The sequence below is a fragment of the Kribbella sp. NPDC050241 genome (assembly GCF_044459685.1).
Taxonomy (GTDB): Bacteria; Actinomycetota; Actinomycetes; order Propionibacteriales; family Kribbellaceae; genus Kribbella.
In genome coordinates this window covers 516,187-628,217 of sequence record NZ_JBITJE010000001.1, presented here as the reverse complement: position 1 = coordinate 628,217, position 112,031 = coordinate 516,187, and the positions used below count along the sequence as shown (strand labels likewise).

The window sequence follows — 112,031 nt, the reverse complement described above, 5'->3', positions numbered from 1 at the left end:
CCGCTGCTGGATGGCGGGGTGCGATCCGGCGGCGACGAGGTCGGCAACCGAAGCACGGGGATCGCCGCCGGTCACCAGGGTTTCACCGACGAGGACGACATCGGCCCCGGCGCGCGCGAACTCGATTACATCATGCGGACCACGAACCCCGGACTCCGCCACCCGGACCAGGTTGGCCGGGATGGTCGGCGCGACCCGGGCGAAGGTGTCCCGGTCGACCTCGAGGGTCTTCAGGTTCCGGTTGTTCACGCCGATCAGCTGGGCGCCGGCGCCCACCGCACGCCGGGTCTCCTCCTCGTCGTGCACCTCGACCAGCGGGCACAACCCGATCGAGTGCGCGCGCTCGATCAGCGAGACCAGCGCCTCCTGCTCCAGCGCCGCGACGATCAGCAGCACCATGTCGGCACCGGCCGCGCGGGCCTCCCAGAGCTGGTACGACGAGATCACGAAGTCCTTGCGCAGTACCGGTACGTCGACCCGGCCGCGGACCGCCCGCAGGTCGTCCAGGCTGCCGTTGAACCGGCGCTTCTCGGTCAGCACCGAGATCGCCGCGGCGCCACCGCCCTCGTACTCCCCGGCCAGCGCGGCCGGGTCGCTGATCTCGGCCAGCTCGCCCCGGGACGGGCTGGACCGCTTCACCTCCGCGATGATCGCGATCCCGTCGCCGCGGAACACCGGCATCGGGTCCTTGGCGTCGGGCTTGCGCTGCGCCTCCAGTTTGAGATCGTCCAGGCTGACCCGCGCCTGGCGCTCCGCGAGGTCTTCCCGAACCCCCACGAGAATGTCGTCAAGCACAGTCGTCATCGGTCAACTCCTCAGTGGTGGCCGTCTGCCGGGACACCGAAGCCCAGCAGTTGCATCACCTTGCCGGTCAGCGCGCCGAGTACGGCGATCGCGACCGAGATCCAGAACAGCAGCCAGTTCGGGCCGAGCACCATTGCGATGGCCCCTAGCGTGAACGCGACCAGCACGATGACCACGGCGGTCCAGGCCGCCGGGCTGTTGCCGTGCAGGTCGTGAGCCTCCTCGCTCACCCGCGTCACCGCTTGATCGGCTGTCGTATTGTCCATGGTTGGCGCCACTCCTCGTCGTCGTCCCGTCCTATTGTGGCGGTAGCCCGCCGAGCTCAGAGAGTCGGGTCCTCTCCCGCGTCGATCGCCTTCCACTGATCGGCGGGTGTGGCGGCCGGATCACGCTCGTAGCGAGCGGTCGCGCGCCGCCAGCGATGCGCTGTCAGCAAGGCGATCAGGCCCGCCGCGACCAGTGCCACCCCGCCGGCCAGGGCGAACCACGGGGCCGGACCTCCGGTCACGGAGACGTGGTCGGTGAGCGCCTGGCTCAGCTCTGGGCGGATCCTGCCCAGCTCGTCCGAGCCCGGTCGCACCTGCAGCGCGACACCGATGGCGCCCACACCCATCAGCAGCACCAGAGCGCTCAGCACGCGCCGGAGCGCCGTACCGGCGAGTTTGGTGACGACAACGGCGACGAGCGACGCCAGCGCGAGCGTCACCGGCGCCTTGGTGACGGTGTAACCGTTGAAATCCACGACCGGCCGCCCGCTGCCCGGATCGGCCGAGGACCAGGTCAGGTACGCCGACAGCCCGAGCAGGACGAGCCCGACCAGAGCCAGCAGGTCAACCAGTCGCTGCGGCTTCATCACACATCACTGAACGTTCCCGCGACGGCGATGGCGTTCAGCACCGCGGCCGCCTTCGTCCGGCACTCCGCGTCCTCGGCCGCCGGGTCGGAGTCGGCGACGATGCCCGCACCCGCCTGCACGTACGCCGTCGTACCGCGCAGGACCGCGGTCCGGATCGCGATCGCGGTGTCCGCGTCGCCGGCGAAGTCCAGGTAGCCGACCACGCCGCCGTACACGCCACGCCGGGTCACCTCGAGCTTGTCGATGATCTCCATCGCCCGCGGCTTCGGTGCCCCGGACAACGTTCCGGCCGGGAACGCGGCAGTGAGCGCGTCGAACGCGGTCCGCCCGGCGGCCAGCTGACCGGTGACCGTCGACTCCAGGTGCATCACGTGGCTGTAGCGGCGGACGTCCATGAAGTCGACCACCTCGACCGTGCCCGGTGCGCACACCTTGCCGACGTCGTTGCGGCCGAGGTCGACCAGCATCAGGTGCTCGGCGCGCTCCTTGGCGTCGGCGCGCAGCTCCTCCTCCAGCGCGTGGTCCTCCTCCGGGGTGGCACCGCGGCGGCGGGTGCCGGCGATCGGGTGCAGGATCACCTTGTTCTCGGTGACCTTCACCAGCGCTTCCGGGCTCGAGCCGACGATGTCGAAGCCGTCCAGGCGGACCAGGTACATGTACGGGCTCGGGTTCGACCGGCGCAGCACCCGGTAGACGTCCAGCGCGGACGCGGTGTTCTGCAGCTCGAATCTCTGGGACACAACGATCTGAAACGCCTCGCCGGCCCGGATCTCCTCCTTGGCGTGCTCCACCGCCTCCCGGTACTCGGCGCTGGACCGCTGCCGGTACGGATCCGGCTGCGCGCCGCGGTCCGCGCGAACGACGTACGACGGCGTCGGCTGAGCCAGGTCGGCCTCCATCGCGTCGAGGCGGCGGACCGCGTCCGCGTACGCCTCGTCGACCCGCTCGTCGGAGTCGTCCCAGTTGACCGCGTTCGCGATCAGCCAGATCTCGCCGGTCTCGTGGTCGAGAGCGGCCAGGTCGGTGGCGAACAGGAAGGTCAGCTCGGGCAGGCCGAGGTCGTCGGTCGTTGTGTCCGGCAACCGCTCCAGCCGGCGGACGGCGTCGTACCCGAGGAAGCCGACCATGCCACCGGTCAGCGGAGGCAGGTCGGGCAGGCGGGGCGTGTGCAGGATCTCCAGCGTCTCGCGCAGCGCCTGCAACGGGTCGCCGGTCTCCGGCAGGCCGACCGGCGGGTTGCCGGTCCAGACGGCCTGGCCGTCGCGCTCGGTCAGGGTCGCGGCGGAGCGGACGCCGATGAACGAGTAGCGGGACCAGACCCCGCCGTTCTCGGCGGACTCGAGCAGGAACGTGCCCGTGCGCTCGGCCGCGAGCTTGCCGTAGACACCGATCGGCGTCTCCGCGTCCGCCAGCAGCCGGCGCGTCACCGGGATGACACGGCGGTCCTTGGCGTACTCCCGGAAGGTCTCGAGGCTGGGGCTGTTCACGGCTTCCTTCGCGATCGTGGTCTCGGTGACGCTCTGGTTCACGGCTTGACCTCGATCTCGCCGTGCTCGAAGCAACTGCGGGTCCCGGTGTGGCAGGCCGGGCCCTCCTGGTCGACCAGCACCAGCAGGGTGTCGGCGTCGCAGTCGACGAGGATCTGCTTGACGTGCTGACGATGGCCGCTGGTCTCGCCCTTGACCCAGTACTCCTGCCGGCTGCGGGACCAGAACGTGCTCCGTCCGGTCTCCGCGGTACGGCGTACCGCCTCGGCGTTCATCCAGCCCACCATCAGGACCTCGCGCGTGTCGTATTGCTGCACCACTGCCGGGATCAGCCCGGCCGCGTCGAAGGTCAGCTCGTCGATGCTCACCCACCCATTGTCGCCGATGCACGGCCGCCGCCTGACCGCGGGCAGAATCTGTCAGGATGGCGAGATGACATCGAGTGAGGCGAGGGTTCGGGACGTCCTGACGGCGCAGCCGGTGATCGACGGGCACAACGACCTGCCGATCGCGTTCTACGAGTTGTGCGACTACGACCTGGACGCACACGACCTGAGTGGTTCGGTGCCGCAGCTCCACACCGACCTGCCGCGGCTGCGAGAGGGACAGGTCGGCGCGCAGTTCTGGTCGCTGTGGGTCCCGCAGGACGAGCACTCGGTCCGGCGGACGTTCGAGCAGCTCGACTTCGTGCTCCGGCTGGTGGAGCGGTTCCCCGACGCGCTGCAGCTGGCATCGACCGCCGCCGACGTCGAAGCGGCGATCAAGGCCGGCCGGGTCGCCTCACTGATGGGGATGGAGGGCGGCCACTCGATCGGCGAGTCCCTCGGCGTACTGCGGGTGATGCGGGAGCTCGGCGTCCGGTACATGACGCTGACCCACAACAACAACGTGTCCTGGGCCGACTCCGCGACCGACGAGCCCGTGCTCGGCGGACTGAACGACTTCGGCGAGGAGGTCGTCCGGGAGATGAACCGGATCGGCATGCTGGTCGACCTGTCGCATGTCTCCCCCGACACCATGCGGCACGCGCTGCGGGTGACCAGCGCGCCGGTGATCTTCAGCCACTCGTCGTCCCGGGCGGTCTGCGACGTACCGCGGAACGCACCGGACGACGTACTGGAGACACTCGCCCGCAACGACGGCGTGTGCATGGTCACCTTCGTCCCGTACTTCGTCTCCCAGGCGTACGTCGACTGGGTCGCGGGAGCGCGCGAAGCGGCGGAGAAGCAGGGCCTGGACCCGAACGAACCCGAGACCCGCAAGCGCCTGGCCGAGATCTACGGCAAGCCCAAGCCGCTCGCCACTCTGGCCGATGTGGTCGAGCACGTCGAGCACGTCCGCGAGGTGGCCGGAGTCGACCACATCGGCGTCGGTGGCGACTACGACGGGTGCCCGGAGTTCCCGGTCGAGCTCCCGGACGTGTCGTCGTACCCGGCCCTGTTCGGCGCCCTGGCCGACCGCGGCTGGAGCGACGACGAACTGGCAAAGCTTGCCGGGGGCAACATCCTCCGCGTACTCCGGGCCGCCGACGACGTGGCCGCCTAGTCGTTGCGGCGGCTAGTCGTTGCGGTACGCCTAGTCGTTGTGGCCACCTAGTCGTTGCGGTACAGGTCGCGCTTGTCCGGCAACTGCTCGAAGCCGGCCGCCTTGTAGGTGGCGACGGCTCCGACGTTGAAGCCAGGCGTGCACACGATCGCGCTGGACGAGCCCAGGTCCTGCAGGGCTCGCGCCGCCGCGACCGTGATGGCCTGGCCGTAGCCGCGGCCGCGATGCAGCCGGTGCACCCCCATCGGCTCGAGCAGCCCCGGCCTGCCCTCCCCGGCCGACCACACGGTGACGGCCGCCACGGACTCACCGATCTCGTTGCGCCCCACCAGGCATCGCGCGTCGGCGTACGGTACGCCGTCGGCCATCGCGTGCCAGCGCGCGTCGGTGAACGTGGAGCCGTCGAACGACGCCCGCTGCACGGCAGTTCGCTCGTGCGCCTCCTCGGCCCCGATCACGTCGACGCGGAGGCCTGGATCCGGCACCGGCTCGCTCAGGTCGCGACGCAACGGCACCCACGGGTCGTCCGTCATCCACCCGTCCTTGAACAGTAGGTCCTGGACGAGCGAGCCCATCGGGGCCTCGACGTACACCTTGCCCTCGATCAGGACACCGCGCTCCGGCGCGGAGACGTCCTCGGCCAACTGCTGTGCGAGCTCCTCGTCATGCTGCAGATCCGGCGCGATCGCCAGGCGGATCAGCTCCGGCTCGTCGAGCATCCCGGCCGCGACAACCTCGCCGTCACGGCTCCACGTCCTGGTGGCAGCGGCCGTCCGCTCCGCCCCGAACCGCCAGAACCACCCGAGATCACCCGGATGCAACTGGATCGGAGCCCCATCGTCCTGCCACCCGCGCAGCGCCCGCACAACGTCACCCAGCTCATCAACCGCCGGCATCCCCAACACAATCGCCATACCCGCATCACACACCACGCCCCCGACAGTCCGCACCCTGGTTTCCCCGCCGCGCCCACCAAACCCACTTTGAGCACCCACCAACCACTATCGGCACCGAATTCCGGCTACCCCGCGCACAAAGTGGGTGGTTGTCCACAGACGAGCGAGAGGTCGGGTGCACACGGAGGTACGGCGAGGGCAGGCTGGGTCGGGTGGAACGACTCGGGGACGGGGTGCGTGAGCGACTGCTGGCGACTCGGCTGACGGCTCGGCGCCGATCGATGCTGCTGGGGCTCGGACTCAATGATGCCGACCTCCGCCGTCTGCTCCGGAACCGCCATCTACAACACCACCACGGGCACTACCTCGCCGCAGCCGTCGACGATGAGATCGCGAGGATCGTCTGTGCTCAGGCCGCCTATCCGGGTTCGGTCGTCAGCCACTTCAGCGCGGCCCGGCTTGCCGGGGTACGGACCTGGATTGACGCCAGGCGGCCGTCCGGCCCGTCAGAGGGAGCCGTGTGGCTGACCAGACCACCCGCGGCCAAGCGCAACCAGCGCCGCCCGGACATCGTCGTACGACGTGCCGGGCTGACACCTGCCGATCTCTCGCGACACCGGGACCTGCCGGTCACGAGCGCGGCCAGAACCGTCGTCGACCTAGCGCGGGAGCTGCCGCTTCGCGAGGCGATCGTCAGCATCGATCACGCGTTGGCGATCGGTACGACGCCGGCCGAACTCGACGCCGTCGTCGAACGTCAGCATCGTTGGCCCGGCATTGGGCGGGCGCGTGCCTCGATCGGCTTCGGCGATCCGAGGTCGGAGTCGGCGCTGGAGTCGATCGTGCGAGCCGCGTTCGCCGCCGCGGGGCTGCCCGCGCCCGTCCTCCAGGCCCAGTTCTTCGACGGTGTCGCCTGGATGCCTGAGCGGGTCGATTTCTGGTGGCCGACGTACCGGACGGTCGCGGAAGCCGATGGACTCGCGAAGTTCGAGGCCGACAGTGCCGCGGAACGCCGACGCCTCCTGCGCCGGAGCCATCGACGCGACCAGCGGCTGAGCGACCGGGGCATCGAGCTCGTTCACTTCGGCTGGGAAGATGCGGTCGACCCCAGGTCGGACCTGTTCGCCCGGCTTCGAGCAGCCTTCCACCGCGGCGAGGCGCGCTCCGGCGAACCCCCCACCTGGCGCGCCCCCCACCCCACTCCGACCACCCCGCACGCCGCCCCGCACGCCGCCTGACCACCCACCCGCGGCGGGACCTTGAGCACGGCTCGACCACGCACGACGCGAGTTCGTGGATGGTGGGTGCCCAAGGTCGCCGCTCGAAAGGCGAGCGCGCGGACTTTGGGCACGGGTCGACCATGTTGGGCGTGGATTTGTGGGTAGTGGGTGCTCAAGGTGGCGAGTCACGGGGTGGTGTTTGCGTTCTGGGGGATCGGGCACGGGGCGGGCTCAGTGAAATCTACGGATGGAGTGGGCTGTGCTTACCCTGACTGAGAACGCGACCCTGGTGATCAAGAGCATCACGGGGGTCGAGGGCGCGCCGGAGGGGGCCGGGGTGCGGATCTCGCAGGAGAACCCCGCGGATCCGGCGCTCGCGGTGACGACGACGGAGGCGCCGCGGCCCGGTGACCAGGTGGTGGAGGAGGCCGGAGCACGCGTGTTCCTGGAGCAGAACGCCGCGAACGCCCTGGACGACAAGATCCTGGACGCAGCGGTCGACGACAAGGGCGGTGTCGAGTTCCTGCTGGTGCCGCAGCCGGGAGCCGGTCAGCAGAACGGCGCTGCCCCGACCTCCTGAGCATGACCGTGGGTGCGGCCGGGACCACCCTCCCGGGTCCCGGCTCCATCCCTTCGCCCAGCGGTCAGGCCCAGCTGGTCAGGCCACGCTGCGCTGCGCGATCCAGCTGTCGTGCAGGCGCTCGTACACCCCGCCGGCGCCGACCAGCTCCGCGTGCGCGCCGCGCTCCACGATCTCCCCGTTGTCGAAGACCAGCACCTCGTCGGCCGCTTCCGCGGTCGACAACCTATGCGCGATGGTGACGGACGTACGCCCGGCCATCAGCCGCTCCAACGCCGCGTTGACCCGGACCTCGGTGCCGGGGTCGACGGCTGACGTCGCCTCGTCGAGCACCAGCAGGTCGGGGTCCGCGATGTTCGCCCGGACCAGTGCGACCAACTGACGCTCCCCCGCGGACAGCGACTCACCACGCTGCCCGACCGGCGAATCCAGTCCGTCCGGCAGCGACTCCAGCCAGTCCGTCAGGCCGAGCGATTCGAATGCCGTCAGCAACTCCGCGTCCGTGACCTCCGGCCGGCCGAACCGCACGTTCTCGGCCAGCGACGCGTCGAACAGGTAGCCGTCCTGCGGCACCATCACGACCCGCTCGCGCAGCGACTCGAACGAGATCTCCCGCGCGTCCACGTCGTCCAGCAGCACGGAACCCGACGTCGGATCCATCAACCGGGTCAGCAGCTTCGCGAACGTCGTCTTCCCCGACCCGGTCTCGCCGACCACCGCGACCCGCCGATGCGGCTCGATCCGTACGCCGACGTCCCGCAGTACCAACTCGCCTTCGGGGTAGGCGAAGTCCACGTCCGCGAACTCGACCGTGATCGGCCCGCGCGGCTGCTTCACCCCTGACTCACCCGGGTCGACCACGTCGGCCGGCGTCGCGATCACCCCGAGCACCCGCCGCCATCCGGCGAACGCACTCTGCGCGTCGGTCAGCACCTGCGTCGCGATCTGCACCGGGTCGGAGAACAGCGCCACCAGGAACATGAACGCGAGGAGCTCCCCCAGCGTCGCCTGCTTGTCGACACCCAGCAGCACACCGACCGACAGGACACCGGCGTTGGCCAGACCAGCCGCCAGACCGCCGATCGAGAACGTCACCCCCGTGAGCGCCTGAGCCTTCGTCGCCTGCTTCCGGTAGTCCTCGATCGAGGTGTCGATCCGGTCCTGCGTCCGCTTCTCGATCGCGTACGCGCGGACCACCTGCGCGCCGACCACCGGCTCGGCGACCGCGGACAGCATCTCGCCGACCTTCGCCCGGACGATGCCGTACGCCTTCGACATCGCCCGCTGCAGGTACTTCAGGCTGGCGAACAGCGGGATGAAGCACAGCAGCACCACCAGCGCGAGCTGCCAGGAGTAGACGAACATCACTACAGTCGCGAGCAGCATCTGGCCGATGCTGACCAGGAAGATGAACCCGCCGAACTGCAGGAACTGCGACACCGTGTCCACATCCGACGTGACCCGGCTGACCAGCGCGCCGCGCCGCTCGGTGCTCTGGGTCAGCACCGGCAGGTCGTGCACATGGCGGAACGCCTTGATCCGCATCGTCGCCAGCCCGTGCTCGGAGTTGATCGCGAGCCGCACGGTCGTCAGGTACGACGCTCCGGCCGTGACGAGGATGCCGAGTGTGCAGACCACGCACATCCAGGCGACGTACGACAGGTCCGCTCCGCCCGGACCGGACAGACCCTTGTCGATCGTCTGCTGCACCGCGATCGGTACGACGATCCGCCCGGCGGTCATGGTCAGCGCGAGGATCCCGGTGACCCACCACCCGTTCGCCAGCTCGGGCGACACCTTCAGCCCTTGCCGCAGGGTCTCGAGACCACCGGCGTCATCGCCGTGGTCCAACCGGCTGGCTTCTGCCCCACTCACGCGGATGCTCCTTCCGAGTCCAGATCGTCGATCTCCGCGGCCAGATCCGCCTCTTCCTGGCGTCGCTCCGCGTCCTTCTCGTAGGCGTCGACCAGATCCCGGTAGGCGGCCGACGTCTCCTGCAGTTCGGTGTGCGTCCCCTGCGCCGCGATCCGCCCCTCGTCCAGGAACAGCACCTCGTCCGCGAGCGAGATCGTCGCCTTCCGGTACGCGATCACCAGCACGGTGGTCGCCGCGTCGGCGTCCTGTACGGCGGACCGCAGCCCGGCCAGGATCCGCGCCTCGACCTGTGGGTCGACAGCGCTGGTCGCGTCGTCCAGGATCAGCAGGCGAGGACGCCGTACCAGCGCGCGGGCCAGGGCGATGCGTTGCCGCTGGCCGCCGGACAGCGTCGTACCGCGCTCGCCGACCTTGGTGTCCAGGCCGTCCGACAGCTGCTTCACGAAGCCGTCGCCCTGGGCGATCCGCAGCGCATCCCAGACGTCCTCGTCGCTGTAGTCGCCGCCGAGCGTGATGTTGCCGCGGATCGTGTCGTCGAACAGGAACGCGGTCTGCGCCACCAGCGCGACCGACCCGGCCAGCTCGTCGCGGGCCAGGTCCCGCACGTCGACCCCGTCGACCTTGACCGCGCCCTGCTCCGGATCGACCAGCCGCATCAGCAGCGTGGTCATCGTGGACTTCCCGGCGCCGGTCGGCCCGACCATGGCGACGGTCCGTCCGGGGTCGAGGGTGAAGTCCACTCCGGCCAGTACGTCGCGGTCCGGCAGGTACCCGAACCGTACGCCGGCCACCTGCAACCTGGCTGCCTTCGTCGAGGTCAGCCGCGCCTCGCCGTACTCGATCCCGCCCTCGGCGGTCAGCACCCGCTGGATCCGGTCCCAGCCGACGACCGACCGCGGCAGCTCACCGAGCACCCAGCCCAGCGCGCGGATCGGGAAGCCGATCAGCGTGAACAGGAACGCCACCTGGACCACGTCACCCGCGTCCGCCCCACCCGACTGCACCCGGACGACGCCGACCAGCAGTACTGCGAGCACACCGAGCCGCGGCAGGCCGTCGATCACCGGGTCGAACACGCCGCGGGCCTTGTTCACCGCGATGTTCGCGTCCCGGAGCTGGTACGTCGGGTCCCGGAAGCGCTCGGTCTCGGCGGCCTCGCGACCCAGCGTCTTCACCACCAGCGCGCCGTCGAACGACTCGTGCGCGACCTCGGAGACGTCGGCACGGAGCTGCTGCGCCCGGGTGGCGAGCGGCTGGAGGTAGCGCTGGAAGATCACGTTCGCCACGAACACCAGCGGGAACACCAGGCAGCCGACGAGCGCGAGCCAGGGGTCGGCCGCGAACATCGCCACGGTCGCGAACACCAGCATCGCGATCACACCGATCGCCATCGGCAGTGGAGCGATCACGAACCAGGTCGACTCCACATCCGCGTTGGCGTTCGACAGCAACATGCCGGTCGAGTGCTGGTGGTGCCACTCGAGCGGAAGCTTCAGGTACTGCCGGGTGACGCGGCGGCGGTACGTCGCCTGCAGCCGGAACTGCATCACGCCGGCTCCGAGCCGACGCCCGACCACGCCGATCGCGTTCAGGATGGCGATCCCGATGAACAGCCCGATCAGCGAGGCGATCGCACCGAAGGTGGTGTGACCGGTCTCGAAGGCGGGCCGGAGCACGTGTTCGGTCGCCCAGCCCAGCGCCCAGCCGATGGCCACCGTCATCGCGCCGTAGAGCATGGCGGCGAGCACGGAGAAGGCGAAGATCCACGGCTCCTCCCAGATCGCGACCCGCAGAACTGCGAGCCCCCGCCGGGTCACACTTCCCTTGTCGGGGACTTTCGGCTGCAAGACACTCTCCAGGGCAGTCAGGTGCGAACACCAGGCACAAGCATGACAACGAATGACATTCTGCCATTCGGTGCAGACAACTACGATCGACTTCGTGACCGACTACAGCCGGGTAGAACGACTTGCTCTGTGTGATCTGTTCGATGAGCTGGGGCCCGATCAGCCGACGCTCTGCGAAGGCTGGACGACCTACGATCTCGCCGTGCATCTGTACGTGCGGGAGGCCGATCCGATGGCGGGACCCGGCATCATGATTCCGGCCTTGTCGGACACGACCGCGCGGCGGATGGCGCGGGCGAAGGGGCGCTACAGCTTCGCCGAGGTCGTCGACAAGGTCCGCAACGGGCCGCCCCGGGCCTCGATCTACGCGTTCCCGAAGCTCGGCCACCAGCTCAACACCACCGAGTACTTCGTGCACCACGAGGACGTCCGCCGGGCCCAGCCGTCGTACGAGGTCCGCACGCTGCCGGCCGAGCAGCAGGAAGGCCTGTGGAAGGGCGTCCGGCTCGGCGCGAAGTCGTTCCTCCGGAAGGCTCCGAGCGGCGTGGTGCTCAGACTCCCCGACGGTACGACGTCCGTCGCGAAGCGACCCACCGAGCGCGGGTCCGTGACCGTGACCGGCGAGGCGGCCGAGCTGGTGCTGTTCTGCATGGGCCGTCAGCAGGTGGCCGACGTCCAGCTCGAGGGTGACGCGGAGTCGGTCGAACGGCTCCGCAGCGCGTCATTCGGAGTCTGACTTCCCCGCGCGCCGACGACGCGCTCGCTGGACCATGCTGCTGGCCACGGTGGTCAGTACCACGAGCACGATCGCGGCCAGCACGCCCTGCCACGGCTCGTCGAACAAGACGAAACCGAGGAGTCCGATCGCCATGTAGACCGCCGCCCAGATCGACGACGCGGCCAGGTCCACGACCGCGAACCGCTCCCAGCTGTACCCGGCCAGCCCGGCCGCGAGCAGCACCGGGACCCGGCCGCCCGGGATGAGCCGGGACGTCAGCAACACACCTATCTCGTGGTCGTCCAAGCGGTCGCGCAGTGCGTCCAGCGAGGCGTTGTCGCGCAGCCAGCCGATGCGTTTGGCCAGCCGCTCGCCGCCGAACCGGCAACCGGCGTACACGATCAGGTCGCCGACGTACGCACCGGCGGCACCGGCGATCAGGACGCCGACCAGCCCGATCGGATTGCTGTGCGAGGCCAGCACGGCACCGGCCGAGACGGCCGCGCCGGTCGGCAGCACCGGCAGGACCGCTCCGATCAGAACGGCTCCCGCGAGTGCGAACAGGTACCAGAGGTCGAAGCGCGTGTCGCCGCTCATCCGCGGACCTCGGCCGACTCGCCAGGCACCAGGAGTTCCACCCGCACCGCGGGATCCAGCTCGGCCATCGCGGTCTTGAACCTGTCCCCCGGTGGCAGGAACAACTCCGGCTTGAGCCAGTCGCAACCGATCGGCCAGAACGTCCCGAAATGTACCGGCACCGCCGTCGTGGCTCCGACCCGCTGAACCGCTTCCGTGGCGCGAACCGGATCCAGGTGCCCCTCACCGAGCGACGGCCCCCAGCCGCCGACGGGAACCATGGCCACGTCGACCGGACCGGCTTCCGCGGCCAGACCGTCGAACAGGTCCGTGTCGCCGGCGAACCAGACACTCGGCGAGCTATCCACGCGGTAGCCGAGAGCGGGTCCGGCGTACGACGACCATGGCAGCCGGCGACCGTCGTGGTGAGCGGTCACCGCAGTGATGTCGAGCGAACCGATCCGCACCTGGTTGCCCGGGGCGACCTCGATGCAGCGATCCGACAGGGCGGCGCCCTGGTCCTGGTGGATCAGCTTCGCCGATCCCCGTGGCACGACCAGCGCGGCGTCCGGCGCGACCAGCGCCAGCGATGGCAGATGTAGATGGTCGGAGTGCATGTGCGACACGAGTACGGCGTCACACCGGCCTGCGTCGGGCAGCGGGGCCGGACCACGGCGACGGCGCAGATGCGCGATGCGCGAGGTCAGGACGGGGTCGGTCAGGAGCCGCGTGCCGTCCGCCTCGATGGTGGTGGTGGCGTGCCCCCACCAGGTGATCCGCACGCGTCAGGCCTCCACACTCGTCTCGACCGGCTTGTCCAGGTCCTTGCGATGGCCCAGGAGCTCCAGCCAGCTGATCAGCAGCCTGTGGACCGCGTCGGAGCCTACGGGAGGCTCAGCCAGCACCCAACGACTCGGGTGCACCAGGACGGCGTCGGTCTGCCAGCCGCCGATGCCACCGTGGCACCCGACCAGCTCCTCGAACGCCGCCACCTCGTGGGTGTAGTCGTCCAGCCGGCTGATCACGACGATGTCCCCGTTGTGCGGCATCTCCGCCTGCCACAGCAGCGACGCCGCCGCGTGCTCGCCGTACGGCGTCAACGGGTCGGTGCCCTCGATCCGGCCGGTCCGCAGGACGTGAACCCCCGCGCCGCCGATCGCCACCGGCCCCTCGGCCAGCGAGTCGACCACCACGAAGCCGATGCCGGGGTGAGTGGCCAGACCGGGGATCAGCTTGGGGTGCAGCAGCTCGATCTCCTCCAGCGGCACCCGGCCGGGCGTGGTGGCGAGGTAAAGCAGCGCCAGGTTGCCCGACGCCGTGACGACCATCTGCTCGTCGGCGGCGACCGGCGGCTCGCAGTCCTTCGGGCCGAGCTCTACCCCGCCGCTGGACGCTTTGCCGTGCAGGGCCTTCCGGGTGACCGAACCGGCCACGCTCCGGCGCAGACTCAGCTCGGTCAGGAACGCGTTCACCGGTCCCCATCCCTCGGCCTTGCCGACGGCCGCGACCGGCTCCTTGGCGGTGTCGACCAGGTCGTCGACGACCTCGGTCAAGGTCCGGCCGTACCGCTGCAGGAAGGTCGAGCCCTGGCTCTGGCCGTGGTCGGACAGGACGACGATCTCGTACGAGTGCGGGAGGATGTCGATGATCCGCTGCAGCGCACCGAGCACCCGATCCAGGCCCTCCAGCGTCTGCAGGGACTCCGCCCGGGTCGGCCCGGCGTGGTGCGCGACCTCGTCGTAGTCGACGAAGTCGCAGTAGATAACCGGGGTGCCCTTGACCAGTTCGTCGGTGATCAGCGAGACGTTCAGGTCGCGGAGCAGAACGTTGGTGATCGCGCGCAGGAAGATGTAGGCGCCACCGCGCTTGACCCGCGGGACCAGGTGGCGAACCCGCTGGCGCCGGGCCTGGTGCAGCTCCTTGAAGATCTCCGCGAAGCACAGGATCAGTCCGCGCGCGGCGCCCTGCGGGCTGGAGAAGAACCGCACGTAGCCCCGGCTGCGGCTGTTCGGCAGCGCGGCCCGGCTGAAGACCAGCTCGCACTTGTCCGCGTCCCCGGACCAGTTGTTGCTGATGCTGACGCCGCCGTCGGCGAGCAGACCGCGCCCGGTCGACATCCGGGTCTCGATCTCGGCCGCGTCCCGGCCCCGGTTGGTCACCATCACCCGTCCGGTCTCCTTCTCGTACCACCGGAACGCCGGGATGTGCTTCGAGCCGCCGTGCAGGATGCCGGCCTGGCTGGCCGGAGTGGTCGCCGGTACGCCGGTGTGCCAGCCGACCATCGAATGCTTGCCGTCCCGGATCCAGCCGCCCAGGTTGGGCAGGTTGCCGGCCAGGACCATCCAGTTCAGCAGCGGGGCGGACAGCCCGTCGATCTGGATGATCAGCATCCCGGTCTTCGGCGCCGCCTCGATTGTCCGCGCCCTCCGGTGCACGACCCGCATCACCTCGGCGACGTACGCGTCGTCACTCCCGGCGTACGCGATCCAGCCGACGAACGCGCTGACCGAGGCCATCACGACCGCGACCAGCAGCGGCGCCCCTACGCCCCCGTGCAGGGTCACCCCGGGGTCCACCGTGATGCCGAGGTAGACGACGCCGAACTGCGAGAGCAACCCGCCGACCAGGACGCCGATCGACCCGATCAGGATGGCGACCCCGGCCAGCACCCAGCGCATCAGGATGCTGAAGAGTGCGAGCAGCAGGACCAGGCGCAGGATGGGCGTCCGGCCGTCACTGCTGATCTGCGGCAGCGTCCAGAACGTGATGATGAGCGAGATCAGCGACAGGAGGCCGCCCAGCAGCATCGCCTGCAGTCCCCGGCCGGTACGGCGCAGGTCGAGCCAGAACGGCCGTCGTCGCCGGTCCGAGACCTGCTCAGGTGGTTTCGCCATGGCCCGCTTTCGTGCTCCCCGTCCGTCCTGCTGTGCTGTACCGAGGGTACGAGGCATGCTGCAGCGCAGTTGCACCGCGCCACGCCCTGGACGGGTGGTTCCCGGGTCGGACCCGGGGTACCGCCGGGTGATTCCCTGACCCGGCAGCTTACTGAAGCTCGAGACAGTCGACTTCCCTCTCCCCCGCCGCCGCCGAAGGCGGCGCTCTATTGCACTTCGAGATAGTCGACTTCCGTGTAGAGGTCGCCCTTCGTCAGCCGGATGGTGTTCCAGCCGGCGTTGAGCGTGACCTGGACCGAACTCTGCTGCCAGTTGTCCCAGCCGGTGACCGGGTAACTGACCGAGCCCTGGTTGTTGCCATTGACAACGAGGCCGTGGCTGGCGGCGGCGCCGGAGCCGTTCGCGTAGCCGACGTGCAGGGTGTAACCGCCCGCGACCGGCACGAACACCGAGTTCTCCACCACGAGTCGGCGAAGTCGACGTACGCGACCACCTTGCCGTCCGAGGCACCGGCGGCGTTCGAGCGGACCTGGCAATGGTTCAGCGCGCCGCGCTCGGCCTCGTACCGGACCCGGCTGCCCCGGACGACCGGGTAGTCGTTCGCCCATCCGAGATCTGCGACGTACAGGTGCCGTGACCCGTTCACCCACCCGTGGACGAACACCTTGTCGCCGACGAAGTCCGCGCCTCCAGGCCCGCAGATGTGGTTGTCGAACGTCGCGGTCGTCATCAGCGGCCGGAAGGCGGTGGTCCACGGACCGCTCAGGCTGGGTGCGGTCGCGTACGACGTGAGGTAGTTGCAGTCGGTGTAGCCGCCACCGGAGAAGAACAGCACGTACTGGCTGCCACGTTGCACCAAGTCCGGGGCCTCGATGATCCCGCTGGACGTCAGCAGTGCGGTGTTCCCGCCGGCGAGCGTCGTACCGTTGTTCGCCGTCCGGGTGAGCCAGAGCGTCGACGGCTGCCCGATGGCGTTGCCGTCGTTCTTCCAGACCAGGTAGCGGGTGCCGTCATTGGCGACGAAGGTGTTCGCGTCGATCGCGCCACCGAGTTCGAGCGGGCAGATCAGCGGCGCACTGCCGACCGGGTTGAACGGGCCGAGCGGTGAGGTCGCGGTCGCGACGCCGATGCACTGCCGCCCGGACGCCTTGTGCCAGGCCGTGTAAGTCAGGGTGTAGGTGCCGTCCGCATTCGCATACACATCTGGTGCCCAGGTCCGGCCGGGTTGCGCCCAGCCCGCGGACGGACCGCCGGGCATGGCGTCGCCGCGGATGGTCCACGGCCCGCTCGCGCTCGGCGCGCTGGCTCCTGTGCGGAGCAGTTTTCCATCGATTCACCTGGATGGACAGAGCGGAATTGTGCCGATCCCTGGACCTGGAGCGATCCGGGGTACAGACTCCCGCTGTTGGTTTCCGCCTGGGTTTGAGGGAGTTCTCGTGAGCTATTTACCGAGAGTGTCGGGGCGCGGGGTGGTCGCCGCCGTCGCCGCTGTCGCAGCGGCTGTCGGCGGCGTGGTGACACAGTCGGCCGGAGCACCGGCCGGCGTGCAAGAAACGGCGTTGCAGCAACGGCTTGACACGCTGCTGAACGACGCCCGGTACGACGGGTCGCAGGTCGCGCTGGTGGTCCGGGACGCGACGACCGGCGAGACGCTGTACGACCGGAACGGCGATCAGCGGATGCTGCCCGCCTCGAACACCAAGCTCTTCACGTCGACGGCCGCGATGCACACGCTCGGCCCGTCGTACCGCTTCCACACCGACGTACTGGCGACCGCGCCGGTCCGCAGCGGGAAGTTGCAAGGGGACCTCTACCTCAAGGGGTACGGCGACCCGACCGCGCTCGAGTCCGACTACGTGGGACTGGCCAAACAGCTCCGCGCGGCCGGCGTCCGCGGCGTGGACGGCGACCTGATCGCCGACGACACCTACTTCGACCACGCCCGGCTCGGTGACAGCTGGGCCTGGGACGACGAGCCGTTCTACTACTCGGCCCAGATCTCCGCCCTCACGCTCGCGCCGAACACCGACTACGACTCGGGTACGGCGATCGTCGAGAGCCGGCCCGGCGCGGCGGTCGGTGCACCCGTCAAGCTCACGCTGGTCCCGGGGAACGGCGTACTCAAGCTGGTCAACACCGCGAAGACCGGCGCGGCCGGGTCGTCGAACACGCTCAGCATCGAGCGCGATCACGGCACCAACATCGTCCGGGTGACCGGCTCGGTTCCGCTCGGCGCCTCGGTCGGTCAGGAGTGGGTGACCGTCTGGGAGCCGGAGCTCTACGCGGCCGACGTGTTCGAGCGCGCGCTCGCGGCCGAAGGCATCCGGGTCGACGGTCACATCAAGAACGCGGCCTCCCCCGCCACCGCCCGGCGGCTGGCCCGGGACGAGTCGATGACGGTCGGCGAACTGATGACGCCGTTCCTCAAGCTGTCGAACAACATGCACGCCGAGACGCTGGTCAAGGCGATGGGTGCCGTGGTCGAGACCGAGGGCAGCTGGTCCGCGGGTCTCGGCGTCGTCACCGACTACGCCAAGAGCGTCGGCGTCGACACCAGCCGGATCCGGCTCTCCGACGGCTCCGGCCTGTCCCGCAAGGTGAACGTGACGGCGGACAGCGTCACCGACATCCTGATCGGCGTTCAGAAGGAGCCTTGGTGGCAGCAGTGGTACGACGGTCTGCCGATCGCGGGTAACCCGGCACGCTTCGTCGGAGGCACCCTGCGCAGCCGGATGCTGAACACCCCGGCCGCGAACAACCTGCACGGCAAGACCGGTTCGCTCACCGGCGTGACGGCGCTGTCCGGCTACGTCAGCAACCAGGACGGCCGCAAGCTCGTGTTCTCGATGATCAGCAACAACTACCTGGTCAGCCCGCGGTCGATCGAGGACGCGGTCGGCGTCACGCTCGCGTCGTGGAGCGACCAGGCACCGCCCGCCGCGGTGAGCCCGAACACCTTGCGGACCACCCAGTCCAGCTGTGACCTCGAGTGGGAGAAGGCCTGCTGATACGCCTAATCGGTTCGACAGTACGGCGGTCGTTCACCACGATGTGGGGATGACCGCCGTACTGCCTGCCACGTACTCCGTCCGACCACCGGCCAAGGAGGACGCGGAAGCGGTCTTCGACCTGGTCGCCGCCTGCAACACGGCCGTGATCGGTTTCGCCGACTTCACCCTCGACGACGTCGTCGACGAGCTCACCGCGCCAGGATTCGAGCCCGCGACGGACGGCTGGCTGGTCTTCGACGGCGATCGCCTGGCCGGCTTCGCCACCATCTACGGCAAGGGCGATCGCCACCAGCTCGACGTCTACGTCGTCACCGCCGAGCCGGTCGTCGAGGCCTACCTGCTCGGCGAGCTCACCCGCCGCGCAGCCGAGATCGCGGCTGCGTACGGGCACGCCTCCGTGCCTGTGGACGTGGGCGTCTACCGCGCCGACGCATCCCGTCGCGCCCGGCTGGCCGAGTACGGCTTCACGACCGGTACGACGTACCACCGGATGCGGATCGATCACGCCGGACCGGTCAAGGCACCCGCTGTACCGACCGGGATCACGGTGCGCCGGGGTGCTCCGGACGAGGCGAGCCGACGGGCGGCCCAGGACGTGCTGAACTCGTCGTTCGCGGGCCAGTTCGGGTTCAGCCCACGGACCTTCGAGGAGTGGCACGCGTCGCACGAGAACCAGTCGTCGTTCGACTGGTCGCAGATCACACTGCTCGAGCTGGACGGCAAGGTGGTCGCGTTCCGGGAGTGCACGGACCAGTTCCTCGAGGACGAGAACTGCAACTACATCGGGCGGCTGGGTGTGGTCGCGGAGGCCCGTGGGCGCGGGCTGGCGAAGTTCCTGCTGCGAGATCAGTTCGCGCAGGATGCGTCGGCCGGGCTGGCCGGGACGATCCTGCATGTGGACACGAACAACCCGACGCCCGCCCTCGGCCTCTATCTGTCGGTCGGCATGTCCGCGTCTTTGGTGATCGACGTCTGGCGGTTGGAGGTGCGGGCCGCATGATGTTGCCTGACGGCTACGCCGTCCGCCCGATGCGGGTGGAGGACGCCGCCCTGATCGCCGAGCGGTCTGGCGCCTACACCAGTGCATTGATCGGGTTCGCGAAGCACAGTTCCGAGGACGTGGCGAACTACCTGCGAGACCCGGGTTTCGATCCGGCCACCGACGGGTGGGTGGTGACGGACGAGGCAGGCGAGTTCGCCGGCTCCGCGACCGCGGCCGTGAACAACGACCGGACCCGGGCGAATCTCGAGGTGCTGAGTGAGAATCCGGCCATCGTCGCATGGCTTCTCGATCGGGCGATGCAACGGGCGTCCCACGGTGCGCCAGGCGAGGTCGTGGCGAGTGTCGGCGTGATTCGTCAGGACCGACTGCTGCCGGGGATCGTCGCCGCCCACGGCTTCACGATCGGCACGTCGATCCACCGGATGCGCATCGACTTCGACGGCGAGGTCCCGGCGCCGACGGTGCCGGCAGGCACGACGGTACGACGCGGAGCCTTCGACGACCGCAGTCGCCGGGCGGCTCACGCCGTACTGGTGGAGGCGTTCCGCGGGCAGGCCGGGGCCGATCCACGGCCGTACGACGAGTGGTTCGCGTCGCGGGAGAGCCGGTCGACGTTCGACTGGTCGCAGCTCACGGCGGTCGAGGTCGGCGGACAGGCGGCGGCCGTGACCGAGTGCAACGACAACTTCGTGAGCACCGACAACTGCGGGTACGTCGGTCGACTGGCCGTCGTACCGTCGGCGCGTGGTCGCGGGCTGGCGAAGTTCCTGCTGCACGACGCGTTCGCCGTTGACGCCGCCGCCGGCCGCTCCGGCACGATCCTCCACGTCGACAGCAGCAACCCGACACCCGCCGTCGCCCTCTACACCGCGGTCGGCATGAAGCCTGACCTGATCAGCGACATCTGGCGCAGGAACGTATAGACGCCCGCCGGGGTGGTCGCGGTCCACCCCGGCAAGGCGTCAGTTCAAGACGGCGCGTTGACCGCTGCTGCCCGCATAGACGGTGCGGTCGCCGAGTGGACTGCGCAGGTCGAGGTCGACGGCGATCGCACCGAAGGACGGCCTGCAATGCCGAGTCTCCGGCTGATCCGCGACGGCGGTGTAGCGGTACGCCGCAATCCGGACCGAGGTGTGGTCCTGGGACAGAATGCGGACGACCGTGCTCGGCACACACGGCTGCGGGTTACCCATGCCGGGTCCGACGCTCACCATCAGCACCGACGGGTGGTCCGGCACCGGCGTCGCGGACATCACGCCGACCTCACCCTGCAGCACCATGACCGTCGTACCGACCTTGAACTGGCTCGGCGGTGGACCGTCGTCGAGGGTGTTCGTGGTGGTCTCCGGCCCGGCCGGCTCCTCGCCAGCGCGTGGTAGGCCGACAGTGGCGGCGACTCCCCCGATAACCACAACAACCGCCGCCACCGCAACCAGCACGACCCGGCGCCGGTGACGACGCTGCCGGGCCGTGCGCTCGACGTACTCGAACGGCGGCGCCTCGGCCGGCGTGAGCTCGTCGACGTACTCCATCAGGGCTTCACGCATGCTCGGACACCTCCTTGACCGTGAGCAGTGGCGCCAGGGCCTGCCGCGCCCGCGCGAGGCGGGACTTGACCGTGCCCGGCGCGATCTGCAGTTCCTCGGCGATCTGCTCCACCGGTAGATCCATCACGTGGTGCAGTACGACGACCGCCCGCTGCTCGGGTGTGATCCGCGCCAGGGCGGCGGCGACATCCAGTGCGTCACCATCCGGGCCCTCGACTGCGGCCGGCCGGCCGCGGAGCTTCGCCAGTGCGCGCGTCGCCACCTGCTGCCGGCGCAACCGGCTCACCAGAGTCCGGACCGCGACCGCACGCACCCAGGCCTCCGGGTCGTCGTACCGGCGGATCGAGTCCCACCGGCCGAGCAGCTTCACGTACGCGTCCTGGGCGACCTCCTCGGCGTCGGCCCGCGATCCGCCGATGGACACCAGCAGACCGATCAGCCGCGGCCACGTCCGGCGGTACAGCGCCGCCACGTCGGCAGCCGGGTCACCGTCGCTGTCGTGCACGCCGCGCACCTCCCCAACGGGTCGTCTCACGGCTAACACGCGCGAGCAGCCCACCCGGTTCCCTCCCGGTGCGGAGAAGTTTCGCGCGACCCCGGCCAGAGTGCCAGGTCTTGCTCCCGCGAGATCTGAGAGATTACTCTCGAAACATGTCTCTCAGAAATCCGTACGGCGATTTCGAGATCACCGACCCGCAGGCGATGCGGGCGCTGGCTCACCCGGTTCGACTGGCGGCGCTCAGCTGGCTGCAGCGCAACGGCCCGGCCACGGCGACCCAGCTGTCCGAGCACGTGGGCGCCTCGCCGTCGGTCACCAGCTGGCATCTGCGGCACCTGGCGAACTTCGGGCTGGTGGTGGACGGGCCTCCCCCGGACGGCGGCTCGGACCGGCGGCAGCGCTGGTGGAGCGCGGTCTCGCGCGGATTCCGCTACGAGATGCCCGACACCCCGGAGGGTGCCGAGGCCGGCCGGCTGCTCCGCGCCGAGATGATCAACCAGTCGCTCGAGGCCGTGCAGCAGTGGCTGGCCGAGACCGAGCCCGGACTCGAGGCCGGGTGGAGCCGCGTCGCCGGGTCCGCCAACACCCGGCTGGTCATCACACCGGCCGAGGCCGAGGCGATCGAATCCGCGATCGAGCAACTGCTGGCGCCGTACGTCCAGCGCCGCAACGAGGGCGATACGCCACCGGACGCCGGCTCGGTCCGCTACCTGCGGATGACGTTGCCCGAAGCAACAACTCCGCCTGAGGGATCGCCGTGAGCACGCTGTCCGCCACCAGTCTCTGGCGGGACCGCCGGTTCCGGACCTTCTGGTCCGCGCAGGGCGTGTCCGAGTTCGGCGACCGGATCACCGAGCTGGCGCTGCCGCTGATCGCCGTCACGATGCTCAACGCCTCGCCCAGTCAGGTCGGATTCCTGACCGCGGCGGTCTGGCTGCCGAACCTCGCGTCACTGTTCATCGGCACGTGGGTCGACCACCGCCGGGACAAGCGCCCGCTGATGATCGCGGCCGACCTGTCCCGGACCGTCCTCCTGCTCTCGCTGCCGGCGGCGTACTGGCTGGACGCGCTCACCCTCGGCCAGCTCTATGTGATCGCGATCCTGGCCGGTACGGCGCATGTCGTGTTCAACACCGCCTACGCGTCGTTCTTCGTCGCGCTGGTCGAGCGGGATCAGTTCCTGGAGGCCAACAGCAAGCTGTCCGCGACCAGGTCGATCTCGTTCATGGGTGGTCCCGCGCTCGGTGGCCTGCTCGTGCAGTGGCTGACCGCACCGGTCGCGATCGTCGTCGACGCCTTGACCTTCACGTTCTCCGCCCTCCAGATCAGCCGGATCAAGATGACCCCGGCCGCCTCGGACGAGACAGCCGAACCGCTGCTGCGCCGCGCCCGCGCCGGCATGCGCTACCTGCTCCGGCATCCGTACCTCCGCCGCAGTCTGGCCTGCTCGACGACCGTCAACTTCTTCAACCTGATCAGCACCGCCTTGCTGGTGCTTTTCGCCAGCCGGGAGCTGGGGCTGTCCGCGGGGACGATCGGGATCGCGTTCGGCATCGGTGCGGCCGGTGGGCTGCTCGGCGCGGTCGCCGCCTCCCCGCTCAGCCGCATCTTCGGCGTCGGTCCGTTGATCGCCGCCGGTGCCGTCGTCTTCCCCGGCGCCATCGCGATCGCGGCGTTCGCCGACGGCCCGACCTGGGTCAAGGCCACCGCGCTGGCGGCGGCCGAGTTCGTCGGCGCGTTCGCTGTCATGTGCTTCGACATACCGAACAACTCGCTGCAGGCCGCCGTCACGCACGACTACATGCGGAGCCGGGTGTCGGGGGCCTACAGCACCATCAACTACGGCATCAGGCCGCTCGGCGCGGTCGTCGGTGGGTTGCTCGGCACCTGGATCGGTGTCCGAGCAACCCTCCTCGTCTCCGCGGCCGGCGGCCTGCTTGCCGTCCTGTGGCTCGTCGGCTCGCCGAACATCCGCACCCGCGGACTCGACGGCCTCGAGCCTCCTGAGTTCTAGTCGTGCCCCTTAGTCGTGCACCGCGCGGTCGGCGAGGTCCTCGACGTCGTTGACCTTGGCGACCGTCAGCCGGAGCGGGACCTCCTTGATGAACAGCACCGCGATCAGGCTGACCGCCGCACAGGCGGCCGCGATCAGGAAGATCTGCCCGGTCGCATCGCCGTACGACTGCCGCACAAGCTCCGCCAACTGCGCCGGCAGGTGGCCGACGTCCAGCAGGCTTGTACTGCCGGAGCCACCCTCCTGCAGTTTGCGCGCGGCGTCGGCGCCACCCGGACTGGCGAGCAGACCGGCGACGATCGAATCCTGCACGCGGACCGCGAGGACGGCACCCAGGGCCGACACGCCGACGGCACCACCCAGGCTGCGGAAGAACGAGACCGTGGCGCTCGATGCGCCGATCTGCGAGACGTCAACGGTGTTCTGTACGGCGAGGACGAGGTTCTGCATGGTCATGCCCATGCCGAGACCCATCGCCAGCATGCCGAGTCCGACGTACCAGTACGGCGTGGTGTGGTCGATCGTGCCGAGCACCGTCAGGCCGCCGACCAGAAGGATGCTACCGGCAACCAAGTAGCGCTTCCACTTGCCGAACCGGGTGATCATCTGACCGGAGCCGACCGAGCCGAGGAACGACCCCAGCATCATCGGGATGGTCAGCAGACCGGCCTCGGTCGGGCTGTAGCCGCGGGCGATCTGGAAGTACTGGCCGAGGAACAGCGCGCTGCCGAACATCGCGACACCGACCGCCAGGCTGGCGACGATCGCCAGCGCGGTGGTCCGCTCTCGCACGACCTTCAGCGGAACCAGTGGCTCCTTGACCCGGTTCTCCACCACCACGGCGAGGAAGCCGACCAGCAGCGTGCCGCCGACGAAGAGCGCGGACTGCCACGACATCCAGGCGAAGTCGTGACCGGCGAAGGTGACCCAGAGCAGCGGCAGGCTCGCCGCAATGCTGATCAGCACCGCGCCGAGGTAGTCGATCCGGACCTTGCGCTTGATCAGCGGCAGGTGCAGGTACTTCTGCAGGATGACCAGGCTGATCACGGCCAGCGGGACGCAGACGTAGAAACACCAGCGCCAGCCGAGCCACGAGGTGTCGACGATGACGCCACCGATGAGCGGACCGCTCACGGTCGCGACGGCCATCACCGCACCCATGTAGCCGGAGTACCGGCCGCGGCTGCGGGGCGGGATCGCCGCTCCGATGATCGCCTGGGCCAGCGCCATCAGGCCGCCCATCGCAAGGCCCTGCAGAACGCGGGCGCCGATCAGGAACGGCACGTTGTGGGACATGCCGGCCAGTGCCGACCCGACCACGAACAGGGAGATCGCCAGCTGGACGAGCAGCTTCTTGCTCATCAAGTCGGAGAGCTTGCCCCAGATCGGCGTGGACACCGTGGTGGCCAGCAGGCTCGCCGTCAGCACCCAGGTGTACTGCGTCTGGGTCCCTTCCAGGTCGGCGATGATCGTCGGCAGGGCGTTGCTGACGATGGTCGAGCTCAGCATCGCTGTGAACAGCGCGGCGAGCAGGCCGATCAGGATCTCGAGGATCTCGCGGTGGGTGAGTTCCGGCGCGGTGGGCACAGGCGCACGCCGGGTCTCGATGACAGTCATCAGTCTCCTGTTGGTTGAGATCGCCTCACGCTCGTGGCGGCTTCGGTGATGGCGCGGGCGATCCGCTGCATGGTTTCCGCAGCGGCAAGGAGCGCGTCGTCGTCGAAGTCCGCCATGGCGGTACGAAGTTGCTGGGTGTAGGTGGAGTACAAGGCCTCCAGCTGGGCCTTGCCTTGGGGGGCCAGGCTGACCAGCCCGACCCGGGCATCGGCCGGATCCGGTCGACGGCTCACCAGTCCGTCGGCCTCCAGCGCGGTCAGCTGCCGGCTCACCACCGACGCATCGACGCCGAGCTTGGCCGCGATCTCACCGCCGCGCTGCTCGCCGTCCCTCAGCAGGACCTTGAGCACGCTCGCGTCGGAACGGCGCAGCCCGCCTTCGGGGGTCAGATGCCGATGCTCGATACAACGCACGGCCCGTACCAGCGAGCTGACTCCTTCGAGCAGCTCCTGGGCCGACGCGTCCCGCTCTACCCCCGGGACGAGGGGTTCCTGAGCTAGTTGCATAAACCAACTATATGTCAAAGTAGTTGGTTTCTGCAACCATATGGCAGACTGGACGGTTTCGTTTACGGAGCGTGAGAAATTCTGGAGAACGGCGCAATTCTGGCCACTCTCCGTCTATCATCCTCCGAAGGGGAGCATTTTCTGGGGAGTGCACCGAAGTCCAGGGGAGCGACTGAGGTGAGGCCATGAAGGCCACGGGAATCGAACAAGCGCGCTTTGAACCGACTGTCCTCAGTGCGGTACGCCGCTACTGGGTCATGGTCACGGTCATCGCTGTGCTGACGGCCGTGGCAGCGGTGGGGTACTCGATGCAGCAGGCCGAGGTGTACCGCGCGTACGCCACGGTCACGGTGCCGCAGAGCACCCTCGCCGAGGGTGAGGCCCGCACCCAGTACTTCGACAGTCAGGTGCTGCTGCTGCAGTCCCAGGAGGTGGCCGACCGCGCGGTCCGCTTCGCCAACGCGGAGTTGAACGGCAACGTGCTGACCCGGCGCGACTTCGCGGGCGAGGACAGCTCGCTCGAGATCACCCCGCCGGAGCAGGCCACACCGGGCGGCTTCGGCTCCAGCATCGTCGCCCTGACCTTCACCTGGCCGAGCAGCAAGGTCGCCCAGGCCGGTGTCAACGCGGTGCTTCAGGCCTTCGACGACGCTCGGTCCGCCGCCATCGCGGCTCAAGGTGCGGCCGATGTCGCCGCGGTCCAGCGAGCCATCGACGACGCCCGGACCCAGGGCCAGCGGACCGACCTGCAGAACCAGCGGACGCAGACACTGGTCGACCTGCAGCTGGCCCTAGCCACTCACCCGACCGTCACGTGGGCCGCCGAACCGCAGCTGCCGATCAACGGCAACGCGAAGCGGTCCGGTGCGATCGGGCTGGTGGCCGGCCTCGCCCTGGGTGCCGTGCTGGCCTATCTGCGGGCAGGCCGCCGGCGGTGCCTCGACGACCGCCTCGACCCGGTCGCGATCTACGACGCGCCTCTCCTCGGCGACATCCCGCCGACCGGCCGGAACCGGATCCGGTCCACCTTGTCGGCTACCGCCCATCCCCTGCCGATGGCCGCCGATCCGCAGTCCGCGGCCGCCGAGGCGTTCCGGTTCACCGCGGGGTCGGTCGAGCGCCTGCGCTCCGGCCGGGACCACCGGATGGCCGTCGTCTTCCTCTCGGCCGAGAGCGGATCCGAGCGGAGTACGGTCGTCGCCAACGTCGCACTCGCGGTAGCCGAGAGCGGGACGCCCGTACTGGCGGTGGACGCCGATGCGGGCGGGAGTGCCCTGACCGGTCTGCTTCTCCCCGGCAGCCCGCAGTCCGACGGCTTCGAACAGGTCGTGGCCGGGTGTTGTCCGGTGTCGGAGTGCATCCAGCCGAGCCCGCTCAACGCGGACGTCACCGTCCTCAGGGCCGGTCCCACCCGGGCGCGGCGGACCAGCGGCACGGCGTACGCCGAGGCAGTGGGAAAGCTGATCGCCGAGGCCAAGGAGTCGTTCGAACTCGTCCTGATCGACAGCCCCGCCGTGCTGACGACGGCGAACGCCGTCGAGCTGGTCCAGGACTCCGATGCGACCGTCGTCGTCCTCGGCCCCGGCGAACCGGTGCAGGACCATGTGACAGTGGTGGAGCGACTCGAGCAGGTCGAACCCAGTCTCGCCGGCTACATCTACCGGCGGACCGATCCTGGACCGAAGTTCGTCGGCTGGCTGCGAGCGCGGATCGGTTCTGAGCCCATGCAGCTGGTCGAAATGCTGACATTCCGGCCTGCCAGGGCCCGCCGTACATCGGCACACCAACCACAGGACTGAGCGGGATGGCCTCGCCCGCGGGTACTCCACGCGAGCTCGGCGGTGACCTGCGCGCGCCGCCTCCGGACGCATCGGGACGTCTCTGGATCCTGTACGGGCGGTTGCTCGGGCCTCTCCTGGCCGGCTACCTGCTGCTCGACCGGGCCTTCGCCTACCTCCATCTGCCCGGTAGCCCGTTGTTCGTCGGCGAGATGGTGCTGGGGGTCGGCGCTGCTGCCGCGGTCGTGGCCACCCACTACCTCAAGGTGCCGATCAGGGACGAGTCCATCCTCGCGCCGCTCATCGCGTTCGCCGCCTGGGGACTGATCCGGACGGTGCCCGGCGTCGCGACGTACCACCTGGACGCGGTGCGGGATGCCGCGCTCTGGTTCTACTGCCTGTTCGCGTTCTTCGTCATAGCCGCGCTGGCCAGGTCCCCGGAGCTCCTCGACCGGTGGATCAACGGGTTGAGTCGGTTGGCTCCGTGGCTGCTGCTCTGGCTGCCGTTCGCCGTCGTGCTGTATCCGCTGGCGGACAGTGCCCCCACGGTGCCGTTCTCCACGGTGTCGGTGCTGTCGCACAAGGCCGGGAGCTCGGCCATCGCCGCGCTGCTCGTGCTCGGGTGTATGTGGCTCCTGCCCGGGACGCGCAGCGCTCGGAGCCGTACGGGCTGGAGCTTGATGGCGCTCGTTGTCGTCGCACTTGCCGCCACTCAGAATCGCGGTGGTCTGCTCGGCGTGATGGCCGGTGGGGCGGTCGGACTGGCGTTCCTCCGCAACCGTGTGGGGCTCGCCGCCCGCGTCGTACTCGTGATGACTGTCGGCCTGGGACTGGCCTCACTGCTGTCGCTGAAGGTGCCGCTCGGCGGACTGCAGGGGCGGGAGTTCTCGGCTACCCAACTGATCTCCAACGTCGCGAGCCTCGGTGGAAAGGAAACGCCCGGCAACCTGGGCGGCACCGTCGAGGGGCGTCAGCAACTCTGGTCGCGGATCCTCGACAAACAGGTGGCGGACGGCCATCTGGTCGACGGGTCCGGCTTCGGCCAGAACCTGGCCAGCGAGGTCGGCATACTCGATGCGGGCAAGGACTCGCTGCGGAGCCCGCACAACTCGCACCTGCACATCATGGCCAGGTTGGGTCTGGTCGGCATCTCGTTGTGGATCGCCTTGTGGGTGGGGTGGTACTGGCGCATGATCGGCGGCTGCCGGCGGCTGGCCCGCGAAGGGCTGCACACCAGGCGTCAGGTGGGCGTGCTCTCGCTGATGGTGACGACGGCCGTGCTGGTGTCCTGCTTCTTCGATCCCCAGTTGGAGGGACCGCAGGTCGCGGCGCTGCTGTGGACCTCGTTCGGCATCGGGGTGGCGGTGACCACGGTCCGGCCGTGGTTCCGTGGCGGGATGGGACCGTGAGATCCAGGACGCGTTGGATCGCAGCAATCTGCCTGCTGGCGGCATTGCCGGCCGTGTCGTGCGACGGCGAGCCGACCGACACCGCTCTGCCTGGCCGCGCCGGACTCACCGGGCCCGTTGGTCCGGTTCCGAGATCCTGTGACGGCGTCTCCGTCGGTCCGTCCGAGGACCTCCAATCGGTCATCGACGCGCACGCGGCCGGTACGACGTACTGCCTCTCCCCAGGCACCTACCGGCTGGAGCAACCCCTGGAGCCGAAGCAGGGTGACGCGATCATCGGTCGTCAGGGCGCGGTGGTCAGTGGGTCGAAGGTACTCATCGGCTGGCAGCAGCACGGCGGAGTCTGGTCGACCACGGGCTTCCTGCCCACGGAGCCGAGCGACCACGGCGAGTGCATGGAATCCGTGCCGACCTGTGCGTACGCCGAAGACGTGTTCGTAGACAAGCAGCGGCTGAGTCGGGTCGGGTCCAGGTCGGCCGTGACCGCCGGCACGGTCCATGCCGACTACGCCACGAACACGATCACCATCGGCGACGATCCTGAACTCCGCCTGGTCGAGCAGGCCGTCGCACCCAGCCTCATCAGTGCGACCGTCGACAACGTCACCGTCGCCAACCTCGTTCTCGAGCAGGCCGCCAACGAGGCCCAGGTCGCCGCCGTCGAGACCCGCCGGACCACGCCGGACGGCATCGGGTCCGGCTGGCGGATCTCGCACAACGAGGTGCGCCTCAACCACGGCGTCGGCCTGGGGCTGGCCGACGGAGCCGTCGTCACCTCGAACTTCGTGCACCACCAGGGCCAGCTCGGTTTCGGTGCCTGGGGCAACGGATCGGTCGTGAGCGGCAACGAGATCTCGTTCAACGGTGTGGCCGGCTACTCGGCGGACTGGGAAGCGGGCGGGAGCAAGAGCTGGCACACCGACCGGCACGCGGTCAGGCACAACTACGTCCACGACAACCTCGGCCCGGGGCTGTGGACCGACGGTGGCAACATCCACACGGAGTACTCGTTCAACAAGATCACCGGGAACTGGGGAGCCGGCATCCAGCACGAGATCAGCTACGACGCCACGATCAAGGACAACGAGATCTCCGGCAACGGCCGACGGCACAGCGGCTGGGCCTGGCAGGCCGGCATCCAGATCCAGTCGTCGGGCGGCACGGGACTCATCGAGGTCGCCGGTAACACCCTCGGCGAGAACGCCAACGGCATCGCCCTGATCGAGAGCGGCGGCCGTGCCGACGAGGAGCCGGCGCCGCACGGACCACACGTCGTTCGCAACGTCTGGGTCCACGACAACCGCGTCACCCTGTCCGCCGGCCAGACCACCGGTGCGGTCCAGGACATCGGAGACGACGCCGTCTACACCGGGGCCAACAATCGCTTCGAGAACAACACGTACTTCGTGCCGTCACTCGACGAGCCGTACTTCTCCTGGAACGACACCGACCTGACCTGGTCCCAGTGGCGCGAGGCGGGCAACGACAGCGGCGGGCAGGCCGCACGCACCAGCCGCTGAACGCCGACCGACGGCGCCAGTCAGCTGAGGTCGGCCGTGGCCGGTCGGTTGACGTCGGCCGTGGCCGGTCAGGTGAGGTCGGCGTTGAGGCGGGCGAGGAGGCGGCCGAGGTCGGCCAGGTCGGTGGGATTCCAGCGGTCCAGGATGGCTCTGAACTCGGTCTGGCGCTGGGCGCGCATGGCACCGAAGCTGTCTGCGCCGGTGGCCGTCAACCGGAGCAGGCGGGCGCGGCCGTCGTCAGGGTCGCCGACGCGCTCGATCAGGCCGAGGTTCTCCAGCTGGGTGATGCCTCGGCTGACGGTGGACTTGTCCAGGCCGAGCGCCTGGGCGACGTCGGACGCCCGAACGCCGGCGCGACCGCCGGACGTCCCGAGCTCGATCTGGGAGATCAGGGCGTAGCCGGCCGCGTCCATGTCCGGGTGCACCCGGCGCGCCAGCCGCAGCGACGCCGACCGGGAGCGACGGAACAGCGCCGACAACTCCTGCTCGATGTCCGCGAGCATGCGCTCCCTGTGCTCGGTCCGCGGCGACTCGACGACCTCGTTCACCGGACCACGATCCCGGCATCGCGCAGCGCCTTCTTGACGTCGGCGATCCGGAAGTCGCCGAAGTGGAACACGCTCGCGGCCAGTACGGCGTCCGCGCCGGCCTCGACCGCCGGTGGGAAGTGCTCCGGCGCCCCCGCTCCCCCGCTGGCGATCAGCGGGATATCGACCACCTCGCGCACCGCCCGGATCAGCTCCAGGTCGAAGCCCTGTTTGGTGCCGTCGGCATCCATCGAGTTCAGCAGGATCTCCCCCGCTCCCAGTTCGGCACCGCGCCTGGCCCACTCGATCGCGTCCAGACCGGCCGACTTGCGGCCACCGTGCGTGGTCACCTCGAAACCGCTCGGCTGGTCCGCGGCCCGCCGTACGTCGAGTGACAGCACCAGCACCTGGTTGCCGAACCGGTGGGCGATCTCCCGGATCACGTCCGGACGGGCGATCGCGCCGGTGTTGATCCCGACCTTGTCCGCGCCGGCCCGCAGCAGCCGGTCCACGTCTGCCGCCTCGCGCACACCGCCGCCGACGGTGAGCGGGATGAACACCTGCTCGGCCGTCCGCCCGACCACGTCGTACGTCGTCTCCCGCGAGCCCGAGGACGCGGTGATGTCGAGGAAGGTCAGCTCGTCGGCACCCTCCGCGTCGTACACCTTGGCCATCTCGACCGGGTCTCCCGCATCGCGCAGGTCGGTGAAGTTGACCCCTTTCACCACCCGCCCGCCATCCACGTCCAAACAGGGGATCACCCGCACGGCAAGAGTCACGCGGAAAGGGTACCGACTCGACCCTGGGAACCCCGCCTGAACGTCCGGCGAGACCCCTCCCGCGGTCAAGAGGCCGGCAGCAGCCAGATGTCGTCGCGAAGCAGCACGACGGGACCACTCGGCGTGGTGGCGGTGACCGACAGACCGTCGCCACCGACGACGACATCGGTGTGGACGGACGAGTTGTTCAGCCCGAGGGCGTAGCGCTCGTCGGGCGTCAGCTCCAGGCCTTTGTCGACGGCGAAGGGGAAGCTCTGCCCCCAGGCGACGTGGCAGCCGGCGTTCTCGTCGAACAAGGTGTTGTGGAAGACGACACCTGCCTGCGCGATCCGGGACTCCTTGTCGACCAGGGCCACCTCCCCCAGGCTGCGGGCACCCGGGTCGGTGTCGAGCTGCGACCGGACCAGGTCCGCCCCGGTCGTGGCCGAGACCTCGGTGATCCGGCCGTCCGCGAACGTGAGCCGCAGGTCCTCGACGAGTTGGCCGGCGATGACGACCGGCCGGGTCAGCCGGACCACACCGTCCGCGCGGCGTCGGTCCGGGCTGGTGAAGACCTCCTCCGTCGGGATGTTCGGCAGGTACGCCACGCCGCCCGGGTCAACCGTCGAGCCGCCGGTCCAGCGGCAGTCGGGCAGCAGGCCGACGGTCAGGTCCGTACCTTCGCCGACGTACCTGAGCTCGCTGATCTGCAAGGCATCGAGGGCAGCACACCGAGCCGCGAGGGCCGCCGACCGTTCCCGCCAGGCCCCGACCGGATCGGTCTCGTCGAGGCGCATGGCCTGGGCAACCACGCCCCACAGCCGGTCGACGTCCGGCTCGCCGTACACCTGAGTGGCCCAGTCGGCGTTCGGAGCGGTCACCACCGTCCATCGCCACCCTTCGGACATGACAGCCTGCTGCATGGCGATCGCCTCTTGCCTTCGTACGGCGGCCATCCGCGCGGGGTCGATCCCGGCGTACAGAGCCGGATCCGGCGTACCGACCAGGGCGATCGATGCGATCCCGTCGTCGGTCCAGCTGCGAGTGCGTTCCAATGCCCAGGGCCGGTCCGCCGTCAGGGCCTCCAGGTCGGCGTGCATGAGGTCGGACCGCCGGACGACGGCGTCGGACCAGAGAACGTCCACCCACCGCGCCCCGGCCAGATAGGCACGCTCGACCACCAGCCGGGCGATCTCGGCCTGGGCGACGTCGGCGGAGACCACCACCCCCTGCCCGGGCTGCACGTTCACGCCGACCCGGACCGCCAACTCGGCGAATCGCCGTACCCATTCCTCGTTCATTCCAGCCCCTGACCTCGATATTCACGTTAGGGTGAACATTGACAGACGGGTGAACATTGGGCAAGAAGGAGCGCCATGCAGCCACCAGCCGACGTCTCGCCGGTCAGGGTGATCACCGACCTCGAGACGATGCGGACCCTCTCGGACCCGACCCGGATCGCGATCCTGCGTGTGCTGATGAGCGGCGGCCGGTCCGCGCCGGTGATGTCGGCCAAGGAGATCGCGGCGGCACTCGGCGAACCACAGACGAAGCTCTACCGCCACCTCAAGCAACTCGAGGCGGCCGGCCTGATCCAGGTGGCGGAGACCCGGCTGGTCTCCGGCATCCAGGAGCAGCGGTACCGGACCGCCCAGTTGACCTTCACCCTCAGCGGGGACCTTGTCACCGACCCATCGGCGTCCACCGAGTTCGCCGACACCCTGTCCTCTGTGTTCAGTGAGTTCCACACCCAGTTGACCGGGAACCTGAGCGCAGGGCGAGTGCCGATCGGCACGGAGGCGGAGACGCCGCTCGGCCTGTTGATCGGGCGCGGGATGGTCGCCCGCGTGAGCCCCGTCCGCGCCGCGGACTTCCGGCGTCGGCTGCTGGCGCTCCAGAACGAATTCGACACCCTCGCGGACGACGACCCGAGCGGCATCCCGGTTCACCTGCTGATCGGCTGGTACGCGGTCGTTGATCCGGAGTGAATCAATACTAGTTGCACTGCAACTAGATGCCATGTAACCATCCAACCGTGAAAACCACTCTGATCGCCGCGCTCGTCGCGGCCACCACCTCCGTCCTTCCGGCGTCCGCGGCAGCGCAACCACCGGCCACCCACTGGTCGGCCGCCTGGACCGCCGCGATGCAACGCCCCTCCGCTGACAACTCGAACTGGTCCACGGCGGGCTTCGACCACCAGACGATCCGCCAGTCCATCCGGCTCAGCACCGGCGGTCGCAGCCTGCGGATCCGGCTCTCCAACCAGTACGGTGCCAAGCCGCTGCACGTGACCGGGATGACCCTGACCAGGGCCACAGGCGGACCACACGACACGGTGACCTTCGACGACTCACGCCGTACCACTGTCGCGACCGGCCGAACGATGACGTCGGACCCGGTGACCATCGCGACCGACGCCGGCGACCACCTCGTCATCAGCCTGTACGTCGACGGCGCCACCGGGCCCGCGACGTACCACGAAGACGGACTCACCACGACCACCGCGGCGCCCGGCGATCACCTGTACGACGGAGTGGTGGGTAGCGAGGCCAGCCATTCCGTGTACTACGTCACCGGCGTCGATGTGACCGGCGCGGCGGGCACCGTCGTCACCTTCGGCGACTCGATCACCAACGGCCACAACTCGACCGTCGACGCCGATCGCCGGTACTCCGATGCACTCGCGGAGCGCCTGCAGTCGAGTCGGCTGGGGGTGGCCAACGTCGGCATCACCGGGAACCTGCTCCTCAGCGAATTGCCCTGCTTCGGCGCGTCGGGCGTGTCCAGGTTCGACCGCGACGCGCTCGGGCAGCCGGGTGTTCGCACCGTGATCGTCGAGGAAGGCGAGAACGACATCTGGGACAGCGAAGGCAACTTCGGCGGCTGCGGCGTCACGGCCAGGGTCACCGCGGACCAGCTCATCGCCGGCTACCGGAGCATGATCAAGGCCGCGCACTCACGCGGCGTCCGGATCGTCGGAGCCACGATGACGCCGTTCAAGGCCGACTACATGCAGCCGGCCGACTTCGCGCGGGCGGAGGCGATCCGCGACCGGGTCAACACCTGGATCCGGACCTCAGGCCAGTACGACGCCGTCGCCGACTTCGCACGAGCCGTGGGAGACCCGTCCGACGAGCAGCAACTCAACCCGGCGTACGACTCCGGCGACCATCTGCATCCCAACGACGCTGGGTACGAGGCGCTGGCGGTGGTTGCGTCCGAGGCACTCTCCGGACGCAACCAGCGGTGACTACTTCCAGGCGCGGCGCTTGGATCCGGCCGGCTTGATCGGGGCGGTGGACTCCCAGACCCGGCGCCAGCGGGCGGCGTCGGGGCCGGACTGGGACGGGGACGCGCCGGCGGCCACGCGGCGGCGCGCCTCGTACCAGGTGGTCGACTCCTCGTCGAGGAGGGCCGAGACCGCCGCGGAGATCTTCGGCGCGAACTCGCGGGCGCTCTCCCCTTCGGCCGGGCTCAGCGGATCGCCGTACCGGACCGCGACCGAGGGACGGCCGGGCACCGGCCAGCCGCGACCGCGCGGCATCGCGGCGAACGAGCCCTTGATGCCGACCGGGATCACCGGCACGCCGTGCTCGACGGCCAGGTACGCCGCGCCCATCCGGAACCGCTCCATCCAGCCGTCCGGCGACCGGGTGCCCTCCGGGAACACGACCACGTTCCAGCCGTCCGCGAGCAGGTCGCCCGGGGTCGAGCTGAGCTTGCCGCCGCGGCGCTCGATCGGGAACGTGTTGAACACGATCGCCGACGCGGTCGCCCGCCACCAGGTGTCGAAGAAGTAGTCCGCCGCGGCGGCGACCGCGGTCTTGCGGCGCATCGCGTCGGGCAGGGTGCACAGCACCAGCGGGGTGTCGAGGTGTGACGAGTGGTTCGCCACGATCAGCGCCGGCCCGTGCAGCTTCAGCAGCGAGTCGAGCCCGCTGACCTGCGGGTTGACCTCCCATCGCAGCACCGAGTTGAGCGCGCCCTTCTGCAGCACCTCGCGGACCGCGATCGCAGCCGGCGTCCGGGCCCACTTGGTCGGGAAGACCGAGGTCTCCTTCGGGATCACGTACGGCTCGGCCGACCGCGGCACCTGCGGCCGCCGGCCCCACCGCCACCCGCGCGCGACCTGCTTCACGTCACGCGCGGTGTCGCGGCTGAACTTCACCAGGCTGGTCCCCATCAGCGCACGTCCGCGAGCAGGTGCGGCGGGTTGTGCAGGTACGTGATCGAGGGCGACCGGCCGACCGAGTGGCTGACCATCTCCAGTGCGTCCTGCAGGGTCGAGGCCGACCGGAAACCCATCCGCTCGACCGTCTTGCGGTTCGCGCCGACCCAGACGATGTCACCGCAGTGGTCCAGGGCGTGGGAGATCCAGTACCACATGTAGAACGGGTGCACGCCGTGGTACGCGTAGGACGTGCGGTACAGGTGGATGTACCACGGGTCCTCGGCGTACTGCTTCTCGAACTTGGCCTCGATCGTGGCCGGGTCGGTCGACTCCGACAGCACCTCTTCGAAGAAGTCGACGTACGACGGGTGGTGCAACTGGCTGAACTCGTAGTCGACCGGGTGGTACAGGATCACCGCGCCGTCCTTGCGGACGATCGGGTTGCCCCGGTAGGAGTTGAAGTAGTAGCCCAGCCCCATGCAGGCCGCCAGGATCGGGTTCATCACCGAGTTCACGTTGTACGGGCCGATGAACGGCACACCCATGATCGCGACGTCGGACTGGCCCTGCACCTCGACCAGGTGCTGGCGGTGCACGTTGTCCAGCGTCTTGTCGTGCACCGGCTCGATCTTGCCGGCGTGGATTCCGGTCAGGCCGTAGTTCGACCGGACGTCGGTGAAGATCTTGTGCCGCAGCTTGCCCGGCGCGGCCGCGAGCGCGCGCTTGGTGCCGAGCATCGAGGCCTGGTCCTTGATCGACCACTCCCACTCGCGCTTCTGCAGGAACTCCAGCGGGCCGCCGAAGATGTCGTTGTTCAGCGACGTCTCGATCTGGAAGACCTTGACGTGCTGGGTCAGGATCTCGCCCATCCGCCAGGCCGAGTGGTGCATCTTCGAGGCCTTGTGGTCCATGAAGGACCGCGAGTGGATCATCGTGTGGCTGTTGTGGTGGTGCTTCAGCGACTTGTACGACGCCAGGCCGATCGACGTCGACTTGTGGCCGCCGTCCATCGCCACCAGGTTCACGTTCACGTAGACGAGCAGGTCGGACTCGGCCGCCCGCTTGGAGATCTCCACGTCCTCGCCGTGCTTGGTCTGAGCCAGGTGGGTCAGGTTCGCGGTGTCCTCGGCGTCGAAGTTGTACAGCTTGCCGTCAGGGAAGAAGGACCGGAACACCCGCTCGCCGACGATGTCGCGCAGCTCGTTCGGGGTGAGCCGGCGGTGCAGCGCGTTCGCCGAGATCAGCTCGACGTCGTCCACCCCGGCGGCCGCGGCCAGCTCGAGCACCGCCTCGATGATGCGCTGCCGGATGTCCGGCTTCTTCATCGGCGGCAGCGGGATCGAGATGTCGTCGAACGCGATCGTCAGGCGCATCCCGGCGAACAGCAGCTCGGGCAGCGGCTCGGACTCCAGCGGGTTGAGCAGTGCGTTCTGGATCGCCTCGTCCACGTCCCGCACCGGTGGCAGCGCCTCCGGCGGGTACACCACCCGGGTACCGAGCGGGAAGCGCTCCAGCAGGAATCCCTCACCGTTGTGGACGAGCAGGGGCGGAGTCCGGTCGTCCACCTCAAGCACAAACCCTGGCCGAGACATGTCAGAACCTCTCTCGTACGTCGTGCAGCGCTGTCACGGCCCTCATGAGGCCCTCACATCGAAAGCAACCTTGACCGTGCCCAGTCGGCCGGCCGAATGCGCGTGGTCGATCGCCTCGCGCCAGCGGTAGAGCGGGTAGCGCGCGCCGACCACGCCGTCCAGCGGAGCCTTGGCGGCCAGCTCCAGCGCGGTCTCGAAGGCAGGGCGGCCGTTCGGCTCCTCCCGCGCGGACGCGTAGGTGCCGGCCAGCTCCAGCTCACGGAACCACACCGGCGACAGGTCCGCGCCGGTCGACGGCATGCCGGACAGCACCACCCGGCCGCCGGCCTTGGTCACCCGGAGCACGGTGTCGATCGAGTCCTTACTGCCGACCGCGTCCACGGCGATGTCGACACCGCCGAGCAGGAACTCCTTGGCCATCTCCGGCTTCAACCGGAACGCACCGGTCGAGCGTCGTACGCCGCGGAAGACCTCGTCGGGCGCGACCACGTCGCTGGCGCCGAACGCCCGGGCCAGCTCACGCTGCTTGGCGTGCTTGGCGACGACCGTGATCCGGCCGGCCTGGGTGAGCTCGCGGAGGGCGAGGGTTGCGAACAGGCCGACCGCACCTGCGCCACTCACCAAGACCGACTGGCCCGGCGCGACCTTGGACCTCAGCGCCGTGTGCACGGCGCAGGCGAGCGGCTCGACCAGCACTGCGCGCTCGTTGGTGAGTGTCTCAGGTACGGCGTACAGCTGGCTGCGGTGAGCGATCATCACGTTGCCCCAGCCACCGCCGGTGTCCTGGCAGAAGCCGGTCTGCAGACCGGGCGCCACATGGCCGACGGTGATCCGGTCGCACCGGTTGGTGTTGCCGGACGCGCAGCCCTGGCAGGGCTCGACACCGCGGGCCGCACAGGTCAGGACGCTGTCCATCACCACCCGGGTGCCCTTCGGCAGGTCCTCGCAGTCGTCGAGCAGTTCGCCGACGATCTCGTGACCGGGGACGAACGGCATCGACACCATGGCGGAGAAGTACAGCTTGGTGGATCCGGTCACCATGCCGAGGTCGGAGCCGCAGATGCCGGACAGGATCGGGCGGATCCGCGCCCAGCCCTCCCGCTCGGCCTTCGGCTCGTTGATGGTGACGAGACGCAGCGGCGCGGCCGGACCGGTCAGGATGCCGGGGATGCGGCCGCCGACCGCCTTGGCCGCCAGGTACTTGGCCGGCGACCGGTACATCTCGAGCGCGAGCATCATCGGGCCATCCCAGGGAGCTCCAGTCGCGACGATGTGGACGGGGTCTTCCAGTCGACGATCTGCCAGCGCGCGGCCCGGGCGGCCCGGAACAGCGACACGTCCGGCGAGACGGCGACCGGATTGCCGACCACCGACAGCATCGGCAGGTCCGAGTGGCTGTCGGCGTAGGCGTAGGACCTGGACAGGTCGATGTTCGTACCGCGGGCGCGGTGCTTGAGCCACGCTGCCCGGGACTCACCGACCAGCGGCGGTCCGGACAGGAAGCCGGTGCAGCGGCCGCGGTCGTCGACGGCCAGTTCGGCCGCGACGATCTCGTCGAACAGCGGCTCGAGCGGCCGGGTCAGCGGCCGCACCGCGCCGGTGATCAGGATCGTCTTGTGCCCGGCCGCGCGGTGCTCGCGGATCCGCCGTACCGCGGCTCCGCTCAGCCGCTCGAGGACATGCTCGGCGAGGACCTCGTCGACGATGCGGTTCAGTTCCTCCAGATCCGCGCCCTCGTAGCGGCGGTAGATCGTGCGCAGGAAGGTACCGCGGTCCTTGCGTTCGGCCGAGATCAGCTTCGGCAGCCGGCGCAGCATCGCGCCGATCTCACCGACCCGCTGGTGGCTGTCCAGCTCGGGCAGCCGCATCCACAGGTAGGTCTCGATCACGTTCGACGACAGCAGCGTGCCGTCCATGTCGAACGCGGCGATGACCTCGGTGTCCTGCGAAGGCTCGACCTTCTTCAGTACGCCGGCCGACTCCAGAAGCGCCTTGTTCCGCTTCTTCCGTACGACGTCCAGCCGGCGCATCGACTCGGTGACGCTCGGGCAGTGCAGCTCCTGCAGGTAGTACTGCCAGTCCACGATCGAGGTGTCGCACCAGAACTTCTCCCGGTCGTCACCCTCGAGCGCGTTGTGCAGCGCCAGCACGTTGTCGTCGATGAACTGCAGCTCGGCCTGCGCGTACTCGGAGTACAGATCCATGTAGCGGCGGAGGAAGTCGAGCCGGCGCTTCTGCACGTCCAGCTCCCGCGCGTACTTGCGGACCCGTTCGCTCCTCGGCACGGTCGTGATGATCTTGTCGGCGATCTTGTGGGCCTTCTCGCCGTACCGGAGCATGCTCTCGACCGAGTCGCCGCCGGGGAACTTCCAGACCGGGAGCCGGACCGCGCCACGCTCACCGAGGTCGAACGGGTGCTTGGAGAAGTACGCGCGGACGCCGGCGTACAGCTGCTCGAAGGTCAACGGGTTCCGGGCGCCGGAGCTGACGTGGTAGTACTCCGGCCTGTTCAGCTCGGGCTCGGTCGCCATCACTGCGCAGATCGCGCCGACCACGTGGTCGACCGGGATGATCTCGACGACGGAGTCAGGGCTGGCCGGGAACTCCGGCAGCTCACCGCGGCCGTAGGCCAGGATCAGCGGCTCGGCCATCTTGAAGCCCTCGATCCAGCCCGGGTGCGGGCTCTGCACCGCGGACTCGATGATGGCCGGCCGGACGATCGAGGTCGGCAGCTTGGCCGCGAACTCCTCGACCACGCGCTCGCCGAGGGCCTTGGTGAACGTGTAGCAGTCGGTCCAGCCGAGACTGCGGGCGCGCTCGGTGCCGGTCTCGACCAGCTTCTTCGCGACCCACTCGGTCCGGCGGCGCTCGGTGTCCGTCGCGGCGGTCAGGTGGCCGGCCCGGCGGTGCAGCTTCTCGGCGTCCTTGCGGAACTTGGCCAGCATCGGCGCGGACCGGGACTGCTCCTCGATCCGGGCCTTCATCGCCATCCCGGCCTCGGCCTCGCTCCGCCAGTCGACACTGTGCTCGACCGACGCCTCGGGGATCGCACCCCGGCGACGGCCCGCGGTGTAGGCCGTGGAGATGTGGACGTAATGAACCGGCCGCGCCGTTTCGACGATCCGCTCGAGCAAGCTCTTCGTGCCGAGCACGTTGGTGGTGAACGCCTCGTGGATCGGCGGGTCGAAGCTGACGTCGCCGGCGCAGTGCACGACGATGTCGAGATCCTTCGGCAGTTCCGGTACGTCGGACAGGTCGCCGTCGATCACCTGGATCCGGGCACTGTTCAGTGCCTCGGCGTCGGCGTACTCGGTGCCCTCGCCGTAGAACGGCTTGAAGATGTCCTTCTTCAGCAGTTGCGCCATCCGGTCGGTGCCGTTGAGCGACCCCTTCGGGCGGATGATGGCGACCACGGTGGTCCCGGGCAGGTCGCCGATGATCCGGTGCAGCAGCGCCTCACCGACGAATCCGGTGACGCCGGTGACCAGGACCTTCTTGTCCTTGAGCTTGTCGGCCAGGCTCACTGGTCGCCTCCACGCGTGAGTTCGAGTGCCTCGGTCAGGGTGAACGCACCGGCGTACAGGGCCTTGCCCACGATCACGCCCTCGACGCCGTCGGCGACCAGCGTGCTCAGCGCCACCAGGTCGTCGAGGCTGGAGACACCGCCGGAGGCGATGATCGGCTTCGCGGTGCGCGCGCACAGGTCGCGGTACAGGTCCAGGTTCGGCCCCTGAAGCATGCCGTCCTTGGTGACGTCGGTGACCACGTACCGCTCGCAGCCGGCCGCTTCGAGCCGCTCGAGGACCTCGTACAGGTCGCCGCCTTCTTTGGTCCAGCCGCGGGCCGCCAGGGTCCGGCCGCGTACGTCGAGCCCGATCGCGACCCGGTCGCCGTACTGCTGGATGATCCGGTCGCACCACTCCGGGTCCTCGAGAGCGGCGGTGCCGATGTTGACCCGGCGAGCGCCGGTCGCCAGCCCGGCCTCGAGTGAGTCGTCGTCCCGGATCCCGCCGGACAGTTCGACCTGAACGTCGAGCTTGCCGGTCACGTCGGCGAGCAGTTCACGGTTGCTGCCCCGGCCGAACGCGGCGTCCAGGTCGACGAGGTGGATCCACTCCGCTCCGGCGTCCTGCCAGGCCATCGCGGCCGCCAGCGGATCGCCGTACGAGGTCTCACTTCCGGCCTCTCCTTGCACCAGCCGGACAGCCTGACCGTCTGCCACATCCACGGCAGGCAGCAGCACCAGGTTCTCAGACATGGCCCACACCCTAGATGGCGTTAGTTCGAGTTTCGTAACCCGCTGCCCCGCTGAGTCGTTTAAATCCGATCTGTCGCAGCCATACCAGTCTACCTACTGGTTTCATCGATCTAGGGTGGCTGAATGGTCACGCTGGAGGAGCTCGAAACGGATCCACATCCGGCGCTCGCGGCCTTGCGGCCGGTGGGATGGGTCGATGCCCTCGACAGCTGGGTCGTCGCGAGCCGCGAGCTCGCACTGACCGTTCTGCGCGATCCCGACACCTTCACGGTCGATGATCCGCGCTTCTCCACCGCGCAGGTCGTCGGACCGTCGATGCTCTCTACGGACGGCGCCGCGCATGCCAACCACCGCACGCCGTTCGAGGCCACCTTCGGCTTGGCCGAGACCCGCCGACGGTTCACCTCAGTCGTGCAACAGACCGTGGACGAGTTGGTCGGTGCTCTTGAGCCGCCGTCTTCGGATCTGCGCCGTACCGTGGCCGGTCCGTTGTCGGTGGCGGTCGTGGCCTACTCGCTCGGCCTGCCGCCTGCCTCGGCCTCGACAGTGCTGGACTGGTACGCCGCGATCTCCGACTCGGTCACCGGCGTCTCGGCCGGACGTCCGGTGACACCGGAGGGTGCCGAGGCGTTCGGCCGGCTGCACGCACACGTTGCCTCAGGCATCGAGTCGACCGACTCCCTGATCGCGGCCGCGGCCCACGCGGGGCTGGGGGTCGACGATGTGGTCGCGAACGCCGCGGTGCTGATGTTCGGCGGGATCGAGACCACCGAAGGCATGATCACCAACGCGCTCTGGCACCTGCTCAACCACCGGGACCAGCTCGAGGTGATCCTCGCCGACCCGTCCCTGCTGCCCAACGCCATCGAGGAGTCCCTGCGCCTCGAACCGGCGGCCGCCGTCGTCGACCGCTACGCGACGCGTGATGTGGAACTGGCGGGCGCGTCCATCCGCCGCGGCGACTTCGTGACCGTGTCCCTGGCCGGTGCCGGTCGCGACCCCGCCGTCTTCCCCTCCCCCGACGACTTCGACGTACGCCGCCCCAATGCCCGCCGCCACCTCGCGTTCGCCAGCGGCCCGCACATCTGCCTGGGGATGCACCTCACCCGGCTGGAGACCCTGGCCGCGGTCGACGCCGTACTGCGCCTGCCCGGCCTGCGACTCGCGCCGGGCTCACCCCCACCGCGCGGTCTCGTCTTCCGCAAGCCGTCCGCCCTCAACGTCCTTTGGGACGTGTGAACCGGCTCATCCCGGTCGCCCAGACACGGACCGGAAGCAGGCGGGCGATCTTCATCAGGATCGCCATCGGCAGCGGAAAGACGATCTCCGCGCGGCCCTGCTCCAACCCGTCGCAGATCGACCGGGCGGCCTCGTCGGCGTCGATGATGAAAGGCATCGGGAACGAGTTCGTCTCGGTCAGCTCGGTCCGGACGAACCCCGGACAGACGGTGACGACGTCGACGCCCGAGCCGGCGACCGCGATCCGCAACGCCTCCAGCAGATTGACCTGAGCGGCCTTCGTGGCGCCGTAGGCCTCGGCGCCGGCCAGGCCGCGGTAGCCGGCCACCGACGCCAGCCCGACGATCGCGCCCCGCCCGCGCTCGAGCATCGGTGGCAGGATCGCGCCGAGGACGTTGTTCAGGCCGAGCAGGTTGACCTCGATGTGGCGGGCGAAGAGATCCCGGTCCCAGGCGGTGGCATCCAACTGCTCCCAAGTCCCCGCGCTGAACACGACCAGATCCGGCTGACCGATATCGTCGGCGACCCGTCCAGCGGCCTCGTCGACAGCCTCCCGATTGGTCACATCGAGCGGTACGACGGCCATCCGCCCGCGGGCGACGGACTCCAGCCGATCGGCTCGCCTGGCCGAGATCGCCACCCGGGCGCCCCGGTCGGCCAGCTCGGCGGCCAGAGCGGCACCGATCCCACTGGATGCGCCGACCACCCAGACGGCCTTGCCGGCGAGGGCGCTCATCGCGCGCCCCGGGCCAGCTGCAACTGACCGACATCGAGGCAGCCGGACGCGAAGCCGGCCTCGCTGTAGGCCAGGTACAACTCCCACATCCGGCGGAAGTTCTCGTCGAAGCCGAGCGTCCGGATCCGCGGCCACTGCTCGTCGAAGCGTCGCCGCCAGCGCCGCAACGTCTCCGCGTAATGCGGGCCGAACCGGTCGTCGGCGACGATCCGCAGCCCGGTGGAAGCCAGGCTCTCCTCGATCGCTCGCCGGGACGGGATCAGTCCACCCGGGAAGATGTACTTCTGGATCCAGCTGAACGAGTTCCGGGTCGCCAGCATCCGGTCGTGGTCCATCAGGATCGCCTGCAGCGCGATCCTGCCGCCGGGCGCCAGCAGCCGGTCGAGCGTGCCGAAGTACGTCGGCCAGTACTCCGCACCTACCGCCTCGATCATCTCCACGCTGACGATCGCGTCGTACCTGCCCCGCAGGGCCCGGTAGTCCTGCAGGCGCAGCTCGACCCGGTCACCGAGACCGGCCCCGGCCACCCGGCGTTCGGCGAGTGCGAGCTGTTCGCCCGACAGCGTCACACCGGTGACGTGTGCGCCGCGGCGAGCGGCGGCGATCGCGAGAGCGCCCCAGCCCGTCCCGATCTCGAGCAGCCGGGTGCCCTGGGTCACCCCAGCCAGGTCGAGGATCCGGTCGATCTTGCGCCGTTGCGCGTCCTCGAGACTCTGTGCGTCGTACGGCGATGATCCGCCGAAGACCGCGCAGCTGTAGCTCATGGTCGGGTCGAGGAAGCCGGCGAAGAGGTCGTTGCTCAGGTCGTAGTGCGCCTGGACGTTGCTGCGTGCGCCGGACAGGGTGTTGCGCAGCCGGCCAGGGATCCGCTGGTCCACCAGCCGTCGCAGACTGGTCAGCGGGCCGGGCAGCAAGGTTGTCACCCGGGCGGCGAACGGCGTCAGCAGCTCACCGAGATCGGTGCCCTCGGCAACAGTCCAGTCCCCGGCCATGTAGGCCTCGCCCAGACCGATCTTCGGGTTGTGCCCGAGACGGTCGAAGAAGGCGGCGGGCCGGACGATCCGCAGGGCCGGATCGTCCGGACCGCCGGCACCCCGGACGGTGCCGTCGGGGTAGAGAGCCCGGACCGGCAGACCGGACAGGATCCGGTCGACCAGAGTCCGGGTGAGCCAGGCCCGGGGACGTAGCGGGCCTGGCAGATCGTGGACCCGCGAGGTGGTGATCGAAGTCATCGGAATCCCTCCGGTGGATGGTGGACGGGCCGGGACACGACCGGCAGCCGTCGGAGCCACAGCCAGATCCCGTGCGCGCGGATCAAGACCGAGACACGCTGCGGCATCGCCGGCAGCCGGAGGGCTGCCCTTACCACCGCCGCGGTCGTCGCCGGGCGGATCCGGCCGCCGAAGCCGGCCTCGAAGACCGGCCGGTCCTGGCGACGCAGGGTGATCGAGATCGACAGGCGCTCCGGCGACACCGCGAACCGGAACGTGTAGTGACCGGAGACGTCGTTGAACGGCGACACGTAGAACTCCTTGCCGACCTTGGCCGTACCGTCCGCCCCGGGTCGGAGCAGATAGGCATGTCGTTCGCCGTAGGTGTTGTGCACCTCGGTCACCACACACCGCGGCGAGCCGTCGGCGGCGAAGCACCAGAACACGGTGAGCGGGTTGAAGACGTACCCGAGGAACCTCGCGTTCGCCAGCATCACCACGCGATCGCCGGGTTCCAGGACGATGCCCTGATGGCCCAGATAACGCCGGACAACGGACTTGATCCCGGCCGATCCGCCGCCCAGATGGTCGCGAGCATCGAACCCGGCCAGTGGCCGCAGCCAGGGCGGGTACTGCGGCAGGTGGTCCAGGTCCACGAGCCACAGGTACGCGCGGTGCCGGAACGCGTGCCGGATCGGGATCCGCCGGCCGTGCCGGACCTGTCCGACCACGAGTGCCGGCAACGTCGGCAGATCGCTGAGAGCTGTCACCACTCGACCCCGAACGCGGCAGCGGCCGCGACCCCCGAGCGGCAACCATCCTCATGGAAGCCCCAGCCGTGGTACGCACCGGCGAAGGCGGTGCGGTCGGCGGACAAGGCAGGGAGCATACTCTGCGCAGCGACCGCGGCCGGATCGTAGGCCGGATGGCGGTAGTCCATCACCGCGAGTACTGCGGCCGGGTCGATCTGCTCGCGGGCGTTCAGCGTGACCAGGAACTGTGTGTCGCTGTCCAGACCTTGCAGGCGGTTCATCCAGTAGCTCACCACCGGGGGCCGATCGCCGGCGGCGCCCTCGGGGGTCAGGAAGTTCCACGATGCCCGCGCTCGCGCCGTCCGCGGAAGCAACGAGGCGTCGGTGTGGAGGACCGTCACGTTGCGTGAGTACGTGAAGGCGGAGAGGACTTCCTTCTCCACCGGAGCCGCGTCGGCCAGCAACTCCAGTGCCGTGTCCGCGTGGGTGGCGATGACGATCCTGTCGAAGGAGCTTGTCGTACCGTCGGCGTCCGTCAGTCGCACCTCGTCGGGTCCCCGGGTGATCGCCCGGATCGGCCTGCCCACCCGGATCCGGTCGAGCCGGTCGGCGATCGCGTCCACATAGGTCCGCGAGCCACCGACCACCGTCGACCACTGCGGCGAGCCCGCGAACGTCAACATTCCGTGCCGCTCGAGAAAGCGGAACAGGTAGCGGGCCGGATACTGCAGTGAGGTCAGGGCTCCCGTGGACCAGACACACGACACCAGCGGTACGGCGTACAGCCGGCGGAACTCTGACGAGAAGCGCTCGGCGTCGAGGAACTCGCCGAAGCTGGTCAGGTCTGCCGGGCCGGTCGCGGCCAGGAACGCAGCGGCCCTCCGGTGGAATCGGCCGACCTGGCCGAGGACACCGAGAAACCGCGGGTCGGCGATCCGGCGGCGCTGGGCGAAGACCCCGGCGGCGCCACGACCACCGGCGTACTCGATGCCCGTGGTGCGATCGCTGATGCTCATGCTCATCTCGGTCGGGCGGGTCGCGATGCCGAGCTCTCCGAAGAGTCTGCGCAGCGAGGGGTAGGTACGGTCGTTGTGCACGATGAAGCCGGTGTCGATCGCCAGTGGCACGCCGGCAGCGTCGCTGACTGTTCGGGTGTTCGCGTGGCCGCCGAGTCGAGGCTCGGCCTCGAGCAGAGTGACGTCGTACGCCCGAGACAGCAGGTACGCCGCGGTCAGGCCGGATACGCCAGCTCCGACGACCGCGACCGTACGGGTCATCGGCGGACCCGGGAGGCCGGGAAGGCGGCGGCGCACAACAGGCCCCATGCCCCGGCGATGCCGACCACTTTGGCGCGCGATCGCGGCGATCCGGCGAGACCGAAACCAGCGACGTCGGTGAGGTCGCACGCCACCCGTGCGATGACCGCCGCCTGCAGCGGCCGGCCGGCCGGTGCGATGAGCATGGCCGTGCCCGACAAGACGTCCCGGACCCCGACCACCGTGCCGAGCACCCGCCCGGACCGGTCGATCGGCTGCTCGTCGGCCAGGCCCGCGGCACGGACGAGCGACTCCGGGCGGACGGCCGTGTAGGCGCCGTACCCGAGCGTGAGCAGTCCCAGGAGACGTGGCAGGAGCTGAACTCTCATCGGCGACCCTTCGTCCGAGTTTGTCTAAGGTATGTCTAAGGATCGTAGATGATCGAGCCAGGCCTGTCCAATGTCTGTCTAAGAGCTGTAGAGTCTCTGCCATGGATTCGGTACCGGGGCTGCTCCGGATTGGTGAGCTGAGCCGCCGGGTCGGCGTCAGCGACCATGTGCTGCGCGCGTGGGAGAACCGGTACGGACTGCTCTCTCCGGTGCGGTCGGCCGGCGGCTTCCGGTTGTACTCCGAGCACGACGAGCGCCGGGTCCGGCGGATGCAGGCGGAACTCGCCAAGGGCCTGTCCGCGGCACAGGCGGCCCGCGTGGCCCTGGCCGACGAACTGCCCCCCGAAACAGGGCTGCCGGAGCTGCGCGCGGTACCGGCGAACGCAGCGGCCATGGACGGCGCCGCGGCAGCGTTCGGTGCCGCCCTCGACGCCATGGACGAGCCCGGCGCCCACGGACCGCTGGACCAACTGCTGAACGAATTCACGGTCGAGACCGTGCTCCGCGACGTCGTGATTCCCTATCTGCACGATCTGGGCGAACGCGTCGCCCGGGGCGAGGCCGGGATCGGCCAGGAGCACTTCGCGAGCCACGTGATCCGCGGCCGGCTCGCCGGGCTGGCCCGGGGCTGGGGCGGTGGACAGGGACCGCTCGCCGTGCTGGCGTGCCCGCCGGACGAGCACCACGACTTGGCGCTGATGGTGTTCGGGATCGTGCTCGCCCGCAACGGCTGGCGGATCCGCTATCTCGGCGCCAACACCCCGATCACCGACCTGCTCCGGATCGCAGCGGACACCACGCCAGCCGAGATCGTTCTCGCCGCAGCCGTCCCGGAACGCCTGACACCGATCGTCGCAGAACTGCGCGAGCTCGCCTCAGCGGCGCCGGTCGCGCTGGCCGGCGCCGGAGCGAGTCAGTCCATCTCCGACGAGGTCGGGGCCCAGCTGCTGGCAGGCGACCCAGTCACCGAGGCTGTGCGCCTGGCGCGATCTCAAGCTCCGTTGTGACTGATCATTGTGGACGTCTGAGGATGAGCATTGCGGCCGGGTGGACGGGCAGCCCGCGGTCGGGGTCCTGGTCCGCGTCGGCGGCGAGGCGGGCGAAGCCCTGGTCGAGTTCGTCCTCGGGGAGGTGTTCGAAGGTCGAGAAGGCGCGGTGGCTGAGGCGTTCGGCGGCCTCGCGGAAGGTCCGCGGGTTTTCGGTGCTGACCCAGACGGGGGCGTCGGCGGCGAGAAGGCCGGCCGCGTGGGCGAGCGTTCTGCACTCGTCGACGGATCGGTACATCGCGGCGTCGACCTCGCGGGCGGACGGAAAGTAGTCGTACCAGAACAGGTCCGGCATCTGGTCGGAGAACTGGCTGCGCAGGAACGCCACTCCCCCCGGCTCGAGCACGCGGTGGACCTCGGTGAGCGCCTTCTGCTGGTCGCGGAAGTGGTGGAAGGACAGGAACATCAGCACCCCGTCAACCGATGCCTCAGGCAACGGAATGTCCTCCGCGCCGCCCTTGAGGTAGGTGACGGCCGGGTGGGCGGCCGTCTCTGCGGCGATCTCCCGCATCCGGTCCGACGGCTCCACGCCGTACACGGGCCCCTGGAACACTTCGGCAAGACCTGGGGTGAGCCGGCCGGTCCCGCTGCCCAGGTCGAGGAACGTCAGCGGACGCTCCTCCGGCATGTACGCCGCGATGGCTGCGGTCCACCGCTGCACCTCCCCTGGTGACATCCCGCGTCCGGCGGTGTACACGCTGCTCAAACGACCGTCGTAGTCGACCATGTTTCGACCCTAAGCCTTTCGGGGATCGCTGGTGCGGGACAGCGGCGGCGGCGCACACTGAGGCCATGACGGACCTGATGGCCGACCTCGACGCGGCCGAGACTCTCGCCGAGGTCGGGGACGTGGTCCGGCATGAGGCCCGGCGACGCAGCGGTGCCCAGGGAGCGACCTTCGTACTGCGCGAGCACGACCGCTGCTTCTACGCGGACGAGGATTCGATCGCGCCGCTGTGGAAGGGCCAGCGCTTCCCGATCACTTCCTGCGTCAGCGGCTGGGCGATGCTGCACGACGAGACCGCGATCGTCCCCGATATCGCCGTCGACGAACGGATCCCGCTGGAGGCGTACACACCGACGTTCGTCCGCAGCCTGGTGATGGTCCCGGTCGGTTCCCCGACGCCGGTGGCGGCGATCGGTGCCTATTGGTCGCGGCGCTACCACGCCTCGCCGGACGAGATCGACGGCCTGCAGACCCTGGCCGACCACGCCGCGAAGGCGATCCATCGCATCGGCTTGGACGACGCTCCGTGGGCGCCGACGTTCAGCAAGCACTGACGCCCTCGTCAGCCGAGGAAGACGTCGTACGCCAGGCGCAGGATGAGGGCTGAGACGACGACCAGGAAGATGACGCGGACGAAGCGGCTGCCGCGGGCGACCGCGGTCCGGGCGCCGAGGAGACCGCCGAGCATGTTCGCGGCGCCCATGATCAGGCCGAGTTGCCACAGCGGTGCGCCGTGCAGCGCGAAGATGATGATCGCGCCGAGGTTCGTGGCGACGTTCGCGATCTTGGCCTTGGCGCTGGCCTGAAGGAAGTTGTAGCCGAGGAAGCCGACCAGCGCGAAGATCAGGAACGACCCCGTGCCCGGCCCGACGGCGCCGTCGTAGAAGCCGATCAGTACGCCGACGCCGCTCGCGGCGAGGTAGTGGTCGCGGCCGTCGAAGCGCAACGCCGTACGCGCTCCGAGTGACGGCTTCATCGCGGTGTAGATGGCGACGCCGATCAGCAGCACCAGCACGATCGGCTTGAACCACGACATCGGGATCTTCGTCGCGACCAGTGCTCCGGCCGCTGAACCCAGACCGGCCAGAACGGCGAGCGGCAGTACGGTCCGGCGATCAGGCCGCACCTTCACACCGAACGTCACCGCGCTGGTCGCCGTACCGCACAACGACGAGATCTTGTTGGTCGACAGGATCTGCGCGGGCGACGCGTTCGGCAGGCCGAGCAGCATCGCGGGCAGTTGCAGCAGTCCGCCGCCCCCGACCACGGCGTCGATCCAGCCGGCCGAGAAGGCCGCGACCACGAGGAAGACCAGGGTCCACAACGAGACGTCAGGCACGGCGCCACCGCGGGCGGAAGAGCTTCACGGACCGATGATCAGGTAAGGGCGTTGTACCACTCAACCCTTACAGCGGAGTATGAGAGACAAACCACTGCGGCGGTGCCAGAGTAGGCGGATGGCGTCCTCGATCCTGCCGCCCGAAGGCGAAGCGCTCGCCACCGGCTGGGAGCCGGACCTCGCTCCCGCGGACTCGCTCGTCCGGCAGGCCGTGCTCGCGCACGCTTCGTGGGCGACCGACGCCGCTCGGCGAGCAGGCAAGCCCTGGTACGACGGTGACAGCTGGGCCGGCAGCATCCTCGGAGACAGCGGCCCGATGACGAACTGGGTCATCCAGAAGCAGCCGGTCGATCCGGCCGAGGTGATCCTCGAGGCGGCCCGGCAGCTGCCGAACAACGTGCCGTACCTGTTCGTCAGCCCCTGGCCGACCCGCGACCTGCGCGAGCACGGCCTCGCCCTCGCGGGCCATCCGCCCCTCATGGTCCATCTCCCGACGACCGAGATCGTCCCGCCGGCCACGGACATCGACATCCGCCAGGTCACCGACGCCGCAGGACTCGCAGAAGCCGAACGCGTGCTGATCGAGGGCTACCCCCTCCCCGAGCTGCAACCGTTCCGGTCCGGCTGCATGTACGACGCATCGTTCCTCGAGGGATCCACGGTCTGGGTCGGGTACGACGGCGACGTACCACTCGCGACATCGACGGCACACAGCGCGGCCGGAGTCACCATCGTGGAGAACGTCGCGGTGATGCCCGCGGCCCGCGGTCGCGGCGCCGGTGCGGCCATCACGTGGGCCGCGACCAAGCACCACGACCAGCCCGCCGTACTGATCGCCTCCGACAACGGTCAGCCCGTCTACCAACGCCTGGGCTACCTCCGCCTCGAACGCTGGACGGTCTGGGTCCGGCCGTGACCGGTCGGCGCGGGACAATGGCGCCGTGAAGTTCTTGCTGCTGATCCACAACAACCCCGAAGCACTGGACGGGCTGAGCCCCGAGAAGAGGCTCGACCTGATCGGTGGTCGTGACGTCCTCCTCGACCAGGTGCGTGCACTGCGGGAGAACGGGGAACTGCTGACGATCCTCGCCCTCGCACCGCCGTCGGAGACCAAGTCCGTCAAGGTGACGGCGGGGACGCCGGTGATCTCGGACCGGCCGTTCCTGGAGACCAAGGAGTTCCTCGCCGGAGCGCTCATGGTCGAGTGCGCCTCGATGGACCGGGCGCTGGAGATCGCGGCCGGCATTCCGTTCGCGGCCCTGCTGCCGATCGAGGTGCGGCCGGTGCGGGAGCTCGACGACCAGGCTCTCGCCGAGCTGTCCCGGGAGCGGTGAGCTCCACGCACGGCACCCCCGACGCAGACCTCGAATCCGCGATCCGCGCCGGCGCACCGAAGGCACTGGCCGCGCTGCTCCGGCGCTACGGGACGTTCGACCAGTGCGAGGACGCCGTACAGGAGGCGCTGCTGGAGGCGTTCGTCCAGTGGCGGGCGAACGGCGTACCGGAGAAACCGGTGGGATGGCTCGTCAGCGTCGCGACCCGCCGCCTGATGGACGGCTGGCGGCGGGACAACGCCCGGCGGCAGCGTGAGGTCAACGACCACCTCCGGACCCCGGCGGTGGAGGACGACCACGTCCCGGACACCGACGACACGCTGCGGCTGCTCGTCCTGTGCTGCCATCCGGCCTTGACGCCGGCGTCGCAGATCGCGCTGACGCTGCGGTCGGTCGGTGGGCTGACCACAGCCGAGGTGGCCGCCGCGCTCCTGGTCGGCGAGACGATCGTGGCGCAGCGGATCAGCCGGGCCAAGCGAACGATCAAGGAATCCGGCGCACGCTTCGAGCTGCCCAGTGGGCAGGAGTACGACGAACGTCTGCGCGCCGTACTGCATGTGCTCTATCTGATCTTCAACGAGGGACACACCGCGAGCGCCGGCGACGACCTGCAGCGTTTGGACCTGGCGGCAGAGGCACTCCGCATCACTCGCATGCTGCGCCGGGCCACTCCCGGCGCAGATGAGGTGACTGGCCTGCTGGCGTTGATGATCCTCACGCACGCACGGCGTGACGCCAGGACCGGTCCAGGCGGTGACCTCGTCCCGGCCGGCCGGCAGGACCGTTCCCGCTGGCACGCCGACGAGATCGCCGAGGGCACCGCACTCGTCGAGGCGGCGCTGACCTCGGGACCCGTCGGCCCGTACCAGCTCGAGGCGGCGATCGCCGCCGTACACAGCGAGGCCGACTCCGTCGAGACCACCGACTGGGAGCAGATCGCCGGGTTGTACCGGATCCTGGCCGAGGTCGATCCAGGCCCGATGGTGACGCTCGGCTCCGCCGTCGCGGTGGCGATGACCGAGGGTCCGCAGGCAGGGATCGACCTCGTCGAAGGCCTCGCCGGCGACCGGTACCTCGGTGATCACCACCGCCGGTTGTCGGTGCTCGCGCATCTCCAGGAACTCGCCGGGCGGTCGGATCTGGCCCGTGAGCACTATCTGGCCGCGCTCGACCGCACCCGCAACACCGCGGAGCAGAACTACCTCCGCGAGCGCATCATCCGCCTCACCCCCTGAGCGCGCCAGCCGGAGGCACGGTCAGGGCGGTCCGGAAGACATCAGCCGGATCGACCGCCTGCTTCAGCGCCGCGAGCCGGGCGCGATGCGGTCCCGGGTAGCAACGGTCGAGGTCGGCCGCCGTCGGGTCGGACAGGAAGTTCAGGTACGCGCCCTCCGGCAACAGCTCGTCCCAGAGCCCTTCGAATCCCTCGATCTGGGCTCCGTGCAGCTCAGTCGATCCGATCAGTACGGCGTTGACCATGAACCGCGCATCGCGATGAGCGAAGGCGGTGGCGTCGCCAGGGACCCTTCCGAACGCGCCGCCGAGCGCCCGGATCTCCAGCGCCATCGCCGGCAGCCGCAGACGGGCGTCGGCCAACCGCTCGCCCAGGTCCGGCGACCACGCGTCGAACAGCCCGTTGCGGTTCCGCGGCGTCCAGCCCGGCGGCATCGCCTCGTCCGCCAGCACCTGCGCGTACGGCACCTCCGTCACTGTGTCCGTCAGAACTGTGCCGAGACTGCGCAACGGAGCCAGGATCTCCTCTCGCCCGGCCGCATCGCCGGCGACACACACCTTGATGGCGACCGGAGCCTGGCGATCCGCGATCATCGTCGGCGGCAGCTGGACCGAGGACGTCAGCTCGTCCGGAGCGACGGCCATGTGCTCCGCCCAACCGGACAGCACCTGGTCCGCCTGCGTCCACGGAAACAGCAGACTGCCGAAGAGCACCGTCGGCTGATGTACGGCGCTGATGTCGTACGACGTGACGACGCCGAGACCCCCGGCCGCGCCGCGCAGGCCCCAGAACAGTTCCGGCTCGTCGGTCGCGTCGACACGGTGGACCGAACCGTCCGCGGTCACCACCTCGGCCGCCTGGACATTGTCGATGGCCAGGCCGTGCCGGCGTACCATCCAGCCGATGCCGCCACCGGCCATCAGCCCGCCGACTCCGACGCCGGCCGTGTCGCCGGACGAGATCGCGTGGCCGGTCTTCGCGAGGTACGCGGCGACCGTGCCCCAGGTCGCGCCGGTGCCGACTCGGAACGTGGCTCGATCGCCGGGTCCGTCGGTCACGAGCGTCACCTCGTCCAATGGCCTGACATCGATCACCACACCGCCGTCGTTGGTGCCGAACCCGGCCATGTGGTGGCCGCCGCTCCGCACCGACACCGCGAGGTCGTGGGCTTCGGCGTACTCGAGGGCGGCCGCGACGTCGGCGGCGCCGGCGCACCGAACGACGACCGCCGGCCGCCCTTGTCTGGTGAGTGTGCGATCCGCTGTCTGGTAGCCGGTATCGCCTTCGGTCAGGACTTCGCCGGTCACCGCGGCCCGCAGGGTGTCGATCCCGCGCGTCACCCGAACCGCAGGAGTATTCGTCATCGTTCGCCCCTCGTGGATCACAGACGCCCCTCGTGGGCGTCTCCTCCAGGGATCGGAGCGAACCTTCGTTCCTCGACATTGATCAGCAAAGAATTTTCGGCGGCTCTCAATCCTTGGAGCCAACGAGCTGCTGGTGGATCTCGCCGAGGTGGTTCCGTGCGTCGTCGTCCGCGGTCCAGTCGTTCAACGGACGGTCGCCGCGCCGCCGGGGCACGAGGTGGAAGTGCAGGTGGAAGACCTCCTGGCCTGCCGCTGCACCGTTGGCCTGGAGGACGCTCACCCCATCTGCGTTCAGGCGGTTCACGAGAGTTCGGGTGGTTGCTTGCAGAGCCGGGCCGATCGCGGCCACCGCATCGGGGGCTCCGTCGGCGCTCAGGTCAGGCACATGCCGGCGAGGGACGACGAGCGTGTGCCCGGCCCGCAGAGGCCGGATGTCCAGGAAGGCGCAGGCCTGCTCGTCCTGGTACACGAACCGCGCCGCCAGTCGGCCGGCCACGATGCCGCAGAACACACACGACTCGTCCATGGATCCCCCAGGAAGAACGCCGGCCTCACTCCTGGGGAGCGAGGCCGGCGACCGGTCAGCTGCGGACGGTGGCGACCAGGTGGTCGACGACCTCGGCGACCGGGATGTCGGCGCGCTCGCCCGTACGGCGGTCCTTGACCTCGATGGTGCCGTCCACGAGGCCCTTGCCCACCACTGCGATGGTGGGGACACCGATCAGCTCGGCGTCCTTGAACTTCACACCCGGCGACACCTTCTCGCGGTCGTCGTACATGACCGACAGACCGCGGGACTCCAGCTCGGCGGCGATCTCGGCCGCCTTCGTGAACACCTCGGAATCCTTGCCGGTGGCAACGAGGTGGACGTCGGCGGGAGCGATCTCGCGGGGCCAGACCAGACCGAGCTCGTCGTGGTTCCCCTCGGCGATCGCGGCCACCGCGCGGGTGACGCCGACGCCGTACGACCCCATCGTCACGGTGACGAGCTTGCCGTTCTGGTCCAGCACCTTCAGGTCCAGCGCCTCGGCGTACTTGCGGCCGAGCTGGAAGATGTGACCCATCTCGATCCCGCGCGCCGACTCCAGCGGACCCGAACCGTCGGGCGCCGGGTCACCGTCGCGCACCTCGGCGGCCTGGATCGTGCCGTCGGCGGTGAAGTCGCGGCCGTGCACCAGGTCCATCACGTGGAAGCCGGGCTTGTCCGCACCCGTCACCCACGCCGATCCCTCGGCGATCCGGGGGTCGAGCAGGTACCGGATGCCGGAGGTGTTCTCCGCACCGAGCACGCCAGGACCGATGTAGCCCTTGGCCAGCGAGGGGTGCTTCTCGAAGTCCGACTCCTCGAAGGCGGCCACCTCGGCGGGCTCGAGCTGCGCGCCGAGCCGCTTCTCGTCGATCGCCCGGTCGCCGGGCACGCCGATGGCCAGCGGCTCACGGGACCCGTCGGGGTGCACCAGCATGACGAGCACGTTCTTGAGGGTGTCCGCGGCGGTCCAGGACCGGCCGTCGCCGCGGGCGTGCTTCGCGTTCATCGCGTCGACGAGCGTGTCGATGGTGGGCGTGTCCGGAGTGTCGACCACCTCGGCCGCCGGCACAGCCGACGCGTCCACGGCCTCGGCCTGCGGGACCACGACCGCCTCGACGTTGGCGGCGTACCCACCCGGCGAGCGGACGAAGGTGTCCTCACCGTTCTCCGCGATCGCGAGGAACTCCTCCGACCGCGACCCGCCCATCGCGCCCGACATCGCCTTGACGATCACGTAGTCGAACCCGAGCCGGTCGAAGATGTTGATGTACGCCTTGCGGTGCAGCTCGTACGACGCCGCGAGACCGTCGTCGTCGATGTCGAAGGAGTAGGAGTCCTTCATCACGAACTCGCGCCCACGCAGCACACCGGCCCGCGGCCGCGCCTCGTCGCGGTACTTGTTCTGGATCTGGTAGATCGACAGCGGCAGATCCTTGTACGACGAGTAGAGCTCCTTCACGACCAGCGTGAACATCTCCTCGTGCGTCGGCCCGAGCAGCATGTCGGCGCCCTTGCGGTCCTTCAGCCGGAAGATGTTCGGCCCGTACTCGGTCCAGCGGCCGGTCGCCTCGTAGGGCTCGCGGGGCAGCAGCGCGGGGAACACCAGCTCCTGGGCGCCGATCGCGTCCATCTCCTCGCGCACGATCCGCTCGACGTTGCGCAGCACTCGCAGCCCCAGCGGCAACCAGGTGTAGATGCCGGGCGCGGTCCGCCGGATGTACCCGGCGCGGACGAGCAGCTTGTGGCTCGGGACCTCCGCGTCCGCCGGGTCCTCGCGAAGGGTGCGGAGGAACATCGACGACATACGCAGAATCACGGGAGTCTCCAAAAGCACTACGAACGGAACAACGGACGTCTCAGAGGATATCCGCCCCGGGACAGTGCTCTCACCACGTTATCCACAGGGTATGGCGAGCGGCGGCGATCACCCGGGCCACTCAGCGCCCGAGTGATCGCCGCCGCATCACATCTCCGGGTCGTCCATGAACTTGCGGACGTCCTGCGCACAGCGGCAGCCGACCGCGATCTTGGCGGCCCACTTCAGGGCCTCCTCCCGGGTGGGTACATCGACGATGGTGACGCCGCCGATGAGCTCCTTGCTCTCCGGGTACGGGCCGTCGGTGACCATCCCGTCGACGGCCACCACGGCGTGCTCCACGTCGCCGTCGTCGTAGCTCAGCCCGCCGCCGAAGACGAACACGCCGGCGTCCCTGATCTCCTGGATCACCGCGTGAGAGTCCTTGCCCACCTGGGGAAAGTCCTCGTCGGGGATGTGGTCCATCGCACCGCGCTCGAACGAGATCAGGTACTTCGCCATCTCATCACTCCTTGTCCCGGCGGCCTTCCGCCGGCCGCCTCTCACCCCTGCTACGAACGCCCCAGTCCCGATCCGACAGGCTATCGGCAGAAATTCTCCGCGACCGCGGCTCAGCCGTCCTCGCGGGCCGCCTTCAGTGCCCATCTGATCAGCGGGAACTGCAGCGGCAGCCGGGCCCAGCCAACCGCCTTGGCCGGCAGGGACCCCTTCCGCTGCAGGTCCACTGCCATCTGCACGTTCGCCGGAAAGAGTGCCACCAGCAGGCCCGCGCTGACCAGGCCTGCCACCCGCCGCGTCCGCGGGTGCAACAGCCCGGCCGCGCAGGCCAGCTCGGCTGCTCCGGACGCGTAGACCAGTTCTTTCTTCCGCGGCAGCGCCCGGGGCACGATCTGCTCGAACGGCTCGGGTTTCACGAAGTGCAGCGTCCCGAGCACGCCGAACAGCAACGCCAGGCCGGTGGTGGTTCCGCTCCGAGACGCCATGCCGCGGAGCCTACCCGACGGTAATCGGCAGCTCGCCGTACGGCGTCGCAGCTGCCTGGGCGGCGTACACCAACGCGGGTTTCAGCGTCGGCCAGAACATCGACGCCATGCACGAGTACGCCGGCAGGAACCCGCCACACGACCCGCCGTCCGGCCCGATCTCGAACGTGTACGACGGTACGCCGCGGGTGCCGTACAACCAGTCGTCCGTCGCCCCCGGCGCGAAGTACCCGACCCCGCCGTCGCCGGTCGACACCGGATAGCCGGTGAGCGCACCCATCTTCTTGCCCAGAGCAACCAAAGCCGCCTTGTTCGGCGCATCGTTGTTGGTGTAGCCCCACGGCGCCAGGATGTCGTTGCCGAAACTGTGCAGGGTGAGGAAGACACCCGTCGTACTCGCGGCGGCCGGGTCGTCGATGTCGCCCTTGGTGTCGGCGAAGAGCTTGTCCAGCAGACCCTGGATCGCCATCGTCTCCGGCTCCGACAGCGCCTCGGCACCTGGATACGTCTCGTCGCACGGCCCACCCTCGTTGACGTTCCACTGGAACGACGAGTTGCGGTTCAGGTCGACGCCGGCATCCGACGCGGGGCAGCCGCCGGCGCTGTCGTCGGCGTTCTTGCGCTGCAGGACCGGCCGGTCCGGGTTCGACGCGACCACGTCGACGCCGTCCGGATTCGCCATCGGCACGACCCACAGCTCACGGGTGTCCATCAACTCGGTGATCTCGGGGTCACTGCCGTACGACGAGACCAAGAGGTCGATCCACTGGTACGCGGTCTCGCCGGTGACCAGTTCGCGCGCGTGGATCTGCGTGTGCAGCACGAACTTCGGCTTCTTCCCGGTGTTGTCGAGTGCGCAATCGCCTGCGGCCAACTTCGTGATGCACAGGGCCTGGATGTCGTGCCCGCCCTGTCCCTGCGTCTTCAGCCACGAGTCGCCGATGTCGTACAGCTTCACCAGGTCCGGGTGCGCCGCGGCGACGGCAGCGTTGTGCTGCTCGTGTCCGGCGGCCGTGTGGTACCCGCCGTAGTACGTCGCTCCCCCGGGCTCAGACCGCGGTACCGGGTGATACACGTCCCCGGTCTTCCCCAGTACGACGCCTCGTGCGCGCAGGTGCTCGGCCTCAGCCGGAGTCGCGACCACCGTCGGCCGGGTGCCGCGCGTGACGTCGTACCCGTCCTTGATCAGGTCGGCGACCGACAGGCCTGCAGGCAGGCGCATCGAGTAGTACGAGAGATCCGGTGGAGCGGCGGCAGAGACGCTGGTCAACGAGACCAGGATCAGGGCAAAACTGCACAGGGCAACGACAAGCCTTCGCATGTTGTGGGATTCCTTCCGCGGGGCGGGGCGGCGTAGAGACTCAGCCAACCCCACCCGCGGTCACCGCACTATCACGGAGAGCACGCAGTATCAGAACAAGATCGTCGCGAACGTCTCGATCGTCCGGAAGCCGACCCGCTCGTACGCGGCCCGGGCCGGCGCGTTGAACGCGTTGACGTACAGCGTCACCACCGGCGCGATCTGTCGCGCCAGCTCGACCACCGCGGCCATCCCCGGTGCAGCCAGTCCGCGGCCGCGGAACTCCGGATCGACCCATACCCCCTGGATCTGGCACACCCCGGTCCCGACCGATCCGACCTCCGCCTTGAACACGACCCGGCCGTCCTCGATCCGCGCGAACGCACGCCCGGCCCGGATCAGCTCAGCCACCCGGGACCGGTAGAACGTCCCGTCCGGCCCGGTCTGCGGTGGTACGCCGACCTCCTCGGTGTACATGGCCACGCAGGCCGGGTAGAGGATCGGCAGTTCGACCGGTTCGACCGCGCGGACCAGCGGATCCGGCGCGATCAGCGGCGGATCCTCGATGACCATGAACGGCTGGTTTTCGCGCACCTCGCGGGCTGGTCCCCAGTGCGGCTCGAGCGCTGTCCACAGCTGCTCGACCGCGCGGGCCGGTCCGAGGATCTGGAAGCAGTTCCGGCCGCGACGCAACGCGTACGCCGCGAACGCGCGCAGGGCCGCGTCGTCCGCGCCCACCGGCACCATGTTGCCGCCCGCATGGCACAGTGCCTCGAGGCCGCCCTTCTCGACGTACCCCCAGACCTCGGCACCCCGCCGCGGATCGAGTCCGGACGCCTGCACCAGGCTGTCGACGAACACGTTGACCACCGGGTCGCGGGCGATCACGGCGCGCGCCGCCGCGAGGTCACGAGGACCGAGAACCCGTACGCCCACGCGCAGAACCTAGCGGATGATCCCCGGATCAGCATGCAACGGGGCGTCGGCGGGCCGGGCTGGACCGGTTCAGGCCACCACCGCTTCGTGCCCGGCCGCGATCCGGCGCAATGGCGACGTCCAGGCCACGGCCACCGCGACGAAGAGGAAGCATCCCATCACCACCATGCCGGTCCGGATGCCGTAGTGGTTGCCGAGCACTCCGCCGACCACAGATCCGAACGTCCAGCCCACACCCCATGACAGCATCCGGGCGGCCGTGTTCACCCGGCCGAGCAAGTGCTCCGGCGTCACCTGCTGACGGTAGGAGATGGTGTTCACGATGACCAGCACGTACGCCGATCCCCACACGAGCAGCGCGATCGCGGCCGACTCCCAGCCCGGTGCCAGCGGCGTGATGATCCCGAGGATCGCCGAGACCGGCAGTGCGTAGAGCGTGATCGCGGCCGGCGACATCCGCTTCAGCAGCCGAGGCAGTCCGACGGCTGCGATCAGTCCGCCGATCCCCCACGTCCCCCACACGAGTCCGAAGCGGAGTCCCGACGTACCGACGTGCAGAACTCGGTCGCACCACACCACCATCAGTGCCATGAACCCGCCGCCGGCGAAGGACTGCAGACTGCCGACGATCGTCATCGTCCGCACTCCGGCGTGCCCGACCAGGTAGCGCAACCCTTCGGCGATGTCGGCGAGGACCACCCGCGTCCGCAGCGGCTGCCGTCCGTCCCGCTGCTCGGACATCGCCCGCATGATCCCGCGGACCGCGAGAGCCGACCCGACGAAGCTCAGTGCGTCGAGGGTGAGCAGGCTCGCCGGATTCAGCACCGCCAGCGAGAGGCCGGCCAGCGGTGGGACGAACAACTCGATCAGGCTGGACGCCGTCCAGACCACCGAGTTCGCCTGCGCTACCCGGGCCCGGCCGACCAGCACCGGCAGGGCACCGAAGTTCGCGCCGTCGAAGAACGTGTAGACGCTCTGCACCAGGAACGCGACCACCAGCACGTGCGCCACGGTCAGCATGTCGAGCAGATGCGCGACCGGAACCGAGCCGACCAGCACCGCGTTCACCAGGTCGGAGTTCACCATCACCCGGCGCCGGTTCCACCGGTCGGCGAGCGCACCGGCGAACAGACCCGTCAGCAGGTACGGCGCTGCTTCGAGCGCGGACACGAGTGCGGTGAGGACGGTCGAACCGGTCAACCGGTAGACCAGTACCGGCAACGCGATCGCGGTGACCATCGACCCCGTGACGGACAGGGCACGGGCGAGCCAGTACCGCCGGAAGTCCGGATCGTCCCGGAGCCGGTCGGGCATCGTCGTCGTCATGCGGGGCACTCTGCAACTTCAAGCCGTCTGGAGGTCAAGGCTCATCCACATCAGTTCGACGCCGAGATCGCGGTCCGGGGTCTTCTGTGCCTCGCCGAACCCGTTGGCCCGGTAGAAGCCGATCGCCTGCTCGTTGCCGACCAGGACGTCCAGCAGGAGTTCCGTCGTACCGTCCGGCAAGGCCCTGACCGCCGCGTCGAGGAGCGCCTTGCCGACGCCGTTGCGCTGGTGGTCCGGCAGGACGTAGAGCTTCCACATCACCCAGAAGTCGCCCTCACGGCCGAGGCCGACGATCCCGACCAACTGCTCGCCTTCGGCCGCGACCAGGGTGATGCCGTTGCGGATGCCGCGCTCGACCGCCTCCGGCGACCACCACTGCGCGAGTCCGTCGGTGATGAACTCGTCCGACACCAGACCGCCGTACGCGACCGGCCAGGTCGTCAGCCCGATCCGCCGGATCGCCTCGACGTCACCGACCTCGGCCCGGCGGACCGTGATCATCCGTGCACCACCATCGGCTGCCCGTCCGGATCCACGACCTCGAGCGTGTCGCCGGCCCGGGTCGCCCGATAGCCGGCGTCCGTCAGTCGCTGCAGGACCGCGGCCAGGTCCTCGCTCGTCGACAGATCCATCCGCACGCCCTCCTTCTCCCCTGGACCGAAGTACACGTGCTGTCGCGCCCCGAGGAGATCCAGGATCTGCGTCCAGGCCGCCTGGTCCCTGCCGGCCAGGTACGGCGTCACGCTCCAGCGCTCGTCCGGCGGCGTCTCGTTGAGCCGGTAGCCGTACAGGTCCTCGCTGCGCTCGTCGACCCACAACTTCGTCCCGTTCGGGGCGATCGCCGACAGCACCCGCCCGTACGCCTCGTCCCAGATCGACACGTCGGCGTACCCGGTACTGTCCAGCGTCGCCTTCAGCGCGTCGACGTCCTCGGCCTCGAAGACGAGGTCCGTCTGCCCCGGCCGGCCACCGGTCGAACTGGTAGCGGCGTCGTGCAGCGCGATCATCCCGTGCCCCGCGAGCATGACCGCCCACCCTCCCCGCTCGGACTCGATCCGGGCCGTCAGTCCGACAGTCTCCAGAAACGCCCGCATCGCGTCCACGTCGTTCGTGAACCGCAGCGGCCGGATCACCACGCCAGTCATCCCCGCGCCTCCCCATGCTTGTCCAGGTACTCCGTCAGTGCCTGCTCCACCAGCGCGGACAGGCTTGCCGCCTCGTCGATCGCCTTGTGCTTCACCCGGCGGACCAACTCGGGCGGCAGGTACACGTTGAACTGCACCTTCTTGCCGCCGTCATCACTCATGGCTATATTGCTAGCATCCTAGACCGCTACCAGTCAACAGAGGAGTCCGACGATGAAAGCCGGCAGGTGGTGCACAGGTGGCTGGCTGGGTGCTGGCTGGCGGGTTACCTGCTGACTGGCGGGTTGTTGCGGGTCAGTGATGAAACAACCCGCCACCGGACGGAGCTGCCGATCTCTACACCGCGGCCAGGAGGGCGTCGTCGAGTTCTTTGTTGAGTTTGGCTCGGGGGCGCGCGCCGACGACGGACCAGATGACCTCGCCGCGGTGGAACAGCATCAGCGTGGGCAACGCCATCACGCGGTAGCGGGCGGAGATCACCGGGCTCTCGTCGGAGTTCAGCTTCACCACGGTGAGTTGGTCTGCGCGTTCGGCGGCGACCTGGGCCAGCAGCGGCGCGATCTGGTGGCAGGGCGGGCACCACTGCGCCCAGAAGTCCACCAGCACCGGCTTGTCCGAGCGCAGCACCACGTCGTCGAAGGTCCCCTCGTCGACCGATTGCAGGTCAGTCATAGTTGCTTCATCCTCCAGTTCTCGGCATCGGACAGGAGGTCGGTGAGCCGGGCCCGCAGGTCGGTGAGTTCGGTGATCCGCTGGTCCACTTCGGCGATCCGGGCCCGGTACGCCGTCAGCGACGCCGGGCAGACGTCCGCCCGCTCGTTGCCGGCCCGCAGGCATTCGATGAACGGGTACGTCTGCTCCGCGGTCAGCCCGAGGCTCAGCAACGCCTTCACCTCGCGTACCACGACCACGTCGTCCGGCTCGTACGTCCGGTACCCGTTGGCCTCGCGCCGGGGCTTGAGCAGTCCCTGGGACTCGTAGTACCGCACCGCCTTGACCGTCACTCCGGCCTCGGCCGCCAGATCGCTGATCCGCATCCCGCCTCCTTCGCTCCGACGCTAAACCTTGCCCCTGGGGTCAAGGTCAAGCCAGAATAGCCCGGACGCTGTTCGCCAGTGTCAGTGGCCGCGGAACGCCTCCTCCAGCCACCACGACGGATGGTCCGCGACGACCTTCGCGTCCACGAGCATCGGTGCGGACCGTGGTCCGTTCAGCCAGTCCCCGACTGCGGCGAGGTCTTTGGCGGTTCTTACAGTCACCGCCTCGAAGCCGTACCCGCGTCCGATTGCAGCGATGTCGGTCGGCGGGAACGTCACCGTGTCCAACGGGTGCCCGCCGGGACCGAAGTGGTGCACCTCGGCGCCGTACGCGTCGTCGTTGTACACGACCACCAGCATCGGCAGGCCAAGTCGTCGTACGGTGTCGAGCTCTGCGGCGCTCATCAGCGCACCGCCGTCACCGAGTACGGCGACGGGCAGGCGGTCCGGCTGCGCCAGCGCGGCACCGATCGCGGTGGCAAGCCCCAGCCCGACCGACTGGAACGCCTGGGTGAAGCAGAGGCCGTTCTCGTCCGGCACCGAAAGACACACGCTCGGGTAGCCCATGAAGTTGCCGGAGTCGACGGCGATCACCCGTTCGGCCGGGAGGAGGTCGTCGAGCGCGAGGCTCAACGTCCGTGGGTCGATCCGGCCCCCCGTGCTCTCGTCGTCGAACGCCACGTCGCGCCAGCGCACGCTCCCGAGCTCCGTCGTGCGATAGCCCACCCGCTGCTCGCCGAGCGCGTCGAGCGCGTCGAGCACCATCGTTGCGGTGAGCCCGACGTCGCCGGTGACGCCGAGCTGGATCTCGCGGTGGACGCCCAGCGCGGTCGCATCGTCATCGACCTGCACGACGGTCGTGTCAGGTCCGATGAGCGCGCCGTGCCGCGTCGTCCACATGTTCAGCGCGCTGCCCCAGCCCACGATGAGGTCGGCCGCGCGGATGAGCTCAGCGGTCCGTGGCGACGCGAAGCCTCCGGAGATCCCGAGCGACCATGGGTTGCCCTGGAACAGACCGTGCGCGACGGCTGAGGTAGCGAGGAGCGCGCCGGATCGTTCCGCCAGGGATTCAAGGACTTGTCGATAGCCGCGGGACCCGCGGCCCGCGACGAACACCGGTCGCTCCGCATGACGCAGCAGGTCGGTCAACTTGGTGACCTCGGCTGCGTCCGGCACCACCGGGTCCTTTGAAGGCGGTGGCGCGACCGCCGGTGCCGCAGTCTCCAACGCCTGCACGGAAAGCGGAACGTTCAGGAGCACCGTACGGCGTTCGCGTACCGCCGTCGCGACCGCACCCAGCGCCTCCGCCACCGCGGTCTCCGCCGAGGTGATCCGCACCGGCACCGCACCCACCGAACGGGCGAGCGCCTCTTGGTCGACGTAGAAGTTCGACCGCGGCTCGGTGACCTCCGCCGCCACGACGACCATCGGCGTCCGGCTCTTCGCCGCCTCCGCGATCCCGGTCATCGCGTTCGTCAGGCCGCAGCCCTGATGGACCGAAAGCGCGGCGACCGTCCCGCTCATCCGTGCGTACGCGTCTGCCATCGTGGCCGCGCCGCCCTCGTGCCGCGCGGCGACGAACCGCGCGCCGCCGGCCACCATCGCGTTCGTGAGGTGGAAGTTGCCCGACCCGATCACGCCGAACACCTGGCGGACGCCCGCGGCCGCCAACGCCCGACCGATGGCATCCGCGACGTTCATCCGCGTTCGACCAGCGCGAGCACGCGGGCCGGAGCTCCGGAGCCGCTGACGATCGGCAACGGGCCGGCGATGACGACGGCGCCGGTCGGCGGCAGCTGGGCGAGGTTCTGCAGCTGCGTCAACCCGTACTTGTCGCTGCCCATCAGGTTTGCGTGACACGGGAACGGCGGGTCGAACGAGTGCGCCTGCCCGGCGTCGGTGCCGACGGTCTCGACACCGAGGCCGAGTACCGGCGACTCCTGCGCCACCCATCGCGCGCACTCCGGCGACAGGCCCGGCGTGTGCGGCCCGTTCCCGTCGGCGTTGAGGAACGCCTCCTGCGAGTGTGACCGCGTATCCCACCCCGTGCGCACGAACAACCAGCCGCCTGCGGGCAGAGGCACGTTCTCCGCCTCCCAGGCCTTGAGGTGGTCGACCTCGACGAGGAAGTCGGCGTTCTTCTCGACCTCGGCGCTGAAGTCGAGCACGACCGCCGGCGCGATCAGCTTGCGGGCCGGGACCGACGCCACGTCGGCGAGGTCCTTGCCCGTGACCCAGTGGTTCGGCGCGTCGAAGTGGGTGCCGGTGTGCTCGCCGCTGGTGAAGTTGTTCCAGTACCACGCGGGCCCGCGGTCGTCGTACCTGCTGATCTCCTCCAGCGCGAACGGCGCCGTCTGCCCGAACTCCGGCGGCAGCTGGATGACCGGCGTCGATGCGGACAGCGGCGACGTCAGGTCCACCACCTCGACCGACCCATCGGCGAGTGCTGCGACGAGTACCGACAAGGGCGACGAGCCGGTCATGTGGACCTCCAGAACAGTGGCGTACGAGACCCCCCGACGCTAGGGCGACGACCGTCACCGCGTCCAGGATTTCGCCCAGCGTCATGGGTCAGGCAGCATTGGCCGCATGCTGCTGGCGGCCTTTCGTTCGCCCGAACTCTCGCCTGGCGGACGGCTGGTCGAGCGGACCGCGGTCCGAGGTGTGCTCTTCCGCGGGCGGGAGTTGCTACTCCTCGCCTCGCGCCACGGCGACTACAAGTTCCCCGGCGGCGGGGTGGATCCGGGTGAGTCGTTCGCGGACGCCCTGCAGCGGGAGTTCCACGAGGAGTGCGGGTACGTCGATGTTGCGGTCGGCACCGAACTCGGCACCACCAGGGAGGAGGTGCCGGCGATCGAGGCGGCGTACGACGTCTTCGGGATGACGTCGCACTACTTCTCATGCACGGGTGGGTCGGCTCGTGATGGGCAGCAGTTGGAGGGGTACGAGGCGGAGTTGGAGCTCACGCCGCAGTGGGTCACGGTGGATTTCGCGCTCGCGGCCAACCGGGCTGTGCTGGCGAGTGGAGTCGGCGTGATGCGGTGGCTGGTGCGGGAGATCGCCGTACTGGAGTGGCTCAGCGAACGTAGTCGCTGACCCACTCGCCCAGGACCTTCGCGCTGGCATCCACGAGCGCCGGCCAGTCAAGCGCGGCCTCGTCGGCCGAGTCCGACACATGCTTCACGACCCGCACCGGTACGCCGTACTCGCGGCAGGCGTAGACGACGCCGTACGCCTCCATGTCGACCAAATGCGCCCGCTCCGCGAGCCGCGCCCGTACGACGGGATCCGTCACGAACACGTCCCCCGACGCCAGCACTGTCCCGTCCCCACCCTCGACGTGCAACGCGTCCTGCGGATCCAGTCCGATCGCGCGGATCGCCTCCGCATTCACATCGTGATTGATCACCGTGCTCGGCAAATACAACCCCGACAGCCCATCTCTGAGCGCTCCGGTGGTGCCAACATTCAGCACCACCAACTCAGAGGTGTCCCGCCCCGCCAGCATCCGCGCAGTAGCCACCGCCGCCGCAGTCTTCCCCACCCCAGTCACCACCACCGAGATCCCTGGCGGCACATACCGGGCTTCCCCAGCAACAGCACTGACAACCACAAACTCAGTCACCAGCGAATCCCTCGGCCTCGCGGGCCTTCGAACGGCGTGCATCTTCCACCAATCGGCTCAGATCGCGGCCACCGCCGTACCGCCAGCCATCGGCCGAACCGGCGAAGTCCCAGTCCACCGCTTCGAACACGGCGACGAACTGCTGCGCCCGCCGGCGGCGTTCCAACTCGTCCGCGCGGTCAATGCTGTCCCGGTCGGCATGCGTCATCTGGAGCTCCGAGGGTGCGGCGTCGTACGGTCTGTGCGAGTCAGCCTGCGGTGACGGTGGGCGTGCCGGGGTCTGCGGTCTCGCCCATCTCCTCGGCGATGCGCATGGCTTCCTCGATCAGGGTCTCGACGATGGCGGCTTCGGGGACGGTCTTGATGACCTCGCCCTTGACGAAGATCTGGCCCTTGCCGTTGCCGGAGGCGACGCCGAGGTCGGCCTCGCGGGCCTCGCCGGGGCCGTTCACGACGCAGCCCATGACCGCGACGCGCAACGGGACCTCCATCCCCTCCAGGCCGGCGGTCACCTGCTCGGCCAGGGTGTAGACGTCCACCTGGGCGCGGCCGCAGGACGGGCAGGAGACGATCTCGAGCTTGCGCTCGCGTAGGTTCAGCGACTGCAGGATCTGCAGGCCGACCTTGACCTCCTCGACCGGCGGCGCGGACAGCGACACCCGGATCGTGTCGCCGATGCCCTTCGACAGCAGCGCGCCGAACGCCACCGACGACTTGATCGTGCCCTGGAACGCCGGCCCGGCCTCGGTCACGCCGAGATGCAGCGGCCAGTCGCCCTGCTCGGCCAGCAGCTCGTACGCGCGGACCATCACGACCGGGTCGTTGTGCTTCACGGAGATCTTGAAGTCGTGGAAGTCGTGCTCCTCGAACAGCGACGCCTCCCAGACGGCCGACTCGGCCAGCGCCTCCGGCGTCGCCTTGCCGTACTTCTGCAGCAGCCGCGGATCCAGCGAGCCGGCGTTCACACCGATCCGCAGTGACGTCCCGTGGTCCTTCGCGGCCTGCGCGATCTCCTTCACCTGGTCGTCGAACTTGCGGATGTTGCCCGGGTTCACCCGGACCGCCGCACATCCCGCCTCGATCGCGGCGAAGACGTAGCTCGGCTGGAAGTGGATGTCGGCGATGACCGGGATCTGCGAGTGCTGGGCGATCTCCGCCAGTGCGTCGGCGTCCTCCTGCCGCGGGCAGGCGACCCGGACGATGTCGCAGCCGGCCGCGGTCAGCTCCGCGATCTGCTGCAGCGTCGTGTTGACCTCGTGCGTCTTCGTGGTCGTCATCGACTGCACCGAGACCGGCGCGTCCCCACCGACCAGCACTTTGCCCACCTTGATCTGGCGGGTCTTGCGGCGCGGGGCCAGGGTCGGCGGCGGCAGCGCGGGCATGCCCAGGTTGATGCTCATGTGTCCTTAACCGTTGGGTGAGGGTCAGCCGTTGAAGAGACGGATCGGGTTGACGATGTCGGCGATGACGAGCAGGACGCCCATCACCACGATCACACTGGCCGCGACGTACGCGATCGGGAGCAGCTTGGCCACGTCGACGTACCCGGGGTCGGGCCGGCCGAACAGCTTGGCGAAGCCGCGCCGGATGCCCTCCCAGATCGCGCCGATCATGTGTCCGCCGTCCAGCGGCAGCAGCGGGATGAAGTTGAACAAGGCAAGGAACAGGTTCAGCGAGGCGAGCAGCGAGATCAGGAACGCGATCCGCGAGCCGGCCGTCAGCGACTGGTTGGACGCGATCTCGCCGGCCACCCGGCTGGCGCCGACGACGCTCATCGGGCTGTTCTCGTCGCGCTCGCCGCCGCCGATCGCCTTGGCCACGCCGACCAGCTTCTGCGGGAAGTTCCCGATCGCCTTCACCGTCGCCACGGTCAGCTCGCCCATCTTGCTGACCACGAACCCGAAGTCCTGCCGCTCGGTCTTCATCTCCGGCGAGACGCCGAGGAATCCGACCGAGACGATCTTGTCCGAGCCCGCCTCGTCGGGGACCTGGTTGACGATCGTGTGGGTCTGCAGCGTGGTCCGCTGACCGTTGCGCACGACAACGATGGTGGCGGGCTTGTCGGTGTTCGCCCGGATCAGCGGGGTCAGCTGGTCCCAGCTGGAGATCGCGGTGCCGTTGAACGCGACGATCTTGTCGCCGACCTGGAACCCGGCCTCCTTGGCCGGCGACACCTTGTCGGTGTCGACGCACTTGCGGTCGGTCGATGCCTGCGAGGCCGGGATCACACAGTCGGTGACCGTGGCCACGGTCGTCTGCGCGACGTTGGCGCCGTACAGCATGAACAGGCCGCCGAACAGCACGAACGCGATCACCACGTTGACCAGCGGCCCGGACGCCATCACGATCAGCTTCTTCCACCACACCTTCTGGTAGAACAGCCGGCCGTTGTCCTCGGGCGCGATCGTCTCGTAGTCCGCGGTACGGGCGTTCTCGACCATCGACTGGATCGGGCCGGTGTTGGCCTTGCGCACCTTGGTCGGGTCGTCGCCCTTGGCGGGCGGCATCATGCCGATGATCCGGACGAACCCGCCGGCCGGGATCAGCTTCAGGCCGTACTCGGTCTCGCCGCGCTTGGTGGACCACACGGTCCGGCCGAAGCCGACGAAGAACTGCGACACCTTCATCCCGAAGGCCTTGGCGGGCAGCATGTGGCCCATTTCGTGCAGTGCGACCGAGATCAGGATGCCGGCCGCGAACAGCACGATGCCGAGGAGAGTGAGAAGCGCGGTCATGCCTTGGTGGTCTCCTGTACGCCGGTGAGTTCACGGGCCCGGGCGCGGGCCCAGCCGTCCGCGGCCAGTACGTCGTCGATGGACAATTCCTCATACGAGGGTACGTCGTGTTCGGTCACTACCCGGGCCACGGTGTCGACGATCGCCAGGAACGGCAGCCGGCCGTCCCGGAACGCCTGGACACAGACCTCGTTCGCCGCGTTCAGCACGGCCGGGGCGGTGCCGCCGCGGGTCCCCGCCTCCCGGGCCAGCTGGACCGCCGGGAAGGCCTCGTCGTCGAGCGGCTCGAACTCCCAACTGCTCGCCGTGGTCCAGTCACAGGCCGGCGCCACGTCCGGAATCCGGTCGGGCCAGCCGAGCGCGAGCGCGATCGGCAACCGCATGTCGGGCGGCGACGCCTGGACCATGGTCGCGCCGTCCACGAACTCCACCATCGAGTGCACGATCGACTGCGGGTGCACGACCACCTCGATCCGGCTCATCGGCAGCCCGTACAACAGGTGCGCCTCGATCACTTCGAGGCCCTTGTTCACGAGGTTGGCCGAGTTGATCGTGATCACCGGACCCATGTCCCAGGTCGGGTGGTTCATCGCCTGTTCCGGGGTGACGTCGGCCATCTCGGCCCGCGAGCGGCCCCGGAACGGACCGCCGCTCGCTGTCACCACCAGACGGCGTACCTCTTCGGCCGTTCCGCCGCGCAGGCACTGCGCGATGGCGCTGTGCTCGGAGTCGACCGGCACGATCTGCCCGGGCTTGACCCGGCGGGTGACCAGCGGGCCGCCGATCACCAGTGACTCCTTGTTGGCCAGCGCGAGCGTCGTCCCCGCGTCGAGCGCCGTGAGCGTCGGCTGCAGTCCGACCGAGCCGGTGATGCCGTTGAGGACCACGTCACACGGCATCGCCGCGAGCTCGCTGGACGCGTCCGGGCCGGTGATGATCTTCGGGATCCGGAACTCACCCTGTGCGTACCCCTGGCGCTGTGCCTCGGCGTAGAACGCGAGCTGCAGGTCCTGGGCCACCGTCGCCTTGGCCACCGCGACCACTTCAACCCCGAACTCCAGCGCCTGCGCGGCGAGCAGACCGACGTTGCTCCCGCCCGCCGAGAGCGCGAGCACCCGGAATCGCTCGCGGTTGCGCCCGATCAACTCGAGCGCCTGGGTCCCCACAGAGCCGGTAGAGCCGAGGATGACAACGGATCGCGGATTCACCCGGCCATTGTCCCAGGTGAACACACAAGGTGACGAGGTGGTGGTTCTAGGAGAGGTACAGGAGGAGGGGGAAGTCGCCGAGGCGGATTTCGTCGCCGTCGCCCACGTGGATGCTGCGGACCGGTACGCCGTTGACGGTCGTGCCGTTGGTCGAGCCGAGGTCGCGGAGTTCGAAGGTGACCTGGTCGATCCGGAGCAACTCGGCGTGGTGCCGGCTCACCTGCGGGTGGTCCAGGATCAGGTCGCAGTCCGGCGACCGGCCGATCAGCACCAGGTCGAGGATCGGCATGGCGTCCCCGTCCGGACCTACGAGCACCGGCTGCCGTGGAGCCGCCAGCGCCGCCTCGATCTCCGCCATACCCTCGGTGTGAATCGCCAGCGACAGGAGCAGGTCGTCACCACTCGCCAGGTGCAGGTTGTGCTGAGCGCCGTACCCGAGCAGCAGGTCCTCGGACTCGTCGATGACGACAGCGGACACGTGGTAGTACCCCGGAGGCAGCCGCGCGTACGTCGCACCACCGAGCGACGTGGTCAACACCACAGCGTCGAACTCCGGGTGACTGACATCGGTGATGGTGACGAGCACCGGATCGTTCGCCGTGAGGTGTGCCTGCGCACCACCGTCGCCCGGAGTGAACTCGACAGTCAGTTGCGGCGCCGGCTCGGCCTGCTCCAACCCCGCCAACCGGTCCACCGCCGGCACTGTGCCGGCCGGGATGAACAACGGCTCGTACTGGCCGTGCGCTCTGATCAGCACGTCCAACTGCGGCTGGACGGACCGGTCGCCCCCGGACGCACGTGCCTTGCCGCGCGCCTCGAGGAACGCAGCCACCATGCCTTTGCCGAAGGTGAAGTTCACGTCTCCCACCACGGCCCTCACGAACCCACTGATCGGCTCCATCCGCACACCCCCAGCAACTCAGTATCGCGGAACCACCACTCCGGTACGGCGGTGTCCGGTGTGCCGCCGGTGGCATATCTTTGGCGCTTGTGTCCCCTTCCGCCACTCACCATACGAAGACAGTGCTGATCATCGAGAACGATCCGGGCAGTGGTCCGGGCCGGTTGCTCGACTGGCTCGAGGGACGGGGGTTCTCACCCGTCGTCGTCCGTGCCTGGGACGGCGAGCCGATTCCCGCAGGCATCGACGGCCATGCCGCGCTGATCCTGCTCGGCGGCGGAATGCTGCCCGACGCCGACGATGCCAAGCCGTGGCTGAAGGCCGAGCGGGAGTTGCTGCGGACCACCACCGAGCACGACCGCGCGCCGGTCCTCGGCATCTGCCTGGGCGCTCAGCTGATCGCGCACACCTTCGGCGGTGAGGTCCGCGGCAAGTACGGACTGCCCGAGAAGGGCGTCACCGAACTGAAGCTGCTGCCCGGCGCCGAGGACGACCCGCTGCTCACCGGTCTGCCGTCGACCGTCCGTGCGATCGAGAGCCACCAGGATCAGATCACCCGACTCCCGTCCGACGCCGTTGCGTTGATGTCCAGCGAGCGCTGCCCCCACCAGATGCTCCGCATCGGCCGCAGCTGGGGCGTGCAGTTCCACCCGGAGGTCGCCGCCGAGCGAGTACGGCGCTGGAACCCGGAAACCCTGCGCTCGTGGGGATTCGTGCCCGAGGAGGTCGTCGCCGGCGCCGAGCGGCACGAGGCCGAGCTGGACCAGACCTGGTCGACGGTCTTCGGCCGGTTCCTGGATCTTGCCGACTGACGTCCGGAGGGACCGGTAGCGGCGCTACCTTTGGGGGCATGAGTCTGGAGCAGCCGCCGCCCGGGCAACGGGCGTCCGACAACGATCGTGAGCGCGCCGCCGCCGTTGTCCAGGAAGCACACACGGACGGGCGGCTGGACTTCCAGGAGCTGGACGAGCGGCTGACCCAGGTCTACTCGGCCAAGACCCAAGTGGAGTTGCGCAATGCGACGGCCGATCTCATGCCGGTCGCGCACGGCAGCGCCGCCGAGCTCACGCTCCGGGCGAAGCACAGCGCGCAGAAGCGTGAGGGCGCCTGGACCGTGCCGGAGCGGATGACGGCAATCGCGGAGCACTCGTCGGTGAAGCTCGACTTCACCGACGCGGTGGTGCACTGGAGCGTGATCCACGTCGACGCGCACGCCAAGCACAGCTCGGTCGTGATGGTGATCCCAGAGGGCTGGAGCGTCGACATCGACCAGGTCGACATGGTCCACAGCAGTGCGAAGAACAAGGCCGGTCCACCGAGGTCCGGCGGCGTACGCCTGCACGTGACCGGCCAGGCCCGCCACGGCAGCATCGTGATCCGCCACCCCCGCAAACGCCACTGGTGGTGGCCCTGGTACCGGAAGTGACGGCTGTCCCGTTCGAGCAGTCGTACGCCGGCATCCTGCGCAAGCACGTCGGCGATCAGCGGATCATCACACCAGGCCCGCGTGCCGTGATCGTCGACGACACGGGCGACGTACTGCTGGTCCGCCGCAGCGACGACGACACCTGGGTGATGCCGACGCGTTCGACGGCACCTTGATCGTCAAGTGAGTGTGTGGCTTTCCACACCACCGCGGCGCGGCGGCGACAGGTTAGCGTTCGGGTATGACCGTTTCGCTGGATCTCGTGGATGTCGACTCGTTGCTGACCGAGGAGGAGGTCGACGTCCGGGCGACGGCTCGGCGGTTCGCGGACGAGCGTTTGCGGCCGGCGTTGCCGGAGTGGTTCGAGACGGCGAGCATCCCGGCGCGGGAGCTGGCGAAGGAACTGGGGGCGCTCGGGTTCCTCGGGATGCATCTGACCGGCTACGGGTGCGCCGGGGTCGGGCCTGTCGCCTATGGACTCGCCTGCCTGGAGATCGAGGCGGCGGACTCCGGGATGCGGTCGCTGGTGTCGGTGCAGGGGTCGCTGGCGATGTACGGGATCTGGAAGTACGGCAGTGCCGAGCAGAAGGACGAATGGCTCCCCCGGATGTCCGCGGGCGAGGCGATCGGCTGCTTCGGCCTGACCGAGCCCGACTTCGGCTCCAACCCGGCCGGCATGCGCACCAATGCCCGCCGGAACGGAGACGACTGGGTGCTGAACGGTTCGAAGATGTGGATCACCAACGGCTCCGTTGCCGATGTCGCGGTGGTGTGGGCCCGGACGGACGACGGCGTACGCGGCTTCGTCGTACCGACTACGACGCCTGGCTTCTCCGCACCGGAGATCAAGCAGAAGATGTCGCTGCGGGCATCGGTCACGTCGGAGCTGGTGCTGGAAGACGTACGGCTGCCCGCGTCCGCGATGCTGCCCGAGGCACGCGGCCTGTCCGGGCCGCTCGGCTGCTTGAACGAGGCCCGCTTCGGCATCATCTTCGGCGCGATGGGCGCGGCCCGCGACTGCCTGGAGACGACGATCGCGTACGCCGGTGAGCGGATCGTGTTCGACAAGCCGCTCGCGGCGTACCAGCTGACCCAGGCGAAGCTCGCCGACATGGCGGTCGAGCTGAACAAGGGCATCCTGCTCGCCGTCCATCTCGGCCGGCTCAAGGAGAAGGGCACACTGCGCCCGGAGCAGGTCAGCGTCGGCAAGCTCAACAACGTCCGCGAGGCGATCGCGATCGCCCGCGAGTGCCGCACGATCCTGGCTGCGAACGGCATCAGCGGCGAGTACCCGATCATGCGGCACGCCAACAACCTCGAGTCCGTCCTCACCTACGAGGGCACCTCGGAGGTCCACCAGCTCGTCATCGGCCAGGCGCTGACCGGGCACGCCGCCTTCCGCTGACGCATGGTCGAGGGGCTGATCGGGTACCGGGAGTGAGATCAGCTACTCAACGTGACCACTTCGGGAGGTCAGGAAGGAGCCCGTATGAGGATCGGGGCCGGAATCGCGCTCATCGCGGCGGGAGCCATCATCGCGTTCGCCGTGCGGGACACGTCCGACACTCTGAACCTCACCGCCCTGGGGATCATCATCATGCTCGGTGGCGCCGCCGGAATCTGGCTGTCGTACCGGCTGGCCAACCGGCGCCGGGGGCATGACGACGTCGTGGTGATCGACCCGGACGTCGAGAAGCAGTACAACACCGCCCCGCCCGACCAGGTCGCCGACCATCCCATCGACGTCACCCCGACGCACCTGCGCAAGGATCACAAAGACTTGAGGAAGTAGTCACACTCGTCCGCGTGGGTGCGAACCACCGTGCCGTCGGCAGCCTGCTCGGTCCATTCGTCGACGACAGGCGGGCCTGACCACGGCCGATAGTCCAGGCGCTCGTACAGCCTGCGGGCCTTGGGGTTGTCGGCGCCGACGGCCAGGCCGATGGCGGGTTTGTTCCACTCCCCCGCGATCGCCTCGGCGACGCGGATGATCGCCGTACCGATGCCTTGGTTGTGGACGACGGCGCTGAGGGCGTTGATCTCGGCCGGATCGCCGTCGGCGCGGACTTCGGCGTACTTCGACTCCCTGAGCAACATCGTCTGGCCGACGATCTCGCCGTCGCGGTGGGCCAGCAGGAACAGACCGTCACCGCCTTCCTGGATGTCCCAGCGGGCGCGGAGGTGATGCTGCGCTGCCGGATACTCGGCGACGCCTGCGATCAACTGTTCGACATCGGCGGGGGTCGCGGGTCTGATGTCCATTCGCAGACTTTAAGACTGATTGAAGGGTCGTCGCGACCGTAAATCATGGACAGGAATCGTGAGTTGCTGGAGCGGTTGTGGCCGACGGACGACCAGTTGGCGCTGTCGGCGGAGGCCGAACACGAGTTGCGCGCCGACGACTACGTGCTGGAGATGCCGCAGTCCGGCGAGCGCATCGTCGGGCGGGACCGGATGCGGGCGATGCAGCAGGAATACCCTGCGCCACCGTCGATCCAGATCCTGCGTATCACCGGTGCGGGCGACCACTTCGTCGTACTGGGCCGCTCGGACTACGGCGGTGACATCTACTACGTCGCGAACGTCGTCGAGTTCAAGGACGGGCGGATCGCGCGCGAGACCCGGATCTACGGTTCGCCGTTCGATCCGCCGGAGTGGCGCGCGAAGTACGCCGAGTGACTACTTGGCGACCTCGGTGGCGCGGGATTCACGGACGACGGTGACCCGGATCTGGCCCGGGTAGGTCAGCTCCTCCTCGACCTGCTTGGCGATGTCGCGAGCCATCACCTGCGCGGCGATGTCGTCGACCACGTCCGGCAGCACCATCACGCGGATCTCCCGGCCGGCCTGCATCGCGAACACCTTCTCGACACCATCGTGGTGCATCGCGATCTCCTCGAGCCGCTCCAGCCGCTGCACGTACGCCTCCAGCGATTCGCGTCGCGCACCCGGCCGGCCGCCACTGACCGCATCCGCGGCCTGGGTCAGTACGGCCTCGACGGTCCGCACCTCGACCTCGTTGTGGTGCGCCTCGATACAGTGCACGACGTCGTCGTTCTCGCCGTACTTGCGGGCCAGCTCCGCACCCACGATCGCGTGACTGCCCTCGGACTCGTGCGTCAGCGCCTTGCCGATGTCGTGCAGGAACGCGCCGCGCTTGCACAGCTTGGGATCCAGCCCGAGTTCGGCCGCCATCATGCCGGCGATGTGCGCCGACTCGATCAGATGCTTCAGCACGTTCTGCCCGTACGACGTGCGGTACCGCAGCAGGCCCATCGTCCGGATCAGCTCGGGGTGCAGGTCGGTGATGCCGACCTCTGCCATCGCGTCCTCGGCCGCACGCTCGCACAGCTCGGCAACCTCGCCGCGACTGCGCTCGTAGATCTCCTCGATCCGGCTCGGGTGGATCCGGCCGTCCAGGACCAGCGAATCCAGGGTCAGGCGCGCGGTCTCCCGGCGTACTGGATCGAAGCAGGACAGCAGCACGGCTTCAGGGGTGTCGTCGATGATCAGGTTGACGCCCGTGGTCTGCTCGAACGATCGGATGTTGCGACCCTCGCGGCCGATGATCCGGCCTTTCATGTCGTCGCTCGGCAGGTGTACCACCGAGACGACCGACTCGCTGGTCTGCTCCGACGCCAGCCGCTGCACCGCGCCGGTGATGATCTTGCGTGCCTTGGTCTCGCCCTCGTCCAAGGCCTGCCGCTCGATCTCACGGACGATCGAATGCGCGTGCCGCTTCGCCTCCGCCTCGATCGACGCGACCAGCTCCGCCTTCGCCTGCTCGGAGCTGAGGTTCGCGACGCCTTCCAGGATCCGGCGGCGTTCCTCCTCGAGGTTCCTGATTTCGGCCTTGCGCTGGTCCAGCTCCGCGAGTTGCGCGGTCAGCTCGATCTGGCGTTCCTCGATCGAACGGTGCTGCTCGTCGAGCCGCTCCTCACGCTCGGTCAGCCGGTGGTCGCGGCGCTCCATCTCCAGCCGCTGCTCGCGCAGGTCGTCCCGGATCGACTGGGCCTCGGTCTCGGCTTCCCGGCGTACGTCGGACGCGCGGTGCTCGGCCTCACGCCGTACCTCGGAAGCGCGGTCCTCCGCGGCGCGGCGGATCTCCTCGGCGCGTTTCTCGGCCGTCTCCGCCCGGGTCCGCAGTACGGCGGCCTCCTCCTCGGCCTGGCGGCGTACCAACTCCGCGGCGGACTTGGCGCCGGCGGCGATGGTGGCTGCCTCGAGTTGGGCGTTGGCGGCGGCCGCGGTGTTGTCGGCGGCCTTGCGGCGGGAGAGCGTGAAGCCGATCCAGGCCAGCAGGCCCGCGATCAGCAGTCCGATCAGGGTCAGCCCGACTGACGTCGCTGTCGGCATAGCCGCGAGTGACATCGGCTTCTCCCCTCGTCGAGTCACGCACCGGGCGGGACTGTGGCGTCGGTCGAAGGGATCCGCCTACGGTCGAGGAGACGGTACGGCTGAACGCACCACCGGGGTTTCCGGGGTGCGCGGTCCGTCCGTTGTGACGGTACTGCTCGCCGACGGTGCCGGTCGTGACCGCTGCCGTCGCCGTTTCCGGGTGTGCGTCACCCAGGAACAGACTTCAGGCCGCTGCCACCGCCGGATCCGTCCGCCGCGGTGCCGTCCAATCGACGGCGTACGAGTCGCCGTCGTCATCCTTCAGCTCGGTCGAGCGTGGTTTCGTGTTTCTCCGGCCGGTCAGCCGGTGATCAACCGACCCGCCGGTGCTATGTCCGCCACCGTCAGGTGGAGTGATCCCTTACTGATTCCGAGGCTAGGCGCGCCCCACCACCCGGTCAAGAAGGACACTCACACCCCACCCACCCAAACCACTCCCCCGAGTGGTCCACTCCACATCCACGTCTGTAGGCGGGCCTCAACCAGCAACGAAGTCGCGAATCACCCCGACCGCGGTGATCAAAAGCCCACCTACGCCGATCAGCACGCTCAGCCGTTCGTACCGTGGCCGAGCCGCCTTCGCAGTCACGGCATGACCGGGCTTCGGCTGGGGCTCCGCCCTAACTGCCACGAGACCGTCGAGGTCGTCCCGCGGCCACATCATGCTCGGCAGACCGGCGAACCTCATCCCTCGAACCAACCGGGGCAGGCCGCGCTTGAGCCCGACGTGGTAGTCGCAGGTCGCGACCATCCCCCGAACCCGCCACCTGCACGGCCGATGCTTCAGCGTCTCTACCCTGCATCTGGCCAACTGCAGGAATGCGATGTAGAGCACCCACCCCACAGTCAGGTACGCCGCCGTTCGCCAACTGTGGTTGTAGATCGCGAGAACGGTGCAGCCTGCGAGGAGCCACCCCCACGAACGGAACTGCGCCGACCGACTCCCACCGCGCCGTCGCGTTCTGCCCATGCCATCCTCCCCAGGATGACACTCTAGGTTTGCTCGACTACTCTCCGCATTGCTGTCCGGCGGGTCGCCTTGACATCGAGTTCTCCCGCGCAACGCGTGCGGCCGTCGTCCTCGGGGGAGGACGACTGCCGGGTGGATTGGGTCAGGGGCGGGGGCCGGGGAGGTCGTTGGAGTCTTGACCTGTGACGGTGCTGCCGGTTTGGGCGCCTGCGGGGGTTGAGCCGGCGGAGCTGGTCGGCTCGGTGGACGGGTCTGGCGCGTCGCCGCCGACTACGCCGCCGTCGACTGCTTCCTCGGTCGATTCGGCCGCATCACGGGCCGCCTCGGTGGTGTCGCTGCCTGCCTGGGTCGTGTCGCGGGGAGGCTCGGGTGCTTCGCCGGTGGTCGCAGGGTCGACGCCGCCGCCGGGCGACGGGACTCCGCCCGCCTCGCCTTCAGTGGTCTGGCCGTCGACGTAGTCGCCGACCTTCTTCTGCATGGCGTCGACCTTCTCCGCGTGTTTCCCGCCGGTGTGCTTGTCGATCAGGTCGCCGGCCTTCTCCGCACCGGCTTTGATCTTGTCCGGGTTCTGCTTGACGACGTTCCGGAGCCAGTTCTTCGCCTGTTCCTGGAAATCGCTCATTGCACCCTCCGCGGTGTCAGGGGCGGATCGACGAAAATCCCCAGCGTACGGGCCGGACCAAACACCGGCCCCACTTCGGATAACACACCGTCACACCGCAACCGTCAACGCCCCTCGCCGCCCACAGCCCCGCAGATTCCGCCCTTCACTCTCCGTCCGCACCGCGTTCGGCGGCTAAGTCTTGCTCTTGCCGAGGTGCGCTTTCGCCACCGCCGCCGGTGCATAGACCAGCCAGCCGTCGAGGAGCGCCTCCTTCAGAACGGTCGCCGGGACCACGTCCAGCTGGATCAGTACGGCGGCATAACCATTGAAATGCGGGATCGTGAAGAATCCGTCGGCCGACCGAGCCGCCAGCACCGCTTCCTTCTCGCTGAGATCCTCCACCCGGACTGCGAGTATGGGCCCGTCCGGCGGGGCTTCATCGCCGAAGCGGCGCAGATCCGCCTTGCTGAAAGGCCGTTCCCAGGCGTACGCCTTGCCTCCGACAGCCCAGGTGCGATGGCCGTGCGTCGTCGCCTCCACGGTCTCGGGCAATGCCGCGACCAGCCGCTCCACGTCTTCCAGGGTCGCCATGACCCTCAAGCTACAACGTCGTTCAGGCATCCGCCGCACGATGGCGTGACCAGGCGATGGGGCGATCGCCTGGGCACGCCGGTTCGTCAGAGACGGCGGCGGGATCCGCGTTCCTGGTGCGGGACCACCTGCGCGGCACCGGGGAAGGTCGGCGCCGGGAACTGCGCGGTCTCGTAGGTGGCCAGGTTCAGCCGGGAGCCCGTCTCCGGAAGGAGCGGGGGCTTCGCGGCGTGGTCCTGGCGGAAGACGGAGGTGAGGTCACCGAAGGTCTTGCGACGCCACTGGCTGATGTTGGTCTCGCGTACGCCGGTGAGCATCTCCAGGAACTGCAGGACCGAGGTGTGGTCGAACTTCTGGCTGGTCACCCAGCCACCGGCGGTCCACGGCGACACGATGATGCACGGCACCCGGAACCCGCCGCCGATCGGCAGGTCGAGGGCGTACTCGTCCGGCGTACCGGCCGGCGCGGTCGGGGGAACGACGTGGTCGAACAGGCCGTCGTTCTCGTCGTAGTTGAGGATGAAGACAGTCTTCTTCCACACGTCCGGGTTGGCGGCGATCGCGGCGATCTTCGAGGCGACGAAGTCGGCGCCGGCGGCCGGCATCTCCTTCGGGTGCTCCGAGACGCCACCGGCCGTCATCAGCCAGGACACCGTCGGCAGTTGGTCGTGCAGAGCGTCGTACTCGAACTGGCCGAGCGACGAGACCTTCATGCCCTTCTCGTACAGCGGCGTACCGGGCGCGGCGTCCTGGAACTGCTGGAAGTGCGGCAGCATGTTGTAGCTGTTCAAGCCGACCTGGTCCTGGTACACCTTCCAGCCGACTCCCGCAGCCTCGAGGCGTTCGGCGTACGTCGTCCAGCGGTACGCGCCGTTCGGCAGGGAGTTCGAGGTGATCGGACCACCGAGCGTGCCGCCCGGGTCGACCATGCCGGTCTGCCAGTACAGGCGGTTCGGCCAGGTCGGGCCCTGCACCGAGCAGTGGTACTGGTCGCAGATCGTGAAGGCATCGGCGAGCGCGTACTGGAACGGGATGTCGTCGCGGGTGTAGTAGCCCATCACGTACGGACCGTTGGCCTTGTCCGCGGCGCGGTGCGCGGGCAGCCAGTTGTCCATCTTGCCGCCGTTCCACGCCTGGTGCTGGACCGAGTACGCGTGGCTGGTGGACGGGATGGCCTGCGAGTTCGTCGAGTGGGTGTCGAGGTGGAACGGCAGCAGGTAGCCGTCCGGGTTCTCCGCGTCGGGCTGGTGGAACACGTCGCGTCCGGTGGACAGCTTGATCGCCTGCGGGTCGTCGAACCCGGCCACTCCGGACAGCGTGCCGAAGTAGTGGTCGAAGCTGCGGTTCTCCTGCATCAGCATCACGACGTGCTTGATGTCGCCGAGCCGGGCCGGCCGCGGCGGCGGGGTGGCCAGGGCCTTCTGCACGGTCGCGGGCATCAGGGCTGCCGCGGCACCAAGGCTGGCGGTCGCGGCGGCGCCGCCGAGGAAGCGGCGGCGGGTGAAGTCGGACATTGGGCGGAACCTCTCGAAGGTAGGCGGTGATTCCGTCAATGACCTTCCGCCTCGAAGGTGTCCGTCACCCGGCCCGTGCTCCAACGCTGCTGAACTAGTTTCCGAGCACAACCTTTTGCGGAGGTTAACTGATTAAGCACACGCCGAGCCCGCCGTCGCGTCCCGCCTCACGGTGGTAATGGCTCGTCCCGCCTCACGGTGGCAGTCGCTTGTCCCTCACGGTGGCAGTCGCTTGTCCCGCCTCACGGTGGCAGTCGCTTGTCCCGCCTCACGGTGGTGGAGGCTCGTCCATCTGCCGGTGGCAGCAGCGGGTTGGGACTGGCGCGGCTGCGGTGGAATCAGTCGGGTTCCAGGCCGGAGGGGTCCAGGAGTGGGAGTTCTTCGTGGCTGGCGGCGAGCTCTTGTTTGATGACTGTCATCGCGAGGCCACCGGGGTAGCCCTTGCGGGCCAGCATTCCGAGCAGGCGGCGCATGGCGACCTGGCGGTCGAGCGAACGCATCGACGGGAGCTTGCGGCGAACCAGAGCGCGGGCGGTTTCTTCCTCCTGGTCCGGATCCAGTTCGTCCAGCGCGTCGCGCGCCAGCTGATCGTCCACGCCCCGACGACGGAGCTCCTGCGCCAGAGCTCGTTTGCCGAGCCCGCGACCGCGGTGCCGGGACTCGACCCACGCGTTCGCGAAGGCCGCGTCGTCGATCAACCCGACCTCGGTAAACCGATCCAGCACCTCCTCCGCCACGTCCTCAGGAATCTCCCGCTCGGCCAGCAGATCCGCCAACTCGGCCCGCGTCCGCGGTTGCCCGCTCAGCTTGTCCAGCAAAATCGTCCGCGCCACCGACTGCGGATCCTCCACCCCATCCAACCCGGGATCCCCCGGCCCGTCGGGCTCATCCGCGGACCGCCGACTCCCCCGCCGACCCTCACCAAAACTCCGCCGAGCCACCGTCCGCCGCCCACGGCTCCCAGTCCCACCCGAAGACGCCCCACCCCCCGAAGCCTGCTTCGCCGTACGCCGAGCTGGGCTCGTGTCCAGCGACTCCTCCACAGGAACCGCGCGACCTCGACCTGGGCCGGCTTCCAGCGGGTCCTCCTCGGCAACCGTTCGACCCCGAGCTGCGCCCGCGTCCAGCGACTCCTCCGCAGGAACCGCGCGACCCCGAGCTCCGCCGGCTTCCAGCGGGTCCTCCTCGGCAACCGTTCGACCCCGAGCTCCGCCCGCGTCCAGCGACTCCTCCGCAGGAACCGCGCGACCCCGAGCCGCGCCCGCGTCAAGCGGATCCTCGGCGGGAACCGTTCGACCTCGGGCTGGGCTCGGGTCAGTCCCGGGGACCGTCGGGTCAGCCGCGGGAACCGTTCGACGTCGAGCCGGGCTCGCGTTCAACCGGTCCGTCGCAGGAACCGCCGGGTCGCTCGACCGATCGATCGACCCCACACCTGATGCAGTCGCCTCCGCGGAGCTGCCTGCGGACCTGCGTTCGCCTGATGCCCGAGCAATGGGTGATCGCTCGCCGGCAGGCTGGCTGGTAGTGGCTGCTGTACCTCGACGCAGCTCGAGGCCGGCCGGGCTATCAGCAGCAGAACCAGCTGAGTCGCCCCACGGATCGGCCACAGCCGGGCTCTGATCTCGCGCAGGATCGCGCCCCGGCTGATCGTTGCCTGACGCCCCGGTCGCTACCTCGAACTGGTCAAATCCAGGAGCGCGATTGATCGTGCCTCGCGCCGGGCTCGGCTCCGGGGTCTCAGCGGCAAACGCTCGTGCTTCCGCCTGCCGGTCAGCACTCCTCGCCTCGGAGGCTCGTATGGCGGTTTCGTCCAGATCGCCCCACGGGTCGACAAGCTTCGGATCCGAGCCACGTCTCGAGGTGTTCCGGGGCCGGCGGCGCTGACTTGAGGATTGAGCGCTCCCGTCCGCCGGTTCCTCAGTGCTGCTCGAGGAGGCTTCGGCGTCTGCCCACGGGTCATCGGCCCCGGCGGTTCGCCTGATCCTGCCTGCGCGAGGCCGGGCGGACGTCGGGTCCAACGGATCGTCATCCGCGGACGGATCCGACCACGATTCGGCGCGATTGGCACCAGAGCCGCGATCACGGCCCGCACCGCGGGAGGCTCGCTGACCCGAACGGCGCTCGGTAGACCGACGACCAGCCCGCGATGCGTCCCCGGACGGTTCGTTGCCTTCGCCGGATCCTTCCGAAGCACCACCGGCTGCTGCTGGGCCGCGGGCGAGGAGGTCTCGGGCTAGGGCCAGGCGGTCGGCGTGTGGGAGAGACAGCGCCGCGGGCGCAGCGTCGTCGGCAGTGGTCTGCCGAGGAGCGCTGCCACCCGCGGTGGAGTGATCAGAAGTCGACATCGACCTCGGCCGTGGCGGCCGCGTCGGCCGGTGCGTCCAGCGTCGGGCCGATGCCCATCTTCTCCTTGATCTTCTTCTCCAGCTCGTTGGCCAGATCGGGGTTGTCGCGCAGGAAGTTCCGCGCGTTCTCCCGCCCCTGACCGAGCTGGTCGCTCTCGTAGGTGAACCAGGCACCGGCCTTGCGGACGAAGCCCTGATCCACACCGAGGTCGAGCAGGCTGCCCTCGCGGCTGATGCCCTGGCCGTAGATGATGTCGAACTCGGCCTGCTTGAACGGCGGGGCCACCTTGTTCTTCACGACCTTGACGCGGGTCCGGTTACCGACGACGTCGGTGCCGTCCTTCAGCGACTCGATCCGGCGCACGTCCAGCCGCACCGACGCGTAGAACTTCAGCGCCTTACCACCGGTCGTCGTCTCCGGGGAGCCGAACATGACGCCGATCTTCTCGCGCAACTGGTTGATGAAGATCGCGGTCGTGTTCGTCCCGCTGACCGCACCGGTCATCTTCCGCAGCGCCTGGCTCATCAGCCGGGCCTGCAGACCCACGTGGCTGTCACCCATCTCACCCTCGATCTCGGCCCGCGGCACCAGCGCGGCCACCGAGTCGATCACGACGATGTCGATCGCGCCGGAGCGGACCAGCATGTCGGCGATCTCCAGCGCCTGCTCACCGGAGTCGGGCTGCGAGACCAGCAGCGCGTCGGTGTCGACGCCCAGCTTCCGCGCGTACTCCGGGTCGAGGGCGTGCTCCGCGTCGATGAAGGCCGCGATCCCGCCGGCGCGCTGAGCGTTCGCGACCGCGTGCAGGGCGACCGTCGTCTTACCGGAGGATTCCGGACCGTAGATCTCCACCACGCGACCGCGCGGCAGCCCGCCGATCCCGAGCGCGATGTCGAGCGCGATCGACCCGGTGGGGATGACCTCGATCGGCGGCCTGTTCTGCTCCCCGAGGCGCATCACCGAACCCTTGCCGCACTGCCGCTCGATCTGCGTCAGCGCAGTCGCGAGCGCCTTCTCGCGATCGCTCGCCGCGCGCTCCGCACTCGCCGTTGCACCAGCCATGTGACTGCCACCTGACCCATCTCATAATCGGGGCCGCTTCCCAGCCGCCCGGAGGACTTCTCGTGTCGCCAGAGAAGGTATCCATCACGTCGGACAGTTTTCGCCGCCACTTCGAATCTGTGGACAACTTCGGCCGTCCGGCGCACCTTCAGGCACCAAACTATCCCGAACACCTGTTCGAATCGCAACTGACACGCCGAAGTCTGCCCGGGCAACCATCGTGGACCGCCCACTCCCTACTCTTGCGGGCGTGGCAGACCGTCCCGACGTCCCCGACGCAGCCGTCGTCCTGGCCCTCAGCCGGGTCGAGTTCGGCGTCGACTCCGTGCTCGACGCGCTCCGCACCCAGGACCCGTTCGGCATCCGCAGCATCCTGGTCGAGTACTCCGCGCAGGAGCGCCCCAACCTGGCCGAGAAGGCCCTCATCCTGGCCATCGACCGGATGTTGAAGATGAAGGTGCCCGGTCACACCGAGTGGCCGACGCTGCCGTTGGCAGATCGCTGCGACTGGTGGGTGGAGCGCCTCGGCGGGTTCGCCGCGATCGTCGCCGGCCTCCCCCGGATCAGCGGCGCGGCCGCGGACCGGCTCCCGATCAAGGACACGCTCGGTGCGGCCGTCCAGGCCATGGTCATCGGTGCGGTCTGCCGCGAGTACGGCGTCGAAGCGCATGCCGACCGTACGGCGGTGATCGCACGCGTACTCACCGACCGGCCCATCACGCCGGACGACGTCCTCGAGTACGACGACCCGACCTCAGCCGGCCAGGACGTCGCCAAGCAGTTGGGATTCGGCGACGAGTCCGAGGAAGCCGGTCTGCGCAAGGGCGTCCGCCTGGTGTGGCGGATCAGCAAGCTGTTCGGCGGGCTCGGCGACGTGTTCGAGGAGCGCCCCCGCGGGAGCATCGGCGCCCGATTCGTCGGCAAGCTGCCGGTGGTCGGGATGGTCGGTGGGTTCTTCGACGAGCGCCTGGCCATCCGCAAAGCGGCGTACCGGGCTGCCGACCTCCTCACCACCAGCGCGTTCCGGGTCAAACCGGTCTGAGCCCAGGACTGGGGGCACGGACGTCGGCCTGGGATGATCTCGGCATGACTGGGATCGTCATCGTGCGTCCGGACGACAGCTGGCCCGCGCAGTACGAGAAGACCGCTCGAGTGGTGAGCGAACTGCTGGGCGAGACCGCACAGCGGATCGATCACATCGGATCGACGTCCGTACCGAGACTGCCCGCCAAGGACATCATCGACATGCAGGTGACCGTCGGGACGGAGCCAGAGCTCGACGACGTGGTGGAACGCATGGCCGCCGCGGACTGGGAGGTCCGCCCACCGAAACGCGACCACGCGGTACCCGGCCTCCCGGCCGACGACCTGCAATGGGTCAAGCGGCTATTGGTGGAGCCGATGTACCGGCGACGCGTGAACCTGCACATCCGCGTCGCTGGTCGAGCCAACCAGCGCTATGCGCTGCTGTTCCGGGACTACCTCCGCAACCACCCGGACACTGCTCGCGCCTATGGGGAGTTCAAGAGGCGAGCGGCTGCGTTGCCGATCGAGTCGACGGCGGATTACTCCGATCTGAAGGACCCGGTCTGCGATCTCATCTACCTGCCTGCCGAGGAGTGGGCCGCCCGTACCGGCTGGACTGCCTGAAACAGAGGGTGAGGGCAGTACTACTCCGGGGTCGTTGACCCTGTCGCGGTGCAGCCACCACGCTGGATTCGGGGGGTACGTGGCGTCCCTCCGTAGGGGGCGTGGTTCGGGTGGGCGGAGTGGGTCGGCTGGCGGCGTTGCCGTGCGGCAAGGTGTCGAAGTGGATCGTGCTGGGACTGTGGATCGTGGCCATGGCCGCGGCGTTCAGTCCGGCCGGCAAGCTGACGGGCGCTCAGGAGAACGACGCCGTCTCGTGGCTGCCGGGCAAGGCGGAGTCCACCGAGGTCCTGAAGGCGACGCAGCAGTTCTCGTCGCCGGATGAGATCCCGGCAGTGCTCGTGTACGAGCGATCGTCCGGAATCACTGCGGCCGATCGGCAAGCGGTCACGCAACACCTGGCGCAGTTCGCGCAACTCGAGAACGTCGACCGCGAGGTGGTCGGGCCGCTGCCGTCCGAAGACGGCAAGGCCCTGCAGGTCCTCGTACCGATCAACGCGGGCACCGGAGGCTGGGAGACGATCGGGGCGCGCGCGGACGACATCAGACGCGTTGCCGCGGACCGGCCGGACGGTCTGTCGTTCCACCTCACCGGACCGGGCGGGTTCGCCGCTGATTCGCAGGAGGCGTTCGCCGGTATCGACGGCAAACTCCTGTACTCCGCCGCGGCTGTGGTGATCATCATCCTGCTGCTGACCTACCGCAGTCCGGTGCTCTGGTTACTGCCACTGGTGTCGGCAGGTGTCGCACTCTTCGCAGCGCAGGCTGTCGTCTACTACCTCGCCACCAAGGCGGATCTGACCGTCAACGCCCAGAGTGCAGGCATTCTGACCGTTCTGGTGTTCGGTGCTGGGACGGACTATGCCTTGTTGCTGGTCGCTCGCTATCGGGAAGAGCTCCGACGGCACGAGGACCGGCACGAGGCCATGGCCTTTGCAATGCACCGCGCAGGCCCGGCGATCGTCGCCTCCGGCTCGACTGTGGTGGCGGGCATGCTCTGTCTGCTCTTCGCGTCGATGAACTCGACCCGTGGTCTTGGACCGGTCGCAGCGGTCGGCATCGTCGTCGCACTACTCGCCATGCTGACTCTGCTACCCGCTCTGCTCGTCATCTGCGGCCGCTGGGTGTTCTGGCCGCTCCGTCCGACGTACGGTTCGGACGACCACACCGAGAACAGTGTCTGGGGTCGCATCGGACGGCGAATCGCCGTACGTCCGCGGCTGACCTGGATCACGACGTCCGTCGTCCTGGGGATCGCAGCCCTCGGCATTCTCCGCCTGGACCCGACCGGCCTGTCCAACGAGGAGTCGTTCGTCGGTACGCCGGACTCCGTGGTCGGCGAGAGGATCCTGGCCACCCACTTCCCAGCCGGTGCGGGCAACCCGCTGGTCGTGGTCAGCAACGAGGCCCAGGCAGAAGAGGTCCGTACGGCGATGGCCTCGACGCAAGGCATCGCGTCGGTGGCAGAACCGCAGAAGGCCGATGGGTTGGCCTACCTCGAGGGCACCATGACGGACGCGGTGGACAGTCAGGCCGCGAAGGACACCGTGGATCGCGTCCGAGAGGCCGTGCACGCCGTACCGGGTGCCGACGCGCGTGCCGGTGGCGGTGCGGCGATTCTGCTCGACACCCAGCGGGCGGCCGATCAGGACAACAAGGTGATCATCCCGATCGTGCTCGCGGTGGTGTTCCTCATCCTCGCCCTGCTGCTGCGGGCGCTGCTCGCACCGGTGTTGCTGGTGGCAACGGTCGTGCTGTCGTTCGCCGCCGCGCTGGGGATCAGCGCGCTGGTGTTCGACGCGCTCGGGTTCGAGGGGGCGGACACGTCGCTGCCGTTGTTCGTCTTCGTCTTCTTGGTTGCCTTGGGCATCGACTACAACATCTTCCTGATGACGCGCGTGCACGAGGAGTCGAAGAAGCACGGCACCCGGCGTGGTGCGCTGATCGGCGTCGCCGCGACCGGAGGGGTGATCACGTCGGCCGGACTGGTGCTGGCGGGGACGTTCGCGGTACTGGCGACACTGCCGGTGGTGGCGTTCGCCGAGATCGGCATCGCGGTCGCACTCGGCGTCCTGCTCGACACCATCGTGGTCCGCTCGGTGCTGGTCACCGCACTCAACCTGGACATCGGCCGGCACTTGTGGTGGCCGAGCAAGCTGGCGCACAAGCGCGATCCGGAGCCTGCCGACGAGCTGCCCGAGCCAGAGCCTGAGCTGACCAGCACCTGACCGTCAGCGTTCGCTGGGCGGCAACTGCAGGTGGGCCCAGACGGCACGCCAGACGGTCTTGGCGTGCTCGCCGTCGGCCAGCGCCTCGACGACCGTCCGGCCGCCAAGGTCGCGGACGACCTGCGTCTCGGCCCAGGTCCGTGCGTACGCGGGACCGAGATGCTGGTCCATCCGCGCCCAGAACTCCGTCAGTCTCATGCCTGCCCGTCGTCGTCCTTCGGTGGCTGTCCCCAACCACCCTGTGAGCCGTCCTGCGGTCCAGGCCGGCCCGGCTGAGGCGGCGGCGCCGGCCGCTGTCCCGGACCAGGTTGTCCCTGACCGGGCTGGCCCTGACCAGGCTGCCCCGGACCAGGTTGCTGCCCCTGACCAGCTTGCTGCCCCGGACCGGGTTGCTGGCCCTGGCCGGGCTGCTGCCCCCAGCTGCCCTGGCCCTGCTGCGGCGGCTGTCCCTGCTGAGGCTGTCCAGGGTACTGCGGCTGTCCGGGCTGCCCCGGGAACGGCGCCTGCCCCGGCTGCCCCTGCCCGGGTTGCCCTGGGTACTGCCCTGGCTGACCCGGCTGACCGCCTGGCGGGTAGCCGCCCTGGCCGCCGTACCCAGGCTGACCCGGGTACTGCCCCGGCTGCCCGCCGTACTGCGGGCCCCACTGCCCCTGCTGCGGTTGGCCCGGATACTGCCCCGGGTACTGCGCGTACGCCTGTTGTCTCCTGCGACCACGCAGCACGAAGAACACCACCGCTGCAGCGGCCAGCAACAGCAGCACAGCGATCACGATGATCAACCAGAGTGGGAAGGTGCTGCCCGCCTCCGATGTCAGCGACACCTTGCCGAGCTTGTCGAGGCTGTCGTACGTCGCCGTTCGGCCGGTGATCGACGCACCGTCGTCGTGCTCGAGGATCCTGCCCGGCATGGTGATCTTGAAGTTCACCGACGGCTGCGTGCCGGACGGGACCTGACCGAGATCGGACTCCTTCACCGAGACGATGATCCGGTTGCCCACCTTGCGGAAGCCGACGCCCTCACCGGTCGACGTGCCCATCTTCTCGAACGGAACACTGTCGAACTGGCAGGTGGAACCGACGTACTGATCGTCCTCGAACGGCTTGCAGCTGACACCGTCGGTGGTCAGCTCCTTGATGGCGTCCTCGACCCGGCTGCGGATCTTCTCCAGCGACTGGCCGCTGGACTCCACCAGTTGCTTGTCGACGCCCATCTCCATCGTGCCCGAGACCGTCTCGTTCGAGCTGACCTTGAGGTCGGCGTCGAGCTTCACGCATCCGGTGAGCGCGACCAGGCACGCCACGACGACAAGCGGTGCACGTACGCGGTTGATCATGCCCACGATCATTCCAGACGGTGCGGACAGTGCCCTCGGTCCGGGGCGATCCGGGCGGGCGTGAAACTGTCGGCGGTACCCGGCAAGATGGCGACGTGACGAAAACCAGCGCGTTGAGCCGGTTCTCGCCCGCGACCCGGGCGTGGTTCGGCGACGTCTTCGAGGCGGCCACCCCGGCCCAGCTCGAGGCGTGGGACGCCATCACCGCGGGCCGGGATGCGCTGGTGGTCGCCCCGACGGGTTCAGGCAAGACCCTTGCCGCTTTCCTGTGGGCTCTGGACCGCCTGGCCACGACTCCCCCGCCGGACGACCCGAAGCTGCGGTGCCGGGTGCTCTACGTGTCGCCGCTGAAGGCCCTCGCGGTCGACGTCGAGCGCAACCTGCGCGCCCCGCTGATCGGGATCCGGGAGACGGCGCGGCGGCTCGGTGAGGCGCCGATCGAGATCGAGGTCGCGGTGCGCTCGGGAGACACGCCGGCCGGTGAGCGACGCCGCTTTGCCACCAGGCCGTCCGACGTACTGATCACCACGCCGGAATCGCTCTTCCTGTTGCTGACGTCGCAGGGACGTGAGTCGCTGCGCGGCGTAGAGACCGTGATCATCGACGAGGTGCATGCGGTCGCCGGGACGAAGCGCGGCGCACACCTTGCGCTCACTCTGGAGCGGCTGGACTCGCTCTTGCCCAAACCCGCGCAACGCATCGGCTTGTCGGCGACAGTGCGACCGGTCGACGAGGTGGCGCGCTTCCTCGGCGGCGAGCGGCCGGTGACCGTCGTCCAGCCCAAGTTCGCCAAGCAGTGGGACCTGAGTGTCGTCGTGCCGGTCGAGGACATGGCCGAGCTGGCGAGCACCGAGCTGGAGACGTCCGGATCGGCCGCCGGTCCGCCGCAGCACGCATCGATCTGGCCGCATGTCGAAGAGCAGGTGTTCGACCTGATCGCGCAGCACAACTCCACGATCGTCTTCGCCAACTCACGCCGCCTGGCCGAGCGACTCACCGCCAGGCTGAACGAGATCGCCGCCGAGCGATCCGAACTGGAGCTTGCCGAAGCCGGTTCGCCGGCGCAGGTGATGGCTCAGTCCGGTGCCTCGCTCGCCGCTCCGCCGCTGGTCGCGCGGGCGCACCACGGTTCGGTCAGCAAGGAGCAGCGACAGCTGATCGAGGCTGACCTGAAGTCGGGGCGGCTGCCGTGTGTGGTCGCGACGAGCAGTCTCGAGCTCGGCATCGACATGGGCGCGGTCGATCTGGTGGTCCAGGTCGAGGCGCCGCCGTCGGTGGCCAGCGGGTTGCAGCGGGTCGGCCGTGCCGGTCACCAGGTGGGTGCGGTGTCGCGTGGAGTGCTGTTCCCCAAGTTCCGCGGCGACCTGATCGACACGGCTGTCGTCGTGCAGCGGATGCGGGACGGGCTGATCGAGAGCCTGCACATCCCGGCCAATCCGCTCGACGTGCTGGCGCAGCAGATCGTCTCCATCGTCGCGCTGGACACGATCGACGCCGACGAGCTCTTTGCTCTGGTACGACGCTGCGCCCCGTTCGCGACGCTGCCACGATCGGCGTACGACGGGGTGCTCGACATGTTGTCGGGCCGGTATCCGTCGGACGAGTTCGCCGAGCTGCGACCGCGGATCGTGTTCGACCGGGTCAGCGGCGAGATCTCTGGCCGGCCGGGCGCGCAGCGCCTGGCGGTGACCAGCGGTGGGACGATTCCCGATCGCGGGTTGTTCGGTGTCTTCCTGGTCGGCGAGTCGACCAACCATCGCGTCGGCGAGCTGGACGAGGAGATGGTGTACGAGTCGCGGGTGGGCGACGTGTTCACCCTGGGGGCGTCGAGCTGGCGGATCGAAGACATCACGCACGACCGGGTGCTGGTCTCCCCTGCGCCCGGACAGCCCGGGCGGTTGCCGTTCTGGAAGGGTGACGCGGTCGGCCGTCCGGCCGAATTGGGTGAGGCGACTGGTGCATTCATCCGGAAGATGGCCTCCCTCCCGGCGGGCAAAGCGGTCGAGCGTGCGCGAGCGGCCGGCCTGGACGAGTACGCGGCGAACAACCTGGTGTCGTACCTCGCCGAGCAGCGGGAAGCGACGAGCCGGGTGCCCGATGACGTGACCGTGGTCGTCGAGCGGTTCCGCGACGAGCTCGGCGACTGGCGAGTCTGCGTGCATTCGCCGTACGGCGGTCAGGTGCACGGACCGTGGGCGCTGGCGATCGCGGCGAGACTGCGCGAGCGCTACGGGATGGATGCCCAGTCGGTGTCGGGGGACGACGGGATCGTGTTGCGGTTGCCGGAGACGGACGAGGCGCCCCCGGGTGCGGAGCTCGTGCTGTTCGACCCGGCAGAGATCGAGGATCTGGTCACCGGAGAGGTCGGCGGGTCGGCGCTGTTCTCTGCGCGGTTCCGGGAGTGCGCTGCGCGGGCATTGCTGCTGCCCCGGCGGAATCCTGGGCGGCGTTCGCCCCTGTGGCAGCAGCGGCAGCGGTCTGCGCAGCTCCTGAGTGTGGCGAGCAAGTACGGCTCGTTCCCGATCGTGCTGGAGACGTTGCGCGAGGTGCTGCAGGACGTCTACGACCTGCCGGCGCTGAAGGAGCTGCTGACCGGGATCAGCGAGCGGCGGATCTCGGTGGTCGAGGTGGAGACGTCCGAGGCCTCACCGTTCGCGAAGTCCTTGCTGTTCGGCTATGTCGGCGCCTTCATGTACGAGGGCGACACGCCGCTCGCGGAGAAGCGTGCGGCCGCGCTCGCGCTGGATCAGAGCCTGCTGGCGGAGCTCCTCGGGCGAACCGAGCTGCGTGAGTTGCTCGACGCCGAGGTGGTTCTGCGGACCGAGGCCGAGCTGCAGCGGCTCGCCGAGGATCGCCGTGCCCGCGATGGCGAAGGGTTGTTCGACGTACTGCGGATGGTCGGTCCGCTCTCGTTGCCCGAGGCGTCGCAGCGGTGCGTGGAGGGTGCTGATGCGGAGTCCTGGCTGACTGAGCTGGCGGCCGCTCGCCGGGTGGTGCGGGTCCGGATCGCCGGCGAGCACCGCTGGGCCGTGGTCGAGGATGTCGCACGTTTGCGCGACGCGCTCGGCGTACCGCTACCACCGGGGGTTGCTGAGGCGCATGCCGAGCCGGTCGCCGATCCGCTCGGCGATCTGGTGTCGCGGTACGCGCGGACGCACGGGCCGTTCCGGGCGATCGACCTTGCGACGCATCTGGGCATCGGTGTCGCCGTCGTCACCGATGCGTTGCGTCGGCTAGGTGCCGCGGGGCGCGTGGTCGAGGGCGAGTTCCTGCCCGGGGGCATCGCGCTGGAGTGGTGCGACAGCGAGGTCCTGCGCCTGCTCCGGCGGAGGTCGCTGGCCGCATTGCGCAAGGAGGTCGAGCCGGTCGATCCGTCGGCACTCGCGCGCTTCCTGCCTGCTTGGCAGGGCATCACCAGCAGCCGCGGGCGTGGGTACGACGTACTCCTCGGAGCGGTCGAGCAGTTGGCGGGATGCGCAGTGCCGGCGTCGGCGCTGGAGTCGATCGTGCTGCCGTCGCGGGTGCCCGGGTATCAGCCGTCGATGCTGGACGAGTTGACGGCGACCGGCGAGGTCGTGTGGGCGGGTTCGGGTTCGCTGCCGGGAACTGACGGGTGGGTGTCGTTGCATCTCGCGGACAACTGCGACTTGACGCTGCCCGATCCGGATCCGTCGTTCGAGCCCGGGGAGACGCATCAGGCTGTGCTGGAGGCGTTGTCGGGTGGCGGTGCGTTCTTCTTCCGTCAGTTGAGTGATGTCGTCGGCGCAGCCTCGGGTGTGGTGGACGATCAGACGCTGGTCGGCGTGTTGTGGGATCTCGTCTGGGCCGGACATCTGACGAACGACACGCTCGCACCAGTGCGATCACTGGTCGGCGGAGGTCGCGGCAGTCATCGGACCCGTCGTACGACGCCTCGTGCTCGGCCGGGTCGTCCGATCCGGCCCGGCCGTCCAGCCATGCCTGCGCGCAGTGGTCCTCCGAACGCTGGTGGGCGCTGGTCGCTGCTGCCGGAGCGGAATGAGGACGCGACCCGGCGAGCCCATGCCGCGGCCGAGACGCTGCTCGATCGGTACGGGATCGTCACGCGTGGTTCGGTGATCACCGAGCGGACGCCGGGCGGGTTCGCGGCGGTCTACAAGGTGCTGAGCGCGTTCGAGGAGTCCGGGCGATGCCGTCGCGGGTACTTCGTAGCCGGCCTCGGTGCGGCCCAGTTCGCGCTGCCCGGCGCAGTCGACCGGCTGCGTGCGATGGCTGAGCTACCTGGCACAGCGGCGAGCGCCGACATCCGACCTGTCCGAGTTGGTGCGGGCCGCAACCGCCGAGATGAGGAGTTGTCGGCACGGGCCGTCGTACTGGCGGCCTCCGACCCGGCGAACCCTTACGGCGCGGCACTGCCCTGGCCGGAGCGCGAGAGTGCGAGCGGGCATCGACCCGGGCGGAAGGCCGGTGCATTGGTCGTCATGGTGGATGGACAGCTGATCGTGTACGTCGAGCGCGGTGGGCGGACGGTGCTGAGCTTCGCTGAGGACCCGGATCTGCTGCAGCCGGCTGTTGACGCACTCGCGCTCTCGATCCGCGACGGCCAGCTCGGGAAGCTGAGTGTGGAGACAGCCGACGGCGAGCAGGTCCGGCATACCGCGTTCGGCGACGCTCTGGCCAAGGCCGGCTTCCATGCGACGCCGCGGGGCCTGCGGCTACGGGCCTGAGCGATGCCCGAGGGAGACACCGTCTGGCGGGCGTGCAAGCGGCTGCACCAGGCGCTCAGCGGGCAGGAGCTGACGGCGACGGACTTCCGCGTGCCTACGCTGGCGACGACCGATCTGAGCGGCCGGACCATGCTCGAGGTCATTGCGCGCGGCAAGCACCTGCTGATGCGCGTCTCCGGCGGCGTGACGATCCACAGCCACTTCCGCATGGACGGGACCTGGCACCTGTACCGGCCCGGCGAGCGTTGGCACGGCGGGCCGGACCACCAGATCCGAGCCGTGCTGGAGACCGCGGCGTGGAAGGCCGTCGGCTACCGCCTTCCGGTGCTCGAGTTGGTGGCGACGGACGCCGAAGACACCGTGGTCGGCCACCTCGGGCCGGATCTGCTGTCGCCTTCGTTCGACCGCGACCAGGCGATCGCGAACCTGCAGGCCGATCCCGCACGAACCATCAGCGAGGCACTCCTGGACCAGCGGAACCTGGCCGGGATCGGGAACTTCTACCGCAGCGAGGTCTGCTTCCTGCTCGGTCTCGACCCCTGGAGACCAGTCTCGGACGTCGACATCCCCGCCGCCGTCGACCTGAGCCGACGGCTGATGAAAGCCAACCTGCGCAACGGCACCCAGGTGAGTACCGGCATCGACCGGCCCGGCCAGCGGTCTTGGGTGCACGAGCGCGCCGGGAAACAGTGCAGGCGCTGCGGCACGACGATTCGGACGGCGTCGATCGGCGAACCGACCCGCGAGCGGGTCAGCTACTGGTGTCCGGTGTGCCAGCCCGGCGCTCCGGGCAGTGAGCCCGCGAACTGACCTGTGGACAACCCCGGCGACGGGCCGGAACACGGATATCTTCTCCGGCGTATCGAACATCTGTTCGAACGAGAGGAGAAGGTGATGTGCGACCGGTGCGGTGGTTTGACCGACGAGCAGTACTCGCGGCAACTGGTCCAGAACATCCAGACCTACGGCTGGACGATGCAGTACGTCGACGGCGACGGCGACCGCAATCCCGGGTTCGGCTACTCGCTCGGGCTCAGCCTGCACGATCATCCGGAGATCATCGTCTTCGACGCCGATCCACGGTGGGCCTATCTGAGCGTGAAGCCGCTCGCCTGGGCGGTGATGGGTGGCGCGGCGTTCGACGAGGGTGACGACCTGTCGGAGTACTTCCCGCCGCCGGAGCAGGCCGAGTTGCTGCGGTTTCCCGACTCGGCGACACATCTGTTCACCGCGAACAGCATGTTCAGGGAGCCCGGCGCCGGGCCGATACCGGCTTTGCAACTGATCTGGCCGACCAGGACCGGCCTGATCCAGCCGGTCGCTCCCGGACGGAGCGCGTGATGACGTGCCTGAGTGTGGCGTCAGGCGGCGGAGGCAACGACCTCGGGCTCGATAGCCGGATGCGTCAGGACCAGGGCCTCTTCGCGGGCCAGGTCCTCGCTGACCTCGGCGAACACTGTCGACAGCGGGACCTCGAGCGCCATGCAGATCGCCGCGAGCAACTCGCTGGAGGCTTCCTTCTGCCCGCGCTCCACCTCGGACAGGTAGCCGAGACTGACGCGCGCGTCGGCGGATACCTCGCGGAGAGTGCGCCCCTGGCGCAGCCGCTTACGCCGCAGTACGTCGCCCAGCAGGCCACGAACCAGCACCATGAGCTTTCTCCCTTCCGCCTGTCCGGTCGTCTCTACCCGCACGGTAGCTCGACCGTAGGAACCAACGGTACCCGTTGCTGGGTCACTACTCGTCGCAATGTCCAGCTTCGGTGCGCCGTGCCAGTCTGCCTTACCTGTCCCCATGCTGGTCTCAACACACCGATCAGTCGAGATCTTCCGGCACAAGATCGACAGCGAGTTCCAGAACTGCCTGCACGCTCCGCCTGCGGACAGCTGCCCGGTCGCCGCTCAACGCGAGCTTCCGCACCCGCACAGTGCCCGGTCCGGCCACGGCGACGTACACAATCCCGGCCTCAACGCCTCCCTGCGGGTCGGGCCCGGCTACACCGGTCGTCGCCAGCCCGTAGGTGGCGTCCAGACGCTCTCGTACGCCGTTGGCCAGGGCTGTGGCTGTGTCCGGGTGAACCGGCCCCACAGCCGCCAGCAGGTCCTCAGGCACGCCGGCCAGCTGGGCCTTCAAATCGGTTGCATAGACGACCAGACCGCCCCGGTAGACGGCCGACACGCCGGGTATGTCGGTCAGCGCTGCGCCGACCAGTCCGCCCGTCAACGATTCAGCAGTGGCCAGGGTTTCGCCACGGTCCTTCAGCCGCGCGACCAGCCGCCGTACTGCGTCTCCCAACTCGTCGTCCGCTCCCCCACCAACTACGACGCCGTCCGTCACTGCACCCTCCCTCTGCTCAGCACCAGTCACCTATCCAGCCACCGCGCACGCCACACACCGATCCGGCTGACGACCGCAGGAGGTCATGGGAGGGGGTGTTTGGCGGCGTTTCGCAGGCGGATGGCCCGGCCTACGTAGTCGATGCCGGTGACGATCGTCACGATGACGGCTGCGGCCATCACCACCATGGCGGTCCAGTGGAGGACCGCCACCGATTGCCACGGAAGGAGGTAGAGGCCGAGAGCGATCGCCTGGAGGACGGTCTTCAGCTTGCCGCCGCGACTGGCGGGCATCACGCCGTGCCGGATCACCCAGAAGCGGAGGGCCGTGACACCCCACTCGCGGACCATGACGACCACGGTGACCCACCATGGGAGCTCGCCGAGGATGGACAGGCCGATGAAGGCCGCTCCGGTGAGCGCCTTGTCCGCGATCGGGTCGGCGATCTTGCCGAAGTTCGTGACCAGGTTCCACCGGCGGGCGATGTCGCCGTCGAAGCGGTCGGTGACGATCGCCACCACGAACGCGGCGGTCGCGAGCAACCTGTTGCCGTCTTCGGTGCCGCCGTCGCGAAGCAGCAGCCAGACGAAGAGCGGGACCAGCGCGAGCCGCAGCACCGTCAGCGCGTTCGGCACGTTCCACGCGCTGGGCGCGTGGAGGTGGCCGGCTGCGCGCGGCGCCGGGTTCGGCGGGTTGGTCACGCGGTCAGATTAGCTGCCCGACGGCCGTCCTGGGGGCTCACGTGTGCCGCGAACTCTGCGATCAGGTCCACACCGTCCGTCCCGACCACCTTCGCCGAGACCATGTCCCCGACGTTCACCCCGTCCGGAAGACCGGTCACCGTCGTCGAACCGTCCACCTCGGGGCCCTGATGAGCCGCCCGCCCCTCACCCGACCGCCCGTCTGCCCGGTCGGTGTCGGCGTCGGTGTCGGCTTCGGTGTCGGTGGCTGGGTCCGTGCTTGGGTCGACGGACTCGAGGAGGATCTCGAGGAGCTCGCCGACGCGGGACTCGGCGCGGGCAGAGGTGAGGTCCTCGGCGAGGCGGGTCACGCGGTCGAGGCGCGCGGCGATCGTGTCCTCATCGAGTTTGCCGTCGTACGTCTCGGCCTCGGTGCCGTCCTCATCGGAGTACCCGAAGACGCCGATCGCGTCGAGGCCGGCGCGGGACAGGAAGTCGCACAGGATGTCGACGTCCTCCTCCGTCTCGCCGGGGAAGCCGACGATCACGTTGCTGCGGATGCCTGCCGTTGGAGCCGTGGCGCGGACCTGAGCGATCAGATCCAGGAAGCGTTCGGCGTCACCGAAACGGCGCATGCGGCGCAGGAGCGGGCCGGAGGCGTGCTGGAAGGAGAGGTCGAAGTACGGGACAACGCCGGGGGTCGACGTCATCGCGGTGATGAGGGTCGGGCGCATCTCCGCAGGCTGCAGGTAGGACACCCGGACACGGGCGATACCCGGGACTTCCGCGATCTCGCTGACCAAGGTCTCGAGCAGGCGGAGGTCGCCGAGGTCCTTGCCGTACGACGTGGAGTTCTCGGAGACCAGGAACAGTTCGCGGACACCGTTCTCCGCGAGCCACTGGGCCTCGCCGAGCACCTCGGTCGGACGGCGGGAGACGAAGGCGCCGCGGAACATCGGGATCGCGCAGAACGCACAGCGCCGGTCGCACCCGGACGCCAGTTTCAGCGGAGCCATCGGTCCACCGTCCAGCCGGCGACGTACAACCCGCGGACCGCTCGCCGGCGCCGACGCGAGATCCGGCGCGTCGATCGTCAACTCCTCGGGGGCAGTCGTGACGAAGCGCCCCTTGAGAGGTTGAGGTCCGCCGTCAGATTCCACCGACTCGGTGGACCGCACTGGCTTGAGTTCGACCGGGATGTGGTCGCCGTGGCCGGGGATGGCTACGCCGGTGGTGGCGGCTCGGGCAGACGGGGCCAGCGGGAGGAGTTTGCGGCGGTCGCGCGGGACGTGGGGCTGGTGCTTGGTGCCGGAGAGGATCGAGCGGAGGCGGTCGGAGATGTCCGCGTAGTCGTCGAAGCTGAGGACTGCGTCGGTCTCGGGAAGCGCGTCGGCGAGTTGTTCGCCGTACCGCTCGGCGAGGCAGCCGACTGCGACGACTGCCTGGGTGCGGCCGGAGTCCTTGTAGTCTGCGGCGGCCAGGAGGGTGTCGACCGAGTCCTTCTTGGCGGCCTCGACGAAGCCACAGGTGTTCACCACCACGGTGTCCGCTTCGGCGGCGTCCTCGACGAGCCGGAAGCCGCCGGCTTCGAGACGGCCTGCGAGTTCCTCGGAGTCGACATCGTTGCGGGCACAGCCCAGCGTGACCAGGGCGACGGTGGTGGGTGGCGTAGTCATCCCCACGAGTATGACTCGCCGCGCAGTCCCCCACCTAACCAGCCATCACCTTCCGTACCGCCTGGACACCACACCGCACGCGCTGGTTCTGCCGGGCGGAACAGACACCAACGAGCGAACGGATCCGACCGCACCCACGACACTCGAGCAGCCCGCGGCAACACCGGCGCACGCTGCGCCAACCGCGGCAGCCCGTGGCAACACGGGCGCGCGCGGCGCCGAACCGCGGCAGCGCCGACTACCGGGTCGACAGGAGTCAGCGGGATGACGCTCGCGGTTGGCGGTGTCAGGACGGCTTTTGGATGGTGCCGTCGGGTTTGACGGTGAAGCGGTAGAGGGTGGTTCGCAGGCGCTCGCCGTTCAGGCTCAGGACCAGGTTGGCGGGCACGCCGATGGAGACACGGACGATGCCCTTGTTGGTGACGGTCTGGGTCACGCCGGGACCGACCATCCCCTGGAAGAGGCGCTTGCCCTTGCTGTTCCGCAACGTGACGTACGAGCCGTCGCCCTTCGCGGTCAGCACCAGCTTCACGTGAGTGGCGACCGGCGGCGGCTTGGGGGTGGCCTTCTGCGTCGGCGTGGGAGTCGGCTTCGGCGCCACCGGCGTGGTCACGGCCGGCGTGGGGCTGGCGGTCTTTGACGCGTTGGCCTCGATGTCGCTGGGCAGCGTGAAGAGGCGGACCATGCCCCAGCCCATCAGACCGACCAGGATCGCGCCGACCACAACCGCCCAGCGCGGGCGGGCCGGATGCAGCGAGGGCCGTTTGACCACGGCACGTTCCTCGCGGCGGGACTTCTCCTCCTCGACGGCGTGTTCGGCGTCGAAGGCCGCGAGCAGCGGCACGGGGTCTGCCTTGACCACGCGGGCGATCGAGCGAATATGCCCGCGGGCGTAGAAATTCCCACCGCAGCGAGAGAAGTCGTCGGCCTCCATGGCGACGAGCAGCCCGGTTCTGATCCGGGTAGCGGCACTCAGCTGCTCGATCGTCATGTCGGCCCGTACGCGGGCCGCCGTGAGCTCGCTGCCGATGCTCACGTCCCCACCGTCCTCTCCATCGCCCGACTGGATGCTCGGGCCGTCGACGTCGTCTTCGTCGACGGCTAGGACCCTCGACATCAAGTCAACGGCCTTGGTACGACGGGGTCACGCCAGACTCAGAGTTGTTCCCTGACCGGACATCTGGCATCCGCCAGCATGTGCAGTGCCTGTACCACTTCCCCGTTCGACGGGCGTGCCGTCAACCCGAACGGTACCGCGAGTGACGAGCCGGTCAACCGCCGATTCGCATCAGTTCTCTTGCGACTGGAATTCGGCATCGCACCAAGGATGGGCCCAGGATCCTGTAAATGAACGGCAATCCGGCCGTCGTCGAGCGGATGGCGGCGCTTCAGCACCGTCACCTGGTCGATGTCCTCCCACCGGGTCCCGATCCATTCGTTGCCGATTCGCAACCGGATCCCGACATCGTCGGCGACCAGCATGTCCCCGACCATCAACGCCCGCGCGCAGATCACGGCGAGTACGGCGAACGCGGCGGCCGCGATCCAGCGCAGTACGCCGGTCGGGCTGGTGGAGGCGGACGCGGCGAAGCCCACCGCGACCAGGGCCGCGCCGAGCGCCAGTCCCCCGTGCACCTTCTGGGAGGAACGGATGGTGAACGGCACCGGTCTGGGATCCACGTCGAAGCGATCGGTCCGGGGCTGCGCACTAGCGGCGGTCACGTCACTCTCCTCGCAGGGTCGCGATGAAGTCCTCTAGATCGTCCGGCTTGACCAGTACGTCGCGCGCCTTGGACCCCTCGCTCGGTCCCACGACTCCCCGGCTTTCCAGGATGTCCATCAGGCGGCCCGCCTTGGCGAAGCCGACGCGCAGCTTACGCTGCAACATCGACGTGGAGCCGAACTGCGTCGACACGATCAGCTCGGCCGCCTGCACGACCAGGTCGAGGTCGTCGCCGATCTCGTCGTCGAGATCCTTGCTCGGCCCGGCCACGGCGGTGACGTCCTCGCGGTACGTCGGCTCCAGCTGGGTCTTGCAGTGCTCGACCACGCCGTGGATCTCGGACTCGGTCACCCACGCGCCCTGGATTCGCATCGGCTTGCTCGCGCCCATCGGCAGGAACAGGCCGTCACCCTGACCGACCAGCTTCTCCGCACCCGGCTGGTCCAGGATGACGCGGCTGTCGGCCAGCGACGAGGTTGCGAACGCCAGCCGGGACGGGACGTTCGCCTTGATCAGACCGGTCACCACATCCACCGACGGCCGCTGAGTCGCGAGCACCAAGTGGATGCCGGCGGCACGGGCCAGCTGGGTGATCCGGACGATCGAGTCCTCGACGTCGCGCGGGGCGACCATCATCAGGTCGGCGAGCTCGTCGACGATCACCAGCAGATACGGGTACGGCGTCAGCACGCGTTCACTGCCAGGCGGTGGCTTCACCTTGCCGCCGCGGACCGCCTTGTTGAAGTCGTCGACGTGCCGGAACCCGAACGCGGCCAGGTCGTCGTACCGCATGTCCATCTCGCGGACGACCCACTGCAGCGCCTCGGCCGCCTTCTTGGCGTTGGTGATGATCGGCGTGATCAGGTGCGGGATGCCCTCGTAGTGGTTCAGCTCGACCCGCTTGGGGTCGACCAGGATCATCCGCACCTCGTCGGGCGTGGCCCGCATCAGGACCGAGGTGATCAGCGAGTTGACGAACACCGACTTGCCCGAGCCGGTCGCACCCGCGACCAAGAGGTGCGGCATCTTCGCCATGTTCGCGACCACGAAGCCGCCCTCGACGTCCTTGCCCAGCCCCGCCACCATCGGGTGGTGGTCGTTGCGGGCGGTCGCCGAGCGGATCACGTCGCCGAGGCTGACGATCTCCTTGTCGGTGTTCGGGATCTCGATGCCGATCGCGGACTTGCCTGGGATCGGCGACAGGATCCGCACATCGGCCGACGCCACCGCGTAAGCGATGTTCTTCGACAGGGCGGTGACCTTCTCGACCTTCACCGCCGAGCCGAGCTCGACCTCGTAGCGGGTCACTGTCGGACCGCGGGTGTAGCCGGTGATCTGCGCGTCGATGCCGAACTGCTCGAACACCTCGGTCAGCCGGTCGACCACCTGGTCGGACGCCTTGGTCCGCGCCTTGTGCACCGAACCCGGCTTGAGCATCTGGCCGTCGGGCAGCGTGTAGGTGATGTCGCCGGACAGGCTGAGCTGCTCCACGCGCTGCGGGATCGGCGTGTGTGGCGGGGGCTCGGGCGGCGCCTCCGGCGTCTTCTTCGCCGAAGCCACAGGGCCCGTGACGGCGGCACCGGCGGCCGCGGCGGCATCCACGTCGACGTCGTACGCATCGTCCTCCGGCGGCGGCGCGGCCTTCGCCTTGCGGCCCCGCTTGGAGATCTCCCGTCCCTCGAGCACCGGCGAGTCGTACGGCTTGATCGTCGGCTCCCCGTCCTCGTCGAGGCCGGCAGCCTTGGCCCGGCGCTCCTTGCGGGTCAGCCGCACGGTGTCGTCGGTCGAGGCCGCCGCGACGGACGGAGCGTCCTCGGGCAGCGCCGTACGTCCCATCAGTACGTCGAACGCCGCGCGGACGCGGAGCGGGATCGCGTACACCGGCGTCGCTGTGATCACCAGCGCACCGAAGATCGCGAGCAGAACCAGCAGCGGCGCGGCGACGTACTGCGTGAGCAGGTCCGAGAGCAGTGAGGAGACGACGTACCCGATCGCGCCGCCGGCGTCCTGCAGCGAGGCGTCGGCCGGGTTGCCGGGACGGGGCAGGCCGTTGGCGATGTGGACCAGGCCGAGTACGCCGAGCGAGACGGCGGTCCAGCCGATGACCTGACGTCCGGCCGGACCGTTGCGGTCCGGGTGACGCAGCGTGCGGACCGCAACGAAGAGCAGCAGCAGCGGCACGGCCCAGCCGAGCATGCCGACGCTGCCACCGACGACGGTCCGGATGCCATGGCCGACCGCGCCCGGGAGGTCCCACCAGATGGCAGCGGCCACCACGACCGCCAGGCCGATCAGAAACATGCCGGCGCCGTCGCGGCGGTGCTCGGGGTCGAGGTCGCGGGCGCCGTGGCCAATACCGCGGACCATGCTGCCGAGCACGTGCGCGATACCGATCCAGATCTTCACGACACCGCGGCCGAGAGCGATCATGGCGGCCGCGAACGGGCCCGCTCCGCCGTTTTTGGGCGTACTGGTCCGCGCGGCGGAGGATCCACCGCGCTTCGCGCTCTGCCCACGCTTCTGAGCGCCTGACGGACGGGAGCGTCCACCAGCGGCCGAACGAGCGTTACTCGGTCGTTTGGCTGCCGACTTCTGCGCCCGCGCCGGGGAAGACGTGCGGGTCGCCATATTTAGCAGGCTACCCCGATTACCTCTCGAGTCCCACGTGTCACACGCCGATCACGCTGCCCCATCCGTAGCGTCACAGCGCCGCCACACGGCGGCGGAGCCGGAAGAGGTGCCAGAGGACGACGTACCAGGCGAGCGCCGCCAGGCACCCGGAGGCGACCCCCGTCAGCATCGACCGGGCGGCCGCCTCGCCGACGAGGTCCGCCCTGCTCAGCTGTACGACGGCTCCGGCCAGGCCGATGAGCACCATCGCGGCCAGTACGACGTACCGGACCCATGACGGGATGTGGTCGTGCTTGGCGACGGGCTGTACGTCGACCCGGCGGTACCAGCGGTAGAGCCAGACGGCGAGGATCAGGCAGCCGCCGACGGTGCTCACGTACTGCAGGATGCGGTTGACGTCCCACGCACCAGTCACCTGCGCCGCGAAGAACGAGTGGTACCGGCGGACGAAGTAGCCGTCGTAGTGGGTGAACGAGTCCCAGAGGACATGCGTCAGGGCGCCGATCACCGCCGACACGACGGTCCAGAGCAGGACAGCCGTCGAGGGCACGCGCCAGGAGGGGGTGGGCAGGCGAGCAGCCAGACCGGACGGAGCCAGGGCGAGCAGCGGCCGCTTCACCACAACCTGGAAGGCCAGGAGCAGGATCAAAGCCAGGAGCGGGTCCAGCCAGAGGCCTGACGACAGCTTGTGCGTGAGGGTCAGCGTGAAGTTGCCGTTGATTCCTTGCGTGGCGAAGCTGTAGATCGGGTCGAGGTACAAGAGGTCGGGCGCCACCGCACCTGCCACCAGGGCCGACACCACCAGAGGACGTCGGACCAGGGGCAAGATGGCTGCGGGATGCGCGAGGGTGAACGGCACGTCCCGCAGCCTAGGTTCCGACTCAGGACACTAAGAAGACCAGAGGTCAGAAGGTGGGCCAGCTTCCAGCCAGCGGCTGCTGGCCGACGCCGGGTGCCTTCCAGTCGCAGACACCGTTGGGGAATGCCTGCCGCAGCGACTCCCACTGAGCTGGAGTGAACGGCACCTTGTAGTCCGACGGAGTCAGCGGGTGGAGCCGGCACTTGATGATGTCGTTGGCAACGGATGCCCCGGCCACCTGCCGCGGCGCCGGCCACACCGGATACAAGGTGTTGCACCGGGTCGTGCCGATGCCGTTGACCTGCGTCTCGACAATCTTCTCGCCCTGCGGGCTCCAGCAGGCTTCCGCCAATGACGTCGGCTTGTTGCGCAGCAACCGCGCGTGCGGCGAGCCGGGCCGGGTGTCAGCGTCCGTGGCGTCCATCCAGTGGTCCAGCGCCGTCAGTGCGTCGGCCAGCACCGGGTTCGTCGTACTGAATCCACCCGGAGCGTCGCCGGCCTGCACCAGCATCACCTGGTTGGCCGCATCACCGTTGGCCTTGCGCAGCCGCTCCCGCAGCGAGAACGAGTGGAAGATCAGGTGGATGTCGCCGTTGGGCAACTCGTCCCAGTACTGCCGATAGTCGATGATCGGCGTACTCGCCAGTCCCCCGCCACCGTTGATCAGTTGCCCAGTCCGGTACGCCGTACTGATCGCCGCCGGATCCGCAACAGTCCGGGCGGGGACGAAGTTCGCGTCCGTGTCGAAGCCGCCGACCGCCCGGTTCAGGTCGAGGAACTGGTCCGCGGTGATCTTGCCGGAGTTCAGCGCGTCCAGGCCGTACTGGATGCCGACGTTGTCCAGCGGACGTCGCGCCGCGCCGGTGGCCGGATCCTTGCTCCAGACGTTCACCTGGTGGTCGTAGACGTCACAGCGCGCTCCGCCGGGGTTCGTCACCGGGTCGTACCGCTGCTCCACCGGAAGTTGCCCAGGGCAATAGACCCGTGGATCGATGCGGCGCCCGGCGCCGGCCAGGTTGGCGATCGTGCCGACCTTGCCGAAGCCCGCTGCGGCCCGCTTCTGCTCGTCGGTCCAGCCGGTCGCGGACTGGAAGTAGTGGTCCAGGAGCAGCGCGTCCGTGATCGTGTGCAGCGTCGCGAACCCGACCTCGGGGAACACGCAGGACGCGACGATGCCATCCAGCAGCCCCGGGTAGTCGTCGGCGATCTGGAACACCTGGTACGACCCACCCGAGCAGCCCCAGCCGACGGTCTGCCGCGGTACGCCGATGGTCTCGGCGATGTGCTCCCGCGTCATCGACATCGTCTCGGCCGCCAGCACCCCGTTGCAGTTGACACCGAACACGTTCAGGCTCGACGACGCGACGGCGTACCCGCGACCGAGCATCAGGTCGTCGTTGATGCCGCCGGTGCCGCTGCCCTGCTGGTACCAGCCGCCCGGGCAGCCGCCGCCGAAGGTGTAGACGAGCCGGCCGTTCCAGCCGGTCGGCGCGTGCCGCACGTCCGGCTCGCCTGCCGCCGGGTCGTGAAGTACGGCGTACTCGTAGATGGACCGGTTGATCACGCCGGTCTCGACGCGGACGATGTACGGCACGGTCCGGCCGTCCGAGGTGGTCGTGGTCGCGAGGTCCGCGGGCCGATCCGAGGGCAGCACCTTCAGCGAGCGGTCGATCGTGGACCGGTACAGATAGTCGACCCGGGTCGGCACCGAGCAGTTCGCATCCGTCGGCGGTCCGAGCTTGACCTTCGCGAGCGTGGTGAAGTCGGCGGTCCCACAGATGTACGGCGTCTCGTGCGGACCAGCGAGCATCGGACCGGTGCGCGGGTGGTTCGTGACCACCAGCCGTTCGCGGTCGGCCGTGATCGTGTTGCGGCCGTCCACGAGCCCGTCGACCAGGCCGGTCAGGTGATCACCGGTCCGGGCGAAGGAATCGGTGACATCGCGCCCGTCCAGCCGGACGGTGAGGCGGTCGAGGTGTGGGCCGTAGACCCCGACCAGCACGTTGCCGTCGCTGACCATGTCCGGTCGTGGCGACGAGAGCACCTCCAGCCGGACACCCGCGGCGTGCGCGGGCACCGCGAGCAGGCTGGAGAGTACAGCGATCAGGAGCAGAACGAGGGCGGTCGGTCGCTTCATGCGACGAGTCGATCACAGCGCGATGCAGACCGGAAGGGTCAAGGCAATCGATTTCCAGATTCGAGTGGACCACTAGGCGCCGGTGGTGCCGTCCAGTTGCTCACGGACGAGGTCGGCGTGACCGCAGTGCCGCGCGTACTCCCCGACGAGATGGATGTAGATCATCCGCAGCGTCGACTCGGTACCGCCGAAGGTGAAGCGATCGTCGAGCGACCGCGTGGCGGCCGCGTCGTCGGACAGCTTCCACTCCGCGATCAGACCGTCGTACGCCGTCTGTGCCTCGGCCGGATCGATCAGTTCGAAGTCGGCGTCCTTGCCCAGCTCGGGCGCGAACAGCGGCTCGGCCGGCGACTCGTCGGCGAAGTGGATGCGGAACCAGATGCGCTCGACCTTGGTCAGGTGCCGGATCAGTCCGAGCAGCGAGAGGTTCGACGGCGGCGACGGCCGCTCGGCCAATTGCTCCGCTGTCAGACCGGCGCACTTGAACAGCAGCGTGGTGCGGTAGAAGTTCAGATACCCCTGCAGTAGCTCGCGTTCCGGCGCGGTCAGCGAGCCATCGGGCCGGCCTACGTCAGGCGCTGTCCATTCCATGGTCATGGCGCCTATCCAACACCAGCCTCCAGGTAGCGCAGCCCCTGCTTCATCCATTCGCGCGGATTGGTGTCGAGCCGCTCCGCCCAGGCCGGTTCGGTCTCGCCGCGCAGCCAGGCGTACCGCGCGAGTGCGTACCCGTACATGGCCTCGGTCAGGTAGCCGAGCTTGGAGGTCCGGTAGTGGGTATGGGTCCGGTAGAACTCGAAGGACGCGTTCGCGCTGAAGATCCCGAAGCCGACGAAGACCGTGAACAGGTCGGTCAGCGGCTCGCCGTCGCGCCGGTCCAGATCGATCCGGTCCTCGCCGAGAAGCCGCTCGTGGCCGAGCTCGTGGACCATGGTCGCGACCAGAGCCACCGGCCGCTGCGCCTGCTTCATGTCCACCGTCACCACGGTGACGCCGTCGCGCTGACGCCAGTGCGCTGCCGCACCGGACGACTCGGAGTTCAGCCCCAGATTCGCGACCAGCTCGTCGGGCTCATCCGGCTCGAGGTCCAGCCGGACTCGGTCCGCCGGCACCTCCACGTGATCGCACAACGTCCGGAACACCGCCCGTACGTCGTCCTCCGAACCGCTGTACCCGGCCGGGAACCACGACTCCTCGGGAACCACCACCGGCCGGCGCAGGAGCTCGTCACCGAACTCGGCGACGAACCAGTCGAGGTTCTCCTCGATCCAGAGTTGCTCCACGCTGCGGACCGGACAGCTCGCCTTCTTCCACCACATCCCCACCACCTCCCGCCCGGTCGGACGCAACAGCCGCGCGAAAGGTTGCGGTCCGGACCGTGTCTCAACATGCGTGCGGCTATCTCACATCGCGAGATCAGGGCTGGCGTAGATCGTGGCCCGTTCGTTACCGTTCTCGGCAGGTCATGAGTGCCAGCGTCAAGCCCCGGCTTGCTGGCCGGCAACCCTCCTCCGCGGTGGGGTGCCCCGGGTGAAGACCGGGCCGTGCGGATACCCCGTTCGGCAAGCGCGGACTTCCTGGGAGCAGCACCATGTCGATCCTCTCCATCCTCGAGCCTGCCAGCACGGCGACCCCGCGGCCGACCGTCGCCCGGCTCGCCACCGGCAGCGTCCCGGCCACCGTCGGCTCGGACCTCCTGGTCCCGCTGGCCGACGGCCGGGTGACGGACTACGCGAACTTCGACCACGGGGCCAGCGCGCCGTGTCTGGAGTCGGTCCGCGCCAGTGTCGAGGCCGCACTACCGTCGTACGCGTCGGTGCATCGCGGCAACGGCTACGCCTCCCGCATCACCACCCAGTGGTACGAGCGGGCCCGCGCCGAGGTGCATGCCTTCGTCGGCGCCCGTGCGGACGACCAGGTGATCTTCACCCGCCAGACCACCGACGCACTCAACCTGCTGGCGCACGTCGTGCCTGCCGACGCGACAGTGATCGTCTTCGAGTCCGAGCACCACGCCGCGCTCCTCCCCTGGCCGGCCGAGCGGACCGTCCGCCTCGCCGCGCCGAACTCCCCCACCGAGGCCGTGACGGACGTCGCGGACGCGCTCCGGGCCGCGCCCGAAGGCCCGCGGCTGGTCGTGGTCACGGGTGCATCGAACGTCACCGGTGAGATCTTCCCAATCGCCGAGATCGCCGCAGTCGCCAAGGCCCACGGAGCCAGGGTCTGCCTGGACGCCGCCCAGCTCGCGCCGCACCGCGCCGTTGACATCGAGAAGCTGGACGTCGACTGGGTCGCGCTGTCCGGCCACAAGCTCTACGCCCCGTATGGCGCCGGTACGCTCATCGGCCGCGCGGACTGGTTCGACGCCGCCGACCCCTACCTGTACGGCGGCGGCGCCACGACCGCAGTCACCGGCGACACCGTGGTCTGGGCTACCGGCCCGGCACGCCATGAGGGCGGCTCCCCCAACGTCATCGGCGCGATCGCACTCGCCTCCGCGTGTGCGGCGATCACCAAGCACCGCGACGCGATCGAGCAGCACGAGCGCAGTCTGCTCGCCCGTCTCCGCACCGGTCTCGCCCAGCTCTCCGACGTCACGACGTACTCGATCTTCGCTGAGGACGCGGACCGCGTCGGCACTGTCTGTTTCACGATCGCCGGGCTGAGCTCGACGCTCGTGTCGGCGGCGCTCAGTGCGGAGTACGGCATCGGTGTTCGCGACGGCAAGTTCTGTGCCCACCCCCTCGTCGGGCACCTGCTCGCCGGCTCCCCCGACCACGGCACCGCCGTCCGAGCGAGCCTCGGCCTCGGTACGACGCGTGAGCACGTGGACCGCCTCGTCAACGCCGTACGGACGCTCGCCACGAGCGGACCGCGGACGGAGTACGAGGACACCGCCCACGGCTGTCAGCCCGTTGAAGACCCGCGCGACCTCCAGGCACCGCGGATCTGGTGAAGACGACCCGCCTCCTACTGCTCAGGAGTTACCAGACCTACGTGGTGAGCAGCGAACGCCAGTAGGTCCGCCCATTCCGACGCGACCATTGCAGCGGGCTTGCCGAAGCCGTGGCCGGTGTTGACCTCGATGCGAGTCAAGATCGGTGCGGCCGAGGACTGGGCATGCTGCAGCGTCGCGATGAACTTGTGACTGTGCAACGGCACGACGCGATCGTCGTGGTCACCGGTGACCACGAGCGTCGCCGGGTACGCCGTCCCGTCCCGCAGACTGTGGAGCGGCGAGTAGGCCAGCAGGTCCTCGAACTGCGACGCGTCGTCCGGATGCCCGAAGTCGGAGGCCCAGGCGGCTCCCACGGTGAACAGGTGGAAGCGCACCATGTCCATGACACCCACGCCCGGCAGGGCGACCGCGAAGAGGTCGGGGCGTTGCGCCATCACCGCAGCGACGAGCAGACCGCCGTTGCTGCGGCCGTGGATGGCCAGCTGCTCCGGAGTGGTCACGCGGGTGTCGCGCAGGTGCTCGGCCACGGCGATGAAGTCGTCGAACACGTTCTGCTTGTTCTTCAGCCGCCCGGCGTCGTGCCAGTCGCTGCCGTACTCACCACCACCGCGCAGGTTGGCGATCACCAGCACTCCGCCGGCCGCGAGCCACGCCGGCCAACCCGGCCGGTAGTCGGCCAGGACCGGGATGCGGAAACCGCCGTACCCCCACATGAGAGTCGGGCGCGGCTGTGAGAAGTCCAGGTCGGAGCGAGTGATCAGGAAGTACGGCACGTCGCGGCCCGTCGCGATCCGGCGAGTCACCGTGACCGACGGCGGAGTGAAGCCACCTCCGCCACGGACCAGCTCCGGCAACGCACGCACAGAGCCCGACTCGGCCGACACGACGTACGACAATGTGGGATCCGTGGTGGTCGACAGGCCGACGAAGATCTCGTCGTACTCCGGCGACGCGTTGAGACCGACCACTCCCCCGCCCGGTACGTCGACAACGCGAGCACCGGAGCCGTCCAGCGCGTAAAGCGTCAGCACCGGCTGTGCGTCGACAAGCGTGAGGGTCGTCAGGCCGGCCGCCGTACCGCGGACAGCCTGCAGGGTTGCCTCGCCCTCCGGGATCAGATCGGTGAACGTACCGTCCAGCGAGGAGAGCACCACCCGACCACGCGACGCGTCCCGGTCCGTCCGCAGTACGAGCTGATCACCGGACATCCGTACGAACGCGATCTCGTCGGTGAACTCGTCCACCACCTTGACCGGATCGCCGAGGCCGTCCGACGTGATCGGGAAGACCCAGAGCCGGGTCGCCGGGTCGGTGCCCTCGGTGATGTGCACGACCAGGTAGCGGTCGTCCTCGGACACCTCGGGCGTGATGAAGTAGCGGTCCTCGTCCGGGAAGCTCAGCACCAACTCGTCCGACGACTGCGGATCGCCGACCTTGTGCAACATCAGCCGTCCACCGGTCAGCGACTTCGTCTCCGTGCCCTCGCTCCGGCCGGTCGGCGGATAGTGCAGATAGAGGTACGCCGAACTGTCCGGGAGCCAGGTGGCCTCGCAGAACTTCGCCTCCGTCACGCCGTCGTCCACCGCGGTGCCGGTGGCGATGTCGAGCAGCCGGAACGTCGTCCAGTCGCTGCCGCTCTCGTTGATGCCGTAGGCGAAGTACTTGCCGTCAGGGCTGACGGTGAAGGAGCCCAGCGAGTCGGTGCCGTCGGCGGACAGCGTGTTCGGGTCGATCAGGACCCGGCCGCCGTCGAGCAGTTCCTCGAGCGACTCCGCGACGTACACGACGTCCTGCGCCTGGGTGCCGTCGTTGCGGCCGGCGAAGTACCAGCCGGCCTTCTTCGCCGGTACGCCGGCCCGCGGCCGGGCCAGGATCGCGGACATCGTGGCCTCGAACCACACCCGCTCCGGGTAGGTCGACAGCTCGGCCTGGGTGAACTCGTTCTGCCGGCGGACCCAGTCCTGGGTCTCGGCGGAGTCCGGGTCCTCCAGCCAGCGGTACGGGTCGGCGATCTGGTGGCCGTGCAGCGTGTCGACGACGTCGTCGCGACGGCTCTCGGGGTAAGCGGCGGTCATGCGATCCAACCTATCCGGCCAGTGCGACTCTCAGCAGAAGCTCGTACGTCGGCCGCGGGTCGACGTCGTCGTGCCGTGAGCGTCGGACCCACCGCCTCCGGTGGGCGGCATCCCGCGCAGGCGCCGGAGGCCGGTGGGAACGACGGGCCCTCAGTGGCGGGCCGGGTTGATGTCCTGGGACCAGAGCACGGTGCCGAACAGGTTGCGCAGGGACGCGGTGAACACGCCGCTGCGCGGGTCGATCGAGACATGACCGAAGAACTGGTTGCCGCTGGCCGGCGACTGGCTCGGGAAGTCGGCCGCCTTCACGAACTCGACCTTCGGGCCGAACGTCGAGTCCAGTGCGTTCGGGCCGAACGCGCCCGCGTTGACCGGGCCGGCCACGAGCTCCCAGAACGGGTCGAAGTCGGTGTAGGCCGCGCGGGACGGGTCGTAGTGGTGGGCCGCGG

Annotated in this window: 109 protein-coding genes, 1 pseudogene and 1 riboswitch (2 of these 111 only partly in view); of the genes and pseudogenes, 34 read left to right on the top strand and 76 right to left on the bottom strand. The window is 69.1% G+C overall.

Annotated elements, in window-relative coordinates; genetic code table 11:
- The 5 genes in view from trpC to hisI are tightly spaced (at most 56 nt apart) and all read right to left on the bottom strand, a layout consistent with a single transcriptional unit that may run on beyond the window.
- Positions 1-804: the 5' portion of an indole-3-glycerol phosphate synthase TrpC gene (gene trpC / locus ACIBG5_RS02855; RefSeq protein WP_360452878.1), read on the bottom strand. The gene continues 6 nt to the left of window position 1, outside the view; 804 of the gene's 810 nt are visible here — the first part of the coding sequence; the start codon lies at positions 802-804; its stop codon lies off the left edge, out of view.
- Positions 805-815: 11 nt separating this feature from the next.
- Complete coding sequence (locus tag ACIBG5_RS02850; protein ID WP_360452876.1) at positions 816-1,070, bottom strand: HGxxPAAW family protein; 255 nt, start codon at positions 1,068-1,070, stop codon at positions 816-818.
- Between the two features lie 56 nt (positions 1,071-1,126).
- Positions 1,127-1,657, bottom strand: coding sequence for a Trp biosynthesis-associated membrane protein (locus ACIBG5_RS02845; protein WP_396389720.1), 531 nt, complete (start codon positions 1,655-1,657; stop codon positions 1,127-1,129).
- On the bottom strand, positions 1,657-3,189 hold the full coding sequence (locus tag ACIBG5_RS02840) for an anthranilate synthase component I (protein ID WP_396389719.1): 1,533 nt from the start codon (positions 3,187-3,189) through the stop codon (positions 1,657-1,659). Before ACIBG5_RS02840 ends, ACIBG5_RS02845 begins: the two co-directional genes overlap by 1 nt.
- On the bottom strand, positions 3,186-3,515 hold the full coding sequence (hisI, locus tag ACIBG5_RS02835; protein WP_360452871.1) for a phosphoribosyl-AMP cyclohydrolase: 330 nt from the start codon (positions 3,513-3,515) through the stop codon (positions 3,186-3,188). The genes ACIBG5_RS02840 and hisI overlap by 4 nt, the downstream gene beginning before the upstream one ends.
- A gap of 64 nt (positions 3,516-3,579) precedes the next feature.
- Here hisI and ACIBG5_RS02830 point away from each other — a divergent pair, with 64 nt between their 5' ends.
- Positions 3,580-4,692, top strand: a complete 1,113-nt coding sequence (locus ACIBG5_RS02830; protein ID WP_396389718.1) for a dipeptidase — start codon at positions 3,580-3,582, stop codon at positions 4,690-4,692.
- 47 nt (positions 4,693-4,739) lie between these two features.
- Here ACIBG5_RS02830 and ACIBG5_RS02825 read toward each other — a convergent pair whose 3' ends face one another.
- Positions 4,740-5,606: a GNAT family N-acetyltransferase gene (locus ACIBG5_RS02825; protein ID WP_396389717.1), complete on the bottom strand. Its 867-nt coding sequence runs from the start codon at positions 5,604-5,606 to the stop codon at positions 4,740-4,742.
- Between the two features lie 194 nt (positions 5,607-5,800).
- Between ACIBG5_RS02825 and ACIBG5_RS02820 the strand changes: the two genes are divergently transcribed.
- Entirely contained in the window at positions 5,801-6,826 is a 1,026-nt protein-coding gene (locus ACIBG5_RS02820) for a hypothetical protein (RefSeq protein ID WP_396389716.1), read from the top strand.
- A gap of 241 nt (positions 6,827-7,067) precedes the next feature.
- On the top strand, positions 7,068-7,388 hold the full coding sequence (locus ACIBG5_RS02815; protein ID WP_131351896.1) for a Fe-S cluster assembly protein HesB: 321 nt from the start codon (positions 7,068-7,070) through the stop codon (positions 7,386-7,388).
- 78 nt (positions 7,389-7,466) lie between these two features.
- Here ACIBG5_RS02815 and ACIBG5_RS02810 read toward each other — a convergent pair whose 3' ends face one another.
- Positions 7,467-9,263 carry an ABC transporter ATP-binding protein gene (locus ACIBG5_RS02810; RefSeq protein WP_396389715.1) on the bottom strand — a complete coding sequence of 599 codons (1,797 nt, stop codon included), beginning with the start codon at positions 9,261-9,263 and terminating at the stop codon, positions 7,467-7,469.
- Complete coding sequence (locus ACIBG5_RS02805) at positions 9,260-11,110, bottom strand: ABC transporter ATP-binding protein (RefSeq protein ID WP_396389714.1); 1,851 nt, start codon at positions 11,108-11,110, stop codon at positions 9,260-9,262. The genes ACIBG5_RS02810 and ACIBG5_RS02805 overlap by 4 nt, the downstream gene beginning before the upstream one ends.
- Before the next feature lie 94 nt (positions 11,111-11,204).
- Here ACIBG5_RS02805 and ACIBG5_RS02800 point away from each other — a divergent pair, with 94 nt between their 5' ends.
- Positions 11,205-11,846, top strand: a complete 642-nt coding sequence (locus tag ACIBG5_RS02800) for a TIGR03085 family metal-binding protein (protein ID WP_396389713.1) — start codon at positions 11,205-11,207, stop codon at positions 11,844-11,846.
- Here the strand turns inward: ACIBG5_RS02800 and ACIBG5_RS02795 are convergent.
- The 5 genes and pseudogenes from ACIBG5_RS02795 to ACIBG5_RS02775 form a co-directional block, all read right to left on the bottom strand.
- Entirely contained in the window at positions 11,832-12,425 is a 594-nt protein-coding gene (locus ACIBG5_RS02795) for a VTT domain-containing protein (protein ID WP_360452854.1), read from the bottom strand. The two genes, ACIBG5_RS02800 and ACIBG5_RS02795, sit on opposite strands and share 15 nt — an antisense overlap.
- On the bottom strand, positions 12,422-13,186 hold the full coding sequence (locus tag ACIBG5_RS02790; RefSeq protein WP_396389712.1) for an MBL fold metallo-hydrolase: 765 nt from the start codon (positions 13,184-13,186) through the stop codon (positions 12,422-12,424). The genes ACIBG5_RS02795 and ACIBG5_RS02790 overlap by 4 nt, the downstream gene beginning before the upstream one ends.
- Before the next feature lie 3 nt (positions 13,187-13,189).
- Positions 13,190-15,298 carry an alkaline phosphatase family protein gene (locus tag ACIBG5_RS02785; RefSeq protein ID WP_396389711.1) on the bottom strand — a complete coding sequence of 703 codons (2,109 nt, stop codon included), beginning with the start codon at positions 15,296-15,298 and terminating at the stop codon, positions 13,190-13,192.
- Between the two features lie 206 nt (positions 15,299-15,504).
- Positions 15,505-15,906 carry a hypothetical protein gene (locus ACIBG5_RS02780; RefSeq protein ID WP_396390754.1) on the bottom strand — a complete coding sequence of 134 codons (402 nt, stop codon included), beginning with the start codon at positions 15,904-15,906 and terminating at the stop codon, positions 15,505-15,507.
- 119 nt (positions 15,907-16,025) lie between these two features.
- Positions 16,026-16,556 (bottom strand): annotated as a pseudogene (locus tag ACIBG5_RS02775) (glycoside hydrolase family 43 protein); the annotation flags it as partial.
- A 178-nt stretch (positions 16,557-16,734) separates the two neighbouring features.
- Between ACIBG5_RS02775 and dacB the strand changes: the two are divergent.
- From dacB to ACIBG5_RS02760, 3 genes are read left to right on the top strand one after another with little or no spacing between them, the layout of a single operon-like run.
- Positions 16,735-18,306: a D-alanyl-D-alanine carboxypeptidase/D-alanyl-D-alanine-endopeptidase gene (gene dacB, locus ACIBG5_RS02770; protein ID WP_396389710.1), complete on the top strand. Its 1,572-nt coding sequence runs from the start codon at positions 16,735-16,737 to the stop codon at positions 18,304-18,306.
- A 49-nt stretch (positions 18,307-18,355) separates the two neighbouring features.
- Positions 18,356-19,309, top strand: a complete 954-nt coding sequence (locus ACIBG5_RS02765; protein ID WP_396389709.1) for a GNAT family N-acetyltransferase — start codon at positions 18,356-18,358, stop codon at positions 19,307-19,309.
- Entirely contained in the window at positions 19,306-20,235 is a 930-nt protein-coding gene (locus tag ACIBG5_RS02760; RefSeq protein WP_396389708.1) for a GNAT family N-acetyltransferase, read from the top strand. The genes ACIBG5_RS02765 and ACIBG5_RS02760 overlap by 4 nt, the downstream gene beginning before the upstream one ends.
- Before the next feature lie 39 nt (positions 20,236-20,274).
- On the opposite strand, the gene ACIBG5_RS02755 is transcribed toward ACIBG5_RS02760, so the two are convergent.
- Both ACIBG5_RS02755 and ACIBG5_RS02750 read right to left on the bottom strand, forming a co-directional pair.
- On the bottom strand, positions 20,275-20,859 hold the full coding sequence (locus ACIBG5_RS02755; protein WP_396389707.1) for a hypothetical protein: 585 nt from the start codon (positions 20,857-20,859) through the stop codon (positions 20,275-20,277).
- A complete protein-coding gene (locus tag ACIBG5_RS02750) occupies positions 20,852-21,364 on the bottom strand; it encodes an RNA polymerase sigma factor (protein ID WP_396389706.1) in 513 nt (170 codons plus the stop codon). Before ACIBG5_RS02750 ends, ACIBG5_RS02755 begins: the two co-directional genes overlap by 8 nt.
- 146 nt (positions 21,365-21,510) lie before the next feature.
- On the opposite strand from ACIBG5_RS02750, the gene ACIBG5_RS02745 reads away from it, so the two are divergent.
- The gene (locus ACIBG5_RS02745) at positions 21,511-22,119 is read left to right on the top strand and encodes an ArsR/SmtB family transcription factor (protein WP_396389705.1); all 609 of its coding nucleotides are present in this window, start codon (positions 21,511-21,513) and stop codon (positions 22,117-22,119) included.
- Positions 22,116-23,372: an MFS transporter gene (locus tag ACIBG5_RS02740; RefSeq protein ID WP_396389704.1), complete on the top strand. Its 1,257-nt coding sequence runs from the start codon at positions 22,116-22,118 to the stop codon at positions 23,370-23,372. The genes ACIBG5_RS02745 and ACIBG5_RS02740 overlap by 4 nt, the downstream gene beginning before the upstream one ends.
- Positions 23,373-23,381: 9 nt before the next feature.
- Here ACIBG5_RS02740 and ACIBG5_RS02735 read toward each other — a convergent pair whose 3' ends face one another.
- Together ACIBG5_RS02735 and ACIBG5_RS02730 are read right to left on the bottom strand one after the other, a co-directional pair.
- Complete coding sequence (locus ACIBG5_RS02735; protein ID WP_396389703.1) at positions 23,382-24,989, bottom strand: MDR family MFS transporter; 1,608 nt, start codon at positions 24,987-24,989, stop codon at positions 23,382-23,384.
- Positions 24,989-25,495, bottom strand: a complete 507-nt coding sequence (locus tag ACIBG5_RS02730; RefSeq protein ID WP_396389702.1) for a MarR family winged helix-turn-helix transcriptional regulator — start codon at positions 25,493-25,495, stop codon at positions 24,989-24,991. The genes ACIBG5_RS02735 and ACIBG5_RS02730 overlap by 1 nt, the downstream gene beginning before the upstream one ends.
- Positions 25,496-25,680: 185 nt before the next feature.
- Between ACIBG5_RS02730 and ACIBG5_RS02725 the strand changes: the two genes are divergently transcribed.
- Genes ACIBG5_RS02725 through ACIBG5_RS02715 form a run of 3 tightly spaced genes read left to right on the top strand, consistent with a single transcriptional unit; the run spans position 25,681 to position 30,202 of the window.
- Positions 25,681-27,294: a Wzz/FepE/Etk N-terminal domain-containing protein gene (locus ACIBG5_RS02725; RefSeq protein ID WP_396389701.1), complete on the top strand. Its 1,614-nt coding sequence runs from the start codon at positions 25,681-25,683 to the stop codon at positions 27,292-27,294.
- 5 nt (positions 27,295-27,299) lie between these two features.
- Complete coding sequence (locus ACIBG5_RS02720; RefSeq protein WP_396389700.1) at positions 27,300-28,682, top strand: O-antigen ligase family protein; 1,383 nt, start codon at positions 27,300-27,302, stop codon at positions 28,680-28,682.
- Positions 28,679-30,202: a right-handed parallel beta-helix repeat-containing protein gene (locus tag ACIBG5_RS02715; RefSeq protein WP_396389699.1), complete on the top strand. Its 1,524-nt coding sequence runs from the start codon at positions 28,679-28,681 to the stop codon at positions 30,200-30,202. Before ACIBG5_RS02720 ends, ACIBG5_RS02715 begins: the two co-directional genes overlap by 4 nt.
- A 68-nt stretch (positions 30,203-30,270) precedes the next feature.
- Here the strand turns inward: ACIBG5_RS02715 and ACIBG5_RS02710 are convergent, their stop codons facing one another.
- The 3 genes from ACIBG5_RS02710 to ACIBG5_RS02700 all read right to left on the bottom strand — a co-directional run bounded on the left by ACIBG5_RS02710 (position 30,271) and on the right by ACIBG5_RS02700 (position 32,788).
- On the bottom strand, positions 30,271-30,750 hold the full coding sequence (locus ACIBG5_RS02710; protein WP_360452823.1) for a MarR family winged helix-turn-helix transcriptional regulator: 480 nt from the start codon (positions 30,748-30,750) through the stop codon (positions 30,271-30,273).
- Positions 30,747-31,508, bottom strand: coding sequence for an imidazole glycerol phosphate synthase subunit HisF (gene hisF, locus ACIBG5_RS02705; protein WP_396389698.1), 762 nt, complete (start codon positions 31,506-31,508; stop codon positions 30,747-30,749). The genes ACIBG5_RS02710 and hisF overlap by 4 nt, the downstream gene beginning before the upstream one ends.
- A gap of 65 nt (positions 31,509-31,573) precedes the next feature.
- A complete protein-coding gene (locus ACIBG5_RS02700; protein WP_396389697.1) occupies positions 31,574-32,788 on the bottom strand; it encodes an aminopeptidase in 1,215 nt (404 codons plus the stop codon).
- Between the two features lie 75 nt (positions 32,789-32,863).
- On the opposite strand from ACIBG5_RS02700, the gene ACIBG5_RS02695 reads away from it, so the two are divergent.
- Together ACIBG5_RS02695 and ACIBG5_RS02690 are read left to right on the top strand one after the other, a co-directional pair.
- A complete protein-coding gene (locus ACIBG5_RS02695) occupies positions 32,864-33,475 on the top strand; it encodes an ArsR/SmtB family transcription factor (RefSeq protein WP_396389696.1) in 612 nt (203 codons plus the stop codon).
- Positions 33,476-33,522: 47 nt separating this feature from the next.
- On the top strand, positions 33,523-34,740 hold the full coding sequence (locus ACIBG5_RS02690; protein ID WP_396389695.1) for an SGNH/GDSL hydrolase family protein: 1,218 nt from the start codon (positions 33,523-33,525) through the stop codon (positions 34,738-34,740).
- On the opposite strand, the gene ACIBG5_RS02685 is transcribed toward ACIBG5_RS02690, so the two are convergent.
- Genes ACIBG5_RS02685 through priA form a run of 5 tightly spaced genes read right to left on the bottom strand, consistent with a single transcriptional unit; the run spans position 34,741 to position 41,511 of the window.
- Positions 34,741-35,673 carry a lysophospholipid acyltransferase family protein gene (locus ACIBG5_RS02685; protein ID WP_396389694.1) on the bottom strand — a complete coding sequence of 311 codons (933 nt, stop codon included), beginning with the start codon at positions 35,671-35,673 and terminating at the stop codon, positions 34,741-34,743. It abuts the gene before it with no gap.
- Positions 35,673-37,253, bottom strand: a complete 1,581-nt coding sequence (locus tag ACIBG5_RS02680; RefSeq protein WP_396389693.1) for a lactate racemase domain-containing protein — start codon at positions 37,251-37,253, stop codon at positions 35,673-35,675. Before ACIBG5_RS02680 ends, ACIBG5_RS02685 begins: the two co-directional genes overlap by 1 nt.
- A 42-nt stretch (positions 37,254-37,295) precedes the next feature.
- Positions 37,296-38,492, bottom strand: coding sequence for a zinc-binding dehydrogenase (locus tag ACIBG5_RS02675; RefSeq protein WP_396389692.1), 1,197 nt, complete (start codon positions 38,490-38,492; stop codon positions 37,296-37,298).
- Positions 38,489-40,777, bottom strand: coding sequence for an HAD-IB family hydrolase (locus tag ACIBG5_RS02670; protein ID WP_396389691.1), 2,289 nt, complete (start codon positions 40,775-40,777; stop codon positions 38,489-38,491). Before ACIBG5_RS02670 ends, ACIBG5_RS02675 begins: the two co-directional genes overlap by 4 nt.
- The gene (gene priA / locus ACIBG5_RS02665; protein ID WP_396389690.1) at positions 40,774-41,511 is read right to left on the bottom strand and encodes a bifunctional 1-(5-phosphoribosyl)-5-((5-phosphoribosylamino)methylideneamino)imidazole-4-carboxamide isomerase/phosphoribosylanthranilate isomerase PriA; all 738 of its coding nucleotides are present in this window, start codon (positions 41,509-41,511) and stop codon (positions 40,774-40,776) included. Before priA ends, ACIBG5_RS02670 begins: the two co-directional genes overlap by 4 nt.
- Positions 41,512-41,634: 123 nt before the next feature.
- Between priA and ACIBG5_RS02660 the strand changes: the two genes are divergently transcribed.
- Complete coding sequence (locus ACIBG5_RS02660; RefSeq protein WP_396389689.1) at positions 41,635-42,750, top strand: cytochrome P450; 1,116 nt, start codon at positions 41,635-41,637, stop codon at positions 42,748-42,750.
- Here the strand turns inward: ACIBG5_RS02660 and ACIBG5_RS02655 are convergent.
- From ACIBG5_RS02655 to ACIBG5_RS02635, 5 genes are read right to left on the bottom strand one after another with little or no spacing between them, the layout of a single operon-like run.
- Positions 42,728-43,486, bottom strand: coding sequence for an SDR family NAD(P)-dependent oxidoreductase (locus ACIBG5_RS02655; protein WP_396389688.1), 759 nt, complete (start codon positions 43,484-43,486; stop codon positions 42,728-42,730). The two genes, ACIBG5_RS02660 and ACIBG5_RS02655, sit on opposite strands and share 23 nt — an antisense overlap.
- Positions 43,483-44,718, bottom strand: coding sequence for a class I SAM-dependent methyltransferase (locus ACIBG5_RS02650; protein WP_396389687.1), 1,236 nt, complete (start codon positions 44,716-44,718; stop codon positions 43,483-43,485). Before ACIBG5_RS02650 ends, ACIBG5_RS02655 begins: the two co-directional genes overlap by 4 nt.
- Complete coding sequence (locus ACIBG5_RS02645; RefSeq protein ID WP_396389686.1) at positions 44,715-45,467, bottom strand: DUF1365 domain-containing protein; 753 nt, start codon at positions 45,465-45,467, stop codon at positions 44,715-44,717. The genes ACIBG5_RS02650 and ACIBG5_RS02645 overlap by 4 nt, the downstream gene beginning before the upstream one ends.
- The gene (locus tag ACIBG5_RS02640; RefSeq protein ID WP_396389685.1) at positions 45,464-46,726 is read right to left on the bottom strand and encodes an NAD(P)/FAD-dependent oxidoreductase; all 1,263 of its coding nucleotides are present in this window, start codon (positions 46,724-46,726) and stop codon (positions 45,464-45,466) included. Before ACIBG5_RS02640 ends, ACIBG5_RS02645 begins: the two co-directional genes overlap by 4 nt.
- On the bottom strand, positions 46,723-47,094 hold the full coding sequence (locus ACIBG5_RS02635) for a hypothetical protein (RefSeq protein ID WP_396389684.1): 372 nt from the start codon (positions 47,092-47,094) through the stop codon (positions 46,723-46,725). Before ACIBG5_RS02635 ends, ACIBG5_RS02640 begins: the two co-directional genes overlap by 4 nt.
- 101 nt (positions 47,095-47,195) lie before the next feature.
- Here ACIBG5_RS02635 and ACIBG5_RS02630 point away from each other — a divergent pair, with 101 nt between their 5' ends.
- Positions 47,196-48,101, top strand: coding sequence for a MerR family transcriptional regulator (locus tag ACIBG5_RS02630; RefSeq protein ID WP_396389683.1), 906 nt, complete (start codon positions 47,196-47,198; stop codon positions 48,099-48,101).
- A 4-nt stretch (positions 48,102-48,105) separates the two neighbouring features.
- On the opposite strand, the gene ACIBG5_RS02625 is transcribed toward ACIBG5_RS02630, so the two are convergent.
- A complete protein-coding gene (locus tag ACIBG5_RS02625) occupies positions 48,106-48,867 on the bottom strand; it encodes a class I SAM-dependent methyltransferase (RefSeq protein ID WP_396389682.1) in 762 nt (253 codons plus the stop codon).
- Between the two features lie 65 nt (positions 48,868-48,932).
- Between ACIBG5_RS02625 and ACIBG5_RS02620 the strand changes: the two genes are divergently transcribed.
- Positions 48,933-49,421: a GAF domain-containing protein gene (locus ACIBG5_RS02620; RefSeq protein WP_396389681.1), complete on the top strand. Its 489-nt coding sequence runs from the start codon at positions 48,933-48,935 to the stop codon at positions 49,419-49,421.
- Positions 49,422-49,429: 8 nt separating this feature from the next.
- On the opposite strand, the gene ACIBG5_RS02615 is transcribed toward ACIBG5_RS02620, so the two are convergent.
- Positions 49,430-50,206 (bottom strand): sulfite exporter TauE/SafE family protein, encoded by a 777-nt coding sequence (locus ACIBG5_RS02615; protein ID WP_396389680.1) that lies wholly within the window; start codon positions 50,204-50,206, stop codon positions 49,430-49,432.
- 118 nt (positions 50,207-50,324) lie between these two features.
- Here ACIBG5_RS02615 and ACIBG5_RS02610 point away from each other — a divergent pair, with 118 nt between their 5' ends.
- Genes ACIBG5_RS02610 through ACIBG5_RS02600 form a run of 3 tightly spaced genes read left to right on the top strand, consistent with a single transcriptional unit; the run spans position 50,325 to position 52,775 of the window.
- On the top strand, positions 50,325-51,122 hold the full coding sequence (locus ACIBG5_RS02610; RefSeq protein ID WP_396389679.1) for a GNAT family N-acetyltransferase: 798 nt from the start codon (positions 50,325-50,327) through the stop codon (positions 51,120-51,122).
- A gap of 25 nt (positions 51,123-51,147) precedes the next feature.
- On the top strand, positions 51,148-51,540 hold the full coding sequence (locus ACIBG5_RS02605) for a YciI family protein (protein ID WP_396389678.1): 393 nt from the start codon (positions 51,148-51,150) through the stop codon (positions 51,538-51,540).
- Positions 51,537-52,775: an RNA polymerase sigma factor gene (locus ACIBG5_RS02600; protein ID WP_396389677.1), complete on the top strand. Its 1,239-nt coding sequence runs from the start codon at positions 51,537-51,539 to the stop codon at positions 52,773-52,775. The genes ACIBG5_RS02605 and ACIBG5_RS02600 overlap by 4 nt, the downstream gene beginning before the upstream one ends.
- On the opposite strand, the gene ACIBG5_RS02595 is transcribed toward ACIBG5_RS02600, so the two are convergent.
- The 15 genes from ACIBG5_RS02595 to ACIBG5_RS02525 all read right to left on the bottom strand — a co-directional run bounded on the left by ACIBG5_RS02595 (position 52,765) and on the right by ACIBG5_RS02525 (position 65,693).
- Positions 52,765-54,138 carry an FAD-binding oxidoreductase gene (locus tag ACIBG5_RS02595; RefSeq protein ID WP_396389676.1) on the bottom strand — a complete coding sequence of 458 codons (1,374 nt, stop codon included), beginning with the start codon at positions 54,136-54,138 and terminating at the stop codon, positions 52,765-52,767. The genes ACIBG5_RS02600 and ACIBG5_RS02595 overlap by 11 nt on opposite strands.
- Positions 54,139-54,244: 106 nt before the next feature.
- Positions 54,245-54,664 (bottom strand): HIT family protein, encoded by a 420-nt coding sequence (locus ACIBG5_RS02590; RefSeq protein ID WP_396389675.1) that lies wholly within the window; start codon positions 54,662-54,664, stop codon positions 54,245-54,247.
- A 55-nt stretch (positions 54,665-54,719) separates the two neighbouring features.
- Positions 54,720-56,483, bottom strand: a complete 1,764-nt coding sequence (locus tag ACIBG5_RS02585; protein WP_396389674.1) for a proline--tRNA ligase — start codon at positions 56,481-56,483, stop codon at positions 54,720-54,722.
- A 147-nt stretch (positions 56,484-56,630) separates the two neighbouring features.
- Positions 56,631-56,984 carry a YciI family protein gene (locus ACIBG5_RS02580; RefSeq protein ID WP_396389673.1) on the bottom strand — a complete coding sequence of 118 codons (354 nt, stop codon included), beginning with the start codon at positions 56,982-56,984 and terminating at the stop codon, positions 56,631-56,633.
- A 110-nt stretch (positions 56,985-57,094) separates the two neighbouring features.
- Positions 57,095-57,466, bottom strand: coding sequence for a DoxX family protein (locus tag ACIBG5_RS02575; protein ID WP_396389672.1), 372 nt, complete (start codon positions 57,464-57,466; stop codon positions 57,095-57,097).
- Positions 57,467-57,476: 10 nt separating this feature from the next.
- Positions 57,477-58,787, bottom strand: a complete 1,311-nt coding sequence (locus tag ACIBG5_RS02570) for a M14 family zinc carboxypeptidase (protein WP_396389671.1) — start codon at positions 58,785-58,787, stop codon at positions 57,477-57,479.
- 90 nt (positions 58,788-58,877) lie between these two features.
- On the bottom strand, positions 58,878-59,702 hold the full coding sequence (locus tag ACIBG5_RS02565; protein WP_396389670.1) for a GNAT family N-acetyltransferase: 825 nt from the start codon (positions 59,700-59,702) through the stop codon (positions 58,878-58,880).
- Between the two features lie 69 nt (positions 59,703-59,771).
- A complete protein-coding gene (locus ACIBG5_RS02560; protein WP_396389669.1) occupies positions 59,772-61,028 on the bottom strand; it encodes an MFS transporter in 1,257 nt (418 codons plus the stop codon).
- 18 nt (positions 61,029-61,046) lie between these two features.
- Complete coding sequence (locus ACIBG5_RS02555) at positions 61,047-61,529, bottom strand: GNAT family N-acetyltransferase (RefSeq protein ID WP_396389667.1); 483 nt, start codon at positions 61,527-61,529, stop codon at positions 61,047-61,049.
- Positions 61,526-62,173, bottom strand: coding sequence for a VOC family protein (locus ACIBG5_RS02550; protein ID WP_396389666.1), 648 nt, complete (start codon positions 62,171-62,173; stop codon positions 61,526-61,528). The genes ACIBG5_RS02555 and ACIBG5_RS02550 overlap by 4 nt, the downstream gene beginning before the upstream one ends.
- Positions 62,170-62,334 (bottom strand): CopG family transcriptional regulator, encoded by a 165-nt coding sequence (locus tag ACIBG5_RS02545; RefSeq protein ID WP_360455119.1) that lies wholly within the window; start codon positions 62,332-62,334, stop codon positions 62,170-62,172. The genes ACIBG5_RS02550 and ACIBG5_RS02545 overlap by 4 nt, the downstream gene beginning before the upstream one ends.
- 175 nt (positions 62,335-62,509) lie before the next feature.
- Entirely contained in the window at positions 62,510-62,845 is a 336-nt protein-coding gene (gene trxA, locus ACIBG5_RS02540; RefSeq protein ID WP_396389665.1) for a thioredoxin, read from the bottom strand.
- The gene (locus ACIBG5_RS02535) at positions 62,842-63,210 is read right to left on the bottom strand and encodes a MerR family transcriptional regulator (RefSeq protein ID WP_360455124.1); all 369 of its coding nucleotides are present in this window, start codon (positions 63,208-63,210) and stop codon (positions 62,842-62,844) included. Before ACIBG5_RS02535 ends, trxA begins: the two co-directional genes overlap by 4 nt.
- Before the next feature lie 81 nt (positions 63,211-63,291).
- Entirely contained in the window at positions 63,292-64,911 is a 1,620-nt protein-coding gene (locus ACIBG5_RS02530; RefSeq protein ID WP_396389664.1) for a thiamine pyrophosphate-binding protein, read from the bottom strand.
- The gene (locus tag ACIBG5_RS02525) at positions 64,908-65,693 is read right to left on the bottom strand and encodes a cyclase family protein (protein WP_396389663.1); all 786 of its coding nucleotides are present in this window, start codon (positions 65,691-65,693) and stop codon (positions 64,908-64,910) included. Before ACIBG5_RS02525 ends, ACIBG5_RS02530 begins: the two co-directional genes overlap by 4 nt.
- 106 nt (positions 65,694-65,799) lie before the next feature.
- Between ACIBG5_RS02525 and ACIBG5_RS02520 the strand changes: the two genes are divergently transcribed.
- Positions 65,800-66,306, top strand: coding sequence for an NUDIX domain-containing protein (locus ACIBG5_RS02520; RefSeq protein WP_396389662.1), 507 nt, complete (start codon positions 65,800-65,802; stop codon positions 66,304-66,306).
- Here the strand turns inward: ACIBG5_RS02520 and ACIBG5_RS02515 are convergent.
- The 6 genes from ACIBG5_RS02515 to ACIBG5_RS02490 are packed head-to-tail and all read right to left on the bottom strand — an operon-like array spanning position 66,287 to position 71,679.
- On the bottom strand, positions 66,287-66,835 hold the full coding sequence (locus ACIBG5_RS02515; protein WP_396389661.1) for a nucleosidase: 549 nt from the start codon (positions 66,833-66,835) through the stop codon (positions 66,287-66,289). The two genes, ACIBG5_RS02520 and ACIBG5_RS02515, sit on opposite strands and share 20 nt — an antisense overlap.
- On the bottom strand, positions 66,828-67,043 hold the full coding sequence (locus ACIBG5_RS02510; protein ID WP_396389660.1) for a DUF2191 domain-containing protein: 216 nt from the start codon (positions 67,041-67,043) through the stop codon (positions 66,828-66,830). The genes ACIBG5_RS02515 and ACIBG5_RS02510 overlap by 8 nt, the downstream gene beginning before the upstream one ends.
- Positions 67,044-67,083: 40 nt before the next feature.
- Complete coding sequence (gene ispG / locus ACIBG5_RS02505) at positions 67,084-68,235, bottom strand: flavodoxin-dependent (E)-4-hydroxy-3-methylbut-2-enyl-diphosphate synthase (protein WP_396389659.1); 1,152 nt, start codon at positions 68,233-68,235, stop codon at positions 67,084-67,086.
- A gap of 24 nt (positions 68,236-68,259) precedes the next feature.
- The gene (locus ACIBG5_RS02500; RefSeq protein ID WP_396389658.1) at positions 68,260-69,570 is read right to left on the bottom strand and encodes a M50 family metallopeptidase; all 1,311 of its coding nucleotides are present in this window, start codon (positions 69,568-69,570) and stop codon (positions 68,260-68,262) included.
- A complete protein-coding gene (dxr, locus tag ACIBG5_RS02495) occupies positions 69,567-70,778 on the bottom strand; it encodes a 1-deoxy-D-xylulose-5-phosphate reductoisomerase (RefSeq protein ID WP_396389657.1) in 1,212 nt (403 codons plus the stop codon). Before dxr ends, ACIBG5_RS02500 begins: the two co-directional genes overlap by 4 nt.
- Before the next feature lie 46 nt (positions 70,779-70,824).
- Entirely contained in the window at positions 70,825-71,679 is an 855-nt protein-coding gene (locus tag ACIBG5_RS02490) for an FHA domain-containing protein (RefSeq protein WP_396389656.1), read from the bottom strand.
- Positions 71,680-71,801: 122 nt separating this feature from the next.
- On the opposite strand from ACIBG5_RS02490, the gene ACIBG5_RS02485 reads away from it, so the two are divergent.
- The 5 genes from ACIBG5_RS02485 (at position 71,802) to ACIBG5_RS02465 (ending at position 74,897) form a co-directional block, all read left to right on the top strand.
- Entirely contained in the window at positions 71,802-72,491 is a 690-nt protein-coding gene (locus tag ACIBG5_RS02485; RefSeq protein ID WP_396389655.1) for a type 1 glutamine amidotransferase, read from the top strand.
- Between the two features lie 38 nt (positions 72,492-72,529).
- Entirely contained in the window at positions 72,530-73,105 is a 576-nt protein-coding gene (locus ACIBG5_RS02480; RefSeq protein ID WP_396389654.1) for a DUF1707 domain-containing protein, read from the top strand.
- The gene (locus ACIBG5_RS02475; RefSeq protein ID WP_396389653.1) at positions 73,102-73,281 is read left to right on the top strand and encodes a hypothetical protein; all 180 of its coding nucleotides are present in this window, start codon (positions 73,102-73,104) and stop codon (positions 73,279-73,281) included. The genes ACIBG5_RS02480 and ACIBG5_RS02475 overlap by 4 nt, the downstream gene beginning before the upstream one ends.
- Positions 73,282-73,346: 65 nt before the next feature.
- Entirely contained in the window at positions 73,347-74,510 is a 1,164-nt protein-coding gene (locus tag ACIBG5_RS02470; protein WP_396389651.1) for an acyl-CoA dehydrogenase family protein, read from the top strand.
- Positions 74,511-74,594: 84 nt separating this feature from the next.
- On the top strand, positions 74,595-74,897 hold the full coding sequence (locus ACIBG5_RS02465) for a DUF6458 family protein (RefSeq protein WP_396389650.1): 303 nt from the start codon (positions 74,595-74,597) through the stop codon (positions 74,895-74,897).
- On the opposite strand, the gene ACIBG5_RS02460 is transcribed toward ACIBG5_RS02465, so the two are convergent.
- Positions 74,876-75,367 carry a GNAT family N-acetyltransferase gene (locus ACIBG5_RS02460; protein ID WP_396389649.1) on the bottom strand — a complete coding sequence of 164 codons (492 nt, stop codon included), beginning with the start codon at positions 75,365-75,367 and terminating at the stop codon, positions 74,876-74,878. The genes ACIBG5_RS02465 and ACIBG5_RS02460 overlap by 22 nt on opposite strands.
- 45 nt (positions 75,368-75,412) lie before the next feature.
- Between ACIBG5_RS02460 and ACIBG5_RS02455 the strand changes: the two genes are divergently transcribed.
- Positions 75,413-75,784 (top strand): nuclear transport factor 2 family protein, encoded by a 372-nt coding sequence (locus ACIBG5_RS02455; RefSeq protein WP_396389648.1) that lies wholly within the window; start codon positions 75,413-75,415, stop codon positions 75,782-75,784.
- Here ACIBG5_RS02455 and rny read toward each other — a convergent pair whose 3' ends face one another.
- The 7 genes from rny to recA form a co-directional block, all read right to left on the bottom strand.
- Positions 75,785-77,476, bottom strand: a complete 1,692-nt coding sequence (rny, locus tag ACIBG5_RS02450) for a ribonuclease Y (RefSeq protein WP_396389647.1) — start codon at positions 77,474-77,476, stop codon at positions 75,785-75,787. It lies immediately after the preceding gene.
- A 505-nt stretch (positions 77,477-77,981) separates the two neighbouring features.
- On the bottom strand, positions 77,982-78,473 hold the full coding sequence (locus ACIBG5_RS02445; protein ID WP_396389646.1) for a hypothetical protein: 492 nt from the start codon (positions 78,471-78,473) through the stop codon (positions 77,982-77,984).
- Positions 78,474-78,615: 142 nt separating this feature from the next.
- Positions 78,616-79,095 carry an antitoxin gene (locus tag ACIBG5_RS02440; protein WP_396389645.1) on the bottom strand — a complete coding sequence of 160 codons (480 nt, stop codon included), beginning with the start codon at positions 79,093-79,095 and terminating at the stop codon, positions 78,616-78,618.
- A gap of 174 nt (positions 79,096-79,269) precedes the next feature.
- Complete coding sequence (locus ACIBG5_RS02435) at positions 79,270-79,668, bottom strand: MmcQ/YjbR family DNA-binding protein (protein ID WP_396389644.1); 399 nt, start codon at positions 79,666-79,668, stop codon at positions 79,270-79,272.
- Positions 79,669-79,754: 86 nt separating this feature from the next.
- Positions 79,755-81,182, bottom strand: coding sequence for an alkaline phosphatase family protein (locus ACIBG5_RS02430; RefSeq protein WP_396389643.1), 1,428 nt, complete (start codon positions 81,180-81,182; stop codon positions 79,755-79,757).
- 338 nt (positions 81,183-81,520) lie between these two features.
- Complete coding sequence (locus ACIBG5_RS02425; protein ID WP_238163069.1) at positions 81,521-82,015, bottom strand: regulatory protein RecX; 495 nt, start codon at positions 82,013-82,015, stop codon at positions 81,521-81,523.
- Positions 82,016-83,513: 1,498 nt separating this feature from the next.
- Positions 83,514-84,590 carry a recombinase RecA gene (recA, locus tag ACIBG5_RS02420; protein ID WP_131351723.1) on the bottom strand — a complete coding sequence of 359 codons (1,077 nt, stop codon included), beginning with the start codon at positions 84,588-84,590 and terminating at the stop codon, positions 83,514-83,516.
- Positions 84,591-84,840: 250 nt separating this feature from the next.
- Between recA and ACIBG5_RS02415 the strand changes: the two genes are divergently transcribed.
- From ACIBG5_RS02415 to ACIBG5_RS02405, 3 genes are all read left to right on the top strand, one after another.
- Positions 84,841-85,632 (top strand): hypothetical protein, encoded by a 792-nt coding sequence (locus tag ACIBG5_RS02415; RefSeq protein WP_396389641.1) that lies wholly within the window; start codon positions 84,841-84,843, stop codon positions 85,630-85,632.
- 44 nt (positions 85,633-85,676) lie between these two features.
- A complete protein-coding gene (locus tag ACIBG5_RS02410) occupies positions 85,677-86,240 on the top strand; it encodes a GrpB family protein (protein ID WP_396389640.1) in 564 nt (187 codons plus the stop codon).
- A 110-nt stretch (positions 86,241-86,350) separates the two neighbouring features.
- Positions 86,351-88,465 carry an MMPL family transporter gene (locus ACIBG5_RS02405; protein ID WP_396389639.1) on the top strand — a complete coding sequence of 705 codons (2,115 nt, stop codon included), beginning with the start codon at positions 86,351-86,353 and terminating at the stop codon, positions 88,463-88,465.
- Positions 88,466-88,468: 3 nt separating this feature from the next.
- Here the strand turns inward: ACIBG5_RS02405 and ACIBG5_RS02400 are convergent, their stop codons facing one another.
- Complete coding sequence (locus ACIBG5_RS02400; RefSeq protein ID WP_131351713.1) at positions 88,469-88,663, bottom strand: DUF3046 domain-containing protein; 195 nt, start codon at positions 88,661-88,663, stop codon at positions 88,469-88,471.
- On the bottom strand, positions 88,660-89,799 hold the full coding sequence (locus ACIBG5_RS02395) for an LppM family (lipo)protein (RefSeq protein WP_396389637.1): 1,140 nt from the start codon (positions 89,797-89,799) through the stop codon (positions 88,660-88,662). Before ACIBG5_RS02395 ends, ACIBG5_RS02400 begins: the two co-directional genes overlap by 4 nt.
- Before the next feature lie 95 nt (positions 89,800-89,894).
- Between ACIBG5_RS02395 and ACIBG5_RS02390 the strand changes: the two genes are divergently transcribed.
- The 3 genes from ACIBG5_RS02390 (at position 89,895) to ACIBG5_RS02380 (ending at position 95,846) form a co-directional block, all read left to right on the top strand.
- Positions 89,895-94,505 (top strand): ATP-dependent helicase, encoded by a 4,611-nt coding sequence (locus ACIBG5_RS02390; protein ID WP_396389636.1) that lies wholly within the window; start codon positions 89,895-89,897, stop codon positions 94,503-94,505.
- 3 nt (positions 94,506-94,508) lie between these two features.
- Complete coding sequence (locus ACIBG5_RS02385; RefSeq protein WP_396389635.1) at positions 94,509-95,315, top strand: Fpg/Nei family DNA glycosylase; 807 nt, start codon at positions 94,509-94,511, stop codon at positions 95,313-95,315.
- Between the two features lie 84 nt (positions 95,316-95,399).
- Complete coding sequence (locus ACIBG5_RS02380) at positions 95,400-95,846, top strand: DUF4262 domain-containing protein (RefSeq protein ID WP_396389634.1); 447 nt, start codon at positions 95,400-95,402, stop codon at positions 95,844-95,846.
- A 20-nt stretch (positions 95,847-95,866) separates the two neighbouring features.
- Here ACIBG5_RS02380 and ACIBG5_RS02375 read toward each other — a convergent pair whose 3' ends face one another.
- From ACIBG5_RS02375 to ACIBG5_RS02325, 11 genes are all read right to left on the bottom strand, one after another.
- Positions 95,867-96,157 (bottom strand): helix-turn-helix domain-containing protein, encoded by a 291-nt coding sequence (locus ACIBG5_RS02375; RefSeq protein ID WP_131351698.1) that lies wholly within the window; start codon positions 96,155-96,157, stop codon positions 95,867-95,869.
- Positions 96,158-96,320: 163 nt separating this feature from the next.
- Entirely contained in the window at positions 96,321-96,842 is a 522-nt protein-coding gene (locus ACIBG5_RS02370; RefSeq protein ID WP_396389633.1) for a CinA family protein, read from the bottom strand.
- Positions 96,843-96,925: 83 nt separating this feature from the next.
- Positions 96,926-97,543, bottom strand: a complete 618-nt coding sequence (gene pgsA / locus ACIBG5_RS02365) for a CDP-diacylglycerol--glycerol-3-phosphate 3-phosphatidyltransferase (protein WP_396389632.1) — start codon at positions 97,541-97,543, stop codon at positions 96,926-96,928.
- Positions 97,540-99,198 (bottom strand): 30S ribosomal protein S12 methylthiotransferase RimO, encoded by a 1,659-nt coding sequence (gene rimO, locus ACIBG5_RS02360; protein ID WP_396389631.1) that lies wholly within the window; start codon positions 99,196-99,198, stop codon positions 97,540-97,542. The genes pgsA and rimO overlap by 4 nt, the downstream gene beginning before the upstream one ends.
- A 286-nt stretch (positions 99,199-99,484) precedes the next feature.
- Positions 99,485-100,315, bottom strand: a complete 831-nt coding sequence (locus ACIBG5_RS02355; RefSeq protein WP_396389630.1) for a helix-turn-helix domain-containing protein — start codon at positions 100,313-100,315, stop codon at positions 99,485-99,487.
- Between the two features lie 38 nt (positions 100,316-100,353).
- On the bottom strand, positions 100,354-100,920 hold the full coding sequence (locus tag ACIBG5_RS02350; RefSeq protein WP_396389629.1) for a hypothetical protein: 567 nt from the start codon (positions 100,918-100,920) through the stop codon (positions 100,354-100,356).
- Position 100,921: 1 nt separating this feature from the next.
- Positions 100,922-103,351: a DNA translocase FtsK 4TM domain-containing protein gene (locus tag ACIBG5_RS02345; RefSeq protein ID WP_396389628.1), complete on the bottom strand. Its 2,430-nt coding sequence runs from the start codon at positions 103,349-103,351 to the stop codon at positions 100,922-100,924.
- A gap of 271 nt (positions 103,352-103,622) precedes the next feature.
- A complete protein-coding gene (locus tag ACIBG5_RS02340; protein ID WP_396389627.1) occupies positions 103,623-104,411 on the bottom strand; it encodes a DUF4184 family protein in 789 nt (262 codons plus the stop codon).
- A 46-nt stretch (positions 104,412-104,457) separates the two neighbouring features.
- Positions 104,458-106,548, bottom strand: a complete 2,091-nt coding sequence (locus ACIBG5_RS02335; protein ID WP_396389626.1) for a DUF6351 family protein — start codon at positions 106,546-106,548, stop codon at positions 104,458-104,460.
- A 72-nt stretch (positions 106,549-106,620) separates the two neighbouring features.
- Complete coding sequence (locus ACIBG5_RS02330) at positions 106,621-107,145, bottom strand: DinB family protein (RefSeq protein WP_396389625.1); 525 nt, start codon at positions 107,143-107,145, stop codon at positions 106,621-106,623.
- Between the two features lie 5 nt (positions 107,146-107,150).
- Positions 107,151-107,867: a hypothetical protein gene (locus tag ACIBG5_RS02325; protein ID WP_396389624.1), complete on the bottom strand. Its 717-nt coding sequence runs from the start codon at positions 107,865-107,867 to the stop codon at positions 107,151-107,153.
- 142 nt (positions 107,868-108,009) lie between these two features.
- Positions 108,010-108,123, top strand: a riboswitch (SAM riboswitch).
- Positions 108,124-108,139: 16 nt separating this feature from the next.
- Here ACIBG5_RS02325 and ACIBG5_RS02320 point away from each other — a divergent pair.
- Complete coding sequence (locus tag ACIBG5_RS02320; RefSeq protein WP_396389623.1) at positions 108,140-109,504, top strand: aminotransferase class V-fold PLP-dependent enzyme; 1,365 nt, start codon at positions 108,140-108,142, stop codon at positions 109,502-109,504.
- A gap of 14 nt (positions 109,505-109,518) precedes the next feature.
- Here ACIBG5_RS02320 and ACIBG5_RS02315 read toward each other — a convergent pair whose 3' ends face one another.
- Both ACIBG5_RS02315 and ACIBG5_RS02310 read right to left on the bottom strand, forming a co-directional pair.
- Entirely contained in the window at positions 109,519-111,582 is a 2,064-nt protein-coding gene (locus tag ACIBG5_RS02315) for a prolyl oligopeptidase family protein (protein WP_396389622.1), read from the bottom strand.
- 150 nt (positions 111,583-111,732) lie between these two features.
- A protein-coding gene (locus ACIBG5_RS02310) for an alkaline phosphatase D family protein (RefSeq protein WP_396389621.1) crosses the window boundary here: on the bottom strand, positions 111,733-112,031 show its end. It continues 1,240 nt past the right edge of the window; only the last 299 of its 1,539 coding nucleotides appear in the window; its start codon lies off the right edge, out of view; the stop codon is at positions 111,733-111,735.

Excerpts from the sequence above, each read along its gene's own strand:
- ACIBG5_RS02635 (WP_396389684.1), bottom strand. The coding sequence starts at position 47,094 with ATGAGAGTTCAGCTCCTGCCACGTCTCCTGGGACTGCTCACGCTCGGG.
- ispG (WP_396389659.1), bottom strand. The coding sequence starts at position 68,235 with ATGAGCATCAACCTGGGCATGCCCGCGCTGCCGCCGCCGACCCTGGCC.
- ACIBG5_RS02520 (WP_396389662.1), top strand. The coding sequence starts at position 65,800 with ATGCTGCTGGCGGCCTTTCGTTCGCCCGAACTCTCGCCTGGCGGACGG.
- ACIBG5_RS02460 (WP_396389649.1), bottom strand. The coding sequence starts at position 75,367 with ATGGACATCAGACCCGCGACCCCCGCCGATGTCGAACAGTTGATCGCA.
- ACIBG5_RS02445 (WP_396389646.1), bottom strand. The coding sequence starts at position 78,473 with ATGGGCAGAACGCGACGGCGCGGTGGGAGTCGGTCGGCGCAGTTCCGT.
- recA (WP_131351723.1), bottom strand. The coding sequence starts at position 84,590 with ATGGCTGGTGCAACGGCGAGTGCGGAGCGCGCGGCGAGCGATCGCGAG.
- ACIBG5_RS02825 (WP_396389717.1), bottom strand. The coding sequence starts at position 5,606 with ATGGCGATTGTGTTGGGGATGCCGGCGGTTGATGAGCTGGGTGACGTT.
- ACIBG5_RS02330 (WP_396389625.1), bottom strand. The coding sequence starts at position 107,145 with ATGACCATGGAATGGACAGCGCCTGACGTAGGCCGGCCCGATGGCTCG.
- ACIBG5_RS02525 (WP_396389663.1), bottom strand. The coding sequence starts at position 65,693 with ATGACCGGCTCGTCGCCCTTGTCGGTACTCGTCGCAGCACTCGCCGAT.
- ACIBG5_RS02560 (WP_396389669.1), bottom strand. The coding sequence starts at position 61,028 with ATGACGACGACGATGCCCGACCGGCTCCGGGACGATCCGGACTTCCGG.
- ACIBG5_RS02320 (WP_396389623.1), top strand. The coding sequence starts at position 108,140 with ATGTCGATCCTCTCCATCCTCGAGCCTGCCAGCACGGCGACCCCGCGG.
- ACIBG5_RS02730 (WP_396389702.1), bottom strand. The coding sequence starts at position 25,495 with ATGCAACTAGCTCAGGAACCCCTCGTCCCGGGGGTAGAGCGGGACGCG.
- ACIBG5_RS02720 (WP_396389700.1), top strand. The coding sequence starts at position 27,300 with ATGGCCTCGCCCGCGGGTACTCCACGCGAGCTCGGCGGTGACCTGCGC.
- ACIBG5_RS02850 (WP_360452876.1), bottom strand. The coding sequence starts at position 1,070 with ATGGACAATACGACAGCCGATCAAGCGGTGACGCGGGTGAGCGAGGAG.
- ACIBG5_RS02400 (WP_131351713.1), bottom strand. The coding sequence starts at position 88,663 with ATGAGACTGACGGAGTTCTGGGCGCGGATGGACCAGCATCTCGGTCCC.
- ACIBG5_RS02470 (WP_396389651.1), top strand. The coding sequence starts at position 73,347 with ATGACCGTTTCGCTGGATCTCGTGGATGTCGACTCGTTGCTGACCGAG.
- ACIBG5_RS02575 (WP_396389672.1), bottom strand. The coding sequence starts at position 57,466 with ATGGCGTCTCGGAGCGGAACCACCACCGGCCTGGCGTTGCTGTTCGGC.
- ACIBG5_RS02640 (WP_396389685.1), bottom strand. The coding sequence starts at position 46,726 with ATGACCCGTACGGTCGCGGTCGTCGGAGCTGGCGTATCCGGCCTGACC.
- ACIBG5_RS02745 (WP_396389705.1), top strand. The coding sequence starts at position 21,511 with ATGTCTCTCAGAAATCCGTACGGCGATTTCGAGATCACCGACCCGCAG.
- ACIBG5_RS02375 (WP_131351698.1), bottom strand. The coding sequence starts at position 96,157 with ATGGTGCTGGTTCGTGGCCTGCTGGGCGACGTACTGCGGCGTAAGCGG.
- ACIBG5_RS02660 (WP_396389689.1), top strand. The coding sequence starts at position 41,635 with ATGGTCACGCTGGAGGAGCTCGAAACGGATCCACATCCGGCGCTCGCG.
- ACIBG5_RS02410 (WP_396389640.1), top strand. The coding sequence starts at position 85,677 with ATGACTGGGATCGTCATCGTGCGTCCGGACGACAGCTGGCCCGCGCAG.
- ACIBG5_RS02465 (WP_396389650.1), top strand. The coding sequence starts at position 74,595 with ATGAGGATCGGGGCCGGAATCGCGCTCATCGCGGCGGGAGCCATCATC.
- ACIBG5_RS02650 (WP_396389687.1), bottom strand. The coding sequence starts at position 44,718 with ATGACTTCGATCACCACCTCGCGGGTCCACGATCTGCCAGGCCCGCTA.
- ACIBG5_RS02580 (WP_396389673.1), bottom strand. The coding sequence starts at position 56,984 with ATGGCGAAGTACCTGATCTCGTTCGAGCGCGGTGCGATGGACCACATC.
- ACIBG5_RS02765 (WP_396389709.1), top strand. The coding sequence starts at position 18,356 with ATGACCGCCGTACTGCCTGCCACGTACTCCGTCCGACCACCGGCCAAG.
- ACIBG5_RS02555 (WP_396389667.1), bottom strand. The coding sequence starts at position 61,529 with ATGATCACGGTCCGCCGGGCCGAGGTCGGTGACGTCGAGGCGATCCGG.
- ACIBG5_RS02535 (WP_360455124.1), bottom strand. The coding sequence starts at position 63,210 with ATGCGGATCAGCGATCTGGCGGCCGAGGCCGGAGTGACGGTCAAGGCG.
- ACIBG5_RS02335 (WP_396389626.1), bottom strand. The coding sequence starts at position 106,548 with ATGAAGCGACCGACCGCCCTCGTTCTGCTCCTGATCGCTGTACTCTCC.
- ACIBG5_RS02620 (WP_396389681.1), top strand. The coding sequence starts at position 48,933 with ATGACGGACCTGATGGCCGACCTCGACGCGGCCGAGACTCTCGCCGAG.
- ACIBG5_RS02345 (WP_396389628.1), bottom strand. The coding sequence starts at position 103,351 with ATGATCGCTCTCGGCCGCGGTGTCGTGAAGATCTGGATCGGTATCGCG.
- ACIBG5_RS02675 (WP_396389692.1), bottom strand. The coding sequence starts at position 38,492 with ATGATGCTCGCGCTCGAGATGTACCGGTCGCCGGCCAAGTACCTGGCG.
- ACIBG5_RS02315 (WP_396389622.1), bottom strand. The coding sequence starts at position 111,582 with ATGACCGCCGCTTACCCCGAGAGCCGTCGCGACGACGTCGTCGACACG.
- ACIBG5_RS02500 (WP_396389658.1), bottom strand. The coding sequence starts at position 69,570 with ATGACCGCGCTTCTCACTCTCCTCGGCATCGTGCTGTTCGCGGCCGGC.
- ACIBG5_RS02735 (WP_396389703.1), bottom strand. The coding sequence starts at position 24,989 with ATGACTGTCATCGAGACCCGGCGTGCGCCTGTGCCCACCGCGCCGGAA.
- ACIBG5_RS02795 (WP_360452854.1), bottom strand. The coding sequence starts at position 12,425 with ATGAGCGGCGACACGCGCTTCGACCTCTGGTACCTGTTCGCACTCGCG.
- ACIBG5_RS02570 (WP_396389671.1), bottom strand. The coding sequence starts at position 58,787 with ATGCGAAGGCTTGTCGTTGCCCTGTGCAGTTTTGCCCTGATCCTGGTC.
- rimO (WP_396389631.1), bottom strand. The coding sequence starts at position 99,198 with ATGACTACGCCACCCACCACCGTCGCCCTGGTCACGCTGGGCTGTGCC.
- rny (WP_396389647.1), bottom strand. The coding sequence starts at position 77,476 with ATGTCACTCGCGGCTATGCCGACAGCGACGTCAGTCGGGCTGACCCTG.
- ACIBG5_RS02845 (WP_396389720.1), bottom strand. The coding sequence starts at position 1,657 with ATGAAGCCGCAGCGACTGGTTGACCTGCTGGCTCTGGTCGGGCTCGTC.
- ACIBG5_RS02395 (WP_396389637.1), bottom strand. The coding sequence starts at position 89,799 with ATGATCAACCGCGTACGTGCACCGCTTGTCGTCGTGGCGTGCCTGGTC.
- ACIBG5_RS02380 (WP_396389634.1), top strand. The coding sequence starts at position 95,400 with ATGTGCGACCGGTGCGGTGGTTTGACCGACGAGCAGTACTCGCGGCAA.
- ACIBG5_RS02455 (WP_396389648.1), top strand. The coding sequence starts at position 75,413 with ATGGACAGGAATCGTGAGTTGCTGGAGCGGTTGTGGCCGACGGACGAC.
- ACIBG5_RS02760 (WP_396389708.1), top strand. The coding sequence starts at position 19,306 with ATGATGTTGCCTGACGGCTACGCCGTCCGCCCGATGCGGGTGGAGGAC.
- ACIBG5_RS02625 (WP_396389682.1), bottom strand. The coding sequence starts at position 48,867 with ATGGTCGACTACGACGGTCGTTTGAGCAGCGTGTACACCGCCGGACGC.
- ACIBG5_RS02780 (WP_396390754.1), bottom strand. The coding sequence starts at position 15,906 with ATGGGCGAACGACTACCCGGTCGTCCGGGGCAGCCGGGTCCGGTACGA.
- ACIBG5_RS02630 (WP_396389683.1), top strand. The coding sequence starts at position 47,196 with ATGGATTCGGTACCGGGGCTGCTCCGGATTGGTGAGCTGAGCCGCCGG.
- priA (WP_396389690.1), bottom strand. The coding sequence starts at position 41,511 with ATGTCTGAGAACCTGGTGCTGCTGCCTGCCGTGGATGTGGCAGACGGT.
- ACIBG5_RS02325 (WP_396389624.1), bottom strand. The coding sequence starts at position 107,867 with ATGTGGTGGAAGAAGGCGAGCTGTCCGGTCCGCAGCGTGGAGCAACTC.
- ACIBG5_RS02590 (WP_396389675.1), bottom strand. The coding sequence starts at position 54,664 with ATGGACGAGTCGTGTGTGTTCTGCGGCATCGTGGCCGGCCGACTGGCG.
- ACIBG5_RS02385 (WP_396389635.1), top strand. The coding sequence starts at position 94,509 with ATGCCCGAGGGAGACACCGTCTGGCGGGCGTGCAAGCGGCTGCACCAG.
- ACIBG5_RS02430 (WP_396389643.1), bottom strand. The coding sequence starts at position 81,182 with ATGTCCGACTTCACCCGCCGCCGCTTCCTCGGCGGCGCCGCCGCGACC.
- ACIBG5_RS02610 (WP_396389679.1), top strand. The coding sequence starts at position 50,325 with ATGGCGTCCTCGATCCTGCCGCCCGAAGGCGAAGCGCTCGCCACCGGC.
- ACIBG5_RS02725 (WP_396389701.1), top strand. The coding sequence starts at position 25,681 with ATGAAGGCCACGGGAATCGAACAAGCGCGCTTTGAACCGACTGTCCTC.
- ACIBG5_RS02550 (WP_396389666.1), bottom strand. The coding sequence starts at position 62,173 with ATGACTGGCGTGGTGATCCGGCCGCTGCGGTTCACGAACGACGTGGAC.
- ACIBG5_RS02680 (WP_396389693.1), bottom strand. The coding sequence starts at position 37,253 with ATGTCTCGGCCAGGGTTTGTGCTTGAGGTGGACGACCGGACTCCGCCC.
- ACIBG5_RS02685 (WP_396389694.1), bottom strand. The coding sequence starts at position 35,673 with ATGGGGACCAGCCTGGTGAAGTTCAGCCGCGACACCGCGCGTGACGTG.
- ACIBG5_RS02530 (WP_396389664.1), bottom strand. The coding sequence starts at position 64,911 with ATGAACGTCGCGGATGCCATCGGTCGGGCGTTGGCGGCCGCGGGCGTC.
- ACIBG5_RS02785 (WP_396389711.1), bottom strand. The coding sequence starts at position 15,298 with ATGGCGAAACCACCTGAGCAGGTCTCGGACCGGCGACGACGGCCGTTC.
- ACIBG5_RS02755 (WP_396389707.1), bottom strand. The coding sequence starts at position 20,859 with ATGCGTGAAGCCCTGATGGAGTACGTCGACGAGCTCACGCCGGCCGAG.
- ACIBG5_RS02695 (WP_396389696.1), top strand. The coding sequence starts at position 32,864 with ATGCAGCCACCAGCCGACGTCTCGCCGGTCAGGGTGATCACCGACCTC.
- ACIBG5_RS02595 (WP_396389676.1), bottom strand. The coding sequence starts at position 54,138 with ATGACGAATACTCCTGCGGTTCGGGTGACGCGCGGGATCGACACCCTG.
- trxA (WP_396389665.1), bottom strand. The coding sequence starts at position 62,845 with ATGACTGACCTGCAATCGGTCGACGAGGGGACCTTCGACGACGTGGTG.
- ACIBG5_RS02700 (WP_396389697.1), bottom strand. The coding sequence starts at position 32,788 with ATGAACGAGGAATGGGTACGGCGATTCGCCGAGTTGGCGGTCCGGGTC.
- ACIBG5_RS02830 (WP_396389718.1), top strand. The coding sequence starts at position 3,580 with ATGACATCGAGTGAGGCGAGGGTTCGGGACGTCCTGACGGCGCAGCCG.
- ACIBG5_RS02480 (WP_396389654.1), top strand. The coding sequence starts at position 72,530 with ATGAGTCTGGAGCAGCCGCCGCCCGGGCAACGGGCGTCCGACAACGAT.
- ACIBG5_RS02440 (WP_396389645.1), bottom strand. The coding sequence starts at position 79,095 with ATGAGCGATTTCCAGGAACAGGCGAAGAACTGGCTCCGGAACGTCGTC.
- ACIBG5_RS02510 (WP_396389660.1), bottom strand. The coding sequence starts at position 67,043 with ATGACGCATGCCGACCGGGACAGCATTGACCGCGCGGACGAGTTGGAA.
- ACIBG5_RS02435 (WP_396389644.1), bottom strand. The coding sequence starts at position 79,668 with ATGGCGACCCTGGAAGACGTGGAGCGGCTGGTCGCGGCATTGCCCGAG.
- ACIBG5_RS02545 (WP_360455119.1), bottom strand. The coding sequence starts at position 62,334 with ATGAGTGATGACGGCGGCAAGAAGGTGCAGTTCAACGTGTACCTGCCG.
- ACIBG5_RS02490 (WP_396389656.1), bottom strand. The coding sequence starts at position 71,679 with ATGGAGCCGATCAGTGGGTTCGTGAGGGCCGTGGTGGGAGACGTGAAC.
- ACIBG5_RS02655 (WP_396389688.1), bottom strand. The coding sequence starts at position 43,486 with ATGAGCGCCCTCGCCGGCAAGGCCGTCTGGGTGGTCGGCGCATCCAGT.
- ACIBG5_RS02355 (WP_396389630.1), bottom strand. The coding sequence starts at position 100,315 with ATGTCGAGGGTCCTAGCCGTCGACGAAGACGACGTCGACGGCCCGAGC.